Below are 113,457 nucleotides of genomic sequence, written 5' to 3' on the forward strand. Positions count from 1 at the left end.
CGCACCAGATCGAACTCATCGCTCGCCGGTGAGGTAAACTGATTCGCGTTATACACCCCTTCCCGATAGAAGAAGACGCTCGCCAGCTCATGTCCAGCCGCCAGTAGCGCATGCGCAAACTGCAGCGCGCTGCTGGCCTGCTGAGTCCCGTACGCCGGGCCTGTCACCATTAACGCAAAACGCATTACTTGTCTTGTCCCAGGAAATCGCCGCTTTTGAACTGACGAATATAGAGGTAGACCGTGTGCTTGGAGATGTTCAGACGATCGGCCACCTGGTTGATGGCGTCTTTAATATCAAAAATCCCTTTTTCATAGAGATTGAGCACGATCTGACGATTCTTGGCGTTGTTCGAGACGTTGCGATCGGCATTCACCTCTTCAATCGTAAACTCAAGCGTCTGCGTCACCAGATCTTCAACGGAGGAGGCAAAGTTAACAGAAGAGCCAACGTCCGGCGTTTCTGGCGGAATAAAGGTGCTCATGATTTGCGAGAATGGCACATCAAGGTTCATGTTGATGCACAGCAGCCCAATAACACGATGCTCGCGGTTTCGAATCGCGATGGTTTCAGATTTCATCAGCACGCCACTTTTGGCGCGGGTGAAATAGCATTTGGAGACGCTGCTGTCCGCGCCGGTCATGTCATGCAGCATACGCAATGCAAGGTCGGTAATTGGCGAACCAATTTTACGGCCAGTATGCTCACCATTCGCAATGCGGATGGCGGAGCACTTCAGATCTTGCAGGGAGTGCAATACGATTTCGCAGTGGGAGCCAATGAGCATCGCTAACCCGTCCACTACCGCTTCATAGGATTTCAGAATATCGAAGTCGGTCTGATCGAAAGGACGTTGATCCAGCAAATCAAGTTCACTGGTTTCGTTGGTTAAAAGCGACCTGGACATGAAAAAAACACTCCTTTTCAGGAGCCTGTCGTTAGGTTTTCAGGGCAGGCTCATTATCTACACGGACAACTAAATTAATACAGCGTGCCTAACGCTTTCCAGTGTTAATTATATCTGCCCCACAATAAAAAACCGCCGCCTTAAAGGCGGCGGTTTTTTTTCAGCATTACTTCTTAGCAGCAGCGGCTTTATCGTCAGCCGGCGCGTCTGCCTTGGCATCCGCTTTCGGTGCCGGTTTGATGTCCAGCAGCTCTACGTCAAAGACCAGCGTAGAGTTGGCAGGGATACCCGGCACGCCGGTTTTGCCATAGGCCAGATCCGGTGGGATAACCATCTTGATCTTGCCGCCTTTCTTGATGTTTTTCAGGCCTTCAGTCCAGCCCGGGATCACACCATCAAGACGGAAGGAGAGCGGCTCACCGCGGGTGTAAGAGTTATCGAACTCTTTACCGTCGATCAGCGTACCTTTGTAGTTCACAACAACGGTGTCGCTGTCTTTAGGCGCATCGCCGGTGCCTTCTTTCTCAACTTTGTACACCAGGCCAGTCGAAGAGGTTTTCACACCCTTCTCTTTAGCAAAGGTGTCGCGGTAGGCTTTGCCTTTCGCTTCGTTGTCTTTAGCGTCCGCGTCCATCTTAGTCTGCGCGGCACCCTTCACGCGCGCTTCAAACGCCTGCAGGGTCTGTTCAATTTCCTGGTCAGACAGCTTGCTCTTATCTGCAAATGCGTCCTGAACGCCCGCGATCAGCTGAGCTTTATCCAGTTTGATGCCCAGTTTCTCTTGTTCTTTCAGAGAGTTTTCCATGTAACGGCCCAGAGATGCGCCCAGTGCGTAGGCGGATTTCTGGTCGTCATTTTTGAACGCCGCTTTGCTGTCTGCAGTGGCAGCAGGCTTCGCAGCAGTATCAGCAGCGAATGACAGCGGCGCGTTCAGCGCAACAGCCATCGTCGTCGCCAGCAGCGTTACTTTAAACAGTGATTTCATCCATATCTCCAGGGCCTGGGGACTCTCACCCCAGCGTTAAACGTAAATGAGTTACGTACTATAAAACGTTGCGGAAGAAATCTACAGACAGACACTTCCAATTCTCGCCACTTTTCAGACTATTTTTGTTTAAATAAGTTTCCTGCCAAGGGGATGCGGACTGTACTTAAGGATAAACTCAGTTAAACTGCGCCGCCGCAGGACCAATATGGCGAATCTGAAATAAACGAGGTGAATGATGAAGGATACAGCATTAGAAGCGAGAATGGCTGAGCTGGAAAGCCGCCTGGCTTTTCAGGACATCACCATCGAAGAGCTAAACCAGACCGTGACCGCACATGAGCTCGAAATGGCAAAACTGCGGGATCATATGCGCCTGCTGACGGAAAAGCTGAAGGCCACGCAGCCGTCAAACATTGCCTCTCAGTCAGAAGAGACGCCACCTCCTCATTATTGAGGCGTAAAAAAAGCGGGATTATCCCGCTTTTTTATTTTCCGCATGACGGAATTAGTGGCAACCGCAGCCGCCGTTACCGCAACCACCTTTACCGTGATCGTGGTCGTGACCATGGTCGTGGCCGTGACCACCGCAGCAGCCGTCATGGCCGTGATCGTGGTCATGGTCGTGACCGTGCGCACCGTGAACGTGGCCATGAGCCAGCTCTTCTTCGGTCGCTTCACGGATCGCAACAACTTCTACGTTGAACTTCAGGTTCTGGCCAGCCAGCATGTGGTTACCGTCAACCACGACGTGGTCATCTTCCACTTCGGTGATTTCAACAGGAACCGGGCCCTGGTCAGTTTCAGCCAGGAAGCGCATGCCAACCTGCAGTTCGTCAACGCCCATGAACACGTCTTTAGGAACGCGCTGAACCAGGTTGTCATCATACTGACCGTAAGCGTCGTTCGCGCCTACAGCAACGTCAAATTTGTCGCCAACTTCATGACCTTCCAGCGCGTTTTCCAGGCCGGAAATCAGGGAACCGTGACCATGCAGGTAGTCAAGCGGCGCACTCACCGGAGACTCATCAACCAACACACCGTCTTCTGTACGTACCTGATAGGCCAGGCTGACCACCAGGTCTTTTGCTACTTTCATGATATCTCCTGAGCGTGGGAAAATTGCTGGCGCAGATTGTAGCGGAAATCTGCACCTGTGTACCCTTTAGCTTAAAAAAACTCAGGGCATATCGCTAGTCCGGATGAAAAATCCCGATAACTTGCTCTTCTTTGCGAACGTGATCGCGGGCCTCTTTGTCGGCCTCACGCATCTGGTGACCGCACTTAACACACTCAACAACATCAATATTATTTTCCCGCCACATCGCCAGGGTATCTTGCGCCTGGCAGGTCGGGCATTTTGCACCCGCGATAAAGCGTTTACGTACAGCCATCTTTCGTTACCCTTTATTCAAATTCATCCCAGCCATCGAGCTGGCGTCGTTCCTGCTGCATCTCGCGCTGAAAGATCTCCTCCAGCTCGCGACGCGCTTCCCGCACGCGGGAGATCTGCGCCGTATCGGTATGGACCGGCATCAGCTCGCGCAGCATCCGCATATCCAGCCGGCGGAAGTGCATCTGGGCGCGCTGCGCCTGATGCGGATGCATGCCGAGCGAGATCAGCGCCTTGCGCCCCAGCTCCAGCGCACTGGAGAACGTCTCACGGGAGAAGTGTTTCACACCCGCCTGCAATAATTCGTGAGCTTCAACACGTCCCCGCGCACGCGCCAGAATATGCAGATGCGGGAAATGCTGCTGGCAGAGATCCACCAGCTTCATCGTGTCTTCCGGCTCGTTACAGGTAATGACGATGGACTCTGCCGCCTCTGCCCCCGCCGAGCGCAGTAGCTCGAGCTGGGTCGCATCGCCGTAGTAAACCTTGTAGCCGTATTTTCGCATCAGGTTGACCGCGCTGATATCGCGCTCCAGCACCGTAATGCGCATTTTGTTCGCCATCAGCAAACGCCCGATCACCTGTCCAAAGCGGCCAAAGCCCACCACAATCACCTGCGGCTTATCATCCTCCACCCACGGCGCTTCGTCTTCATCGTCTGTCGGGTTCAGGCGGCGCGACAGCAGTTTATCCACCAGCTTCATCAGCAGCGGCGTGGTCATCATTGACAGCGTGACCGTCACCAGCAAAAGCGCCATCTGATCGTCTTTAAACAACTTCTGGGAGGAGGCGGTAGAGAACAGCACAAACGCGAACTCGCCCCCCTGGCTTAACACGCTGGCAAACTGCATGCGTTCCGAACTGCGCAATCCATAAATGCGCGCCATGACATACAGCACCAGCGTTTTCACCGCCACCAGGATGGCGACGCTCACCACAACCCACAGCAGATGGGTATAGAGCACGCCAAGGTTGAGCGCCATCCCCACCGAAATAAAGAACAGGCCTAACAGCAGCCCTTTGAAGGGATCGATGGCAATTTCCAACTCGTGCCGATACTCGCTCTCCGCCAGCAGAACCCCGGCGATAAAGGTCCCGAGCGCCATCGACAGCCCCAGCGCGTCCATAAACAACGCCGACCCCAGCACCAGCAGCAGCGTCGCGGCGGTAAATACCTCGCGAACGCCCGACGCGGCAATAAAGCGGAATACGGGACGTAACAGGAAACGACCGCCAATCAGCATGCCCGCGAAGGCCAGCACCTTCATGGCGATTTTCGCCCAGTCGAAGTGGTCGTCGCCGGACCCCGCCAGCAGCGGCACCAGCGCCAGAGCCGGGATGACTGCCAAATCCTGGAACAGCAGCACCGAAAAGCCCAGCTGGCCGGCTTCGTTGCGATTCATCCCTTTATCGCGCATCAGCTGCAGCGCCATCGCCGTCGACGACATCGCAAGGCCTATCCCGCCAATCACCGCCGCCTGCCATGAAAAATTGGTCAGCATTAACAGGCCACCCAGGATCGCGGCGCTGAACATCACCTGCGCGGCGCCCACGCCAAAGATAGAGCGTCGGAGTTGCCACAATTTCGAAGGATTCAGTTCCAGCCCGATGATGAACATCAGGAACACCACGCCCAGTTCGGAGAAATGGAGAATCTCATCTACATCGCTGATGAATCCCAGTCCCCATGGGCCAATCGCGATCCCCGCCAGTAGATACCCCAACACCGCACCGATACCAATACGTGCCGCAAGCGGCACCGCGACGACGGCCGCAAATAAAAACAGCACCCCGGCGAGAAGCAAATTCGATCCTTCCATTAACGACCTCCTGCCGGAATCGGTGACGCCAGCCATTCACCATAGGCTCTGGCGTGGCTGGCCAGTTCTTTCGGATCCTGACGTCGGGCCCAGTAGACAATAATCGGGCTCATCCAGTGCATACGGCACATCGCCGCCGTCAGCTCGAAAGGCCGCAGAATATCGCTCATCGGATAGCGGTTCAGCCCGTCGTGGCGGTAAGCACTTTCCGGCTCTCCGGTGGTGATCACACTACGCCAGTACTTTCCCGCCAGCTGGTTGCCCCCCACCCCGCTGGAGAAGCCCCGGCTCAGCACGCGGTCCAGCCACTCTTTGAGCAGCGCCGGACAGCTGTAGGTGTAAAGCGGATGCTGGAACACAATGACGTCATGCTGACGCAGCAGTTCCTGCTCGTAAGGGATATCAATAAAGAAATCAGGATAGTGCGCGTAGAGATCGTGCACCGTCACGTTGCTGAGCTGTGTGGCCGGCTTAAGCAGCACCCGGTTTGCCACCGAGTCCTGAGATTCCGGATGGGCATACAGCAGCAGCACTTTTGCTGTCTGAGACATCATTCCCCTCCCGGTCTTGTTTCTGTTTTTGTGTATCGTCGTTGTTTTGGGCTACCATGGCGGCCCGGTGCGGAAAATGGCCCACACCTTACATTATCATAATGACAAATTAACATAGTCGGAACATACGGCGCTTCTATGATTGTTTTCTCCTCGTTACAAATTCGTCGCGGCGTGCGCGTCCTGCTGGATAACGCCACTGCTACCATCAACCCGGGCCAAAAAGTGGGCCTGGTCGGCAAAAACGGCTGTGGTAAATCCACCCTGCTGGCACTGCTGAAAAACGAGATTAGCGCGGATGGCGGTAACTTTACCTTCCCGGGGAACTGGCAGCTCGCCTGGGTAAACCAGGAGACGCCGGCGCTGAGCGAACCGGCACTCGACTATGTTATCGACGGCGACCGGGAATACCGTAAGCTCGAGGCGGAACTTAACGCCGCTAACGAGCGCAACGACGGTCACGCCATCGCCACCGTTCACGGCAAGCTGGACGCTATCGACGCGTGGACCATTCGCTCCCGCGCCTCCAGCCTGCTGCACGGCCTGGGCTTCAGCAATGAACAGCTGGAACGCCCGGTCAGCGACTTCTCCGGCGGCTGGCGTATGCGCCTCAACCTGGCGCAGGCGCTGATCTGTCGCTCTGACCTGCTGCTGCTCGATGAACCGACCAACCACCTCGATCTCGATGCGGTTATTTGGCTGGAGAAGTGGCTCAAGAGCTATCAGGGCACTCTGATTCTGATCTCCCACGACCGCGACTTCCTCGACCCGGTGGTGGATAAAATCATTCACATCGAACAGCAAACGATGTTCGAGTACACCGGCAACTACAGCTCCTTCGAGCGTCAGCGCGCGACGCGCCTTGCCCAGCAGCAGTCCATGTACGAAAGCCAGCAGCAGCGCGTGGCGCACCTGCAAAGCTTTGTGGATCGCTTTAAGGCCAAAGCCTCAAAAGCCAAGCAGGCCCAGAGCCGCATCAAGATGCTGGAGCGCATGGAGATGATTGCCCCGGCGCACGTGGATAACCCGTTCCACTTCAGCTTCCGCGAGCCGGAAAGTCTGCCGAACCCGCTGCTGAAGATGGAGAAGGTCAGCGCGGGCTATGCCGACCGCATTATTCTCGACTCCATCAAGCTCAACCTGGTGCCGGGTTCGCGCATTGGCCTGCTGGGACGTAACGGCGCCGGTAAATCGACGCTGATCAAGCTGCTGGCGGGCGAGCTTAGCCCGGTCAGCGGTGAAATCGGCCTGGCGAAGGGCATCAAGCTTGGCTACTTCGCCCAGCATCAGCTGGAATTTTTACGCGCTGATGAATCACCGATTCAGCACCTCGCGCGTCTGGCGCCGCAGGAGATGGAGCAGAAGCTGCGCGACTATCTCGGCGGCTTTGGCTTCCAGGGCGATAAGGTGACGGAAAACACCGAGCGCTTCTCCGGCGGCGAAAAGGCCCGTCTGGTGCTGGCGCTGATCGTCTGGCAGCGACCGAACCTGCTGCTGCTCGATGAACCGACCAACCACCTGGATCTCGACATGCGCCAGGCGCTGACCGAAGCGCTGATTGAGTTCGAAGGTGCGCTGGTGGTGGTTTCGCACGACCGTCATCTGATCCGCTCCACCACGGACGATCTCTATTTAGTGCACGGCGGCAAAGTCGAACCGTTCGACGGCGATCTGGAAGACTACCAGCAGTGGCTGACGGACGTGCAGAAGCAGGAAAACCAGCCGGAAGAGTCCGCGAAAGATAACGCCAACAGCGCGCAGGCGCGTAAAGACCAGAAGCGTCGTGAAGCGGAGCAGCGCACCCAGACGCAGCCGCTGCGTAAAGAGATTACCCGTCTCGAAAAAGAGATGGAAAAACTCAACGCCACGCTTGCCGCTGTTGAAGAGAAGCTCGGCGACAGCGGTCTGTATGACCAGAGCCGCAAGGCTGAGCTGACGGACTGCCTGCAAACGCAGGCGAAAACCAAATCCAGCCTCGAAGAGTGCGAGATGGCGTGGCTGGACGCGCAGGAACAGCTGGAAGCCATGCTGCAGGCCAACTAAACCATCGGGAGAGTTATGCGTTTCGATACCACGAGCGATATTACATTCCGCAAGCTCAGCATCTTCATGACGTTCATGGAGAAAGGGAATATCGCGCGTACCGCCGAAACGCTGGGCCTGAGCGGGGTCAGCGTGCACCGCGCGCTCCACACGCTGGAAGAGAACGTGCGCTGCCCGCTCTTTACCCACAAGGGCCGGAACCTGATTGCGCTCCCCTCCGCCTGGACGCTGCTGGAGTATTGCCAGGAGGTGATGCAGGTGATGGAGCGCGGGCTGGAAGAGACCCGCAAAATTGCCGGCATCGGCCAGGGGCGGCTGCGCGTGGGTACGCTCTACTCCCTGACGCTGGAAACCGTGCCGCGTCTGATCATGGGCATGAAGCTGCGCCGTCCGGATCTGGAGATGGATCTGACGATGGGCTCCAACGACACCCTGCTGCACATGCTGGATGAAGGCTCGCTGGACGCGATTCTTATCTCCATCTCCGAAAGCGACATCGACCGCAATAGCCTCGAAGTGCTGCCCCTGTTCCACGACGATATTTTCCTTGCCGCACCGGCTTCCGCCACGCTGAATACCCGCGGCCCCGCGGATCTGCGAGATTACAAAGACCAGAAATTTGTCGCGCTTGCAGAAGGGTTCGCCACCTATGCAGGATTTCAGGAAGCCTTTCATATCGCCGGGTTCGAGCCGGAAATCGTTACGCGCGTAAATGACATCTTCTCGATGCTGAGCCTGGTGCAGGCAGGCGTTGGTTTTACGCTGATGCCGGGCAGGATGAAGAAAGTGTATGAGAATTCCGTGCAGCTCCTGAAGCTGGCGGAGCCGTACCAGATGCAGCAGCTGATTGCGATTGTCTTTGCCCGCAACCGCGAGCAGGACCCGAGCCTGCGGGCATTAGCCGCCGAAGGGCGGATGTATGCGCGCAGCCTGCAGGAAAGTACGTGATACAAAACAAGGCAACCGAACCCGTAGGCCCGGTAAGGCGCAGCCGCCACCGGGCAAAATTCTCACCGCTGAAGCCGCTTCGCCAGATGCACCGCCACGTCCACCCCGCTGCGCTCCAGTGAAATCGTCTCTCCTTCCCACGCCGCCTGACGCGTCAGGCAGGTCAGCACGCCGCCAGGCGGCATTTCAATCGCCAGCCGGGCTTCGCGTTCATTCGCTGAAATCATCGCCTCCTGCCAGCGCACCGTACGCGCCATGTTCATCGCCAGATCGTCGGCGATCTTTTCCGGCTGCCACAGCACGCGCCCGGTGCTGCCGCTCAGGTAGGCGCAGCGTGGGCGTGAAAGCGTGACCGATTCAAACGCCGCTGCCAGCTTTTGCGCGGGTGCTGTCAGCAGTTCGCAGTGGGACGGCACGCTGACCGCCAGCCGTTTGGCCTTGCTCGCCCCTTTCGCCAGCGCGCGTGCCGCCGCCTGCGCCATTCCTTGTTCGGCTCCGGCAATCACGATCTGCGTTTCGGCATTCAGGTTGGCAATGTAGGTCCCGGTGCCCTGGATAAGGTCTTCCACCTGCGGCAGGGTTAAGCCCATGATGGCCGTCAGGCCGTAGCCGTGCGGGTACGCCTGTTCCATCAAATCACCGCGCAGCGCCACCAACCTCAGCGCGTCCGAAAAGTCCAGTGCGCCTGCGATAACCGCCGCCGGATAAGCGCCGATGGACAGCCCGCTAACGATATCCGCCGTCACGCCGCGCCGCTCCAGCTCGCGCCCCCAGGCCACGCCTGAAATCAGCAGGCAAAGCTGAACCGCGCGGGTGTGGGTTAATGCGTCTGCGCTATCCAGCGTATCCACTTCGGCGCCAAGCACCTCATGCGCCTGAGCCAGTTCCGTTCCCGGCAGGTTTTGCAGCATACCTTCGTGCTGCGTGCCCTGTCCCGGAAAGGTAAACACTATTTTCATCACTCCTCCCTGCGCCACGGATCCGCCACCAGGCGCGGTCCACGGCAGGTTTTCAGCAGCGTTTTGCCGTCGCGCAGCCACTCTGCCAGCGCAAAGCCACCCTCGGGGGTATCCACCTGCGTATCCGCCCGACACAGCGCCCGGCTAAGCTGAGACTGCCAGCCAGCAAACGCATCAGGGGAAACGGCGTGCGGGGCGCGGATCAGCAGATCAAGATCGCTGTCGGCATGAATAACCGGAATACCGGTCGCCAGCGCGTAGCCGGTGCTGCCGGCAATGCCCCACGTCCACGGCCACGCCTGCTGAGAAAGCTGCAGCGCCACCTGAACGGGTGGCTGGGTAACAAACGGCGAGCGCAGCAGATCGGCCGCAACGCTCAGGTCTTCCGGTGAAACCACGCGTAACACGTTTTCCGGCTTCACCCACCCGGCCGCCCGCTGGTCTCGGCGCAATCCGCGCACGCCAACGGGGATCCGGCCTTCACTGTCAACATCACGCCGCACCACCACCGGCAGGCCGGTATGCCAGGCCGCCTCCACCCAGGATTCGGTGATGCCTTCCAGCGCGTCGCGCGCGGTAAGCCAGATGAGGTCGTGCGGGCGTAATGTTGTGGTCATAATTACATTCCTGAAGTCAGCGAGATAAACAGCGGCAGCGACAGGATACACAGTACGGAGCTTAAGAGCAGCACGGCTTCAGCATCCGGCGACTGCACGCCAAAGCGGTTACCGAACACCACGCCGAAGAAGCCCGCGGAGAGCGCAATCATCAAGATAGCGGTGATCGCCACCGAGCCATGCAGGCCGAAGATCAGCACAATACCCCAGGCAATCGCTGGCTGAATCAGCAGCTTGGCGATGGTTGACGTAATCACCATGGTGTTGATCTGCAGCTTACGGGCAGAGAGGATCACCCCGGTCAGGAACAGCGCCGCAGCGGTCGCGGACAGCCCCAGCGGTTTAATCGCCGCAAGAATCAGCTCCGGCATTTTGATGCCGATGGCGGAGAGAATCACGCCCAACAGCGGGCCCAGCACGATCGGTTTTTTAATGGAGCGCCACATCAGCACCGGCAGCATGGAGAGCGTCGAGCCCGAGTTATTCCCCTCGGCGCGTGCTTTCTCACGCTCCAGAATCAGCAGGCAGAACGGGGTCATCAGCACCGAACCGCAGGCAATAGAGACCGCAACGGAAAGCGACGTGGACGAACCTTCACCCAGCACGCTGCCCAGAATCGGCAGGCCCAGCGCTGCGTAATTGGGTAAAGCTACCGTCAGGGTCAGCACGGCCGCGTCCTGCGGGGATTTCTTAAAGACTTTAGTGGCGAGGAAGTAGATGGCCGCATAGGTGATCCACATCGCCAGGGTGAGCACCAGGATCAGCGGCGACTGCGCCACGATGCCGGTCCACGGCGTTTGCACGGTGGCGCTAAACAGCGCGGCAGGCAGTGCAAAATCCATCACGAAGATATTGAGCAGGGACACATTTTTGTTATCGACCATCTTTGCCTTACCGGCCCAGAATCCCAGCAGCATGATGACGAAAATCGGTGCAAGAGCATGAACAATTACGTAAGTCATAAATCACCTGTAGTAAAAAAAGTTTTAGCACTGGTGCGATGTTTATTATTTTTCAGGATGCAGGCTCCCACGCGGGCGCAGCGGGCGCGCCCACGGGGTTTGCATCTCCGGCAGGTCTTTTTTTTACTTACCAGCTGGCTCGCATACGTTCGCGTACGAGCGCCGAGCTGCGGCGGTTGTCAGCACCCAGACGGTTTTTCAACGTGGTGTCCTGACGAGCGTCACTGATGGCCTGTTGCAGGGTGGTTTTCACCAGCGTCAGATCGTTATCGGAGGGGGCATCCGGGTTGCTGATATCCAGCAGGTTAGAGAGCAGCCCCAGCGTGGCGTAGTTGCCGATGTCGTATGCCATTGGCGGAATGGTCGCCGCCAGTTTTTCCAGCGCCTCGACGGTACGCAGCGTAATGCGCGCCGCAGACTCTTTGCCCATCGCGTGGATCAGCACGCCTTTGTCGTTAAAGGCGATCAGACGGTTGGCCTGATAGCCGTGCGCCAGGAACGCGCCGGACATCGCCTTGCCGACGATAAGCCCAATCACCGGGTGACCGGCCAGGCGGGCATTCGCATAGGCTGCCGCCGCACCGGCCAGCGCCTGATGAATACCAAACGCCTCTTCGCGACGGCCATAGGCCTGGCTTGGAACGTCGATCACTGCCACAATCGGGCGCTTCACGCCCTTATCGGCATCCGCCGCGACGGTTTCGCTGACCACTTTCGCCAGGGTCCAGCCCTCCAGCAGACCGACTTCCCCTTTCGCCGCGCGCGGGAAGTGGTTGTTGGCATCCGGCACCACGGCGACAAAGCGCACCGCCTCGCCGTTAAGCTCACCGTCTGCCGCCTGGACGGACGGGCATAGCCCCGCGATACGTTTGACATTCGGAGCGAGGGTTTCCAGCCAGAGCTCGCCACGGCTTTTTGAATTACTCATCATTTCACCTCCCGGGCAAAAAGCGCGTTAATCTGTTCGGCATCGGCCTGTTTGCGGGTGTCGAAATTCGTTAAACGGTTCAGGTAATCGTCGTAGTTGTCGGTGCGGTGTTCCGCGGGAACGCCTTTAGCAATCGCGTCGTTCATCGCCTGTTTCACCGCGTTGATACCGTCGCCGACGAGCGCATCCACCAGCCCGCTTTGATAGCGCACTTCGCCGCCGGTCATGCTCCAGATAAACGGACGATCGCGGGAGTTGTACTCCTCAATGCCCGCCTCCTGCTCGATAACCTGCGGGCCGTTAAGACCAAGACGCGCTTCGCGGGTCACAATCAGGTAGCTGCACAGCGCTGCCGCGATGGACATCCCGCCGAAGCAGCCCACGGTCCCGGCCACAATCCCCACCACCGGGGTGTAGCGGCGCAGGTCAACAATCGCGGCGTGGATATCGGCAATCGCCGCCAGGCCGAGGTTCGCTTCCTGCAGGCGCACGCCGCCGGTTTCGAGGCACAGCACCGCCTGCGTCGGAATGCCGTTGCGGTTATCTTCCGCCGCCAACTCCAGCGCCGCCGCCATTTTGGCACCGGACACTTCGCCCATGCTGCCGCCCTGGAACGCGCCTTCAATCGCCACGACGACGGCAGGCTTGCCGTTGATGGTGCCTTTCGCCACCACCATGCCGTCGTCCGCCTGCGGCACAATGCCCTGTGGCCCAAGCCACGGAGAAATAATGCCTTCAAACGGATCCAGCAGTTCGCGGTAGCTGCCCTCGTCGAGCAGAGCCTGCGCGCGCTGGCGCGCTTTCAGTTCGATAAAGCTGCTGTCATCACGCATGGCTCACCCCCTCAAAAACCTGTTCGATACGAATGCGCGCCACGCCCGGCGTCGCGCCGAAGTCGTGGATGGTCAGCTTCCCTGCGGGCAGGCTGCTGACGGTTTGCAGACGGTTGAACAGCGCCTCCCAGCGACCCCGGCTGTTGTCCACGGAGGTGGTGATATCAATGGTTAGCGTCTGGCCCGGTTCGGCGGTGAAGAGCACCTCCATATCCCCGGAACCAACTACCCCTGCCAGCGCCCTGCCGCTTAACGCGCGGCTGGCTGGCACGGTCAATGTGATTTTTTCCATAACATCCTCTTAATGCTTTGAATTTGGCGTTTCGATGCGGTCGAGAAACAGCGTGGCGGCAAGCAGGTCGGCAGCGCCGCCCGGTGAGGCGTTGAGCGCCAGCATCTGACGGTCTAACCTGGCCAGCGCCTGCTGGCCCGCAGGCGTTGCGCTGCCGCCGGTATTCAGCACCGCACGGGCACCGTCCTGCATGGCGTCAAGCCCTTCCATTCCGGCACGTGACAGCACGCAGGTGTCGGTGAGTGAGGTCATGATGGCCATCAGCGCGTCGAGCCTGGCGTGCGTTTCGCTGCTGCCGTTGAGACGGCTGAGGCGAAGCTGCGGCAGCGCGCGCTGCATGACGTGCGGGAACGCCTGCTGCGCCTCTTCACGCGCGCCCGGCACGCGGTAACGGTGCGTGGCGCGCAGCCCTTTGCTGAACACTTTCGGCGCCGCATCGTCCGGGAGTTTTGCCAGCTGCGCGGCGGTATTCGCGACGGCCTGCGCAGCTGCATCACCGCCCAGCATCGCCACTGCGCTCACCAGCAATCCCAGGGCCCAGATCGCGCCACGATGGGTGTTTACGCCCCCGGTTGCGGACATCATTTGCTGCTCGCCTTCGCGACCGAGTCGCCCGACGGTTTGCCGAAGTGCGATATCTGCCGGACGCTGCCAGCTTTGCTGCGCCAGCGCCTGAAACGTGGAGGTCAGGCTATGCGCGGAGCGCTCCATCAGCGCAAGCGATAAATCCTGGTGCGCGCCGTTCCCCCGACTGTCCACCAGACCGGGTTTCGGGCTTAAACGTGCTTCGTCAATCAGACACTGCGTGGCGGTTCGCGCCAGCCATTCGGCACCGCCTTCAACCTGAATCTGGGGCAGAAGTTTCATTACCAGCTCCGGAATTTCGCAGGTGGGTTATACAAACCGCCGGACCACTCAACGAGGTCAGACACGCTGCCTGCCGCCAGCAGAGAGCGGGTGGCGTCAGTGCGGCGAATCCCCATATCTTCCGGATAGACCACTTTGCCGCTCTGGCGCAGTTCCGCCACGCGTTTGGCGTCCACGCCCAGGCCGATGTCGGTGATCCCCGCGACGGCGGCAACCATGGCCCGACGCTCTTCCAGATCTTTCGCCCGGTAGAGGTAGGCAATCCCCTCTTCCGTCAGCACGTGCGTCACGTCATCGCCGTAAATCATCACCGGTGCCAGCGGCATGCCGGAGGCTTTCGCCACGTCGACGGCATCGAGTTTTTCCACGAAGGTTGGCTTCACGCCTGCCTGGAAGGTTTCGACCATCTGCACGACCAGCTTTTTACCGCGCTGCATCGGGTCCGGCTCGGTGATCATGTTCAGCCAGGCCGGCGTGGCGTGGCGGCGACCGTGCGGGTCATGGCCCATGTTTGGCGCACCGCCAAAGCCGGAAAGACGACCGCGGGTCACGGTTGAGGAGTTGGCATAGCCGTCTACCTGCAGCGTAGAGCCGATAAACATATCCACCGCGTACTGACCTGCCAGCTGGCAGAAGGCGCGGTTGGAACGCATAGAGCCGTCGGCCCCGGTAAAGAAGACGTCCGGACGAGCACGGATGTACTCTTCCATCCCCAGCTCGCCGCCGAAGCAGTGCACGCTCTCCACCCAACCGCTTTCGATGGCGGGGATCAGCGTCGGATGGGGGTTCAGCGTCCAGTGTTTACAGATTTTGCCCTTCAGGCCGAGCTGTTCGCCGTAGGTGGGCAACAGCAGTTCAATCGCCGCGGTGTTAAAGCCGATACCGTGGTTCAGGGACTGCACCTGGTGTTCCGCGTAGATGCCTTTGATGGCCATCATCGCCATCAGGATATGTTCCTGTTTAATGAGGCGTGGGTCGCGGGTGAACAGCGGTTCGATAAAGAACGGCTTGTCGGCAACCACGACGTAATCGATCCAGGAGCCCGGGATATCCACGCGCGGCAGCTCGCATTCGTCGTCTACCAGCTCGTTCACCTGCGCGATGACGATGCCGTCGTGGAACGCGGCGGCTTCCACCAGCGCCGGGGTATCTTCAGTGCTCGCCCCGGTATAGAGGTTGCCTTTGCGGTCGGCTTTAAAGCCGGCAATCAGCGCCACGTTGGGCGACAGGTCGACGTAGAGACGTGAGTAAAGTTCGATGTAGGTGTGAATTGCGCCGATTTCGAGCTGACCGTCTTCCAGCAGCTGGGAGATTCGCAGGCTCTGCGTCCCGGAGAAGGAGAAATCCAGCTTGCGGGCGATGCCTTTCTCGAAGATATCCAGATGCTCGCTACGGCCGACGCTCGGCATGATCATATGCAGGTCGTGGACAATTTGCGGGTTCACTTCGGCCAGCGAGCGGGAAAGGAAATCCGCCTGCTTCTGGTTGTTACCTTCCAGAACGACCTTGTCGCCAGGCGCGATTAATTTTTCCAGCATGGCGACAAGATCGCCGGTTGGCAGTACCTTGCCCTGCACCGGTACGGACGCCAGGCGACGCGCTTTTTCGCTGCGTCGCGTGTTCCATTGCCGGGTGGGTGTTTGCCCAGATAACATTATTAACCTCCTGATTCAGCTAATCATTTTGATTTGCTTAACGTTGAGTAAAGTGTGCGCTCTGGTGAGAAAGGCATCAATTAAGCGTAGAGTGGAATCATTAGCCTGAGAGTAATAATCAAGGTAAAGATTTGTGATCGGGATCAGTTCATGTTTCGGAAAACCAGGCTAAACGGGGTACAATTCGGAAAGTACCGTAAATTTCTGACAAGAATCAGCATCGCCCTTATGACCCAAATCATTCCATCAGACTTCGACATTGCGGCCGAAGACAGCACTGAGTTCGTGCCTATGCGCGGCGTGGCCAATCGCCATTTGCAGACCATGCTGCCGCGACTGATCCGCCGCAAGGTTCAGTTCACCCCACACTGGCAGCGGCTTGACCTGCCAGACGGTGATTTTCTGGATCTCGCCTGGAGCGAAGCGCCGGAACAGGCCCGCCATAAGCCGCGTCTGGTGGTCTTTCACGGCCTGGAAGGCAGCCTGCACAGCCCGTATGCGCATGGATTAATTGAGGCGGCAAAAGCGCGCGGCTGGCTCGGCGTGGTGATGCATTTTCGCGGCTGCAGCGGCGAACCGAATCGTCAGAAACGCATTTATCACTCGGGTGAAACCGAAGACGGAACGTGGTTTTTACACTGGCTGCGGGACAACTTTGGCACCGTGCCGACCGCCGCGGTGGGCTACTCGCTGGGCGGCAATATGCTGGCCTGCCTGCTGGCCAAAGAGGGTGAAAGCGTCCCGCTGGATGCCGCCGTCATTGTCTCAGCACCGTTTATGCTGGAGCAGTGCAGCTACCACATGGATAAAGGCTTTTCCCGCGTCTATCAGCGCTACCTGCTCAACCTGCTGAAGGCCAACGCGGCGCGTAAGCTGAAAGCCTACCCGGATACACTGCCGGTCAGCCTGCGCCAGCTGAAAAAGGTGCGCCGTATTCGCGAGTTCGACGACCTGATCACCGCGAAAATCCACGGCTTCGCCGATGCGATTGACTATTATCGTCAGTGCAGCGCCATGCCGCTGCTCAGTAAGATCACGCAGCCGACGCTGATCATCCATGCCAAAGATGACCCGTTTATGGATCATCACTCGATCCCCGCTCAGGAATTCCTGCCCGACAACGTTCACTATCAGTTGACCGAGCACGGCGGCCACGTCGGGTTTATCGGCGGTACGCTGCGCCGCCCGAAAATGTGGCTTGAGACGCGTATTCCTGACTGGCTAACCCCTTATCTGGACGGTGCAAAATGATTATTCCCTGGCAGGATCTGGCTCCCGAAACACTCGATAATCTGATTGAAAGTTTTGTATTACGCGAAGGCACCGATTATGGTGAACAGGAACGCTCGCTTGAGCAAAAGGTCAACGATGTTAAGCGCCAGCTGAAAAGCGGCGACGTGGTGCTGGTGTGGTCAGAACTGCATGAGACGGTCAATATCATGCCCCGCAACGCGTTTCACGGCTGATCTTCCACCCTTTTAAGTCAGGGAGTTGCTATGTCTGCCAGACATCCGGTTATTGCCGTTACGGGGTCGAGTGGTGCGGGAACCACCACCACCAGCCTCGCCTTTCGCAAGATTTTCGCCCAGCTGAATCTTCGTGCGGCGGAGGTCGAAGGCGACAGCTTTCACCGCTACACGCGTCCGGAGATGGATATGGCCATCCGTAAGGCGCGCGATCTGGGTAAACACATCAGCTATTTCGGCCCGGAAGCCAATGACTTCGGCCTGCTGGAACAAACCTTTATAGAGTACGGTCAGAGCGGCAAAGGGCAGTCCCGCAAGTATCTGCATACCTATGATGAAGCCGTTCCCTGGAATCAGGTACCGGGGACGTTCACCCCGTGGCAACCGCTGCCGGAACCCACCGACGTACTGTTTTACGAAGGATTGCACGGTGGCGTGGTCACCCCTCAACACGACGTGGCGCGCCACGTGGATCTGCTGGTCGGCGTGGTCCCTATCGTTAACCTGGAGTGGATCCAGAAGCTGACGCGCGACATGAGCGAGCGCGGCCATTCACGAGAGGCGGTGATGGACTCGGTGGTGCGCTCCATGGAAGATTACATCAACTTCCTGACGCCGCAGTTCTCCCGTACCCATATTAACTTCCAGCGGGTGCCGACGGTGGACACCTCCAACCCGTTTGCCGCCAAAAGCATCCCGTCTCTGGATGAGAGCTTTGTGGTGATCCATTTCCGCAATCTCGAAGGCATTGATTACCCCTGGCTACTGGCCATGCTGCAGGGCTCGTTTATTTCGCACATGAATACGTTAGTCGTGCCGGGCGGAAAAATGGGGCTGGCGATGGAGCTCATCATGACGCCGCTGGTGGAGCGACTGATGGAGGGGAAGCAGATTGCGTGAGTTGTTTTGCCCGGTGGCGCTGCGCTTACCGGGCCTACGGTCATGCTTTAGTAGGGCGGGTCAGCGAAGCGCCACCCGCCAAAAGATTAAGCCTCGATCACTTCATACGAATGCGTGATTTTTACCGCTTTCTCCAGCATTAACGCCACAGAGCAGTACTTCTCCGCAGACAGGTCCACCGCACGCGAGACCGCTGCGTCTTTCAACTCTTTACCGGTGACCACAAAGTGCAGATTAATATGGGTGAACAAGCGTGGCGCCTCTTCGCGACGTTCTGACGTGAGTTTAACCTCACAATCCGTCACGTCATGACGACCTTTTTGCAGAATCGACACCACGTCAATGGCGCTGCATCCCCCTGCCGCCATCAGCACCATTTCCATTGGGCTTGGCGCTTTATCGCCGGAGTTACCGTCCATCAAAATCTGGTGTCCTGACGCGGACTCGCCCAGGAACGTTAAACCTTCAACCCATTTCACGCGCGCTTGCATATTCTTAAACTCCAACGTTGCATTTTTGGTGACAGATTACGCGTGCGTTACATTTCTCGCAATGGAAGGCGACCTGCATCATGCTGAAGCGAGACACCAGGAGACACGCGGCGAAAGCTATGCTAAAACACTCTGGATGCTACAGTAATACATTGACGTTACACATGTATGCAGAGGACATCAAACTTTACTGGCTGCGAAACGTTACGGTAGCCGACTTCCCAGGGTATGGGTAAGAATTCGATTGCAACCCCAGAGTCCGGATGCATCTGATGACTCTGGTGACAGCTTATAACAGAGGATAACAGCGCATGGTGCTTGGCAAACCGCAAACAGACCCGACTCTCGAATGGTTCTTGTCTCATTGCCACATTCATAAGTACCCATCAAAGAGCACGCTGATTCACCAGGGTGAAAAAGCGGAAACGTTGTATTACATCGTTAAAGGCTCGGTGGCAGTGCTGATCAAAGATGAAGAAGGGAAAGAGATGATCCTTTCTTATCTGAACCAGGGCGATTTCATCGGTGAACTGGGCCTGTTTGAAGAGGGCCAGGAACGTAGCGCCTGGGTTCGTGCAAAGACAGCATGTGAAGTGGCTGAAATTTCTTACAAGAAGTTCCGTCAGCTGATTCAGGTTAACCCTGACATCCTGATGCGTCTTTCTTCCCAGATGGCGCGCCGTCTGCAGGTCACCTCAGAGAAAGTGGGCAACCTCGCCTTCCTGGACGTGACTGGCCGTATCGCACAGACCCTGCTGAACCTGGCGAAACAGCCAGACGCCATGACCCACCCGGACGGCATGCAAATTAAAATTACCCGTCAGGAAATTGGTCAGATCGTCGGTTGCTCCCGTGAAACAGTGGGCCGTATCCTGAAAATGCTGGAAGATCAAAACCTGATCTCTGCCCACGGTAAAACCATCGTGGTTTACGGAACGCGTTAATTCCGCTTAAACGGCGTGCCATCGCAAGGTGTCACGCCGTTTTTGTCTCTACTCTCCATGTGGCGCAGGCTGATCTATCACCCGGAAGTTAACTACGCACTGCGACAAACGCTGGTGTTGTGTCTTCCCGTGGCCATAGGCCTGATCCTCGGACATCTTCAGCAAGGTCTGCTGTTTTCCCTCGTGCCTGCCTGCTGCAACATCGCCGGTCTGGACACGCCGCATAAGCGCTTTTTCAAACGCCTGATTATCGGCGGCTGCCTGTTTGCGGGCTGTAGCCTCGCCGTACAGCTGTTACTGGCTCGTGATATCCCGCTGCCGCTGATCCTGACCGTGCTGGCGATGACCCTCGGCGTCACGGCGGAAATCAGTTCGCTGCACGCCCGCCTGCTTCCCGCGTCGCTGATTGCGGCCATCTTCACGCTGAGCCTCGCCGGGAATATGCCGGTGTGGGAGCCGCTGCTGATCTACGCCCTGGGGACATTATGGTACGGCCTGTTTAACTGGTTCTGGTTCTGGCTGTGGCGGGAGCAGCCGCTGCGTGAATCCCTGAGCCTGCTCTATGTGCAGCTTGCGGATTACTGCGAAGCCAAATACACCCTGCTGACCCAGCATACCGATCCGGAAAAATCCTTACCGCCCCTGCTGACGCGCCAGCAGAAGGTGGTGGATCTGATAAGCCAGTGCTATCAGCAGCTGCATATGCTCGCCGCCAACAAGAACCACGAGTACAAACGGCTGCTGCGCACCTTCCAGGTCGGGCTGGATCTGCAGGAGCATATCTCCGTGAGCCTGCACCACCCGCAGGAGGTGCAAAAGCTGGTCGAGCGCAGCCACGCCGAAGCGGTGATCCGCTGGAACGCGCAGACGGTGTCCGCACGCCTGCGCGTTCTGGCCGATGATATTCTCTATCACCGCTACCCGACGCGCTTTAACATGGACAAACAGCTGGGCGCGCTGGAGAAAATCGCTCGTCAGCATCCGGATAACCCCGTCGGCCAGTTTGCCGCCTGGCACTTCAGCCGTATCGCCCGCGTGTTGCGCACGCAGCGCCCGCTTTATCCCCGCGACCTGATGGCGGATAAGCAGAAACGGCTGCCGCTATTGCCCGCGCTCAAAAGCTATCTTTCTCTTAAATCGTCCGCCCTGCGCAACGCCGCACGAATTAGCGTGATGCTCAGTACCGCCAGCCTGATGGGCATGGCGCTGCATCTGCCGAAACCCTACTGGATATTAATGACCGTGCTGTTTGTCACTCAGAACGGCTACGGCGCCACGCGGGTGCGTATTCTGCATCGGGCGGGCGGCACCATGGCCGGGCTGATCATCGCGGGCGTGACGCTGCACTTCCACGTGCCGGAAGGCTATACCCTGGCAGGCATGCTGGCGATCACGCTGGTAAGCTACCTGATTATCCGCAAAAACTACGGCTGGGCGATGGTGGGCTTTACGGTGACGGCGGTATATACCCTGCAGCTGCTCACGCTCAATGGCGAACAGTTTATTGTCGCCAGGCTGATTGATACCCTGATCGGCTGCCTGATTGCTTTTGGCGGCATGGTCTGGCTGTGGCCGCAGTGGCAAAGTGGACTGCTGCGCCAGAACGCCCACGACGCGCTGGAAGCCGACCAGCAGGCCATTCGCCTGATCCTGAGCGACGACCCGCAGCCGTCGCCGCTGGCTTATCAGCGCATGAAGGTCAACCAGGCGCACAACGCCCTGTTCAACTCACTCAACCAGGCAATGCAGGAGCCGGGCTTTAATTCGCACTATCTGGCAGACATGAAGCTGTGGGTGACGCACAGCCAGTTTATCGTCGAGCACATTAACGCCATGACCACGCTGGCGCGCGAGCACACGATGCTGACGCCGGATCTGGCGCAGCGCTATTTGCAGTCGTGTGAAATTGCGTTGCAGCGGTGTCAGCAGCGTCTGGAATATGACTCGCCGGGTGAGTCGGGAGATTCGAACATTCTGGAAGCGCCGGAAACGTTAACCCACGGGCCAATGAGCACCCTGGAGCAGCATTTGCAGCGCGTACTGGGGCATCTGAACACCATGCACACCATTTCGTCGGTGGCATGGCGTCAGCGTCCGCATCACGGGATTTGGCTAACCCGCAGGTTGAAGCGGACGGCGTATTAACCTTTTACGATCTTCGCGACCGCGGCGGCAAACCGGGTTAACCCGTCTTCAATGTCTTTGTCTTCCACCACCAGCGACGGTGCAAAGCGCATCACGTCCGGCCCGGCGTTGAGCACCATCACCCCTTCGCGAGCGGCGGCGTGCAGGAAGTCGCGCGCGCGGCCCTTATACTGCGGCTTCAGCTCGGCACCAATCAATAACCCCATACCGCGGATCTCGCTGAACACATCGTACTGCTCGTCAATCTTTTGCAGGTGTTTTACGAACAGCTCGCGCTTCGCGCTGACGCCGTTCAACACCTCTGGCGTGTTGATGATGTCGAACGCGGCACCCGCCACGGCGCTCGCCAGCGGGTTACCGCCGTAGGTAGAACCGTGAGAGCCAACGTGGAACGCGGAGGCGATCTCCTGCGTCGTCAGTACCGCACTCACCGGGAAACCGCCGCCGAGCGCTTTAGCACTGGTCAGAATATCCGGCGTCACGCCGTAGTGCATATACGCGAACAGATCGCCGGTACGTCCCATTCCGCACTGCACTTCATCAAAGACCAGCAGCGCCTGATGTTCGTCGCACAGTTCGCGCAGCCCTTTCAGGAATTCCGGGGTTGCCGCCGTCACGCCGCCTTCACCCTGGATCGGCTCAACGACTACCGCGCAGGTATGGTCGTCCATCACCGCTTTCACCGCGTGCAGATCGTTAAACGGCACGTGGACGATATCAGCCGGTTTCGGGCCAAACCCGTCGGAATACTTCGGCTGGCCGCCAACGGAGACGGTAAAGAAGGAGCGTCCGTGGAAGGCATTGTGGAAGGCGATGATTTTGGTTTTGTACGGGCTGTGACGCGTTGTCGCGTAGTAGCGCGCCAGCTTAAAGGCGGTTTCGTTGGCTTCGGTGCCGGAGTTCATAAACAGCACGCGCTCGGCGAAGGTGGCATCGATGATCTTACGTCCCAGGCGCAGCGCCGGTTCGTTGGTGAACACGTTGCTGGTGTGCCACAGGGTTTCGCCCTGGGTTTTTAGCGCCTCCACCAGCGCGGGATGGCAATGACCCAGCGCCGTGACCGCAATACCGCCCGCGAAATCCACATACTCTTTACCCTGCTGATCCCAGACGCGGCTGCCCTTTCCCTTCACCGGGATAAACTCAGCCGGTGCATAAATCGGCAGGATCACTTCATCAAATGTCGCGCGGGTAATTGCTGGTTGTTCAGTTGCCATGTCATGCCCATCCATTTTATGTCACATTGATTGTGAAAATATAATCACAAAATATGCATAAAAAATCACAACAAGGCAACAGTTATTCAGCGATGGAGGAAATTTGCCAGCAGCGCATGGCCCTGCTCGCTGAGGATGCTTTCCGGATGAAACTGCACGCCTTCGAGGTCCCATTCACGGTGACGAATCCCCATGATCTCCTGCGTATCGCTCCAGGCCGTCACCTCAAAGCAGTCGGGCAGCGTCGACGGGTCAATTACCAGGGAATGGTAGCGCGTCACGGTTAACGGATTATTGAGCCCCGTGAACACTCCGGTGCCCGTGTGGGTGACCGGCGAAGTTTTACCGTGCATCACTTTGGCGGCGCGCACGATGGTGGCACCAAACGCCTGGGCAATCGCCTGATGGCCCAGACAGACGCCCAGGATCGGCAGCCTGCCGGCATAGTGCTGGATCACATCCAGAGAAATACCCGACTCCGAGGGCGTACACGGCCCCGGAGAAATCACGATTTTCTGTGGAGCCAGCGTCTCGATATCGGCGAGATCGATCTCGTCGTTGCGACGAACAACCACCTCGGCACCCAGTTCGCAAAAATACTGGTAAAGGTTCCAGGTGAAGGAATCGTAGTTATCAATCAGCAGAATCATGGCGGCTCCCGAAAAAAATGCCGCCCTATTCTACTCAGATTCCCGCGCTTCGCTCACTACTTTGGCAAAGATAGCGTTTAGCGTGGATAAATCACCCGTTGCGCCGCTGCGGTTAGCCGCCACCCACTGCTCGGGATCGATATCGCGCCAGTCCAGCGCGTAGCCTGCATGGAGCGCCAATTGCTCGAAGAACACGCGTTGGGCAATACCGTTGCCGCGCATGAAGGGATGCAGCATGTTGATTTCGCAGTAATAGTGGCTAACCCGGTCAACAAACGCCGCTTTCTCAAGACCCACAAGATATTTTTCGCTTTCCAGCGCCGCCATCAGCTCGTTACCCATCTTTTCGATGTATTCGAAATGGCAGAACGGAATATCACCTTTAAAAATATCGTCGGTACGGAGTTCGCCTGCCCGCTTCATCTCGCTGCGGTACAGATGACGATGAATAAGGCACAGATGGGGCAACCCAGGCGCGGAAGGCCCAAGCTCCAGCGTCTCAATGTGGGGTTCCGAGGGACCATTACCTTTTTCAAGGAGACAACTGGCCTGTAAATTGACGTTACGCTGCTGTTCCCAGAGACGGGATTTTTGCTTGTCGGTGAGTTTTTTCACTTAACGCCTCCCTGAATAGTCCGTTTGCCACAAGTATAAGCAGCAAAACGCGCTTTCGCAGGGAGGGCGACATCACGCGGGCAGGAGAGCCCGCGTTCAGAAGAATTACGGCAGAACTTTTGCGGAGAGGATAACCACCGGTTTTGACGGCACATTCTGATACGGACCGACGTCGTGAGTAGGCACCTGAGAAATCTTGTCAGCCACGTCCATCCCTTTCACGATTTTACCGAACACCGCATAGCCGAAGTCACGCTGACCGTGGTCGAGGAAGGCGTTATCCGCCACGTTGAGGAAGAACTGGCTGGTCGCGCTATCTTTGTCTGCGGTACGCGCCATGGAGATGGTGCCGCGCTTGTTCAGCAGGCCGTTGTCCGCTTCGTTTTTAATAGGCGGGTTCGGCTGCTTCTGCTGCATCTGCTCGTTGAAGCCGCCGCCCTGCACCATAAAGCCTGGGATCACGCGGTGGAAAGTGGTGTTGTTATAGAAACCACTGTTCACGTAGTCGAGGAAGTTTTTCACAGAAACCGGAGCTTTCTGGCTATTCAGTTCCAGCTCAATGTTCCCGGCGGAGGTGGTCAGCAGAACGTGAGGGTCCCCTTTGGCTGCCAGCGCAGCAGGGGAAACGGCAGAAAGAGCAAACACAGCTGCGACAGCCGCCAGTGTTGATTTGAGCATGAGAATTCCTTAACAAAGCGCAGTATAAAAAGCGAATGGCTTGATTCTAAAGAGCAGTATGAACGGAGACCAGCCTTTTACCTAATTTTACGAAATTGAAACAGTTGTAACCACGCAAACGGTTGGCTTTAGCGCCATTTTGTGTGATCAGGATCACACAAAAACATGCAATGAAGTTCTAATTTCTCTTAAAAGATATGAATAGATCACTTTAATGTCTAAAATCTGCCCGCTCTCAGCGCCCCCTGGGCGCTTTTCTTTTTCTGAACAGGCCAGACATGACTAACAGCAATCGCATCAAGCTCACATGGATCAGCTTCTTCTCCTACGCCCTGACCGGCGCGTTGGTGATCGTCACCGGGATGGTGATGGGAAATATCGCAGACTACTTCCAGCTGCCCGTTTCCAGCATGAGTAATACCTTCACCTTCCTCAACGCAGGGATCCTGATCTCTATTTTCCTGAATGCCTGGCTGATGGAAATCGTGCCGCTGAAAACCCAGCTGCGTTTTGGCTTTGTGCTAATGGTCGCCGCCGTGGCGGGCCTGATGCTGAGCCACAGCATCGCCCTGTTCTCCGCCGCCATGTTCGTGCTTGGTCTGGTCAGCGGGATCACCATGTCGATCGGTACGTTCCTGATTACCCATATGTATGAAGGCCGCCAGCGCGGCGCGCGCCTGCTGTTTACCGACTCCTTCTTCAGCATGGCCGGAATGATTTTCCCGATGGTCGCGGCCGTTCTGCTGGCGCGCAGCATTGAGTGGTACTGGGTCTATGCCTGCATTGGGTTGGTCTACGTTGCCATCTTCATTCTGACCTTCGGCTGCGAGTTCCCGGTGCTGGGCAAGAAAGCGCAAACCACCGCAGAACCCGTCGCGAAAGAGAAGTGGGGCATCGGCGTGCTGTTCCTCTCCATCGCCGCCCTGTGCTATATCCTGGGACAGCTGGGCTTTATCTCCTGGGTACCGGAATACGCCAAAGGTCTGGGCATGAGCCTGAACGATGCGGGTAAACTGGTGAGCGATTTCTGGATGTCTTACATGTTCGGCATGTGGGCGTTTAGCTTCATCCTGCGCTTCTTCGACCTGCAGCGCATTCTGACCGTGCTGGCAGGCCTGGCGACCGTGCTGATGTACCTGTTCATCAACGGCTCCCCGGAACATATGCCGTGGTTCATTCTGACCCTGGGCTTTTTCTCCAGCGCCATTTATACCTCGATCATCACCCTGGGCTCCCTGCAGACCAAAGTGGCCTCGCCGAAGCTGGTTAACTTCGTTCTGACCTGCGGCACCATCGGCACCATGCTGACCTTCGTGGTGACGGGCCCGATCGTTGCCCACAGCGGCCCGCTGGCCGCGCTGCATACCGCGAACGGTCTGTACGCCGTGGTGTTCATCATGTGCTTCATCCTGGGCTTTGTGACCCGCCACCGCCAGCACAACGCGGCAGCGGCATCGCACTAAACCCTGCGCCCCTTTGCATTAGGCAGAGGGGCTGTTTCTGGCGAAACTTACCTCTTCTCCTCCGGTATCCATCTGGATCCAGGTCTGCGCCAGCTGCGTGGTGGCAATGATCCGTCCCTGACGAATCGACCAGCGCACCGGCACCTGGCAGCGCACCGCTTCAAACCCGCTCTCCGCAGGCAGAATAATCAGGTTTGCCGGGTTTCCCGTTTCAATGCCGTAATCGCTCAGGCCAAAGGTCCGGGCGCTGTTGTGGGTGATGAGATTCAGGCCGCTGTCGATTTGCGGATAGCCCATCATCTGACAGACGTGCAGCCCCATATGCAGCACCTGCAGCATGTTGCCGGTACCGAGCGGGTACCACGGGTCGAAGACGTCGTCGTGACCAAAGCAGACGTTAATGCCCGCCTCCTGTAGTTCTTTCACCCGGGTGATACCGCGACGCTTCGGATAATCATCAAAGCGCCCCTGCAGGTGGATGTTGACCAGCGGGTTAGCGACGAAGTTAATCCCCGACATTTTCAGCAGGCGGAAGAGCCGCGAGGTGTAAGCGCCGTTGTAGGAGTGCATGGCGGTGGTGTGGCTGGCCGTCACGCGCGGCCCAATACCGGCCTCATACGCCAGCGCGGCCACCGTCTCGACAAACCGCGACTGTTCGTCGTCGATTTCGTCGCAGTGAATATCCAGCGGACGGTCATACTTCTTCGCCAGCTCAAACGCGATATGCAGCGACTGGACGCCATACTCGCGGGTGAACTCGAAGTGTGGGATCGCCCCCACCACGTCGGCCCCCAGCTTTAACGCCTCTTCCAGCAGCGCCGCGCCGTTCGGGTAAGAGAGAATACCTTCCTGCGGAAACGCGACAATTTGCAGCGTTACCCACGGCGCCACCTCCTGCTTCACCTCCAGCATCGCCTTCAGGGCGGTGAGCGTCGGGTCGGAGACATCCACATGGGTGCGAACAAACTGGATGCCGTTGGCAATTTGCCACTTCAGCGTTTTCCAGGCGCGCGCTTTCACATCCTCATGACTGAGCAACGCCTTGCGCTCGGCCCAGCGCTCGATGCCTTCGAACAGCGTGCCGGACTGGTTCCAGTTCGGCTCACCCGCCGTCTGGGTGGTATCGAGGTGAATATGCGGCTCAATAAACGGCGGGATCGCCAGCCCACCGCGCGCGTTTAAGACTTCGTAGCTTTCGGCATGGGTGTCGTCCATCGGGGTGATGTCACCAAATCGCCCGTTCTCAATGGCGAGCTGCCACAGCCCTTCCCGACCTGGTAAACGAACATTCTGAACAAGCCATAACGGTGCTGTAGACATACCTTTCCCCTAAAAAACGCCGCTGATATTCAGGCGTATTGATTCTGGCAAAACCGCCCCTGAGTTGTACACAAATTCAACGAACACGAAAAGCCTTCGATTTCCACTACTTATAAAAATCCTGACAAATCAGTCATATACCACCTAAGGAGTAGGCGAAGACGTATTTGATTTGCATCAATAAGCGCCTCTGCTGAATCGTTAAGGTAGGCAATAATAGAAAAGAAATCGAGGCAATAATGAGCAAAGTCAGACTCGCTATCATCGGTAACGGCATGGTCGGCCACCGCTTTATCGAGGATCTTCTCGATAAGGCCGATGCTGAGCAGTTCGATATTACCGTGTTCTGTGAAGAACCCCGCAAGGCGTACGACCGTGTGCACCTGTCTTCCTACTTCTCCCATCATACCGCCGAAGAGCTCTCTCTGGTGCGCGAAGGTTTCTACGAGAAGCATGGCGTAAAAGTGCTGGTGGGCGAACGCGCTATCACCATCAACCGTCAGGAAAAAGTGATCCACTCCAGCGCCGGGCGTACGGTTTTTTACGACAAGCTGATCATGGCGACGGGCTCCTATCCGTGGATCCCGCCAATTAAAGGCTCGGAAACGCAGGATTGCTTCGTGTACCGTACCATTGAAGATCTCAACGCCATCGAATCCTGCGCGCGCCGCTGCAAACGCGGTGCGGTGGTCGGCGGCGGCCTGCTGGGCCTGGAAGCGGCTGGCGCGCTGAAAAACCTCGGCGTTGAAACCCACGTCATCGAATTTGCCCCGATGCTGATGGCCGAACAGCTGGACCACATGGGCGGTGACCAGCTGCGTCGTAAAATCGAGAGCATGGGCGTGAAGGTTCACACCAGCAAGAACACCAAAGAGATTGTCCAGGAAGGCACCGAAGCACGCAAAACCATGCGCTTTGCCGACGGCAGCGAGCTGGAAGTGGACTTCATCGTCTTCTCCACCGGTATTCGTCCGCGCGACAAGCTGGCGACCCAGTGCGGGCTGGCCGTGGCGCAGCGCGGCGGGATCATGATTAACGACACCTGCCAGACCTCCGATCCGGATATCTACGCTATCGGCGAATGCGCCAGCTGGAACAACCGCGTATACGGTCTGGTGGCGCCGGGCTACAAAATGGCGCAGGTCGCCGTGGACCATATCCTCGGCAGCGAAAACGCGTTTACTGGCGCAGACATGAGCGCCAAGCTGAAGCTGCTGGGCGTGGACGTAGGCGGTATTGGCGATGCGCACGGCCGCACCCCGAATTCCCGCAGCTATGTCTATCTGGACGAAAGCAAAGAGGTCTACAAACGACTCATCGTCAGCCAGGACAACAAAACCCTGCTCGGCGCGGTGCTGGTGGGCGACACCAGCGACTTCGGTAATCTGCTCCAGCTGGTGCTCAACGCCATCGAACTGCCGGAAAACCCGGACGCGCTAATCCTCCCGGCGCACGCCTCCAGCGGCAAGCCGTCTATCGGCGTAGATAAACTGCCGGACAGCGCGCAGATTTGCTCCTGCTTCGACGTCACCAAAGGCATGCTGATCTCTGCCATCAACAAAGGCTGCCACACCGTTGCGGCGCTAAAAGCGGAAACCAAAGCCGGTACCGGCTGCGGCGGCTGTATTCCGCTGGTCACTCAGGTGCTGAACGCCGAACTGGCGAAACAGGGCATCGAAGTGAACAACAACTTGTGCGAGCACTTCTCGTATTCACGCCAGGAGCTGTACCACCTGATCCGCGTGGAAGGCATTAAGTCCTTCGACGAGCTGCTGGCGAAGCACGGCCAGGGCTACGGCTGTGAAGTGTGTAAACCGACCGTCGGCTCCCTGCTGGCCTCCTGCTGGAACGAGTACGTACTCCAGCCCGAGCATACGCCGCTGCAGGATACCAACGACAACTTCCTGGCCAACATCCAGAAAGACGGCACCTACTCCGTGATTCCACGCTCGGCCGGTGGTGAAATTACGCCGGAAGGGCTGGTCGCGGTGGGCCGTATCGCACGTGAATTTAACCTTTACACCAAAATTACCGGCTCCCAGCGTATCGGCCTGTTCGGCGCGCAGAAGGACGATCTGCCGGAAATCTGGCGTCAGCTGATTGAAGCGGGCTTCGAAACCGGCCACGCGTACGCCAAAGCGCTGCGCATGGCGAAAACCTGCGTGGGCAGCACCTGGTGTCGCTACGGCGTCGGCGACAGCGTGGGCTTCGGCGTGGAGCTGGAAAACCGCTACAAAGGCATCCGTACCCCGCACAAAATGAAGTTTGGCGTCTCCGGCTGCACCCGCGAATGTGCGGAAGCGCAGGGTAAAGACGTGGGGATTATTGCCACCGAGAAAGGCTGGAACCTGTATGTGTGCGGCAACGGCGGGATGAAACCGCGCCATGCGGACCTGCTGGCGGCAGATCTCGATCGTGACAAGCTGATTCAGTATCTCGATCGCTTCATGATGTTCTACATCCGTACCGCCGATAAGCTGACCCGTACCGCCTCCTGGCTCGATAACCTTGAGGGCGGCATCGATTACCTGAAATCGGTCATCATCGACGACAAGCTGGGCCTGAACGAACATCTGGAAGCGGAGATGGCGCGCCTGCGCGAGGCGGTGATCTGCGAATGGACGGAAACCGTCAACACCCCGGCGGCGCAGACGCGCTTCAAACACTTTATCAACAGCACCCAGCGCGACCCGAACGTACAGGTTGTGCCGGAGCGCGAACAGCATCGTCCGGCGACACCGTATGAACGTATTCCGGTCACGCTGGTGGAGGAAAACGCATGAGCCAGTGGGTAAACATCTGCAATATTAACGACATTCTCCCCGCCACCGGCGTCTGTGCGCTGCTGGGCAGCGAGCAGGTGGCGATTTTCCGCCCTCGCCACGATGAACAGGTTTTTGCCATCAGCAATATCGACCCGTTCTTTGAGGCCAGCGTGCTCTCCCGCGGCCTGATTGCCGAGCACCAGGGTGAACTGTGGGTCGCCAGCCCGTTGAAAAAGCAGCGTTTCCGCTTAACCGACGGACTCTGCATGGAAGATGAAAGCTTCTCGGTCAAACACTACGACGTCCGCGTGAAGGACGGCGAGGTGCAGCTGAAAGCGTAACCCCTCGCCTTTTCAATAGGAAAGGCTTATGACCCCTTATGGGTAACGGCAGGAAAAACCGTATGTTCTGTACGATTCCTGCTGTTATCCTGACGTCAATTCTTCCCCCGCCATGAATGCTGTGAGGTAACGTCGTGGATCACCTGCCGATTTTTTGTCAATTACGCAACCGCGACTGCCTGCTCGTGGGCGGCGGCGACGTGGCCGAGCGCAAAGCGCGCCTGCTGTTAGAGGCTGGCGCCCGCCTGACCGTGAATGCCCTGTCCTTCGCCCCCCAGTTTGAGGTTTGGGCTCAGGAAGGGATGCTCACGCTGGAACAGGGCGCGTTTAATGAATCCCTGCTGGATACCTGCTGGCTGACCATTGCCGCGACGGATAACGATGAAGTGAACCAGCGCGTGAGCGATGCCTGCGAAGCGCGCCGTATCTTCTGCAACGTGGTGGATGCGCCGAAAGAGGCCAGCTTTATCATGCCGTCGATTATCGACCGCTCGCCGCTGATGATCGCAGTGTCGTCCGGGGGACGTTCGCCGGTTCTCGCGCGTCTGCTGCGGGAAAAACTGGAAGCCCTGTTGCCCCAGCATCTTGGTCAGATTGCGCATTATGCCGGGCAACTCCGCTCCCGCGTGAAGCAAACCTTCTCGACAGTGGGCGAGCGCCGTCGCTTCTGGGAAAAATTCTTTGTGAACGACAGGCTGGCGCAGTCGCTGGCGAATCAGGACGTGAAGGCGGTTGAAGAGACAACGACGCAGTTACTCTCCGAACCCCTGGATCATCGAGGCGAAGTGGTGCTGGTGGGCGCAGGTCCCGGCGATGCGGGTCTGCTGACGTTAAAAGGACTACAGCAGATCCAGCAGGCGGATATCGTGGTGTACGACCGTCTGGTTTCTGATGACATCATGAATCTGGTCCGTCGCGACGCCGACCGCGTCTTCGTTGGCAAACGGGCGGGCTACCACTGCGTGCCGCAGGAGGAGATTAACCAGATCCTGCTGCGCGAGGCGCAGAAAGGTAAGCGCGTGGTGCGCCTTAAGGGCGGCGATCCGTTTATCTTTGGTCGCGGCGGCGAGGAGCTGGAAACCCTGTGCGACGCGGGCATTCCGTTCTCCGTAGTGCCGGGCATTACGGCAGCATCCGGCTGCTCAGCGTACTCTGGCATTCCGCTGACCCACCGGGATTACGCCCAGAGCGTGCGCCTGGTGACGGGCCACCTGAAGACCGGCAGCGAGCTGGACTGGCATAATCTGGCCGCCGAAAAGCAGACGCTGGTGTTCTACATGGGGCTGAACCAGGCCGCCACGATCCAGGCGAAGCTGCTGGAGCACGGCATGAAGGCAGATATGCCGGTCGCGCTGGTGGAAAACGGTACGTCCATCAAGCAGCGCGTGGTGGATGGCGTGCTGACGCAGTTAGGCGAGCTGGCGCAGCAGGTCGAAAGCCCGGCGCTGATTGTGGTGGGCCGCGTGGTTGAACTGCGCGACAGGCTGAACTGGTTCTCGAATCACTAACGCATATTCTTCCTTTCCGGAGTAGTCCTTAAGCGGACTACTCCCCTCTTACCGCTGTCGATAACATACCGCCCCGAAGTGGAACTTTTCCCTTTATTCCATTGAGTTACATCCAATTTTCGTTTTTAAGACAAGGAATGCGTATGTTCAAACTGGCAAAAGCCGCCGTTCTGGTTGGCCTGTTATCGACGCTGACTGCCTGCACCGGTCACGTACAGAACACCAAAAATAACTGCAGCTACGATTATCTGCTGCACCCGGCGATCTCCATTTCGAAGATCATCGGTGGTTGCGGCCCGGCGGCGCAGCAGTAAACGTTTTACAGGCGTAAAAAAACCGGGATGTCCCGGTTTTTTAGTTTTGGAGAGTGTGTTTTTTGTCGGGTGGCGGCTTTGCCTTACCCGACCTACACGATCCTGTAGGCCGGGTAAGCGTTAGCGCCACCCGGCAAGCAGACTCAAGGCTTCGCAACAAACCCAATCGCGTTGTATACCGCTTTCAGGGTTTCGGACGCGCGCGCGCTGGCTTTTTCCGCGCCCTCTTTCATCACCTTCTGCAGGAAGGCTTCGTCATTGCGATAGCGGTTATAGCGCTCCTGAAGCTCGGTCAGCATGCCGGAAACGGCGTCTGCCACTTCACCTTTCAGGTGGCCGTACATCTTGCCTTCGAAGTGCTGTTCCAGCTCAGGAATGCTCTGGCCGGTCACGCCGGAGAGGATATCCAGCAGGTTGGAGACGCCCGCTTTGTTCTGCACGTCGTAGCGCACAACAGGCGGCTCGTCGGAGTCGGTGACCGCGCGCTTGAGCTTTTTGACGACGGATTTCGGATCTTCCAGCAGGCCGATAACGTTGTTGCGGTTATCGTCAGACTTGGACATCTTTTTGGTCGGTTCCAGCAGCGACATCACGCGCGCGCCGGACTTCGGAATAAATGGCTCAGGCACTTTAAACACATCGCCGTAGATCGCGTTAAAGCGCTGGGCGATATCGCGGCTCAGCTCAAGATGCTGCTTCTGGTCTTCACCCACCGGGACCTGGTTTGTCTGGTACAGCAGGATGTCCGCCGCCATCAGCACCGGATAGTCAAACAGACCGGCGTTGATGTTTTCAGAGTAGCGCGCGGATTTATCCTTGAACTGGGTCATGCGGCTCAGCTCGCCGAAATAGGTGTAGCAGTTCAGCGCCCAGCCCAGCTGCGCGTGCTCCGGCACGTGAGACTGAACGAAGATGGTGCTTTTCTCAGGATCGATGCCGCAGGCCAGGTACAGCGCCAGCGTATCGAGAGTGGCTTTGCGCAGCTTCTCAGGATCCTGACGCGCGGTAATCGCATGGAGATCGACGATGCAGTAGATGCAATGGTAGTCATCCTGCATGCTGACCCACTGACGTAACGCACCCATGTAGTTACCAATGGTCAATTCACCTGAAGGCTGTGCGCCACTAAAAACGATGGGCTTAGTCATTATTCAATTCCTGATGTTCACTGTGCGAAAGCCCGAGTGCGGGCAACAAATCTTTGAAGTGGTCGAAGACCACATCCGGCTCACTTAGCGTGATGGCTTCACCGTAGTTGTAGCCATAGTTTAATCCGACGGAAGGACATCCTGCCGCTCGGGCAGCCAGAATATCATTGCGCGAATCCCCGACAAAGAGCAGCTCCGCGGGCGTTAAGGATAATTTTCCTGCCACCAGCAGCAGCGGTTCCGGATGCGGCTTTTTGTTCTGCACGTCATCGCCGCCCACAATCACGGAGAAATACTTCGCGATATCGAGCGCTTCCAGCAGAGGCGCAACGAACGGGGTTGGCTTGTTGGTCACCAGCCCCAGCGGGATGCCTTTCGCGTGCAGCGCACTCAGCGTTTCCTGAACGTCCGGGAACAGGAAGCTGCCCTCCTCGACGGTCTCTTCATAGAAACGATCGAACAGTTTGCGCAGAATACGCAGCTGCTCTTCCTGCGGAATGTCCGCGTGATCGACGCTCGGTTTACCCTGCGCGGAACGCTGTGACGCACGCTCCTGACGTGCCCACGTCAACGCGCGCTCCATCAGAACATCGGCGCCGTTGCCAATCCACGTGACGACACGCTCTTCACCCGCAACGGGGAGTTCAAGTGCATACAGCGCCTGGTCAACGGCGCTCGTTAAACCCGGCGCGCTGTCAACCAGCGTGCCGTCGAGGTCGAATGCCACACCCCGAATAGCCTGTAATTTATCCATGACTTACCTTCGCCAGCTCGCGGCGCATTTCATCAATGACTTTTTTGTAATCCGGTTGGTCGAAAATGGCTGAACCGGCAACAAACATATCCGCGCCCGCTGCCGCAATTTCACCAATGTTATTCACTTTCACACCGCCGTCCACTTCCAGACGAATATCGTAGCCTGACTCGTCAATACGACGGCGAACTTCACGCAGCTTATCCAGCGTGTGGGGGATAAACGACTGGCCGCCAAAGCCCGGGTTAACGGACATCAGCAGGATCACGTCCAGCTTGTCCATGACATAGTCGAGATAGCTCAGCGGCGTGGCCGGGTTAAACACCAGACCTGCTTTACAGCCGTTCTCTTTGATCAGCTGCAGCGTGCGGTCGACGTGTTCAGAGGCTTCCGGATGGAAAGTGATGATGCTGGCACCCGCCGCGGCGAAGTCAGGCACGATGCGGTCAACAGGCTTCACCATCAGGTGAACGTCGATCGGCGCGGTAATGCCATAGTTACGCAATGCCTTGAGCACCATTGGACCAATGGTCAGATTCGGAACGTAGTGGTTATCCATCACGTCGAAATGGACGACATCTGCGCCAGCCGCGAGAGCTTTGGCGGTATCTTCACCCAGACGGGCAAAATCGGCCGACAGAATTGAGGGAGCAATCAAAAACTGTTTCATCCGCTTCTCCTTGAAATGTGTTTACCGGCGGGCAAAACGGCTCAGGGGCGATAAAGAGCCAGGAGTTCGTCCACCTTTTTACGTGTGCCGCCGTTGCTGCTAATGCTACGCCGCACTTTGACCTGAAAATGCTTCGCGGCTTTGTACCATTCGCGCGTATCAGGGGTATCGTGATTCGAAATTAACACCGGAATTCTTTTGCTGACCAGCTTTTCCGCCATCTCCGCCAGACGAGCCTGTTCGGCAGGGCTGAAGCTGTTGGTGTGATAGGCGGTGAAGTTCGCCGTCGCAGACAGCGGCGCGTAAGGCGGGTCACAGTAAACCACCGAGTTTACGCCTGCCAGTTCCATACACTCTTCATAGGAGAGGCAATGAAACTCTGCGTTCTGCGCTTTTTCGGCAAAGTGATACAGCTCGTCCTGCGGAAAATACGGGCGCTTATAGCGACCAAAAGGCACGTTAAATTCCCCGCGCAGGTTATACCGGCACAGGCCGTTGTAACCATGTCGGTTGAGGTAGAGGAACAGCAGGGCTCTGCGGAACGGGTCCTGGCTCTGGTTAAACTCCGCGCGGTACTGGTAGTAAACGTCCGGGTTATTGTTCTCGGGCGTAAACAGTTTGCGCGCCTCGGCGACATACTCATCGGTACGCAGCTTAACGATGTTATAGAGGCTGATAAGGTCGCTGTTGATATCCGCCAGGATATAACGAGAAAAATCGGTGTTGAGGAACACCGATCCTGCACCCACGAAAGGTTCGATAAGACACTCGCCTTTAGGCAGGTGCTTTTTAATATCATCGAGCAGGGGGTATTTCCCCCCTGCCCATTTCAGAAAAGCGCGATTTTTTTTCATGCTGACTAACTGATTACACCTTCTCCAGCTGTGGAGAAAGCTCCGACAGCATCCTGCGCTTTAAACATTACTTCAGATCGGCCTGAACCTGATGAATCGGCTTCGCCCATGGGTTTTTCGCCTGAACATCAGCTGGCAGCGCCGCTACGGCACGTTTTGCTTCATCTTTGGACGAATAAACACCGCTCACCAGCACATACCACGGCTGACCGTTACGGGTCGTCTGATAAACAACGTAGTTTTTCAGATTTGATTTCTTCGCCCAGCTGTTGAGGTTGTCATAGTTAGACGAACTGCTCAGCTGTAGCGTGTAGTTGCTGGATGGCGCAGACTTCAGCGAGCCAACGTTACCTGCAGTTTTACCTGCTGCGCTGCTGGAGGCTGTTGCCGTGGCTGCTGGAGCCGTTGTTGCAGGCGCTGCTGTGGCAGCCGGTGCCGTGGTGGTCGCCGTGGCTTTCGGCGCAGTCTGCGTGACGGGCGCTTTAGCCGGCTCGCTCACCGCGGCCGTTTCGGTATGTTTCGGCTGGGCCGGAACAGCTTTTACTTCAGGCGCTTTAACAACTGCCTGAGGTTTGGTTTCACGCTTAGGCTCAATCACCGCCTGCTTGCGTTCAGGACGTGTCGCAGTCTGTGCCTGGCGCGGCTTGGTTTCCGTCGCGGCCGCTTGCGGCTGAGCGTTACCACCGCGAACCGGGGCAACGGTTGCAGGTTCAGTTGGCAGCGTAGAGTTAACCACAACGTTATCAACCTGCTGCTGGTTCTGCGGCTGCGTCAGCGCATTGTTCAGGTCTCCCTGAACTTCTACGCGCTGCTGGCCTTCAGGCGTAGCAGGTGACTGACCCTGAGCAGGGGTTGAAGAAACAGGCGGAAGAGAAACATCCTGCGGCGCTGTGGTGTTCCCTGCGGTCTGCTCTGCGGAAGTGGTACCCGGAGCAGGCTGCGCACCATTCGCCTGATTGGACGCATCGTTACCGGACAGGTTGATGCTCTTCTCAGCGGAAGCAGTTTGCTCGGTTGAGTTCGTTGACGGTGCTTTAAGCGCGGAGCCAATGCCGACAATCAGCAGCACAAGCACCAGAACGCCAAGGCCCATCATGATGTACTGGCGGGAAGCCGGTTTTGGCGCAGCGGCTTTTTTACGTTTACGCGGGCGACGCTCTACAGGCTGTTCGTCCATTGAATCTTCTTCGGACTCATAATCCTCTTCTTCTCGCTCCTCGTGCGCGTTGCGGCTACGCGAAGGGCGACGATCGTCTGCATCCAGATCAACATCGTCAAAGTTGATCTGCGGCTCGTTATCACGTTCTGAAGATTGACGAGAACGACCAGTACGACGATCGCTGGGATCGGGTTTCAGCTCGTCTTCTGGTTTGAATTCATCCATTTAACACCCCACTCAAAGGCTTATGCCAACGACTTTGCATTTCACCTGAAGCTAAACGACCACCTGCGACAGTGGCCTGACCTTTCTAGTTGTTACGCCTGCTGACAGTCAGCGATAGCGCCAAGAACGACATCGTGCGGCACTCCGCCGCGCACTTCACTCTTCCCTATTGCAAGCGGGAGTACAAGACGCATCTCGCCTGCCAATACTTTTTTATCGCGCATCATGTGGGGTAAATACGCTTGCGCCGACATCTCCTGCGGCCCGGTCACCGGCAAACCTGCACGCTCAAGCAGCGCAATGATGCGTGCCGTCTCTTCCGGCTTGAACTGCCCGAGACGTTCGGAGGTGCGAGCCGCCATCACCATGCCGGCCGCGACGGCTTCACCGTGCAGCCAGTTACCGTAGCCCATTTCGGCTTCAATCGCGTGACCAAACGTATGCCCAAGATTCAGTAAAGCACGTAAGCCCGTTTCACGCTCGTCTGCGGCAACAACTTCTGCTTTCAGCTCACAGCAACGACGAATGCAGTATGCCAGTTTAGCCTCATCCAGGCCCAGCAGCGCATCCATATTCTCTTCAAGCCAGCTAAAGAACTCGCCATCCAGAATAATGCCGTATTTGATCACTTCCGCCAGACCAGAAGCCAGCTCACGCTTCGGCAGCGTTTTCAGACAGTCGAGATCCACCACCACCGATGCGGGCTGGTAGAAGGCGCCAATCATGTTTTTACCGAGCGGATGGTTGACTGCCGTTTTGCCACCGACAGAGGAGTCGACCTGGGACAGCAACGTGGTCGGGATTTGAATAAAACGGACGCCACGTTGATAGCTTGCGGCCGCAAAACCGGTCAGATCGCCAACAACACCGCCGCCCAGGGCAAGCAGTGTTGTATCGCGACCGTGTGGTTTTTGCAGCAATGCGGTAAAGACGGTATCCAGTACCGTCAGGCTTTTATACTGCTCGCCATCGGGGAGAATCACACTGTCGACTTTTACGCCCGCCTGCTCAAGCAGGTGGCGTACGCGGTCGAGATAAAGCGGAGCCAGCGTCTCATTGGTGACCAGCATCGCCTGATCACCCGCTTTCAGTGGTAAAAAGGAAGCTGGGTCGTTAAACAAACCAGCCGCGATGGTGATAGGGTAACTACGTTCCCCGAGAGTAACTGTAATCCTCTCCATGACGCGACATCCACCTTTAATGCTTTTACCCGCAGGCGAGTGTATATAAAGCCAGAATCAGTTGCTTTCCAGCATATGAATAATCTGGTTTGCAACCACTTTAGCGCTCTGGTCGTCAGTACGAATGGTCACATCGGCAATCTCTTCATACAGCGGATTGCGTTCATCGGCCAACGCTTCCAGAACTTCGCGTGGTGGCGTTTCAACCTGCAGCAGCGGGCGCTTTTTATCGCGCTGCGTACGTGCCAGCTGTTTCTCGATAGTCGTCTCAAGATAGACCACTACGCCACGGGCGGAGAGACGGTTGCGGGTTTCGCGAGATTTCACAGAGCCGCCGCCTGTTGCCAGAACGATGCCCTGTTTTTCCGTGAGTTCGTTGATCACTTTTTCTTCTCGGTCACGGAAACCTTCTTCGCCTTCTACGTCGAAAACCCAGCCCACATCAGCTCCGGTTCGTTTCTCAATCTCTTGATCAGAATCGTAAAATTCCATATTGAGTTGTTGAGCTAACTGACGCCCAATAGTGCTTTTGCCGGCACCCATAGGCCCAACCAGAAAGATATTGCGTTTCTCTGCCATTTTATCGGTACTACTAAGACTATTCGTTAATGGTAATCCCCGCTGCGCAGACACCCGGCGTAGCAGGACATGAACTGAAACCTCATATGCAATAGAGCGAGAGTCAGACTAAAAATTATCTCAATACTCCGGCTTGTTTGGCAACTGATTAAATCACCGCGCCGGGCGCATAAGGTAATAAGACGTAAGTCCAACTCAAATCGGTACTCCTTGTATGCTAATTCATGCCCCACGTCAAACATCTGCAACAAACTGAATGCAAATTCATTGCGGGGATCGTTACCCGTCAGCGAATACCGACCAGACGTGGTGTAATAAACACCACTAACTCACGCCGTTCGTTGTCTTTCCCGTCATGGCGAAAAAGCTGACCAAGCCAGGGGATTTTTCCCAGCCCCGGCACGCTGTCACTGCCGGTTTTGTTCTTCTGCGAAAAAATTCCGCCCAACGCAAGCGTTTCTCCACTTTTTACCTCCACCTGGGTTTCTATCTCCTGTTTGTCGATCGCCAGCGTTTCGCCGTCCGCCTGCTGCAGAACCTGTCCCGGCATATTTTCGCTAATGTGCAATTTCAGGCGCACGCGCCCTCCCGGTAGCACCACCGGCGTGACCTCCATCCCTAATACCGCTTCCTTAAACTCAACGGAGGTTGCGCCGCTTTCACCGCTTGAGACCTGATACGGGATCTCACTCCCCTGCTTGATACTGGCCGGCTGCATATGCGAGGCCAGCAGCCGCGGGCTGGCGATGATATCGACCTGCTGTTTTTGCTCCAGCGCAGAGAGCTCCAGATCCAGCAGCCGACCATTGATCCGTCCGATGTTAAAACCCACGTGGCTGGTGGCGCTGGCGACGGAAAGATCGCTGCCAAGCGTGGTGAGCTGGCCAACCTTGCCCGCGTCGGTGGCGTCGGCGAGATTCCACTTCACTCCCAGCTCACGCAGGCTTTTTTCATTAATGGTCACAATGTGCGCCGCCAGCTCGACCTGTTCGACGGGAATATCCATCTGAGCGGCCCAGCGCTGCAGCGTCTCCACCACCGTCTGGTTATCCCGGATCAGCAGGCGGTTGGTGCGTTTGTCGACAGATAAACTCCCCTTCGGGCTCAGGAGTTTTTCCGCGGCTTTTTGCAGCTCTCCGGCATCGGCATAGGAAAAAGGGATAGTGTGAGACACCAGCGGCGCATCAAGCTGTCGACGCGCCCGCTCCTGTTCTGAACGTTCCTGCTGTTCACGCTGCCAGGCGGCGGTATGCACGTAAAAAATGCCGCCCTCCTCTCGTAAAACGAGGCCAGCGCTGGTGACAACCGTCCGTAACGCCTGCCGCCAGGGGACGCGCGTCAGGTTGAGCGAAATTGTGCCGTTAACATCAGGCGAGACCACCAGATTACGGTTCTCCTGTGCGACCAGGGCCTGTAACACCTGGACAACAGGAACGTCATCCACCACCAGCGTGACCGGTTTTGGCGCGGCGGCCCACAGCGGATGGCTGAACGCCAGCAGCCACAGCATTATCCGTAAATTCATTCTTATCCGTTCCTTCTCGTTGCCACGTCCATTTTTCTGGTTCACATGTGTCACCCACATCAACAACCAGTTCCGTTGCATTGATGGCTGTTATCGTCCAGCCTGCCGGGAAGCGCTCATGCGTTTTCAGCCGGTACCAGCGCTTTTGCCCATCCTGTAAAATGCCGATAGCCTGCTGCCCTCCCACCATGCCGCGATAGTGCCACTGCGCCAGCTCGCCAATGGCGCAGGGATCGTCCGGCGGGTGAAATGGATCGCGCATGCCGGTCAATAGCAGCGCTGAGCAAACCAGCAAATATCGCGCGCTATTTCGCATGTGCCAGCTCCAGCCACAGGCGCAACGCCGTACCTTGTGGCGAAATCGCAAAAGCGGCGATCTGCACATCCCGCTGCGCCAGCCGGGAAAAAAGCGCCGGAAGCGCCTGCCACTCAACCTCCAGCATCAGCTCCCCTCCGTTCTGCAGCGGCTTCCAGTGAATCAGCGTCGTGTTATCACCCTGAAAATCGAGCGGGGAAAAAGATATCAATTCCCGTGATTCCGGCGTTTCCGGACGAAACGGCACCTTTCTGACCGCAGGCCATAACGCTGCGTTAGCTCTCGTGTCCTGAATCAGCTGGCGCTGTCGTTCAGCACACTGCCTGTCTACCGGTCTGAGCAAGGTGCCCCACGCGGCCAGTCCTGCCAGGAGACTCCCCAGACACCAGAAGAGCACCCGATACCAGGGACGGCTTTCGCACCAGCGTTCTAACAGGGTATCCACGCGTTACCCCTCGCTTTTAAGCTGAAGCGTGAACATCCAGCGCCCCTGGCTGTCCCGCCGAAGCTCACCCGCCGTCCCGGGCGTAAAACCCGCTATTTGGCCAAGCGCATCGCGCAGAGCAGACAGGGCCGGCAGGGTTATGGCATACCCGCTCAGCATCAGAGCAGGAGGCTGATAGCGCAGCTCTGTCAGCCAGACCTGTGCCGGAATGGTGCGGGAAAGGTCTTCCAGCACCGGTTGCCATGCACGTCGTTGAAGTTCCTGCGCTGGCAGCTGCGCCTGTGAGGCGAGTCTCTGCCGGGAGAGAAGCACATGCTGCACGGCCTGCAGGCCCGTCAGATCCGTTTGCAGCGCGTGCAGCCTCATAAGAGGGTTCATCCGCAGACAGAAAATGGCCATGAAGATTAACAGTACGGTACCGACACACATTGCGCCCCAGAAACGCAGGCATCGCGCGCGTCGCTGCTGACGCCAGGGCAGAAAGTTCATGATGCTCATCCGGGCACCTCGCTCATGGCCAGCGCCAGCGCAACGGTATAATCAGCGCCGCAGTCCGGCAGCGGGGCATGGCAGCGTTCTAGGATTTCCCACGGGTCACGTCGGCTATCAAACAGCGCGATGTCATCCGAACCAAGCGCCAGCAGCGCCGCCAGCTCAGCCACATTGTCTGCTTCTGTGGTAAGGCGGCGTCCCCACTGGTGGCGCATCGCCCAGAGCCACTGCCGATCGTCCCGCCAGGCGATGCACGTCGCTGGTGCCACAGCAGGAAGAAGATTCGCCAGAGCGCTGGCATCCGGCGTAATGGTCATCAGCCGCAAACGCAGCGCCTTCGCCAGCGCCAGAAGGGTGTCAACCTCGTTGTTTTGTGCGGCTGTCACCTGAAAGGTATTGCTGAACGTATCCTGCACGTAATCGAAACAGAGCGTATCGGCAGACATCTCCAGTTCGCGGGCGAGCGCGGCGCCAAGCCATGAGAGCTGCTCGCTGTCGCGCAGCGCAACGGTCGGACGGGCAAGCGACCGCTGCAGGGTGCGTGCAGCCGGGAAAGAGAGGAACGCCCGGTGGTAGTGCGGCAGCGTTTTTCGCCAGTCGCGTAACGCATCAACCAGCTGTTCTGGCTGATAAATTTTGCCGTCACAAATAATGCCTTCGGCCAGCGGGATTGCCCACCAGCGCCGCAAACACCAGCCGGACTTCTCCCGGGCCAGTGCGACGATCAGCACCCTATCCTGTTGAATATGAATGCCCGTTTGCCATGTTTTGAAAGCCATGCTTCACGATCTCCTTATCGCCCGTCACCCTGACGGCTATATCAATGAATCAGGCTTGCCTTTATACTACCGCGCGATTGTTTAGAAACTGCCCAAGTGAAACCAAATGGGAAATCTCCGGTGAAGTTCGTAAAGTATTTATTCATCCTTGCAGTCTGTTGCATTCTGCTGGGAGCAGGCTCGATTTACGGTTTGTACAAATATATTGAGCCACAGCTACCTGATGTCGCCACGCTTCGCGATGTGCGACTCCAGATCCCGATGCAAGTCTATAGCGCCGATGGCGAGCTCATGGCGCAGTATGGCGAGAAGCGTCGTATTCCGCTGACCTTAAACCAAATTCCCCCCGTGATGGTGAAAGCCTTTATCGCCACGGAGGACAGCCGTTTTTACGAGCACCACGGTGTCGATCCTGTGGGGATTTTCCGTGCCGCGAGCATTGCGCTGTTCTCTGGTCACGCCTCTCAGGGAGCGAGTACCATTACGCAGCAGCTGGCGCGTAACTTCTTCCTCAGCCCTGAAAAGACGCTGATACGTAAGATCAAAGAGGTGTTCCTTGCGATCCGTATTGAACAGCTGCTGAGCAAAGACGAAATCCTTGAGCTGTACCTCAACAAAATCTACCTGGGCTACCGCGCTTATGGCGTGGGGGCTGCCGCACAGGTGTACTTCGGTAAGCCTGTTGAGCAACTCACCTTAAGCGAAATGGCAACCATTGCCGGTCTGCCAAAAGCGCCGTCCACGTTTAACCCGCTCTACTCGCTCGATCGCGCCACCGCGCGTCGGAACGTCGTCCTGTCACGTATGCTGAGCGAAGGCTACATCAGCCAGAGCGAGTACGAGCAGGCGCGTAACGATGTCATTGACGCTAACTACCACGCCCCTGAGATCGCCTTCGCCTCCCCTTACCTGACCGAGATGGTTCGCCAGGAGATGGTGAATCGTTATGGCGACAAGGCCTATGAAGATGGCTATCGCGTGTACACCACCGTCACCCGCAAAGTTCAGCAGGCGGCGCAGGAAGCGGTACGCAACAACGTGATGGACTACGATATGCGTCACGGCTATCGCGGCCCGTCAAACGTGCTGTGGAAAGTGGGCGAAAGCGCGTGGGACAGCAAAAAAATCACCAGTACGCTGAAGGCGCTGCCAACCTACGGTCCGCTCCTTCCTGCCGTGGTGACGCAGGCCGATCCTCAGGAGGCCGTTGCGACGCTTGCGGACGGTACCTCCGTCTCCCTGCGTATGGACGGTATCCGCTGGGCGCGTCCGTACCGCTCGGATACGCTGCAGGGCGCCACGCCGCGTAAAGTGACCGACGCGGTACAAACCGGGCAGCAAATCTGGGTGCGCAAGGTAGGTGAATCCTGGTGGCTGGCGCAGGTGCCGGACGTCAACTCGGCCCTGGTTTCTATCAACCCGCAGAACGGCGCCGTCCTGGCTCTGGTCGGCGGGTTTGATTTCAACCAGAGCAAATTTAACCGCGCCACCCAGGCGCTGCGTCAGGTCGGTTCCAATATCAAACCGTTCCTCTACACGGCAGCGATGGATAAGGGCTTGACCCTCGCCAGCATCCTTAACGACGTGCCAATTTCCCGCTGGGATGCCGGTGCCGGTTCCGACTGGCAGCCGAAGAACTCCCCTGCAGAGTATGCCGGTCCTATTCGTCTTCGTCAGGGCCTGGGACAGTCGAAAAACGTGGTGATGGTACGCGCCATGCGCGCGATGGGCGTCGACTATGCCGCAGAGTATCTGCAGCGCTTCGGCTTCCCGGCGCAGAATATCGTTCGCACCGAGTCGCTGGCGTTGGGCTCAGCCTCCTTTACGCCGCTTCAGGTCGCACGCGGTTACTCGGTGATGGCCAACGGCGGCTTCCTGATTGACCCGTACTTCATCAGCAAGATCGAGAACGACCAGGGCGGCGTGCTGTTTGAAGCGAAGCCGAAAATTGCCTGCCCTGACTGCGATATTCCAGTCATTTATGGCAATACGCCGAAATCCGACGTGCTTGAAAACAAGGACATGGAAGACCCGGCCGTGTCGCAGGAGCAGCAGAACGGCGTTGTGCCGCAGCCGCAGCTGGAACAGGCGAACCAGGCGCTGGTGGCGCAGACCGGTGCGCAGCAGTATGCCCCGCATGTGATCAACACGCCGCTGTCGTTCCTGATCAAAAGCGCGCTGAACACCAACATCTTCGGTGAACCGGGCTGGCAGGGTACCGGCTGGCGTGCAGGACGTGATTTGCAGCGCCATGATATCGGCGGTAAAACGGGGACAACCAACAGCTCGAAAGACGCGTGGTTCTCCGGTTACGGGCCGGGCGTGGTGACATCGGTCTGGATCGGCTTCGACGATCACCGCCGCGACTTAGGTCGTACCACGGCCTCCGGCGCGATTAAAGATCAGATTTCCGGCTACGAAGGCGGAGCGAAGAGCGCGCAACCAGCCTGGGACGCCTATATGAAGTCCGTTCTTGAAGGCGTGCCGGAGCAGCCGCTGACGCCACCGCCAGGTGTGGTGACGGTCAATATCGACCGCAGTACGGGTCAGCTCGCCAACGGCGGTAACAGTCGCGAAGAGTATTTCATTGAGGGCACCCAGCCAACCACACAGGCGGTGCACGAGGTGGGTACAGAGATCATTGACAACGGCGAAACGCACGAGCTGTTCTAAACATAAAAATGCCCGGTAAAAACCGGGCAAAGCATCGTAGGCCGGGTAAGGCGAAGCCGTCACCCGGCTTTTTTTATGGCCTACAGCCGCCCCTGCCCCTTCAGCCACTCCCGAACCAGGAACAGCGCGCTCACGTTGCGAGCCTCATTAAAGTCAGGGTCTTCCAGCAGATCCATCAGGTGCGCCAGCGGCCAGCGAACCTGCGGCAGCGGCTCCGGCTCATCCCCTTCGAGAGATTCAGGGTAGAGATCTTCAGCGACCACAATATTCATTTTGCTGGAAAAATAAGACGGCGCCATGCTCAGTTTTTTCAGGAATGAAAGCTCATTCGCCCCGAAACCGACCTCTTCTTTCAGCTCGCGGTTTGCCGCTTCAAAGACGGTTTCACCCGGATCGATAAGCCCTTTCGAGAACCCAAGCTCGTAAGATTCCGTTCCTACAGCATATTCGCGGATCAAAATCAGATGATCGTCGATAATGGGAATAATCATCACCGCTTCGCGCGACGAGGGGCGCATACGTTCATAAACGCGACGCACACCGTTGCTGAACTCCAGGTCCACACTTTCAACATTAAACAGCCGCGATTTGGCGACAGTTTCAACGTTCAGAATGGTGGGTTTTTGTAGTGGTTTGCTCATCGTGATGGGTCTTAGCAGTGAGAACTGGGGTTATTGTGCGATACGCCGCACGGTTTCGGCAATGTCAATTGTTCTGTATTTACATTTGTGCAACGTAGCAGGAATCAATCCTCAATTCAAAACAAATGTCAAGAGGTTGAAATGTTTCCAGGAATTTGCTGATATCGCGCCATAACAGGCTTTGCTATCATCACCGGTCACTGGGATGCGCTTCAGAATGCTCAAGTTCGACTCCATACTTGCCGATAGCCAACCACAGACACTCATTCAATGTAAAGGTGCTACTGACTACACCTGTAAGATAAGTAAGATGGGGAAAGCATGAGCACCATTTTGATTGTTCTCGCTGCTATGCTGGCCGGCGCATTGGTTGCAGGGTGGATGTACAGGCGCCGCGTACAGCGCCGTTATCGTCTGCCCTTTTTAAATGCATTTGCGGGCGCGACCACGCGTAAACTCACGCAAGACGAGCGCGATGCAGTTGAAAACTATCTCGAAATCCTGAACCGTTCTCAGCTCACGCCTGGGCCAACGGGAGCTACCGCCGCACCCGTCGCGCTAAAGCTCAATGCGCAAAGTGATACCGTGCTCTGCGTGACGCGCTCCATCACGCGCTATGGCATCACCACTGATGACCCCAACAAATGGCGCTATTACCTGGATTCCGTCGAAGTGCATCTCCCTCCGTCCTGGGAGCAATACATTAATGACGAAAACAGCGTTGAGCTGATTCACACCGATTCGTTGCCCCTGGTTATCTCGCTTAACGGCCACACGCTGAATGAATACCTTCAGGAAGCCCCGCGTTTTGCGCTGGAACGTGCGAGTTCAACGCAGGCTTCCATTCGTGGCGAAGAGACTGAGCAGATCGAACTGCTGAATATTCGCCAGGAGACGCATGAAGAGTACGCCCTGAGCCGCCCGGACGGCATTCGTGAAGCGCTTCTGATCGTCTCCGCCTTCCTGCTCTTTTTTGTCTGTCTACTGACGCCGGATGTGTTTGTCCCCTGGCTGGCGGGAGGCGCGGTGCTGCTGCTGGCGGCCGGGCTTTGGGGTCTCTTTGCCCCGCCGGCCAAAACCTCGTTGCGCGAGATCCACTGCCTGCGCGGTACGCCAAAGCGCTGGGGCCTGTTCGGTGAAAACGATCAGGAACATCTCAATAATATTTCGCTCGGTATTATCGATCTGATCTACCCGCGCCACTGGCAACCGTGGATTGCGCAGGACCTGGGTCAGAAAACGGATATTGATATCTATCTTGACCGCCACGTCGTGCGTCAGGGGCGCTTCTTGTCCCTGCATGATGAAGTGAAAAATTTCCCGCTTCAGCACTGGCTTCGCAGCACGGTCATTGCCGGAGGCGCGGCGCTGGTCTTAGTCATGCTGCTGCTTTTCGTGCCGCTGGATATGCCCATCAAATTCACCCTGTCGTGGATCAAAGGGGCGCAAACCATCGAAGCGACCAGCGTCAACAAGCTGGATGAAGCCGGTGTGCGCGTGGGGGACACGCTGCGCCTGAAGGGTACCGGGATGTGTAATATTCACACCCCGGGGGCGTGGAACACCCGCCAGAATTCGCCGTTTATGCCGTTCGACTGCTCGCAAATTATCTGGAACGACGCGCCGCCGCTGCCGCTGCCGGAATCCGAAGTGGTGAATAAAGCCACGGCCCTTACCCAGACGGTGAACCGCCAGCTGCACCCGAAAACGGACGATGACTCGCGTGTCAGCCCCGCGCTGCGCTCGGCCATTCAGAAATCAGGCATGGTTCTGCTGGATGATTTTGGTGACATCGTCCTGAAAACGCAGGATTTATGCTCCTCTCAGGATGAGTGCATACGTCTTAAAAACGCCCTGGTAAACCTGGGTAACAGTAAAGACTGGGACTCGCTGGTGAAACGCGCCGAAGCGGGACGACTGGACGGTGTTAACGTGCTGCTGCGTCCGGTGAGCGCTGAATCGCTGGATAACCTGGTCGCCACCTCCACCTCGCCGTTCATGATGCGCGAGACCACCCGTGCGGCTCAGGCGCTGAACAGCCCGGCACCGGGCGGGTTTGTGATTGTCAGCGATGAAGGCAGCGACCTGGTCGATCAGCCTTACCCGCAGGTTGCGCTTTATGACTACCCGGCGCAGGAGCAGTGGAGCCAATTCCAGCGTCTGGCACAGATGCTGATGCAAACGCCGTTCAGCGCCGAAGGGATTGTCACAAGCCTGTACACCGATGCCAACGGCACTCGCCATATCGGCCTGCACCGGATGCCGGATAGCGCAGGGCTGTGGCGTTACGTTGGCACCTCTTTGCTGATGACCGCGATGCTGATTGCCATTTTCTGGAACGGTTTTATGGCCCTGCGCCGCTACCAGCGCTCACGCACCCGGCTTGCCGACATCCAGCAGTATTATGAAAACTGCCTCAATCCTAAGCTGATCCCCTCGTCTGAGAGCCTGATCTGATAACGTCGTTGCGCGACAAGATGTGCTACCCTGTCGCGCACGTTTCTTCTGGCTGGAGTTCCCCCTTATGCACCTTGATATCGCCTGGCAGGAGGTTGATACCGTTCTGCTGGATATGGACGGCACGCTGCTCGATCTCGCCTTTGATAACTATTTCTGGCAAACGCTGGTTCCTGAAACCTATGGCGAGCAGCAGGGGATCTCCCCGACAGAAGCGCAGGCATTCATTCGTTCGCAATATAGCGCGGTCCAACATACGCTAAACTGGTACTGTCTTGACTACTGGAGCGAACGCCTCGGTCTGGATATTTGTGCCATGACCACCGCCCAGGGTCCACGCGCCGTATTGCGCGAGGATACGGTTCCGTTCCTGGATGCGCTGAAAGCAAGCGGCAAGCGCCGTATTTTACTGACCAACGCGCATCCACATAATCTGGCGGTGAAGCTGGAGCATACGGGTCTGGCGTCGCACCTTGATTTATTACTTTCCACCCACACATTTGGTTATCCGAAAGAGGATCAGCGGTTGTGGCATGCGGTGAAGGAAGAGACGGGTTTGCAGCCAGAACGTACGCTGTTCATTGATGACAGCGAGCCCATTCTGGATTCCGCGGCAAAGTTTGGCATCCGCTACTGTTTGGGCGTTACCAATCCTGACTCTGGCCTGGCTGAAAAAAGCTATCTGCGCCACCCTGGACTGAACGACTATCGCCAGATGATCCCCTCACTGACCGTGAAGGAGACGCCATGAAAGAAAAACCCTCTGACGGGGTAAGACTGGATAAATGGCTGTGGGCGGCGCGTTTTTATAAAACGCGCGCCCTTGCCCGCGAGATGGTTGACGGCGGAAAAGTGCATTACAACGGCCAGCGCAGCAAACCGAGCAAGCTGGTTGAGCTGAATGCCACCTTAACGCTGCGTCAGGGCAACGATGAACGTACGGTAGTGATTAAAGCCATTACCGAACAACGTCGACCCGCAACGGAAGCCGTACTGCTTTATGAAGAGACGGCGGAGAGCATTGAAAAGCGCGAGAAGACCGCGCTGGCGCGCAAAATGAACGCGCTGACGATGCCTCACCCGGACCGGCGACCGGATAAAAAAGAGCGCCGCGACCTGATGAAATTTAAACACGGTGAGACTGAATAACCTCACCCGCACGAGAGATGAAAATGGCCCAACACGACCAATTACACCGCTATCTGTTTGAACAATTCGCCGTGCGCGGCGAGCTGGTCACCGTATCTGAAACCTGGAAACAGATTCTGGAAAACCACAACTACCCGCTGCCGGTGAAGACCCTGTTGGGCGAACTGCTGGTTGCCACCAGCCTGCTGACGGCGACGCTGAAGTTTGCCGGTGATATCACCGTGCAGCTGCAGGGTGACGGCCCGATGACGCTGGCGGTCATTAACGGCAATAACCAGCAGCAGATGCGCGGCGTCGCGCGCGTTCAGGGCGACGTGCCTGAAAATGCAGACCTCAAAACGCTGGTGGGTAATGGCTACCTGGTGATCACCATCTCCCCTGAGGAAGGTGAGCGCTATCAGGGCGTGGTGGGTCTGGAAGGCGATACCCTGGCGGCCTGCCTGGAAGATTACTTCATGCGTTCTGAACAGCTGCCGACGCGTCTGTTCATCCGCACCGGTGAAGTGGACGGTCAGCCTGCTGCGGGCGGTATGCTGCTGCAGGTTCTGCCTGCGCAGGACGCACAGACCAATGACTTTGAGCACCTGGCGACGCTGACAGAAACCATCAAAGCGGAAGAGTTGTTCAACCTGTCAGCGACTGACGTGCTGTGGCGTCTGTACCACGAAGAAGAAGTGACCGTTTACGACCCGCAGTCAGTGGAATTTAAGTGTACCTGCTCCCGCGAACGCTGCGCTGGCGCACTGAAAACCCTCCCGGATGAAGAGATCGACAGCATCATGGCGGAAGACGGTGAAATTGATATGCACTGTGACTACTGCGGTACGCACTATGTGTTCAATTCAATGGATATCGCTGAGATCCGCAATAACGCCTCCCCGGCAGATCCACAGGTTCACTAAACCTCTTTCCCCTCACCCTACCCCTCTCCCCTTTCGGGAGAGGGCTGGGGTGAGGGGGAAAACTCCCCCCAAGCTGAATCGTTTTCCCTATGTAACTCTTACGTAATTTTCTTACGTGTATGCGATTACATTCACATTCCTTCCGATAAAATCACCAGTCTTTAACCTTTTAGGAACATTTTCCCCACCCAAAAAGCGATTCCTGCGATAATCCGCCTGCGCTGTGACTGGAGTCGCAGCGTTTTCCGTTAGTAAGGGTTTTGTCCAGATGCATGAATCTATGAGCCCCGTCGCGGTAAACAACCCCAGAAAAACCCTACAATTTCAGGCAGTACATATTGGCTAAGGAGCAGTGATATGCGTGTTACTGGTTTAACCCCGCAAGATCTCAAGGCTTATGGTATTCACGACGTCCAGGAAATCGTCTACAACCCCGACTACGATACGCTGTATCAGGAAGAGCTCAATCCAGCACTGGAAGGATACGAGCGTGGTGTGTTGACGAATCTTGGTGCTATCGCCGTCGATACCGGTATCTTTACCGGTCGTTCGCCGAAAGATAAGTATATCGTCCGAGACGAAACCACCCGCGATACGCTGTGGTGGGCTGACAAGGGCAAAGGGAAGAACGACAATAAACCGCTCTCTCCGGAAACCTGGCAGCACCTGAAAGGGCTCGTCACCCATCAACTTTCCGGCAAGCGTTTGTTTATTGTCGACGCTTTCTGCGGCGCTAACGCCGACACCCGTCTCTCCGTACGTTTTATCACCGAAGTGGCCTGGCAGGCGCATTTCGTGAAAAACATGTTTATTCGTCCAACCGACGAAGAGCTGCAGGACTTCACCCCTGATTTCATCGTGATGAACGGCGCGAAATGCACCAACCCACAGTGGAAAGAGCAGGATCTGAACTCCGAAAACTTTGTTGCCTTCAACCTGACCGAGCGTATCCAGCTGATCGGCGGTACCTGGTACGGCGGCGAAATGAAGAAAGGGATGTTCTCGGTCATGAACTACCTGCTGCCGCTGCGGGGCATCGCCTCCATGCACTGCTCGGCGAACGTCGGTGAAAAAGGCGACGTGGCGGTCTTCTTCGGCCTGTCCGGCACCGGGAAAACGACTCTGTCCACCGATCCAAAACGTCGTCTGATTGGCGATGACGAACACGGCTGGGATGACGACGGCGTATTCAACTTTGAAGGCGGCTGCTACGCGAAGACCATTCGCCTGTCTGAAGAGGCCGAGCCGGATATCTTCCACGCGATCCGTCGCGATGCGCTGCTGGAAAACGTCACTGTGCGTGCCGACGGCTCCATCGACTTCGACGATGCGTCGAAAACGGAAAACACCCGCGTCTCTTACCCGATCTACCACATCGACAATATCGTGAAGCCGGTGTCAAAAGCGGGTCATGCCACGAAGGTTATTTTCCTGACGGCGGATGCGTTCGGCGTGCTGCCTCCGGTGTCTCGCCTGACGGCCAGCCAGACGCAGTACCACTTCCTCTCCGGTTTCACCGCCAAGCTGGCGGGTACCGAGCGCGGCGTGACGGAGCCAACCCCAACCTTCTCCGCCTGCTTCGGCGCAGCCTTCCTGTCACTGCACCCGACGCAGTACGCTGAAGTGCTGGTGAAACGCATGCAGGCATCCGGCGCGCAGGCATACCTGGTGAACACCGGCTGGAACGGCACCGGCAAACGTATCTCCATCAAAGATACCCGCGCCATTATCGACGCCATTCTGGATGGTTCTCTGGACGACGCCGAAACCTTCACGCTGCCGATGTTTGACCTGGCGATCCCAACGTCGCTGCCGGGTGTGGATACGCATATCCTCGACCCGCGCAATACGTACGGTTCGCCGGAGCAGTGGCGTGAGAAAGCGGAATCGCTGGCGAAGCTGTTTATCGAGAACTTCGAGAAGTATACCGATACCCCGGCGGGTGCTGCGCTGGTGAGTGCGGGTCCAAAACTGTAGTCCATGTCGGGTGGCGGCTTCGCCTTACCCGACCTACAAAAAGGGTGGCTCGTGCCACCCTTTTTTCAACTCTCTTTCACCTGCCCCCGCGTCACCGGAACCGGCAACCAGGCGCGAATGCTCAACCCACCCCGCTCGCTGGTGCCAATCTCCAGCAACCCGTTATGGTTATCCACAATACGTTGCACAATCGCCAGGCCTAAGCCTGTACCGCTGGTGCTGCGCGCGCTGTCACCGCGCACAAACGGCTGGAACAGATGCTTACGCTGCTCGGGCTTGATGCCCGGACCGTCGTCTTCCACCTGGAACCAGGCGCGGTTGAGCTCAGACCCGCTGCTGACTTTGATCCAGCCGTTACCATAGCGCGCCGCGTTAACCACCATGTTGGCCACCGCGCGTTTAATGGAGAGCGGGTGCATACGTACCTGGATCTCGCCCGCCTGGAGGTCGGTATCGATCTCGCGCTCGTAGCCGCTTTCCGCCGCCACCACTTCGCCCAGCACCGCGTTCAGATCCGCCATCTCCATCGGCATCTCCTGACCGGTACGCAGGTAGTCGATGAACTGCTCGATGATGGCGTTACACTCTTCGATGTCCTTATTGATGGACTCGGCAAGATAACCGTCTTCTTCTCCCATCATTTCCGTCGCCAGACGGATACGCGTTAGCGGCGTGCGTAGGTCATGGCTGACGCCTGCCATCAGCAGCGTACGGTCATCCGCCAGCTGCTTCACGCCTGCCGCCATATGGTTAAACGCGCGCGTCACCGAGCGGACTTCCGAGGCGCCATACTCGCGTAGCGGAGGAGGAATAATCCCTTTACCGACCTGCAGCGCAGCGTGCTCCAGGTCGACCAGCGGTCGGTTCTGTATACGGATAAATAGCCACGCGCCGCCTATCGCCAGCAGCATAATCGCCAGGGTGTAGCGGAACAGCGGCGAGAAGTCGCCCTGATGGATTTCGGTCAGCGGGACGCGCACCCAGATATTGGGTGACAGCCAGGTTTTCAGCCAGACGACGGGCGAGCTCTTGTTGACCTCAACGCGCACTTCCGTCGGGCCGCCCAGCTGCTGCGCCATCTGCTGGCTGAGGAATTCATAGTGCTGCGCCCAGCGCAGGCCAGCGTCTTCCGCCGCTTCATTCGAGTAGAGCGAAATGCCCAGTTCACGGTAGATTTCACGGCGAAACGCCGGGGGAACGACGAGCTGCGTGCCGTCCTCCAGCTGCAGTTTATCGGTCATCAGCATACGGACTTCGTAGGCCAGGACCTTATTAAACTGCTGGAGGCTCGGCAGGATTGCAAAGTTCAGCACCACCAGATAGGTCGTCACCAGGCTGACGAACAGCAGGGTGACGATCAGTAACAGGGTGCGGGCAAACGAGCTACGCGGCGAGAAGCGCATTCGCCTCATGCTTTAGAGCCGTCCGGGACGAACACGTAGCCCAGACCCCATACGGTCTGAATATAACGAGGATGCGCCGGATCTTCTTCCACCATGCGGCGCAGGCGGGAGATCTGAACGTCAATAGAGCGTTCCATTGCGGAGTATTCGCGACCGCGCGCCAGGTTCATCAGCTTGTCACGGGAAAGCGGTTCACGCGGGTGGCTGACCAGCGCTTTCAGGACCGCAAACTCGCCGCTGGTGAGCGGCATTGGCTCGTCTTCACGGAACATCTCGCGCGTACCGAGGTTCAGCTTGAACTTGCCGAAGGCGATGACGGCTTCTTCCTGCGACGGCGCGCCAGGCAGTTCGTTAGCCTGACGGCGAAGGACAGCGCGAATACGCGCCAGCAGTTCACGCGGGTTAAACGGTTTTGGAATATAGTCGTCGGCGCCGATTTCGAGGCCCACGATACGGTCAACTTCTTCTCCCTTCGCCGTCACCATGATGATCGGCATCGGGTTGCTCTGGCTGCGCAGACGGCGGCAGATAGAAAGCCCGTCTTCGCCAGGCAGCATCAGGTCGAGAACCATCAGGTGGAAAGATTCACGGGTCAGCAGACGGTCCATCTGCTCAGCGTTCGCGACGCTACGAACCTGGAAGCCCTGCTCGGTCAGATAACGTTCCAGCAGCGCACGCAGGCGCATGTCGTCATCCACGACCAGAATTTTGTAGTTCTCTTGCATTGTGTGTACTCCCAAAGGTTCGGATAGTCTTTGTAACAGCGTATTCTAAAAAAGTGCACGTATTCGACCAGTTAATTCTGGTATAAATTCTAGTCGAAATTGTTACAAAGCATATTTAACAGCAGCTTATCTGTTCATTTCATCACATAAATCATTATTAATCCTGTCTGTTACACTGTGTGGTACGTATTGTGCGCAAGACAGAAAACCGGCAGCAAAGGCTTTACCATGAAAACGCCCCTGATCACCCGCGAAGGGTATGAGAAGCTCAAAAAAGAGATGGATTACCTCTGGCGCGAAGAGCGTCCTGAAGTGACCAAAAAAGTGACCTGGGCCGCGAGCCTGGGCGATCGCAGCGAAAACGCTGACTACCAGTACAACAAAAAGCGGCTGCGCGAAATTGACCGCCGGGTTCGCTATCTGACGAAGTGCCTCGAGAATCTCAAAATTGTCGATTACTCACCGCAGCAGGAGGGCAAAGTGTTCTTCGGCGCGTGGGTGGAGATTGAAAACGACGACGGCGACACCCTGCGCTTTCGCATTGTCGGCTACGATGAAATTTTTGGTCGTAAGGATTACATCTCCATCGACTCGCCGATGGCTCGCGCGCTGTTGAAAAAGGAAGTGGGCGATCTGGCCGTCGTGCAAACCCCAGCCGGCGAAGCCAGCTGGTACGTCAATGAGATCGTCTACGTAAAATAGTCCGAGAGCGCCCTCCCCGGCTGGCATTTTGCCGTGTCAGCCCGTATAACTATCCCCTGATTTTTGACCCACAAGATGATAAAGCCATGATGAAAGATTCGCTCTGCCGCATTATTGCGGGTGATATTCAGGCCAGAGCCGAACAGGTAGAAGCTGCCGTTCGCCTGCTTGATGAAGGGAACACCGTGCCATTTATTGCACGCTATCGTAAGGAAGTCACCGGCGGTCTGGATGACACGCAACTGCGTAACCTGGAGACTCGTCTCGGTTATCTGCGCGAACTGGAAGAACGTCGTCAGGCGATCCTCAAGTCCATCGGCGAACAGGGCAAGCTGACCAGCGATCTGGAAAGCGCCATCAACGGCACCCTGAGCAAAACCGAACTCGAAGACCTCTATCTGCCGTATAAACCGAAGCGCCGCACGCGCGGGCAGATTGCGATTGAAGCGGGTCTTGAGCCGCTGGCCGACCTGCTGTGGAACGAGCCGTCCCACGATCCGGATACCGAAGCGGCGAAATTTATCGACGCTGACAAAGGCGTAGCGGACACCAGGGCCGCCCTCGACGGCGCACGCTACATTCTGATGGAGCGCTTCGCCGAAGACGCCGCCCTGCTCGCCAAAGTGCGTGATTACCTGTGGAAGAACGCCCACATCGTCTCTACCGTCGTCGCGGGTAAAGAGGAAGAAGGCGCGAAATTCCGCGACTACTTCGATCACCACGAACCGATCTCTACCGCCCCTTCCCACCGCGCGCTAGCGATGTTCCGCGGCCGCAACGAAGGCGTGCTGCAGCTCTCCCTGAACGCCGACCCGCAGTTTGACGAGCCGCCGAAAGAGAGCCACTGCGAGCAGATCATCATCGACCATCTTGGCCTGCGCCTGAACAACGCCCCGGCGGACAGCTGGCGCAAAGGCGTGGTGAGCTGGACCTGGCGCATCAAGGTGCTGATGCACCTCGAAACCGAGCTGATGGGCACCGTGCGCGAGCGCGCCGAAGATGAAGCGATTAACGTCTTCGCCCGTAACCTGCACGACCTGCTGATGGCCGCTCCTGCTGGCCTGCGCGCCACCATGGGTCTCGATCCGGGTCTGCGCACCGGTGTAAAAGTCGCTGTGGTTGACGGCACCGGCAAGCTGGTGGCTACCGATACCATTTATCCGCACACTGGCCAGGCAGCGAAAGCGGCCGTGGTAGTGGCGGCGCTGTGCGAAAAATACAACGTCGAGCTGGTTGCCATCGGCAACGGTACGGCCTCACGTGAGACCGAGCGTTTCTACCTCGACGTGCAGAAGCAGTTCCCGAAAGTGACGGCGCAGAAAGTGATCGTCAGCGAAGCGGGGGCATCCGTCTATTCCGCATCCGAGCTGGCGGCACAGGAGTTCCCGGACCTGGACGTTTCCCTGCGCGGTGCGGTCTCTATCGCTCGCCGCCTGCAGGATCCGCTGGCGGAACTGGTGAAGATCGACCCGAAATCCATCGGCGTGGGCCAGTATCAGCACGACGTGAGCCAGACGCAGCTGGCGCGCAAGCTGGATGCTGTCGTGGAAGACTGCGTTAACGCCGTCGGCGTTGACCTGAACACCGCCTCCGTTCCGCTGCTGACCCGCGTGGCGGGCTTAACCCGCATGATGGCGCAGAACATCGTCGCCTGGCGTGACGAGAACGGCCAGTTCCAGAACCGTCAGCAGTTGCTGAAGGTCAGCCGTCTGGGGCCAAAAGCCTTTGAGCAGTGCGCGGGCTTCCTCCGCATCAACCACGGCGATAACCCGCTGGATGCCTCTACCGTTCACCCGGAAGCGTACCCTGTGGTGGAGCGTATTCTGGCCGCCACCCAGCAGGCCCTGAAAGATCTCATGGGCGACAGCAGCGCTCTGCGCAATCTGAAAGCCGTTGATTTCACCGATGACAAATTTGGTGTCCCAACCGTTACCGACATTATCAAAGAGCTGGAAAAGCCGGGCCGCGATCCGCGTCCTGAGTTCAAAACGGCGACCTTTGCTGACGGCGTGGAAACCATGAACGACCTGCTGCCCGGCATGGTGCTGGAAGGCGCGGTGACCAACGTCACCAACTTTGGCGCGTTTGTGGATATCGGCGTGCATCAGGACGGTCTGGTCCATATCTCCTCCCTTGCCGACAAGTTCGTTGAAGACCCGCACACCGTGGTCAAAGCGGGCGACATCGTGAAGGTCAAAGTGCTGGAAGTGGACCTGCAGCGCAAGCGTATCGCCCTGACCATGCGTCTGGACGAACAGCCGGGTGACACCAACGCGCGCCGTGGCGGAAACGGCGGTGGCCGCGAGCAGCAGCGTCCGGCCGCGAAAGCAGCAAAACCGCGCGGACGTGATGCCCAGCCTGCAGGCAACAGCGCGATGATGGATGCGCTGGCGGCAGCGATGGGTAAGAAACGCTAAACCCTCACCCTAACCCTCTCCCCACAGGGGAGAGGGAATAATAATAATATCGTGCCGTAATATATGAAACCGATTGCACATCCATATTTAAACCACCAATTATCACCCCGTTAACAAATCCTCTCCTTTTCGTTTTCCAGGCATTTCAGCAAATATTGAGCAAGGTCAAAAAGGCCGTAAATTAATATCGCAAACAACATTCCGTCACAGTTTTAATATTGCTGATAAAAACTATTCTCATTATCATCCCATAGTAGATAATTTAACCTTTCGTGGAATCAGGCGTTATGCAATTCACTCCAGACAGTGCATGGAAGATTACCGGTTTTACCCGCGAAATTAGCCCGGCCTATCGGCAAAAGCTGCTGTCGCTGGGCATGCTGCCCGGCTCGTCCTTTCAGGTCGTACGCGTGGCGCCGTTAGGCGATCCGGTTCATATCGAAACCCGCCGCGTGAATCTGGTGCTGCGTAAGAAAGACCTCGCGTTAATAGAAGTCGAAGCCTTATCCCGATAACAAGCCAGCGGTTTCAGTGAGTCTAAAAAATGAAAAAGTTAACTATTGGCTTAATTGGCAATCCTAATTCCGGCAAGACTACGCTTTTTAACCAGCTGACTGGAGCCCGCCAGCGCGTGGGCAACTGGGCGGGCGTGACGGTTGAGCGTAAAGAGGGCCAGTTCACGACAACGGACAATCAGGTAACGCTGGTCGACCTTCCCGGCACCTACTCCTTAACCACCATTTCGTCGCAAACCTCGCTCGATGAGCAGATTGCCTGCCACTATATTCTTGGCGGCGACGCGGACCTGCTGATCAACGTGGTCGATGCCTCCAATCTCGAGCGTAACCTTTATCTGACGCTGCAGCTGCTGGAGCTGGGGATCCCCTGCATCGTGGCGCTCAACATGCTCGACATTGCGGAGAAACAAAAGCTGCGCATCGACGTCGATGCCCTCTCCGCGCGCCTGGGGTGCCCGGTGGTTCCGCTGGTCTCGACGCGCGCTCGCGGTATTGATGCGCTGAAGCTGGCCATTGACCGTCACGCAGGGAATCGTGGCATTGAGCTGGTGCATTACGCGCAGCCTCTCCTGCGCGAAGCCAATTTGCTGGCGCAGGAGATGGACAACAGCATGCCTGCGAAACAGCGCCTGTGGCTTGGACTGCAGATGCTGGAAGGGGATATCTACAGCCGCGCTTACGCCGGGCATGCGGCAGATAAGCTGGACGCGACGGTGGCCCGTCTTAGCGACGAGCTGGACGACCCGGCGCTGCACATCGCCGACGCCCGTTACCAGGCCATCGCCTCGATTTGCGACGTGGTCAGTAACGCGCTGACGGCGGAACCCAGCCGCTTTACGGCGGCAGTAGATAAGGTTGTGCTTAACCGCTTCCTCGGTTTGCCGATCTTCCTGCTGGTGATGTACGTGATGTTCCTGCTCGCCATTAACATCGGTGGCGCACTGCAGCCGATTTTTGACGCCGGTTCTGTCGCGGTCTTCGTCCACGGGATCCAGTGGGTGGGTTACACCCTGCACTTCCCGGAATGGCTCACCATCTTCCTCGCGCAGGGGATCGGCGGCGGTATCAACACCGTTCTGCCGCTGGTGCCGCAGATCGGCATGATGTATCTGTTCCTCTCGTTCCTGGAAGATTCCGGCTACATGGCGCGCGCCGCGTTCGTGATGGATCGTCTGATGCAGGCGCTGGGTCTGCCGGGTAAATCCTTCGTCCCGCTGATTGTCGGCTTCGGCTGTAACGTGCCGTCGGTGATGGGCGCACGCACCCTGGATGCGCCGCGTGAACGTCTGATGACCATCATGATGGCGCCGTTTATGTCCTGCGGTGCCCGTCTGGCAATCTTTGCGGTGTTTGCCGCAGCCTTCTTCGGTCAGCAGGGCGCGCTGGCGGTCTTCTCGCTGTATGTGCTGGGCATCGTGATGGCGATCCTCACCGGTCTGATGCTGAAGCACACCATCATGCGCGGTGAAGCGTCACCGTTTGTGATGGAGCTGCCGGTGTACCACGTGCCGCATCTGAAAAGCCTGGCGATCCAGACCTGGCAGCGTCTGAAAGGCTTCGTCCTGCGCGCCGGTAAGGTGATTGTCATCGTCAGCATTTTCCTGAGCGCACTGAACAGCTTCACCCTCAGCGGGCAGGCGGCAGATAACATCAACGACTCTGCCCTCGCTTCCGTCAGCCGCGTCATCACGCCGGTCTTCAAACCGATTGGCGTGCATGAGGATAACTGGCAGGCAACCGTCGGGCTGTTCACCGGTGCGATGGCGAAAGAGGTGGTTGTCGGCACCCTGAACACGCTTTACACCGCTGAGAACATTCAGGAACAGGAATTTAATCCGGCAGAGTTTCATCTCGGTCATGAGTTGCTGGGGGCCGTAGAGGAGACCTGGCAGAGCCTGAAGGACACCTTCAGCCTGAGCGTGCTGGCGAACCCGATTGAAGCGAGCAAAGGCGACGGCGAAATGGCGACGGGTGCCATGGGCGTGATGGGCGAGAAATTTGGCAGCGCGTCCGCGGCCTACAGCTACCTTATCTTTGTACTGCTCTACATTCCGTGCATCTCGGTGATGGGGGCGATTGCCCGCGAGTCCAGCCGCGGCTGGATGGGCTTCTCCATCCTGTGGGGGTTAAACATTGCGTACTCGCTGGCGACGCTGTTTTATCAAACCGTTAACTTCAGCCAGCATCCGCGCTACAGCCTGGTCTGCATTCTCGCGGTTGTGCTGTTTAACGTGGTAGTGCTCGGTCTGCTGCGGCGGGCGCGCAGCCGCGTCGATATCGACCTGCTGGCAAACCGTAAAACCGCCGCGACCTGCTGCAGCAGCCCGACAGGCGACTGTCACTAAGGAGTACACCACATGGCATCGTTGATTCAGGTTCGTGACCTGCTGGCGCTACAGGGGCGGATGGAGGCGAAACAGCTGAGCCTCAGCCTGCACACGCCGCAGCCGATGATCGATGCCATGCTGGAAAGACTGGAAGCCATGGGGAAAGCGGTGCGGATTCAGGAAGAGCCGGACAGTTGTCTCTCCGGCAGTTGTAAAAGCTGTCCGGAAGGAAAGGCCTGCCTCAGGGAATGGTGGGCACTGCGCTAGTAAAGCCAGGCATCGCTGCCCGGCTTTATCGTGTTACTTGTAGACGTCCGCCGTTGCGCGTACGTTTTTGGTCTGCTTTTCAGCGCTGGTGACGACGTAGTACGTTCCGCCCAGCTCATCCGCTTTCTTCGACAGCTCTTTTCTCGCGTCCATCGGCGCGGTGGTGTCAGACGTAGTAATCTCACCAATTTTCGTCAGATTCATGCTGGCAACTTTATCTTTTTCCAGCTCTTTTGCCGCAAAGACGCCAAATGACAGTGACCCAATAACCAGAGAAGTGACAATACCTGTAACAAGTTTCATAGCCTGACTCTCCATAGGATTGTTGTTTTGATTATCGTAGGCAGAACAACCGCAACGACATCTGGAGTATGGTTGCGGTGTGTTACTTTTTCCAGGCAGGATAGAAAATAATCAGTCGAAACGTTGACTTAACGCAATGAGCGCTGAACAAAACTCCGCCGGATGAGAGATGAACGGGGCATGTGCGGCTTTGGCAATGATCTGCGATTCGCTGTTCGGCCACAGTTCATCCAGCAGCGGAGCCACTTTGCGCGGCACAATTCCGTCAAGGTAACCATAAATACGCAGGTGCGGCAGCGTCAGGGCGGCCAGCGGCTCGCGCAGATCAACGGTTTTCAGGAGCTCAAGACCGCCGTTTAGCACCTCAACCTCCGGCATCGGCAGTGACAGCACGGTTTGCTTCAGCGTGCGGGCATCCTTACGGGCGGTGTCAGTTCCCATCGTCTGCAGGGCGAGGAACCGCTCTACGGTCCGCTGGAAATCTTCACTCAGCTGCTGCTGGAAGCCCGCCAGTACCTCGGGTTTTATCCCCGGCCACGCGTCCTGCGCGCTAAAACAGGGTGACGACGCCACCGTCACCAGCGCTTTTACGCGGTCAGGCCGCGACAGCGCAATCTGGCTTGCCACCAGTCCGCCCAGGCTCCAGCCCAGCCAGACAGCGTTTTGCGGCGCGGCGTCCAGAACCTGCTGCGCCATCTCATCAAGAGACAACGCGCCATATCCGCGGCTGCGGCCAAAGCCGGGTAAATCCACCAGATGCAGTGTGAAATGCGAGGCGAGTTCCTCACGTATGCAATGCCATATCTCCGCATTCAGGCCCCATCCGTGCAGCAGCACAAGATGGCAATTTCCTGTCCCTACAGTCTGCCACCACAGCGTCTTCATCAGTTACTGTTCTCTTTTTTTCACATGGAGGTTGCACATGCTAACAGTACCTGGGTTGTGCTGGCTATGCCGAATGCCGCTGGCGCTCAGCGGGTGGGGCGTCTGCTCCGTCTGTACGCGTTCGCTGGAATGGCGTATCGGGATCTGTCCACAATGTGGTTTACCGGCCACAAATTCCTCTTTGCCCTGCGGCCGCTGCCTGAAGAAATCCCCGCCGTGGAGCGCGCTGGTGGCCGTAGATGATTATGTTCCACCGCTAAGCAGGCTGATTCACGCGCTGAAGTTTTCCGGGCAGAGCTCGCTTGCACCGCCCCTTGCCCGCCTGCTATTGCTGGCGGTTTTGCAGGCACGGCGTCATCGCGCACTGCCGAAAATTGACAGGGTGGTGAACGTCCCCTTATACCGACATCGGCACTGGCGGCGCGGCTATAACCAGAGTGACCTGATCTGCCGTCCCCTCGCACGGTGGCTCGGCTGTCGGTATGATGCCAGCGCGCTGACGCGTGTTCATGCCACCGCCATCCAGCATCAGCTCAGCGCGCGGCTTCGCAAAAGAAACCTCAAAAATGCCTTTCGCCTTGAATTACCGGTCGACGGTCTCCATATCGCGATTGTGGATGATGTCGTCACCACGGGCAGTACCGTTGCTGAACTTTCCCGACTGCTTTTGCGAAGCGGCGCCGCGTCGGTTCAGGTATGGTGTCTGTGCCGTACCTTGTAGCCCTTCTTCAATGGGCGTATGATTATACCCAGGTAATTTAGTCAACTATTAGGCCAAAGCTATGATCCGTATTTCCGATTCTGCACAAGCGCACTTTGCCAAACTGCTGGCAAATCAGGAAGAAGGGACGCAGATCCGCGTGTTTGTGATTAATCCAGGCACTCCGAATGCAGAATGTGGTGTTTCTTATTGTCCTCCGGACGCTGTGGAAGCCACCGACACTGCCCTTAAATTTGAACAGCTCACCGCCTACGTTGATGAGCTGAGCGCACCGTATCTTGAAGATGCGGAGATCGACTTCGTCACCGATCAGCTGGGTTCTCAGCTGACCCTGAAAGCGCCGAACGCGAAAATGCGTAAAGTGTCTGACGATGCCCCGCTGATGGAGCGCGTCGAGTATCTGCTGCAATCCCAAATCAACCCACAGCTGGCGGGCCACGGCGGTCGTGTTTCCCTGATGGAAATCACGGAAGATGGCCTGGCGATCCTGCAGTTTGGCGGCGGTTGTAACGGTTGTTCAATGGTCGATGTCACCCTGAAAGAAGGGATCGAGAAGCAGCTGCTGAACGAGTTCCCGGAACTGAAAGGCGTGCGTGACCTGACCGAACACCAGCGCGGCGAGCACTCTTACTACTAATTCAGTGCCCGTCTGTATCGCCCGGTGGCGCTGCGCTTACCGGGCCTACAAAACCCTACCCCCCCCCTCTTCGTTCCCCTCTATATGTTGACCTGCGTCTCATAATTCACATTTTGCCTGCCAGGGTGATTCTCAATTACGTCATGTTACCCGTATCATTCTCATGGGCACTAAGCACACTCATAACAGCCGACTAAACTTAATGGTTTCCAAGGCATCAGTATTAGTGCCGTTACTTCTCTGTTCCCAGTTGGGACAATCGGAATGTGTCGTTGAAACAATGACGTTACCCATAACAATTCAAAGGCCAGGTAAATCATGCCATTAGTCATCGTTGCTATCGGTGTTGTGTTATTACTGCTCTTGATGATCCGTTTCAAAATGAACGGATTTATCGCTCTGGTTCTGGTGGCACTTGCAGTCGGTCTGATGCAGGGTATGCCGCTGGTTAAAGTTATCAGTTCCATCAAAGCCGGTGTCGGCGGCACGCTCGGCAGCCTGGCGTTGATCATGGGCTTCGGCGCCATGCTCGGTAAAATGCTGGCGGACTGTGGTGGCGCCCAGCGTATTGCTACCACGCTTATCGACAAATTTGGTAAGAAGAATATTCAGTGGGCAGTGGTGTTAACCGGTTTTACCGTCGGTTTCGCGCTGTTCTACGAAGTGGGCTTCGTGCTGATGCTGCCGCTGGTGTTCACCATCGCAGCTGCAGCGAGCATCCCGCTGCTGTATGTTGGTGTGCCGATGGCTGCGGCGCTGTCCGTGACCCACGGCTTCCTGCCGCCGCACCCGGGTCCAACCGCTATCGCGACCATCTTCCACGCGGATATGGGTAAAACCCTGCTGTTCGGTACGATTCTGGCGATCCCGACGGTGATTCTGGCAGGCCCGGTTTATGCCCGCTTCCTGAAGGGCATTGATAAGCCAATCCCGGAAGGTCTGTACAGCGCCAAAACCTTCACCGAAGAAGAGATGCCTGGTTTTGGCGTCAGCGTCTGGACCTCTCTGGTACCGGTGATCCTGATGGCAATGCGTGCCGTGGCAGAGATGATCCTGCCGAAAGGTCATGCGTTCCTGTCCGTTGCGGAATTCCTGGGTGACCCGGTGATGGCAACGCTGATTGCCGTGCTAATCGCGATGTTCACCTTCGGTCTTAATCGCGGCCGTTCAATGGATCAGATCAACGACACGCTGACCTCGTCCATCAAAATCATTGCCATGATGCTCCTGATCATCGGCGGTGGCGGTGCATTCAAGCAGGTTCTGGTCGACAGCGGCGTGGACAAATACATCGCGGCCATGATGCATGAAACCAACGTGTCGCCGCTCCTGATGGCCTGGTCTATCGCTGCCGTGCTGCGTATTGCCCTGGGCTCTGCGACCGTTGCGGCGATTACCGCAGGCGGTATCGTTGCTCCGCTGATTGCCACCACGGGCGTGAGCCCTGAGCTGATGGTTATCGCCGTCGGTTCCGGTAGCGTGATTTTCTCTCACGTTAACGACCCGGGCTTCTGGCTGTTCAAGGAGTACTTCAACCTGACGATCGGTGAAACCATCAAGTCCTGGTCCGCGCTGGAAACCATTATTTCGGTGTGCGGTCTGGTCGGGGTGCTGCTGCTCAATATGGTGGTCTGATGTAAAAAAGCCGGGTGGCGCTGACGCTTACCCGGCCTACATTCTATTCCCTCTCCCCCAGGGAGAGGGTTAGGGTGAGGGTGAAATTACCGCTTCTTACTCACCGCCCTTCTGCGCTTGTCCAAATCCTTAATCAGCCTGTTCACCCCGTCATCGGCAAACATCTTCTCAAGCGTGGTGGACAGCTTGCGACGCCAGTTCTTGTACTGATAGCTGGTGCCCGGAATGTTCACCGGCTCCGCCATATCAATCCAGTCTTCCGGCTGCAGACCCAGCAGGGCGCTGTTGCTGTCGGCAATATAGCGCTGCAAACCACGGTTGAGGGTCGCGGTCATCGACATCAACGACGCCTTATGCCCGGCGCGTTTCGGCAGACAGCCCTGCTTGTGCAGCGCATCCAGCAGCCCCTGCTTAGAAAGCTCGCGATCCTGATACAGGCCGCGCAGAACCTCTTCATCTGGATACAGTCCCAGCGTTTTGCCGAGCGTCAGATCGCCGCTTTCCCAATAGCCACGAAGCGTAGGAAGGTCATGCGTCGTCGCGACTGCCATTGACTGTTCAGGGTACGCTTTCGGCGCGCGGAAGGTTTTCTCATGGTCGTTTTCAAAATAGAGCACTTTGTAGGAGTAGACGCCGCTGTCGCGGAGCTTGCTGACAATTTCCACCGGCACGGTACCGAGATCTTCACCGATCACCATGCACTGGTGACGCTTACTTTCCAGCGCCAGGATCGACAGCAGATCGTCAACCGGGTACTGCACGTACGCCCCGTGATCCGCCGTTTCACCGTACGGGATCCACCACAAACGCAGCACGGACATCACGTGGTCAATACGCAGCGCCCCGCAGTTCTGCATGTTAGCGCGCAGCAGGTCGATAAACGGCTCGTAGGCGCGCGCCGCCATGACGTGCGGATCCATTGGCGGCAATCCCCAGTTCTGACCGAGCGGGCCAAGGATATCCGGTGGTGCCCCCACGGAGGCTTTCAGACAGTAAAGTTCACGATCGCACCAGGTTTCCGCGCCGCCTTCCGCCACGCCGACGGCCAGGTCACGATACAGGCCGATCGGCATCTTATAGCCCTGACTCACCTGCCAGCAGGCGGCAAACTGGCTGTACGCCAGCCACTGCAGCCACAGGTAGAAGTCCACCTCATCGGCATATTTTTTACAGAACGCTTTTACTTCCGGCGTGTCGACGGACTGATACGCTTCAGGCCAGACCGGCCAGCCCCAGCGCATTTCGTCCTCTTTCACCTGATACGCGTGCAGCGCATCAAACGCCGCCTGCCAGTACAGGCTCTCGCCCTCCTGCGTCACAAACTGACGGAACGCGGCCATCTGCTCGTCGTCACGCTGCGAAAAGCCTTTCCACGCCAGGCGCAGCGCGGCCATTTTCAGCGCCGTGACGGTGGAATAGTCCACCCAGTCTGCGTCGCGCGCCTGCTTCAGCGCCTGCTGCGTGGTGCTGAGTTTCCACCACGCCTGCGCCTCTTTGCTGTTTTTGAAGTCATCTAAGGCGTTAACGTCGATATAAATCACGTTCAGCCAACGACGGGACGACGGGCTATACGGGCTGGCGCTCTCCGGGTTGGCGGGATAAAGCGCGTGGATCGGGTTGAGGCCGATGAACGCGCCGCCGCGCTCGCCCACGGATGCCAGCATATTCTTCAGATCGCCAAAATCACCGATGCCCCAGTTGCTGTCGGAACGCAGGGTGTAGAGCTGCACGCAGGCGCCCCACAGCTTCTTGCCTTCGAGCAGCGCCTGCGGCTCGTAGCAGCGTTTTGGCGCGACGATCACCCGGCAGTGGAAACGCCGATCGTCCTGGGTGAGCGTGAGGGTGTGATAGCCCTCCGGCAGCTTCGCCGGAAGGTTTAACGTTTTGCCGCCGGTGGCGTGACCTTTGTGCTGATGCCCCTCTTCGGTGGTCAGCAGCCAGCTAAACTCGCCGCGCCCCTCCACCGCCAGCGGCATCTTTTTGCCTGCGGTGAATACCTTCACGTTCGGCACCGGCGCACCCGACGCTTTCGCGTCGGTTTTGTGCATAGCGTCCAGCAAACGTCTTTTGGTGTCGGCGCCAATAGACTGCGGTTTGCCGTGAGCATTGATGTAACTGAGGCTGATCCCCGCCGCCTGCGCGGCGCTGTCCAGACGTTTACTCTCCATCGCGCTTCCTTAGCGTTTTGCCTGCCAGATACGGGCCTGATAATCACGGATTGAACGGTCAGAGCTGAACATACCGCAGCGGGCGGTGTTCAGGATGCACGCCCGGGTCCACGCCTCCTGGTCGCGATAGAGCACGTCGACCTGTTTTTGCGCTTCGACATAGGCCGTGAAGTCCGCCATCACCAGATACGGGTCACCGCCGTGTTTGTCCATGCTGTGCAGCATCTGGTCAAACGCGTGCTTGTCGCCGTCGCTGTATTTACCGCTTTCCAGCTCCTTCAGCACCGCATCAAGCACTTTGTCTTTCTTACGCCATTTCACCGGGTCATAGCCTTTGGCCTTGATGGCTTTCACCTCTTCCACGGTATGGCCGAAGATAAAGATATTCTCTTCCCCCACCTTCTCGGCGATTTCGACGTTGGCCCCGTCGAGCGTACCGACGGTAAGCGCGCCGTTCAGCGCCAGCTTCATGTTGCCGGTACCGGACGCTTCTTTCCCTGCGGTAGAGATCTGCTCGGAAATATCCGCCGCCGGGATCAGCATTTCAGCCGCCGAGACGCAGTAATCCGGCAGGAACACCACCTTCAGCTTGTCGCCCACTTTCGGATCGCTGTTGATCGCCGCCGCCACTTTATTGATGGCGAGGATGATGTTTTTCGCCAGGTAGTAGCCCGGCGCCGCTTTCGCACCGAACAGGAACACGCGCGGCACGCGGTCGGCCTGCGGGTTCTCGCGGATCTCTTTGTACAGCGCCAGAATGTGCAGCAGGTTCAGGTGCTGGCGTTTGTACTCGTGCAGACGCTTGATCTGGATATCGAAAATCGCATTCGGGTTGATCTCAATCCCGGTACGCATTTTCACGAACTCCGCCAGGCGAACCTTGTTCTCCAGCTTGATCGCACGGTACTGCTCGCGGAATTTCGCGTCGTCGGCCTGTTTTTCCAGGTTGATGAGCTGGTCCAGATCGTTGGCCCACTCTTTCTTCAGGGTCTTGTCCAGCAGGCCGGCCAGCAGCGGGTTGCACTGCTTGATCCAGCGACGCGGCGTGATGCCGTTGGTCACGTTGTGGAATTTGGTTGGCCACAGCTGGTGGTATTCAGGGAACAGATCTTTCACCACCAGATCCGAGTGTAGCGCCGCCACGCCGTTCACCGCAAAGCCGCTGACTACGCACATGTTCGCCATGCGCACCTGCTTATCGTGCACCACCGCCAGCTTCGCCCAGACCGCTTTGTTACCCGGCCAGGTTTTATCCACGAGCTTTTTAAACTGGTCGTTAATCTTGTTGATGATCTGCATGTGGCGCGGCAGCAGCGCTTTCACCAGCTTCTCATCCCAGCACTCGAGCGCTTCCGGCATCAGGGTGTGGTTGGTGTAGGCAAAGGTACGGCTGGTGATGGCCCAGGCGTCATCCCAGCTCAGTTGATGCTCGTCGATCAGCACGCGCAGCAGTTCCGGGATCGCAATCGTCGGGTGCGTGTCGTTGAGCTGAATCACTTCGAAGTCCGGCAGCTGCGCCAGCTTGCGGCCCGCCAGGTGATGGCGACGCAGAATGTCCGCCACGGAGCAGGCGCACTGGAAGTACTGCTGCATCAGGCGCAGCTTTTTACCGGCCAGGTGGTTGTCGTTCGGATAGAGGACTTTGGTCAGCTTCTCGGCGTCGATACCCTGCTGCTCGGCGCGCAGGAAATCGCCATCGTTGAATTTGGTCAGGTTAAACGGATGGGCATGCTTCGCCTGCCACAGACGCAGCGGCTGCGCCACGCCGTTACGGTAGCCAAGCACCGGCAAATCCCAGGCTTCACCGGTGATGGTGAACGCCGGTTCCCAGAGCCCCTGCTTTGTCACTTTCCCGCCAATGCCAACCTGCACATCCAGCTGCGCGTTGTGGCGGAACCACGGATAGGTATTGCGATGCCAGTCGTCCGGCGCTTCCATCTGATGACCGTCAGCGAACGACTGACGGAACAGGCCGTACTGGTAGTTCAGGCCGTAGCCAATCGCCGACTGGCCGACGGTCGCCATGGAGTCCAGGAAACAGGCCGCCAGACGTCCCAGGCCGCCGTTGCCCAGCGCCGGGTCAATCTCTTCTTCCAGCAGGTCGGTCAGGTTAATGTCGTGCTCTTTGAGGACGTCACCCACCTCCTGATACCAGCCGAGGTTCAACAGGTTGTTGCCCGTCAGACGGCCAATCAGGAATTCCATTGAAATGTAGTTTACATGGCGCTGGCCTTTTACCGGTTTTGCCAGAGGTTGAGCATCCAGCTGCTCTGCGAGCGCACCGCTCACTGCCTGCCACCACTGGTGAGGCGTCATTTCGTTTGCAGCATGAAGGCCAAAACGCTGCCACTGACGCGTCAGGGCAGCCTGGAATTGAGCTTTGTTGAAGGTAGGCTGTGACATAGGGGATCGGCATCCTTTAGAAAGAAAACACAAGTTGGCGCTAGTGTGCCTGGCTCATTTCCCCTCTTCCTCCTCCCGTGGGGGATTAGACAGGGAGGAGTAGCGGGGATGAGCAGAAAAGTGTGATCGAGGCCACTCTCAGAGCATAGTTCGAGTGTGCCCGGAAGATAAAAAAGTAACCGAGGATAATGTCAAAGAAATGAAATGCAGTTTCGGGTGAAATCAAACCCCACCGAAATAATTACTTACGTAGAATAATATTTCTGCAATCACGTAATCGCTAAGGCGATTATTAATCTCCCTTAACTTTACCAGCAGTATATTAAATTTGACGTCACTATCCCTTTCTGAAACCAGTTTCAGCGCAGCGGTAACCAGTACAGACAAGCCAGCAGTGACGGGGCGTCAAAGACCTTTCCAGAAAGTTCCATCTTCTTCCTGAATGTTTTGTGACAGAGTGCAAATTCACAGCCACCAAATCCAGACATAACTTGCAATAGTTAACTTATTGGCCGACCTTATATCCATTAATTACGAAGCGCAAAAAAAATAAAATCTCTCGTTCCCCACAGTGAAGTGAAACCTATGTTGATTCCGTCTAAATTAAGTCGCCCGGTTCGCCTTGACCATACAGTGGTCCGCGAACGTCTGTTGGCTAAACTTTCCGGCGCGCATAATTTCCGACTGGCGCTGGTTACGAGCCCTGCAGGTTATGGAAAAACAACGCTCATTTCGCAATGGGCCGCAGGTAAGAGCGATCTTGGCTGGTACTCCCTCGATGAGGGCGATAACCAGCAAGAGCGTTTTGCCAGCTATCTGATTGCCGCCATACAGCAAGCCACCCATGGACACTGCGTCGCCAGTGAGATGATGGTGCAAAAGCGCCAGTACGCCAGCTTGTCTTCACTTTTCTCTCAGCTGTTTATCGAACTGGCCGAATGGCATCGCCCGCTTTACGTGGTGATTGATGATTATCATCTCATCACTAACCCGGTGATTCATGAATCGATGCGTTTCTTCCTGCGCCATCAGCCGGAAAACCTGACTTTAGTCGTGCTGTCACGCAACCTGCCGCAGCTGGGTATTGCCAACCTGCGCGTGCGCGATCAGCTTCTGGAAGTGGGCAGCCAGCAGTTGGCCTTTACCCACCAGGAAGCAAAACAGTTCTTTGACTGCCGCCTGACCTCACCGATTGAGGCCGCCGAAAGCAGCCGTCTGTGTGATGACGTTGCGGGCTGGGCCACGGCGCTGCAGCTTATCGCCCTCTCTGCCCGGCAAAACAACAGTCCGGCGCATCAGTCTGCGCGGCGTCTGGCGGGCATCAACGCCAGCCACCTTTCTGACTACCTGGTGGATGAGGTGCTGGACAGCGTCGATCCCTCGACGCGTAATTTCCTGCTGAAAAGCTCTCTGCTGCGTTCCATGAATGATGCGCTCATCGTGCGGGTGACGGGCTGTGAAAACGGTCAGCTGCAGCTCGAAGAGATTGAACGTCAGGGCCTTTTCCTGACGCGCATGGACGATCCGGGCGAGTGGTTTAGCTATCACCCGCTGTTTGGTAGCTTCCTGCGCCAGCGCTGTCAGTGGGAAATGGCGGTTGAACTCCCGGAGATTCACCGTGCCGCCGCTGAAGGCTGGATGGCACAAGGCTTCCCGAGCGAGGCCATCCACCACGCGCTGGCCGCCGGTGATGCCAGCATGCTGCGCGATATCCTCCTCAACCATGCATGGGGCCTGTTTAACCACAGCGAACTGACGCTGCTGGAAGAGTCCCTCAAAGCCCTGCCGTGGGAAAGCCTGCTGGAGAACCCGCGTCTGGTGCTGCTGCAGGCCTGGCTGATGCAGAGTCAGCATCGTTACAGCGAAGTGAACACCCTGCTGGCGCGCGCCGAGCAGGAGATGGAAAGCGAAATGGATACCACCCTGCACGGCGAGTTCAACGCGCTGCGCGCTCAGGTGGCCATTAACGACGGCGACCCGGACGAAGCTGAACGGCTAGCGATGGTCGCGCTGGATGAACTGCCGCTGGCTAACTTCTACAGCCGCATCGTGGCGACCTCGGTGCACGGCGAAGTGCTGCACTGCAAAGGCGATCTCACGCGTTCGCTTTCACTGATGCAGCAAACCGAGCAGATGGCGCGTCGTCATGATGTCTGGCACTACGCGCTGTGGAGCCTGATCCAACAGAGTGAGATTTTATTCGCGCAGGGGTTCCTGCAGGCCGCCTGGGAAAACCAGGAAAAAGCGTTCCAGCTGATTCGTGAACAGCATCTGGAACAGCTGCCGATGCACGAGTTCCTGTTGCGTATTCGCGCTCAGCTGCTGTGGGCATGGTCGCGTCTGGATGAAGCAGAAAGCTGTGCCCGTCAGGGTGTGGATGTTCTTTCCAGCTTCCAGCCGCAGCAGCAGCTGCAGTGTCTGGCGCTGCTGGTCCAGTGCTCGCTGGCGCGCGGCGATCTCGATAACGCCCGCAACCATCTGAACCGCCTGGAGAACCTGCTCGGCAACGGTCAGTATCATAGCGACTGGGTCTCCAACGCCGATAAGGTCCGGGTGATTTACTGGCAGATGACCGGCGATAAAAAATCCGCCGCAAACTGGCTGCGTCAGACGCCAAAACCGGAATTTGCCAACAACCACTTCCTGCAGAGCCAGTGGCGCAACATTGCCCGCGCGCAGATCCTGCTCGGTGATTTAGAGCCCGCTGAGATTGTGCTGGAGGAGCTGAACGAGAACGCGCGCAGCCTGCGCCTGATGAGCGACCTGAACCGCAACCTGCTGCTGCAGAACCAGCTCTACTGGCAGGCGGGTCGTAAAAACGATGCCCAGCGCGTGCTGCTGGAGGCGCTGCAGCTGGCTAACCGCACCGGGTTTATCAGCCACTTTGTGATTGAAGGTGAAGTGATGGCGCAGCAGCTGCGTCAGCTTATTCAGCTCAACACACTGCCGGAGCTGGATCAGCATCGCGCCCAGCGTATTCTGCGCGAGATTAACCAGCATCATCGTCACAAGTTCGCGCACTTCGATGAGAACTTCGTTGAACGTCTGCTGAACCACCCGGAAGTGCCGGAGCTTATTCGCACCAGCCCGCTCACCCAGCGCGAATGGCAGGTTCTGGGGCTGATCTATTCAGGTTACAGCAATGAGCAGATTGCCGGTGAGCTTGCGGTGGCGGCGACCACCATCAAAACGCATATCCGCAACCTGTACCAGAAGCTGGGCGTGGCGCATCGTCAGGATGCGGTACAGCATGCGCAGCAGCTGTTGAAGATGATGGGGTACGGAGTGTAATTCATTGCCCGGCGGCGCTACGCTTGCACGGTCCTACGGGTTTTGTAGGTCGGGTAAGCGCAGCGCCACCCGACACAACCATTAGCACAATTCCAGCTGCAGATTATTATCCTTAATCACCTGCATCACGCCCGCTGGCGGCATCACGTCGGTGTAGACCGCATCCACCATGCTGATGCTGCCCATGTTCACCATCGCGTTACGCCCAAACTTCGAATGGTCTACCACCAGCATCACGTGACGTGAGTTTTCAATGATCGCGCGCTTGGTGCGCACCTCGTGGTAATCAAACTCCAGCAGCGAGCCGTCGCTGTCGATGCCACTGATCCCCAGAATGCCGAAGTCGAGGCGGAACTGAGAGATAAAATCGAGGGTGGCTTCGCCGATAATCCCACCGTCGCGGCTGCGCAGTTCGCCGCCCGCGAGGATGATGCGGAAATCGTCTTTCTGCATCAAGGTGTTGGCCACGTTCAGGTTGTTGGTGACCACGCGCAGGTTCTCGTGATCCAGCAGGGCATGGGCGACCGCTTCCGGCGTGGTGCCGATATCAATAAACAGCGTTGCCCCGTTCGGGATCTGGCTGGCGACCTTGCGGGCAATACGCTCTTTCTCCGCCGTTTGTGTGGCTTTACGGTCGTGCCAGGAGGTGTTGACCGAACTCGACGGCAGCGCCGCGCCGCCGTGGTGGCGAAGAATACGGTTCTGATCGGCCAGGTCGTTCAGGTCACGACGGATGGTTTGTGGGCTGACGGCAAACTGCTCCACCAGCTCTTCGGTGCTGACGTATCCCTGTTTTTTTACTAGTTCGATAATGGCGTCATGACGTTGTGTTTGTTTCATCAATTATCCCTGAGAATTATGTTCGTTTTCGCGCATGGAGCGTGTCGGCAAAGGCCATCGCCAGCCCCACGGCCAGCCCGGCGACGTGTGCGCCGTTGGCGATAGACATACCAAACAGATCAAACCATCCGGCAATTAGCCATATTAACGCAAAGGTTATTAATCCGCGTTGCAGATAGATGCCACTTTCCGGGTCGCGCTCCCCGCGAAGCCAGACGTAGCCCATCAGGGCATACACAACGCCCGATAGCCCGCCGAACCACGGCCCGCTGAACTTGTGCTGCACGTAGCCGCTCAGCAGGGCGCTGATAAGGGTGATAACGATCAGCTTGCCGCTGCCCAGACGTTTTTCAACGGCACCGCCGAGATACCACCACCAGAGCAGGTTAAAGAGGATATGCATCACCGAGAAGTGCATTAGCGCGTGGCTAAAGTAGCGCCAGACGTCAAACTCAAGTGACGGATCATAGGGCCACGCCAGGGCAATCATCACGCTCTGGTCGCCGACCACGTTCATGATAATGAAGACAATGATGCAGGCCGCCATCAGCAGCAGCGTAAACGGGCCCGCGCGCTCGCGAATGGTGGCGAGGAAGGGAAAGCGGCTGTAGTGCAATCCGCTGCCGGTCTGGCCGGACTGCCAGCTTGCCGCCAGATAGCGCGGGTCGCCAGGGTTCTCAAGAAAACGCGCCAGCTCCTCGTTTACCCGCCCGGCCTGGCTCTCATCGGCCAGCCAGATGTCGGTCTGCGTATGTTGCTGAATAGTCAGAATAACGCCCTGCGTCGCCATATAGTCGACAAACGCCTGGGCGACGCGCGGGTTGGTAAAAGAGGTGATCATCAACATGGGCAGCGGTCGCTTATTTCCACACAAAAGGGGACAGTATAGCGGGATCAGCGCTCAAAAGCGTATTCCACTTCTGCCGGGAAATGACGATGCCAGGCATCGAAGCCGCCGTCGACGCTGTACACCGCGTCGTAACCCTGCTGAAGCAGATACTGCGCCGCGCCTTTGCTGCTGTTGCCGTGGTAGCACATGACCATGACCGGCGTCTCGAAGTCGTTATCGCGCATAAACGCGCCCAGCGTGTCGTTCGTGAGATGGAACGCGCCGGGCGTATGGCCCATCGCAAAACTCTGCGGATCGCGGATGTCCACCAGCACCGCTTTTCCCTGGTGCATCTTCTGGTGGGCTTCTTCTACGTTAATACATTCAAACTGATCCATGGTGTTCTCTTTACAGTGGTCAACGACACAATTTTACCCCGTAGTGTACGTCCTGGCGGCGGGTAAACGCCATTATGTTATCCATATCACTCTAAATTGTTTTTTTGATGTTACCAAAAGCGCGTTCCTTTGCTATTATGAGCGATATCGAACATTTCTGAGCTTTAACGAAAGTGCATGAGGGTGTTATGGAAACCAAAGATCTGATTGTGATAGGCGGTGGCATCAACGGTGCCGGTATTGCGGTCGATGCCGCAGGACGCGGTTTATCCGTACTGATGCTGGAAGCTAACGATCTCGCCTGCGCGACGTCGTCCGCCAGCTCCAAACTGATTCACGGTGGCCTGCGCTACCTGGAACACTACGAATTCCGCCTGGTCAGTGAAGCACTGGCCGAACGAGAAGTACTGCTGAAAATGGCCCCGCATCTGGCGATTCCGATGCGCTTCCGCCTGCCCCATCGCCCGCATCTGCGTCCGGCATGGATGATCCGAATTGGTCTGTTTATGTACGATCATCTGGGTAAACGCACCAGTCTCCCGGGTTCGAAAGGTTTGCGTTTTGGCTCAGAATCGGCCCTTAAGCCTGAAATCGTGCGCGGATTCGAATATTCCGACTGCTGGGTGGACGATGCGCGCCTGGTGCTGGCGAACGCGCAGATGGTTGAGAAGAAAGGCGGCGAGGTGAAAACCCGCACTCGCGCGACCGCTGCCCGTCGTGAAAACGGCCTGTGGATTGTGGAAGCGGAAGACATCGATACCGGCGAGAAATTCAGCTGGAAAGCGCGCGGCCTGGTGAACGCTACCGGCCCGTGGGTGAAGCAGTTCTTCGACGACGGCATGCATCTGCCTTCCCCGTACGGCATCCGCCTGATCAAGGGCAGCCACATTGTGGTGCCGCGCGTGCATACCCAGAAGCAGGCTTACATTCTGCAGAACGAAGACAAGCGCATCGTGTTTGTGATCCCGTGGATGGACGAGTTCTCGATCATCGGCACCACCGACGTGGAGTACAAAGGCGATCCGAAGAACGTCGAGAGCGACGAGAGCGAAGTGAACTACCTGCTCAAAGTGTATAACGCGCACTTTAAGAAACAGCTGTCACGCGACGACGTGGTCTGGACCTACTCCGGCGTGCGTCCGCTGTGCGATGACGAGTCTGACTCACCGCAGGCCATCACCCGCGACTATACGCTCGATATTCACGACGTTGACGGTCAGGCGCCGCTGCTGTCCGTGTTTGGTGGCAAGCTGACCACCTACCGCAAGCTGGCCGAGCACGCGCTGGAAAAACTGGCGCCGTACTACAAAGGCATTGGCCCGGCATGGACCAAGGGCGCGGTGCTGCCCGGCGGTGATATCGGCGGTAACCGCGATGATTACGCCGCGAAGCTGCGCCGTCGCTTCCCGTTCATCACAGAAGGGATGGCGCGCCACTATGCCCGCACCTACGGCAGCAATACCGAGCTGTTCCTGGGCGATGCAAAGGACATTGCGGATCTGGGCGAGCATTTCGGCCACGAGCTGTATGAAGCCGAGCTGCGTTACCTGGTTGAGCACGAGTGGGTGCGTCGTCTGGACGATGCTATCTGGCGCCGTACCAAAGAAGGGATGTGGCTCAACGCCGAACAGCAGTCTCGCGTGGCGCAGTGGTTGCTGCAAAATGCGGGAAAGCGTGAGCTGTCGCTGGCGTCCTGATGTGAAAAAACGCCCGGTGGCGCTACGCTTACCGGGCCTACGGGATCAAGTAGGCCGGGTAAGGCGAAGCCGCCACCCGGCTTTGTTTTTACAACCTCACCGGATCAATATGCCAGATCGTCTCGGCATACTCCTTGATGGTCCTGTCTGACGAGAAATATCCCATATTGGCGATGTTGTACATCGCGGCGCTGGTCCACTTCTCCGGCTGGCGATACAGTTCATCCACCTTGTCCTGACAGTCCACGTAGCTGCGATAATCCGCCAGCACCTGGTAGTGATCGCCAAAGTTAATCAGCGAATCCACCAGATCGCGATAGCGGCTCGGTTCATCCGGGCTAAACACGCCGGTTGCAATCTGCGTCAGCACCTGGCGTAACTCTTCATCCCCTTCGTAATATTGACGTGGCGAGTAGCCTTTTCTGCGTAGCGCCTCCACCTCTTCCGTCGTATTACCGAAGATAAAGATATTGTCTTCGCCCACATGCTCCAGCATCTCGACGTTCGCCCCGTCAAGCGTACCGATGGTCAGCGCGCCGTTAAGGGCAAACTTCATGTTACTGGTGCCGGATGCTTCCGTCCCCGCCGTGGAAATCTGTTCAGAGAGATCCGCCGCCGGGATGATCAGCTGCGCCAGGCTGACGCTGTAGTTTGGAATGAACACCACCTTCAGCTTGTCGCCAATGTCCGGATCCTGGTTAACCACCTTCGCCACGTCGTTGATGAGATGAATAATGTGCTTCGCCATATAGTAGGCCGACGCCGCCTTACCGGCAAAGATCTTCACTCGCGGCACCCACTCGGCCGTCGGATCGGCCTTAATGCGGTTGTAATGGGTGATCACGTGCAGCACGTTCATCAGCTGACGCTTGTATTCGTGGATGCGTTTGATCTGCACGTCGAACAGCGCTTTCGGGTTTGCGACCACGTTGAGGTGCATCGCCAGCCAGACCGCCAGACGCTTTTTGTTCAGCAGCTTGGCTTCGCGCACGGCTTTGTTCACCGTCGGGAAATCAATATGCTGTTCCAGCTCGCTCAGCTGGCTCAAATCGGTACGCCAGGTGCGGCCAATATTCTCGTCCAGCACCTCAGAGAGCGGCTGGTTGGCCAGCGCCAGCCAGCGGCGCGGGGTGACGCCGTTGGTCACGTTGCAGAAGCGCGTCGGGAAGATCTTCGCAAAGTCCGCAAACAGCGACTGCACCATCAGGTTCGAGTGGAGCTCGGACACGCCGTTGACCTTGTGGCTGATGACAACCGCCAGCCAGGCCATGCGCACGCGACGACCGTTCGACTCATCAATGATGGACGCGCGGCTCAGCAGGCCAGTATCGTTCGGATACTGCTCCTGCAGCGTCTTGAGGAAGTAGTCGTTAATCTCAAAGATAATCTGCAGATGGCGCGGCAGGATTTTGCCGAGCATGTCCACCGGCCACGTCTCCAGCGCTTCGCTCATCAGCGTGTGGTTGGTGTACGAGAACACCTGGCAGGTCACCTCAAAGGCGTCGTCCCAGCTGAACTTATGCTCGTCGATCAGCAGGCGCATCAGCTCCGGAATAGAGAGCACCGGGTGGGTGTCATTAAGGTGGATCGCGGTTTTCTCCGCCAGGTTGGCGTAGGTTTTGTGCAGCTGATGGTGGCGGCTGAGGATGTCCTGAATGGTCGCCGAAACGAGGAAGTACTCCTGACGCAGGCGCAGCTCGCGGCCCGAGTAGGTCGAGTCATCCGGGTACAGCACGCGGGACACGTTCTCGGAGTGGTTTTTATCCTCCACCGCCGCGAAGTAGTCACCCTGGTTAAATTTACCGAGGTTAATTTCGCTACTGGCCTGGGCACTCCACAGGCGCAGCGTGTTGGTGGCGTCAGTGTCGTAGCCGGGGATAATCTGGTCGTAGGCCACGGCCAGGATCTCTTCCGTTTCCACCCAGCGGGATTTTTTCCCTTCCTGCTGAATACGTCCGCCAAAGCGCACCTTGTAGCGCGTGTTGTGGCGCTTGAACTCCCACGGGTTGCCGTACTCCAGCCAGTAGTCCGGGGACTCTTTCTGACGCCCGTCGACGATGTTCTGTTTGAACATGCCGTAATCGTAGCGAATACCGTAGCCGCGGCCCGGCAGCGCCAGCGTCGCCAGCGAGTCGAGGAAGCAGGCGGCGAGACGCCCCAGACCGCCGTTACCGAGGCCCGGGTCGTTCTCTTCGTCGATCAGTTCTTCTAAATCTAACCCCATCTCTTCCAGTGCGGTTTTGACGTCGTCATAAATACCGAGCGACAACAGCGCATTGGACAGCGTGCGGCCAATCAAAAATTCCATCGACAGGTAGTAAACCTGACGCGTCTCCTGAGAGAGCTGGGCGCGGTTTGAGCGCAGCCAGCGTTCCACTAAACGGTCACGCACGGCAAACAGGGTAGCGTTCAGCCACTCGTGCTTGTTGGCAATAACCGGATCTTTCCCGATGGTGAACATCAGCTTGTAGGCGATAGAGTGCTTTAACGCCTCAACGCTGAGCGTGGGTGAAGAGTAGCTAAATGGAGCGTTCATATCAGTAACTTCGCCTCGTTACATCAAGCGTTGATAGAGATCGCGGTATGACTGCGCCGCGACGTGCCAGCTAAAGTCCATGGACATCGCCTGACGTTGTACGTAACGCCACAGCGATGGACGGGACCACAAGACGAAAGCACGCCGAATCGCCCGAAGCAGCGACCAGGCATTACTGTCCTCAAAGACAAACCCGCTGGCGATACCGTCCGCCAGGTTTTCCAGAGAGCTATCGGATACCGTATCCGCCAGTCCGCCCGTGCGGCGTACCAACGGCAGGGTGCCATATTTCAGGCCGTACAGCTGCGTCAGGCCGCAGGGTTCGAAACGGCTTGGCACCAGGATGACGTCCGCGCCGCCCATAATGCGGTGCGAGAATGCCTCGTGGTAGCCAATCTGCACGCCCACCTGACCCGGATGTTCCGCCGCGGCGGCAAGGAAGCCTTCCTGCAGCACCGGGTCGCCCGCGCCGAGCAGCGCCAGCTGTCCGCCCTGCTCCAGTAAACCGGGCAGCGCCTCCAGCACTAGATCCAGCCCTTTCTGGCTGGTCAGGCGGCTGACCACCGCGAACAGCGGCACTTTGTCGTTAACCTTCAGGCCCATCGCAATCTGCAGCTGGCGTTTGTTTTCCGCTTTGTCTTCCACGGAATCACGGCCATAGCGCGCCGCCAGCAGGAGATCGGTTTCCGGGCTCCAGATCTGTTCGTCCACGCCGTTCAGAATGCCCGACAGGCGGCCTTCGCGATGGCGCTGCTGCAGCAACCCTTCCATACCGTAGCCAAACGCCGGCTGGGTGATCTCACGCGCGTAGGTTGGGCTCACCGCCGTGATGTGATCGGCGTAGTACAGCCCGGCTTTCAGGAACGAGATCTGCCCGTTAAATTCCAGCCCGTGCATGTTATAGAACGATAATGGCAGATCGATTTCACTCATGTGATGGGCATAGTACATCCCCTGATACGCCAGATTGTGCACGGTAAAGACCGATTTGGCCGGATGGCCGCGCGCGGCGAGATACGCCGGGGCAAGCCCGGCGTGCCAGTCGTGCGCGTGCACCACATCCGGGCGCCAGAACGGATCCAGCCCCGTCGCCATTTCTGCGCCGACCCAGCCGAGCAGCGCAAAGCGCAGCACGTTGTCGGTATAAGCGAACAGGTTCGTATCGTGATACGGGCTGCCCGGTCGATCGTATAAGTGCGGCGCGTCGATCAGGTAAATCCCTACGCCATTGTAATGTCCAAACAGCAGAGTGATGCGTCCGGCGAAGGTCTCACGGCGGGTCACCACTTTTGCATCGGGTATACCACGCCGGATATCCGGAAAGGCGGGCAGCAGGACTCGGGTATCCACGCCTCCGGCGATTTGCGCTGCCGGTAATGCACCCAAAACATCTGCCAGACCGCCCGTTTTCAACAACGGGAACATCTCAGAACATACGTGTAAAACCTGCATCATCGCTCCTGTTTGATCTGCAGCTTCCGCAACATTTCCCGTGTGACTAACACGATCCCCTCTTCCGAACGATAGAAACGACGCGCGTCTTCTTCCGCGTTTTCACCAATCACCATCCCTTCGGGAATGACGCAGGCACGGTCGATCACGCAGCGACGCAGACGACACGAGCGCCCTACCCAGACATCCGGCAATAAGACTGCCGAATCGATATTACAGAATGAATTTATCCGCACGCGGGGGAACAGCACCGACTGCACCACCACCGAGCCTGAAATAATGCACCCGCCGGACACCAGCGAGTTCAGCGTCATACCGTGGCTGCCGGAGCGGTCCTGCACGAACTTGGCTGGCGGCAGCGACTCCATATGGGTACGAATCGGCCAGTTCTGGTCGTACATATCCAGCTCAGGCGTGACCGACGCCAGGTCGAGGTTCGCTTTCCAGTACGCCTCCAGGGTTCCCACGTCGCGCCAGTAAGGTTCCGCATTCGGGTCGGACTGCACGCAGGACAGCGGGAAAGGATGTGCATACGCCATGCCAGCTTTCGTGATTTTCGGAATGATGTCTTTACCGAAGTCGTGGCTGGAGTTTTCGTCTTTGTCGTCTTCTTCCAGCAGCTCATAAAGATATTCTGCATCAAAGATGTAGATCCCCATGCTGGCAAGCGATTTGGTGTCATCGCCCGGCATGGTTGGCGGGTTCGCCGGTTTTTCAACGAAGTCGATAATTTTGTCGTCGGCATCCACGTGCATGACGCCAAACGCCGTCGCTTCAGCAACGGGCACAGGCAGACACGCCACGGTGCAGCGCGCCCCTTTTTCGACGTGGTCGATGAGCATGTGGGAGTAATCTTGCTTGTAGATATGGTCCCCGGCGAGGATCACGATGTATTCCGCGTTATAGCGACGAATAATGTCGAGGTTCTGGGTCACCGCATCCGCCGTCCCGCGATACCAGTTCTCGCCGTGAACGCGCTGCTGCGCAGGGAGGAGATCGACAAACTCGTTCATCTCTTCGCTGAAGAATGACCAGCCGCGCTGGATATGCTGAACCAGCGTGTGCGACTGATACTGCGTTATGACGCCAATACGGCGAATGCCCGAGTTCAGGCAGTTGGAGAGCGCAAAGTCGATGATGCGGAACTTACCACCAAAGTGAACAGCAGGTTTGGCGCGCTTGATGGTCAAATCTTTCAGACGGGTACCACGCCCACCCGCAAGTATCAGGGCAACCGTTTTTAATGGTAGCTGGCGTGCCAACATTAAGGGATCGTTCTTCTCTAATCTAACCATGACTAACTCCTTTTTTATCATCTTTGGAATACGCACACTCCGTGCGCAGGCCCGTGCCAGACAGCCATTACTACCGGATTATCCACTCCGGCAAAGGGGGGAACAGCTCGCCATTCCCCTTCAGGTAAAACAATCTCTGCGACGTCATCCGTCGCGTTCAGCGTGACCAGCCATTTATCCGACAGCAGGATTTGCAGGCGTGGTACGCCGTGTTGCCACTCTTGCGCGCTTAACGGTTGCGCGTCTTTATTCAGCCAGCGAACGTTGCCGTCACCCTCTTCCCACCAGCGGTCGGCGGTCAGCGCGGGGATCTGCTGGCGAAGATGGATCAGCGCAGCGGTAAAATGAATCAGCCCGCTGTTGGCTTCACCCCAGTCGAGCCAGGTTAACGTGTTGTCCTGGCAATACGCATTGTTGTTACCGTGCTGGCTGTGGCCGTGTTCATCGCCTGCCAGCAGCATCGGCGTGCCCTGCGACAATAAAAGCGTTGTCAGCAGCGCATGTACGCTGGCGCGTCGCCGCTCTATCACATCCAGACTTCCGCCTAACCCTTCTATACCATGATTGAAGCTATGGTTATTGTTAGTGCCATCGCGATTCTCTTCGCCGTTTGCCTCATTGTGTTTCTGATTGAAACAAACGCAGTCCCTGAGCGTAAAACCGTCGTGCGCCGTCAACAGATTGACGGTGGCCGACGGGCGTTTGCCGTCGCGCTTAAAGAGATCGCTTGAAGCGGCAAAGCGTCCGGCGAACTCCCCGAGCGACAGATTCCGTTCCAGCCAGAAGCGGCGTACGGCGTCGCGGTAGTGGTCGTTCCACTCGGCAAACAGCGGCGGGAAATTCCCGACCTGATAACCGCCTTCTCCGATGTCCCACGGCTCGGCAATGAGCTTCACCTGCGAGAGCACCGGACAGTTTTTTATCGCCTCAAACAGCGGCGCCTGCTGGCTGAACGCCGGCGTGCGCCCCATCACCGGGGCCAGGTCGAAACGAAAACCGTCGACGTGGAACGTTTCTACCCAGTATTTCAGGCATTCATAAGCAAAATGCGTGACCGCCGGATGGCTGAGATTGAGCGTGTTGCCGCAGCCGGTCCAGTTCTCATAATCGCCATCCTGCCTGATCCAATAATAGCTACGGTTATCAATTCCGCGCATGGAGAGCGTCGGACCGTCGAGATCGCTTTCGGCACTGTGGTTCAGCACGACGTCCAGAATGACCTCAATGCCCGCCGTATGAAGCGCCTTCACCGCATCGCGAAACTCGTCCCGCGCCTTTTCCGGATGAGCGGCATAGCGTGGCTCAAGCGCGAACATCGCCAGCGGGTTGTAGCCCCAGTAGTTGCTTAGCCCCAGCCGCTGCAGGCGCGGCTCGCTGGCAAAATGGGCGACGGGCAGCAGTTCCAGAGCGGTGATGCCGAGGTGTTTCAGGTAGGCGATCATGGTGGGATGCCCGAGCGCCTTATAGGTACCGCGCATGTCTTTGGGGATCGACGGGTGCAGGTAGGTCAGCCCTTTGACGTGGGCTTCATAAATGACGGTATGGCCCCACGGCGTCTGCGGCGGGGCATCGTCTTCCCAGTCATAAAGATCGTTCACCACCACGCTTTTTGGCGCGACGGGCGCGCTGTCGCGGTGGTCGGGATCGCCGTAACCCACGTGGAAGAGCGGGTCGTCTTTAAATTCGCCGTCCACGCGGTGCGCGCACGGGTCAATCAACAGCTTCGCCGGGTTAAACCAGTGACCCTGCGCCGGATCCCACGGACCGTGTACGCGAAAGCCGTAGTGCATGCCGGGCCGCCCTCCGGCCAGGTAGCCGTGCCAGGTATCCCCCGTGCGCGCGGGTAAATCGTAACGATGCTCGTTACCTTCCCCGTCAAACACGCACAGTTCAACCCGCTCGGCGTGAGCGGAAAAGAGGGTGAAATTGACCCCCTTCCCGTCAAAACGCGCCCCGAGCGGTTCGGGTTTACCTGCCGTCAGCTGCGTCATTCGCCCTCCCGCATTAGCCAGATGGTGCCAAGCGGCGGCAGCGTCAGGCTCAGGGAGTTGGGTCGCCCGTGGCTTTCGATGGTGTCGCTCTGTACCAGCCCGCCGTTACCGGCGTTGCTGCCGTGGTAGTGCATCGAGTCGGTATTCAGAATTTCGCGCCATTTGCCCGGCTGGTTAATGCCGAAGCGGTAGTGTTCGCGCGGCACCGGCGTAAAATTGCTGGCGACGATGATCTCGTTACCGGCTTTGTCACGACGCACAAAGACAAACACCGAGCGTTCGTGGTCGTCCACCACCAGCCACTCAAAGCCGTACGGATCGAAGTCGAGCTCGTGCAGCGCTTTGTGGTGGCGATAGGTCAGGTTCAGATCGCGTACCAGACGCTGCACCCCGTGGTGCCAGTTGTCGCCGCCTTCCAGCAGATGCCAGTCGAGGCTGGCGTCGTGGTTCCACTCGCGCCCCTGAGCGAACTCATTGCCCATAAACAGCAGTTTTTTGCCCGGGAAGGCAAACATCCAGCCGTAGTAGGCGCGCAGGTTGGCAAACTTCTGCCACGCGTCACCCGGCATGCGGTCGAGAATCGATTTTTTACCGTGTACCACCTCATCGTGGGACAGCGGCAGCATGAAGTTTTCGGTGTAGTTGTAGAGCATCCCGAACGTCAGCTTATCGTGATGATACTTACGGTGAACCGGATCCAGCTTCATGTAGTCGAGCGTGTCGTGCATCCAGCCCAGGTTCCACTTATACCAGAACCCCAGGCCGCCTAATGACGGCGGACGGGAGACGCCCGCAAAGTCGGTCGACTCTTCCGCCATGGTTACGGCACCGTCCACCTGCTCGCCGATAATGCGGTTGGTATTACGCAGGAATTCAATGGCTTCCAGATTTTCGCGGCCGCCAAACTCGTTCGGGATCCACTCCCCCTCTTTGCGGCTGTAGTCGCGGTAGATCATCGACGCCACCGCATCGACGCGCAGGGCATCAATACCAAACCGCTCGATCCAGTACAGGGCATTCCCGACCAGGTAGTTTGCGACCTCACGGCGACCGTAGTTGTAGATCAGCGTGTTCCAGTCCTGGTGATAGCCTTCGCGCGGATCGCTGTGCTCGTACAGCTTCGTGCCGTCAAACTCTGCCAGCGCGAAATCATCCGCAGGGAAATGACCCGGCACCCAGTCGAGGATGACGTTCAGCCCGGCGGCGTGCGCGGCATCAATGAAATAGCGGAAGTCGTCGCGCGTGCCGAAGCGGCGCGTTGGCGCATACAGCCCGGTGGGCTGATAGCCCCAGCTGCCGTCGAACGGGTGCTCGTTGACCGGCAGCAGCTCAAGGTGGGTAAAGCCCATCCATTTTGCATACGGCACCAGCTGGTCGGCAAGCTCCCGGTAGCTCAGCCAGAAGTTGTTATCGGTGTGGCGACGCCAGGAGCCAAGATGGACTTCATAGACGGAGATCGGCGCATCAAAGCGGTTAGCCTGCTTGCGCTCCTCCGTCTGAACGACCTTCTCCGGCAGGCCGCAAATCAGCGACGCGGTATCCGGGCGCATCTGCGCTTCGAAGGCATACGGGTCGGCTTTAATGCGCAGCTTGCCGTGGGCGTCGATCATCTCGAATTTATAAAGCTGCCCGTGGTGCGCCCCGGGGATAAACAGCTCCCAGATGCCGGTTTCCCGACGCAGGCGCATCGGGTGGCGGCGGCCATCCCAGTAGTTGAACTGCCCGACAACGGAGACGCGCTGGGCATTGGGCGCCCACACGGAGAAGCGCGTGCCGGTAATGCCGTCCATGGTATCGGCATGGGCACCCAGCGTTTCATAAGGACGAAGATGCTTCCCTTCGGAGAGCAGCCAGGCGTCCATCTCTTTAAGCAGAGGGCCAAAGCTGTAAGGATCGTCAATCAGGTTTTGCTGACCGTGCCAGAGAACGGCGAGCTGGTAGCGAAACGGGTTTTTACGACGGGGCATTACGCCCGAGAAGAAGCCACGGGAATCGAGGCATTCAAGATTACCCACCTTGCGGCCGGTTTTGGGTTCAATCACCCAGACTTCTGTGGCATCCGGTAACAGTGCCCGAACTTCAAGGCCATCCTCAGTACGATGCATCCCAAGCACAGAAAAGGGGTCAGCGAAATGACCCGCAATAAGCGCATTAATCACGTCTCTATCCACACGATCGGACATGGTATTCATCCTGTTTTTTATGTCGTCCTTTTTAAGCGCTCCGGGACGACTTTTAATGTGACCTGAACGGGACAGCACAAAAATGTGCATCCAATCTGCTCCGTTCGAACCTCAGGTAAGAAATGACTCTTCCTTAAAGCATAGCCAACGCTCTAGATGACTCCTGATAAAAAATAAGACATACGCGTGTTACTCCATGTAGTACGCAAAAAAAAGGGGTGAAAATCACCCCCGGTATTTAACAAATTATTACGCCAGCTGGCGCAGCATGCGGCGCAGCGGCTCGGCAGCGCCCCACAGGAGCTGGTCGCCAACGGTGAACGCGGAGAGATACTCCGGCCCCATGTTCAGCTTGCGCAGACGGCCAACCGGCGTGGTCAGCGTGCCGGTAACGGCAGCCGGGGTCAGCTCGCGCATGGTGATATCGCGATCGTTTGGCACCACTTTCGCCCACGGGTTGTGCGCGGCCAGCAGCTCTTCCACGGTCGGAATAGACACATCTTTTTTCAGTTTAATGGTGAAGGCCTGGCTGTGGCAGCGCAGCGCGCCGATACGCACGCAGAGGCCATCAACCGGAATGGTGTTCGCGGTATTGAGAATTTTGTTGGTCTCAGCCTGGCCCTTCCACTCTTCGCGGGTCTGGCCGTTATCCAGCTGTTTGTCGATCCACGGGATCAGGCCGCCTGCCAGCGGTACGCCAAAGTTATCCACCGGCAGCTCGCCGCTGCGGGTCAGCTGAGTGACATTACGCTCGATATCCAGAATAGCGGATGCCGGGTTTGCCAGCTCGGTCGCAACGCTCTGGTGCAGCTGGCCCATCTGGGTCAGCAGCTCGCGCATGTGACGCGCGCCGCCGCCGGACGCCGCCTGGTAGGTCGCCACGGAGACCCACTCCACCAGATCCTGCGCAAACAGGCCGCCGAGGGACATCAGCATCAGGCTGACGGTGCAGTTACCGCCGACAAAGGTTTTCACGCCGTTGTTCAGGCCATCGGTGATCACGCCCTGGTTAACCGGGTCGAGAATGATGATGGCATCGTCTTTCATGCGTAGCGACGAGGCCGCGTCAATCCAGTAGCCCTGCCAGCCGCTTTCACGCAGCTTTGGATAGATTTCGTTGGTATAATCGCCGCCCTGGCAGGTCACAATAATGTCGAGCGCCTTCAGCGCTTCCAGATCGTAAGCATCCTGCAACGTGCCTGTGGTACCACCAAAGGACGGAGCAGCCTGGCCGAGCTGGGAAGTGGAGAAGAAGACCGGGCGGATAGCGTCGAAATCGCGCTCTTCAACCATGCGTTGCATGAGTACAGAGCCGACCATACCGCGCCAGCCGATAAAACCAACGTTTTTCATAGCATTTTTTTCCTGCTGAGGGTGTGTGCTGTTTGTGCAAGCCAGTATTGAACTGGGATATGCTTCACATTACAAAATGCTGCCAAAGTCGCAAGCGAAATTAATCGATGATTGCCCGGCAATCAGAAATACAGCTAATTATCATAATAACCATAGAGAATTTCAGGGATAATTTACATGAGTGAAATCATTTCCGCAGCGGTTTTATTGATTCTGATAATGGATCCACTGGGTAACCTGCCGATCTTCATGTCGGTGCTGAAGCACACCGAGCCGAAGCGCCGCCGGGCGATCATGATCCGCGAGCTGCTCATCGCCCTGCTGGTGATGTTTATCTTTCTGTTTGCCGGGGAAAAAATCCTCGCATTCCTGAACCTGCGCGCCGAAACCGTGTCGATTTCCGGCGGGATTATTCTGTTCCTGATTGCCATTAAGATGATTTTCCCGAGCGCGGAAGGCAGCAGCAGCGGCCTGCCAGCGGGTGAAGAGCCGTTTATTGTGCCGCTGGCGATCCCCCTCGTCGCGGGCCCGACCATTCTGGCCACGCTGATGCTGCTGTCGCATCAGTATCCGAACCAGATGAGTCATCTGGTGATTGCCCTGCTGATCGCCTGGGGCGGGACGTTTATTATCCTGCTGCAGTCGTCCCTGTTCCTGCGCCTGCTGGGTGAGAAAGGGGTGAACGCGCTGGAGCGCCTGATGGGGCTGATTCTGGTCATGATGGCGACGCAGATGTTCCTGGACGGGATCCGGGCGTGGATGAAAGGATGACTTTCTCCCTCTCCCCGTGGGAGAGGGTCGGGGTGAGGGCATCAGGCCGCAGAGGACGTATTTTTGCCGGGTGGCGGCTTTGCCTTACCCGGCCTACAACACCACCAGCCCATCTACCCCTTACGAATCAAATACTGGTACGGCAGCGCCTCAGTCTGCTGTGCCACCAGCTCATGTTCCATAAAGGTACAAAAACCGGGAATATCGCGGGTTGTGGCCGGGTCATCGGCAATAATCAACAGCGTTTCACCGGTCTGCATATTGCGCACGGTCTTACGTACCATCATTACCGGTTCCGGGCAGCGAAGGCCCTGGGCATCAAGGGTGTGGTCTGGGCTGGAAAACAGGTCGGTCATGATCTTCTCGGTCAGATAAAAACGGCTGTAGTTTACGCCCGGTTGCGATCAATGCAAACCAGGTTAACGATTGCGTAAAAACTAACCATTGCAATGTCCTGCCAAAGCAGTATCATGCTGCGGTTTTTATTGGGTTCCCTCACCCCAACGTATAAAAAGGTCACAATATGACGTCGTTTTCCGAATCTCAACGCGTAAAAGCGTTGTTCTGGCTTTCGCTTTTCCATTTGCTGGTGATCACCTCCAGCAACTATCTGGTGCAGCTCCCGATCTCCATCTTTGGTTTTCATACCACCTGGGGCGCGTTCAGTTTTCCGTTTATTTTCCTCGCGACCGATTTGACCGTGCGTATCTTTGGCGCACCGCTGGCTCGCCGCATTATTTTTTCGGTCATGCTCCCGGCGCTGTTTATCTCGTACGGGGTTTCCTCTCTGTTTTATATGGGAAGCTGGCAGGGCTTTGAGGCGTTAACCCACTTTAACCTGTTTGTCGCCCGTATCGCCGCCGCCAGCTTTATGGCCTACGCGCTGGGGCAGATCCTCGACGTGCACGTGTTTAACCGCCTGCGGCAAAATCACCGCTGGTGGATGGCGCCAACCGCCTCCACGCTGTTCGGAAACGTGAGCGATACGCTGGCCTTCTTCTTCATCGCCTTCTGGCGTAGCCCGGATGCGTTCATGGCCGAACACTGGATGGAAATCGCGCTGGTGGACTACTGCTTCAAGGTCCTCATCAGCATTGTCTTCTTCCTGCCCATGTACGGCGTACTGCTCAATATGCTGCTGAAAAGACTGGCAGATAAATCTGAAATCACGGCATTGCAGGCTGGTTAAGGGTTCGCTTTATCAGTTGTGATAAGATGAGCGAATGAGCCGTTATGGCCGTTTATCGAAAGGAAGAAGTCAATGCGCAATCTGGTTAAATATGTCGGGATTGGCCTGCTGGTTGTGGGTCTTGCAGCCTGTGATAACAGCGACACGAAAACGCCTGCTCAGGGCGCATCCGCAGAGAGCAACGCGACCGGCCAGCCGGTTAATCTGATGGATGGCAAACTCAGTTTCTCTCTGCCAGCCGATATGACTGACCAGAGCGGCAAGCTGGGCACCCAGGCGAACAACATGCACGTTTACTCCGACGCAACCGGGCAGAAAGCGGTCATTGTGATTGTGGGCGACGACACCAGCGAAGATCTGGCCGTTCTGTCCAAACGTCTGGAAGATCAGCAGCGCGGCCGCGACCCTCAGCTGCAGGTCGTGACCAATAAATCCATCGAGCTGAAAGGCCATAAGCTGCAGCAGCTGGACAGCATCATCTCTGCGAAAGGCCAGACCGCGTACTCCTCTGTCGTGCTGGGCAAGGTCGATAACAAACTGCTGACCCTGCAGATCACCCTGCCAGCGGAAGATCAGCAGAAAGCGCAGACGGCTGCTGAGAACATCATTAACACCATCGTGATCCAGTAACGTTTCACGGCGATGACGTGGCCTCCGGTGCCTGCACCGGGGGCCATTTTTTTAGCCGCCACGTCAGCAGCAGCGCAATCACAACCAGACCCGCTGCGGCAAGATAGATCACCGGCACGCCTGCCCAGGCCATCACCAGCCCCGCCAGCGGGCCGGTAATGCCTAAAGACATATCCATAAACACCGTATAGGTCGCCAGCGCCGCCCCCTGATTCTGCTGCGGCACGGCTTTTACCGCCACCACACCCAGCGCCGGGAAGACCAGAGAAAAGCCTGCCCCCGCGAGGAAGACGCCCACTTTCGCGACCCAGGGCACCATTGCTATTCCGGTCAGCAGCAGCCCGACAATCTCTATCGCAAAGCAGATCATCGCCACGTTCAGCCCGCCCAGACGGTTGATGCCGTTAGGGAAAAGCAGGCGCGCGCCAACAAACGCACAGCTGAACAGGGTTAGCGCAAAGGCCGCGCCGTCCCAGCCTTTGGCGTCATAGAACAGAGTAATGAAGGTGGCTATCACGCCGAAGCCGGTTGTCGCCAGCGCCAGGGCCATGCCGTACGGCCAGACGCGCCCCAGCACCGCCCGAAACGGCAGCGGCTTGCCTTTGCTGGCCTTCACCTTCGGGCGCGGCAGCGCAAAGAGGATCGCCAGCAGCGCGACCGCCATGATGGTGATGGCCAGCCCATGCAGCCCGCCCAGCGCATAGCAGGCCACGCCGAGCGGCGCACCGAGCGCCATCGCACCGTAGGTGACAATCCCGTTCCAGGAGATCACCCGGCCAATGTGCGGCGCGCCGACAACCCCCACGCCCCACAGCGTCGAGCCGGTTCCCGCCAGGCTTTGCCCAATGCCCAGAATGACGCGACCCAGGCAGAGCAGCGCCAGGCTGACCAGCGGCCAGTGGCTGGTTGCGGCAGCCAGCAGATAGCTCAGGCCACTGAGGAAACAGCCGCACAATCCCACCACCACGATGCTTTTTGGACCGAACGTGTCCGCGTAGCGCCCGGCATGCGGGCGGCTCAGGAGTGTCGCGAAATACTGCAGGCTAATCACCAGCCCCGCCCAGAAGGCGCTGAAACCCATCACGTCATGGACGTAGCCCGGCAGGACCGCCAGCGGCAGGCCAATGGTCAGATAGCTGGCAAAGTTGAAAATCACGACGGAAACGATGCGCAGATTGAGGCGCAGTCCGCTCAGTGCCGGTTCAGCGGCAGGTTCGGGCATGGGGTTCTACCTGGATTTTTTACAACAGTGTTTCACTATTACCACGCCCCAATAAGAAAATCAGCACCGACTTTCAGATTAACGGTGCCAGACGAAGCGAAGCCCGGGCACTACACTTACCGGGTCATCATATTAAGGAACACGCATGATCGCTAACCCGTCCGACAAAGCAGGGCTCCACATCTTATTAAAACTCGCCTGTCTGGTGGTTATCCTTGCGGGTATCCATGCTGCTGCTGACATTATTGTCCAGCTCCTGCTGGCGCTCTTTTTTGCCATTGTGCTTAATCCGCTGGTCACCTGGTTTTTACGCCGGGGCGTCAGCCGTCCGGTAGCCATCACCATCGTCGTCATCGTGATGCTGATTGCCCTGACGGCGCTCTTTGGCGTGCTGGCGGCCTCGCTGAGCGAATTCTCCACCATGCTGCCGCAGTACAACAAAGAGCTGACCCGTAAGATTGTCGCGCTGCAGGAGATGGTACCCTTTCTTAATCTGCATATCTCACCCGAACGGATGCTGCGCCGGATGGATTCAGAGAAAGTTATGACCTACGCCACCACCTTGATGACGGGGCTTTCCGGCGCGATGGCCAGCATTCTGCTGCTGGTCATGACGGTGGTGTTTATGCTGTTCGAAGTCCGCCACGTCCCCTATAAGCTGCGCTTTGCATTAAATAATCCACAAATTCATATTGCTGGATTACACCGGGCACTGAAGGGCGTTTCCAAATATCTGGCGCTGAAAACGCTGCTGAGCGTCTGGACGGGGATCATTGTCTGGCTGGGGCTGATGCTGATGGACGTGCAGTTCGCGCTGATGTGGGGCGTGCTGGCGTTTCTGCTCAACTACGTGCCCAATATTGGCGCGGTGCTTTCCGCCGTGCCGCCGATGATTCAGGCGTTTCTGTTTAACGGCTTCTACGAATGCATGCTGGTCGGCGCGCTGTTCCTTGTCGTGCATATGGTGCTGGGCAATATTCTTGAGCCGCGCATGATGGGACACCGGCTGGGCATGTCGACGCTGGTGGTGTTTTTATCCTTACTGATTTGGGGATGGCTGCTGGGCCCGGTCGGGATGCTGCTGTCGGTCCCCCTGACCAGCGTGTGTAAAATCTGGATGGAAACCACCAAAGGCGGAAGCAAGCTGGCGATCCTGCTCGGGCCGGGGAGGCCGAAAAGCCGGCTACCCGGGTAACCGGCCTACCTGTACAGGTAGGTTTAAAGCGTCAGTAATACACCGTAAATTACCGCGTCCCTAATCCGTCGCGGTATTTTTATTTGCGTTAAGTCGATATTCACTCTGTCTTTATTTACGCCACGCGCATTATGTTGAAACGCAATTCATGATTTAACGCAAATTATAAAAAATGAAAATCTTATTTATTTTCCATGTTATTATGCCCGCCTTCGCGTCAACGCAATGCAAACATTAATATTGATTAAAAATACATCTGGCGGCTAAAAAAAGCCGGATGCGTATTATTTGTAAAAACCACTACCTTTAATTGTTATTATTGATATGGAGTTGTTGATGAAAAAGATCGTTAAATGGTGTACTGCTGCCGTATTCGTGGGCGCACTGGCAGGCTGTGCGCGTACCGCCCCAATCGCTCAGGTTCACTCTATTGTCAGCGCGGGTCATACTGCCGATCAGGTAAAAACGGCAATTTTGAAAGCAGGCCAAAAGCGTGACTGGATCATGACGGAAGCGGGTCCTGGGGTGATTAAGGGACGTCTGCAGTCACGCGATCACTCGGTCCAGGTGAGTATTCCGTACACGGCAACAAGCTATTCAATCAACTATGAAAACAGCCTTAACCTGAAAGCGGCAGACGGTAAAATTCACAAGAATTATAACCGCTGGGTGAATAACCTCGACCACGATATTCAGCTGAACCTCTCCGCTGGCGCCGCGCTGTAATATTTTTCTAAAGTCGGGCCGCGTATGGCCCGATAACCTCTCTTTATTGCCCTAAAAGGTTACGCAGTAATGTACGAAAAGGACACACTCAGCGCACTGGATGCCATTACCGAAGCGCAACGCATCGCCTTTGCCCCGATGTTATTCCAGACTGCGCTTTGTCTGCGTAACTCTGGCGTTCTCGCCTGGCTCGATAAACAAGGCAAAGAGGGAGCTACCCTCGAGGAAATAACCGAAAACAGCACCCTGAGTAGCTATGGTGTTAGCGTCCTGCTGGATATGGGATTAAGCGGACGCATCGTTACCCAACAGGATGGACGTTATTTTCTGGCGAAAGTGGGACATTTTTTACTGCACGACGCAATGACCCGCGTAAATATGGATTTCACTCAGGACGTTTGTTATCAGGGGCTATTTCACCTGGCGGACGCCCTGCAGGAAGAAAAGCCGGCCGGATTAGCCGTGTTTGGCGACTGGCCAACCATCTACCCGGCATTATCCCAATTACCGGCTCCGGCGAAAGAGAGCTGGTTCGCCTTTGATCATTACTATTCTGACGCCGCTTTTGACGCTGCGTTACCATATATATTCGCAAGCTCGCCGACAAAATTGTACGATGTGGGCGGAAATACGGGTAAATGGTCGTTACGCTGCTGCCGCTATGACGAAAATGTTGCCGTGACGATCCTCGATCTGCCGCAGCAGATAGCGCTGGCGCAGGAAAACATCGCAAAAGCAGGTTTTTCTCATCGTATTGGATTCCATGCTGTCGATATGCTTAGCCCAGCAGCATTGCCGGGTGACGCCGACGTCTGGTGGATGAGCCAGTTCCTGGATTGTTTCTCTCCGGATCAGATTGTCGCCATGCTGACGCGCGTCGCACAGGTCATGAAGCCAGGCGCACGTTTGTGCATCATGGAGCTTTTCTGGGATGCCCAGAAGTTTGAAGCGGCCTCTTTCAGCCTGAATGCCACCTCGCTCTATTTCACCTGTATGGCGAATGGTAATAGCCGGTTTTACAGCGTAGAGACGTTTTATCGCTACCTGGAGAGCGCAGGTTTCAGCGTTGAACAGCGGCTGGACAACCTTGGGGTCGGTCATACCCTGCTGATATGCACCAAACGTGAACAACAGAGCAGCGTAGCTGCCCGGGTGGCCCAGCCTGCCCTTTGAATACGGTTTTTTTCGCGGACGCGCGTAGATGAAATTTTCACTGAACATTATCGACTGGCAGGCGAGAGCGCCAGGACTCAGCGATGCCACAGAGTGGCAGGCGTGGTCTCGCCTGCAGCTGGCCGTTGACCCAGCGGCCCCGCTTCCCCGGCTGACCGCTTTACCCATGATGACCGCGCGCCGCCTCAATTCAGGCAGTAAGCTGGCGGTGGACATTGGTCTTGCCATGCTGCAAAAGCACGCCATTGATGCCGTCGTCTATTCCAGCCGTCACGGCGAGCTGGAGCGCAACTACCGTATTCTGCATGCTCTGGCGACCGGGCAGTCCGTTTCCCCCACCGATTTCGCCATGTCCGTGCACAATTCCGCGGTGGGCAATCTCACGATTACCGCACGCCAGGCCATCGTCTCGTCATCCATCTCAGCCGGACTGGACACCTTCCAGCAGGCCTTATGTGAAGTGCTGAGCCTGCTGCATGCGGGCTATTCCCGCGTCCTGCTGGTCGATTTTGACGGCGCGCTGCCGGAATTCTACCATCCGGCGTTACCGCCGCAGATGCCCACCTGGCCGTACGCGCTGGCGCTGGTGATTGAATCCGGCAACGGATTGCAGTGTGAAACCCGCAGCGGCAGCACGGGTGAAGAACCCACCCTGCCGCAAAGCCTGTTGTTCCTGCAACGCTATCTCAGCGAGGCACGGCAGTTTGTAGTGCCCGGGGAACGTTTGCTGTGGCAATGGACGCGCACATGAACCGCCTGGCTGCCCGTCTCAACTGGTTATGGCGTCTGGTGATGACCGGCTTCTGCTTCGCGCTGTTTGGCGTGGGCGGGCTGCTGCTGTCGCTGGTCTGGTTCAACCTGCTGCTGATCGTCCAGCGCGACCGCGCCAGCCGTCGTCGCCTGGCGCGTCGCAGCATTGCGGCCAGCTTCCGCTTCTTCCTGACCGTTGCTCGCAGCCTCGGAGTACTTGACTATCGCATTCACAATCTTGACGCGCTGCGCAGCGATCGGGGTTGTCTGGTGGTAGCTAACCACCCCACGTTAATTGACTACGTGATTCTGGCGTCGGTGATGCCGGAAACCGACTGTCTGGTGAAGAGCGCGCTGCTGCGCAACCCGTTTGTCAGCGGTGTTATCCGTGCGGCGGATTACCTGATTAACAGCGAAGCCGAGCCCCTGCTCGCGGCCAGCCAGCAGCGTCTGGCTCAGGGCCACACGCTTTTAATCTTCCCGGAAGGCACGCGTACCCGGTTTGGCGAGGCTATCTCCCTCCAGCGCGGCGCGGCAAATATCGCCGTGCGCTGTAACAGCGATCTGCGGGTGGTGCTGATCCACTGTAGCGAACATCTGCTGGATAAAAAAAGTCACTGGTATGATGTACCGCCAGAAAAACCTGTTTTCACCGTGGATGTCCGCGACCGCGTGAACATCGACGAATTTTACGATGCAACTGAACAAGAACCGGCGCTGGCGGCAAGGCAGTTAAACCGGCATCTACAGCATCGATTAACATCAGGCCTTCAATCTTTGTCAGGAATTAATGATGCAAGCGCTTTATCTTGAAATTAAGAATCTCATTATCACCACGCTGAATCTGGACGAGCTTACCGCAGAGGATATTGATACCGATGCCGCGCTGTTTGGCGATGGGCTGGGTCTCGACTCTATCGACGCGCTGGAACTGGGGCTGGCCGTGAAAAACCAGTATGGCGTGGTGCTTTCCGCCGAAAGCGAAGAGATGCGCCAGCACTTCTTTTCCGTCGCCACGCTGGCGTCCTTTATCAACGCTCAACGCGCCTGAGAAGTGATCACGATGACCGAACAAGAAACCATTTATCAGGAAGTCTGTGGCCTTTTGACCAAGCTCTTTGAAATCGACCCGCAGGATATTACGCCCGAAGCCCGTCTTTACGAAGACCTGGAGCTGGACAGCATTGATGCGGTGGACATGATTGTTCATCTGCAGAAAAAAACGGGCAAGAAAATCAAGCCGGAAACCTTCAAATCGGTTCGTACCGTTCAGGATGTGGTTGACGCCGTCGAACAGCTTCTGCGCGAAGAGTAAGACATTGTGCGTGGTGGACGGACGTTCCCGGTCATCCCACTGCTGACGGGGCTGATGCTGCTGGCGTGGCCCTTCCTGATTGGATTTGGGCTGACGCACAACAGCCTGCAATGGCTGTTACCGGTGATGGCACTGGTATTGCTGCTGCGGCTGCGTCAGGCGCAGCGAAACACCGGCCCGATGCGGTACGTGGTGCAGTGTGTTGCGCTGGCGGGCATCGTGCTCTGCGCGGCCAGCTATCTGCTGAAAACCCATCAGTGGCTGCTGCTCTACCCGGTGGTCGTCAACCTGGTGATGCTGGCCGTGTTCGGGGGTTCGCTGTGGACCGCGATGCCGCTTGTCGAGCGACTGGCGCGCTTGCGCGAGCCAGATTTGCCCCCGGAGGGCGTGCGCTATACCCGCAGGGTGACTCTCGTCTGGTGCGGCTTTTTCATCGGTAACGGCGCGATGGCGCTGTTCACCGTCCTCCACGGCGACATGCATCTGTGGACGCTGTGGAACGGTATGGTGGCTTACATCCTGATGGGGACGCTGATGGCGACAGAGTGGCTGGTGCGCCAGCGGGTGATAAAAAAAGAGATGCACAATGACTAACCCCCTTCCACTGGGCCAGTGGTTAAACGCGCCGCGCCCTGACGATACGCCCGTTGCCTGGCTTGACGATCGTACCTGGACGCTGGGCCAGCTGCGCCACGACGTGACCTTACTGGTCGACACCCTGCGTCAGCAGGAAGGCGAGCGCTGGGCGCTGTGCTTTGAAAATAGCTACCTGTTTATTGTTGCGCTGCTGGCCTCGCTGCATGCCGGTAAAACACCGGTCATTCCCGGCCATAGCCGCGTCTCGCAGCTTGAAGAACAGCAGGCGTTGTTTAGCGGCGTTCTGAGCGATCGGACTCTCGCTTTCCATGGGAAGCTGATTGTGGTGGCCTCCCACCATCAGACAGTTAGCCACTGGGCACCCCTGCCGGAGATTGACGAAAGCCGCTTCGTGGAACTGTTCACCTCGGGCTCCACGGGTACTCCGCGCCGGGTGATTAAGCACATCGTCAGTCTGGATCGCGAGGCCCGTCTGCTGGCTGACCGCTTCGGCGAGCGTCTGGCCGGATGCAGCGTTGTCGCCTCGGTCGTACCGCAACACCTGTATGGCCTGACATTCCGCATCGTATTGCCGATGGCGCTGGGCCTGCCGCTGCATGCCGCGATGCTCTACTACGCAGAGCAGCTGGCCGCCCTTTCTCATGACAGGCATTACCTGTTCATCAGCAGCCCGGCGTTCCTGAAGCGCCTGGATACCGAGCTGACCGCGCCGCCCGTCAGGATGCTGATTTCAGCAGGCGGAATGCTGCCCTGGTGTGACGTCTCCACCACCGCGGGCTGGCTTAACATCTGCCCGGATGAAATTTATGGCAGTACCGAAACCGGGATCCTTGCCTGGCGCCATCGCCAGCAGGATAACGTCCCGTGGCTGGCGTTCCCCGGCGTGATCTTCCATCAGGAAGATGAAGCCTGTCGCGTCACGTCGCCACTGATCCATGAGGCTGAAGGACTCCAGCTGGACGATATCCTCCACTTCGACAGCGAGGGGCTGTTCAGCATCGCCGGTCGTCGCGGGCGGGTGGTCAAAATTGAAGAAAAGCGCATCTCGCTTAACGAGATCGAACGTCGCCTGCTGGAGCTCGACGGCATTTGCGAAGCGGCTGCACTGCCGGTCACGCGCGGAGGCCGTCAGGGGATTGGTGCACTGCTGGTCCTGGACGAAGCGGTTCGTCAGCGCGGGTATATGCAGGATAAAAAAGCGCAGGAGTTCGCCTGGCGTCGCGCCCTGCTGCCCTGGCTTGAGCCGGTCGCCGTTCCACGCTACTGGCGCATTGTCGATGAAATGCCGGTAAACAGTATGAACAAGCGTGTCTATGCGCAGTTAGAGGAGTTGTTTCATGAAAATTCATGAAATTGAGCGCCACCAGACACAGCCGGAGAAGCTGGAAATCACTTTGCATCTCGACGCGGCGCTGTTCTGGTTTCAGGGCCATTTTGCCGTACAACCGCTACTGCCCGGCGTTGCACAGCTTGACTGGGTGATGCACTACGCTACGACATTACTGGCACCGGGCTACCGCTTTCACAGCATTCAAAACGTGAAGTTCCAGGCGCCTCTGCTGCCGGAAACCACGGTCACGCTGGTGCTTGAGTGGCATGCCGAACGTCAGATGCTGACCTTCAGCTACCAGCGTCACGCCGGGGATGAGCGCCATACCGCCAGCAGCGGAAAGATTCGTCTATGTCAGTAATCTTTCGCCCCTGCGTGCTGATCCCGTGCTACAACCACGGCGCCATGATCGCCAGCGTGCTGTCGCGTCTCGCACCGTTCGGCCTGCCGTGCCTGGTGGTGGATGACGGCAGCGAAGCTGTCACCCGTCAGGAGCTCGAACGCCTGGCGGCGGCGGAGCCACAGATGACGCTGGTCCGTCTGGCGCAAAATGCCGGGAAAGGTGCCGCGGTCATCAGGGGGCTGGAGGAGTGCGCGCGCGCGGGTTATACCCACGCCGTACAGGTGGACGCGGACGGCCAGCACGCCATCGAAGATATCCCCAAACTGCTGGCGCTGGCAGAGCGCCACCCGGACGCGCTGGTTTCCGGCCAGCCCATTTACGATGATTCCATTCCACGCTCGCGACTCTACGGTCGCTGGGTAACCCACGTCTGGGTGTGGATTGAGACCTTATCCCTGCAGCTTAAAGACAGCATGTGCGGCTTTCGGGTCTACCCGGTCTCGCCCACGCTGCGGCTGGCAGCGCGTGAGCCACTCGGTAAACGGATGGACTTTGACACCGAAGTGATGGTCCGTCTCTACTGGCAGGGCAACACCAGCGTCTTTCTGCCCACCCGCGTCACCTATCCGAAGGACGGGTTGTCCCACTTCGATGCGTTAAAAGATAACGTGCGGATCTCCCTGATGCATACCCGACTCTTCTTCGGCATGCTGCCCCGCATGCCCGGCCTGCTTTTCCGTCGACGCGGCCAGCACTGGGCGCAGCAGGACGAAGTCAAGGGTCTGTGGGGGATGCGCCTGATGCTGCGCGTCTGGCAACTGCTGGGGCGGCGGGCCTTTGCCGTGCTGCTGTGGCCGGTGATCGGCGTGTACTGGCTTATCGCGCGTCCGGCGCGGCAGGCCTCGCGGCAGTGGATTGCGAGAGTGAAGCAAGAACAGCGTCAGCGGAGCATGCCTGTTCCCTCACGGCTCAACAGCTTTTTCCATTTTATGCGCTTCGGCAACGCGATGCTGGATAAAGTCGCCAGCTGGCGCGGTGAGCTGAAGTTTGATCGCGACGTGGTCTTTGCTCCTGGCGCGAGCGAAGCGCTAGATATCGCGGCACCGCAGGGCAAGCTCCTGCTCGCCTCGCACCTTGGCGACGTAGAAGCCTGCCGGGCGCTGGCTCAGCTGGAAGAGAGCAAAATCATCAACGCCCTGGTTTTCAGCGAGAACGCCCAGCGCTTTAAGCAAATCATGAGCGAAATGGCGCCCCAGGCCAGCGTAAATTTGATGTCGGTTACCGACATCGGCCCGGACACCGCGATTGCCATCAAAGAGAAGCTTGAGCGCGGAGAGTGGGTCGCGATTGTGGGCGATCGCATCGCGGTGAATCCACAGCGTGGCGGCGACTGGCGCGTGATCTGGAGTCCGTTCATGGGCCAGCCTGCGCCGTTCCCACAGGGGCCGTTTATTCTGGCCTCCATCCTGCGCTGCCCGGTGGTGCTGATTTTTGCCCTGCGCCAGCAGGGGAAGCTCACCCTGCACTGCGAACCGTTTGCCAACCCGCTGCACCTGCCGCGCGGTGAACGCCAGCAGGCGCTGCAGGATATCGTCGATCGCTACGCGCAGCGGCTGGAGCATTACGCCCTCATGTCGCCGCTCGACTGGTTTAATTTTTTCGATTTCTGGCATCTGCCAGAGTCCAGAGAGAAGGAGTAAAGGGTGCTGACCGATCCCCGCTTTACGACTGAAGTCGAGATCACCGTTCCGTTCCACGACGTCGATATGATGGGCGTGGTCTGGCACGGTAACTATTTCCGCTACTTTGAGATCGCCCGCGAGGCGCTGCTCAATCAGTTTAACTATGGCTATCGCCAGATGAAGGCCTCCGGCTACGTCTGGCCCGTCGTCGATACCCGGGTGAAATACCGCGATGCGGTGACCTTTGAGCAGCGTATTCGCGTCCGCGCGCACATTGAAGAGTATGAAAACCGCCTGCGCATTGCCTATCAAATTTTCGATGCGCAGACCGGCAAACGCACCACCACCGGTTACACCATCCAGGTGGCAGTAGAAGAAGCCACCCGCGAAATGTGCTTTGTGAGCCCGGCAATACTGTTTGAACGAATGGGAGTGACGCCATGAAATGGTTGCCTTTGCTGGCGCTGATCGTCAGCCCGCTGGTCAGCGCCGTGACGCTGGATGAACTGCAGCAGCGCTTCACCGAGCAGCCTGTCGTGCGCGCGCACTTCGAACAGGTTCGCACGATAAAAGATATGCCGCAGCCGCTGCGCTCGCAGGGCGAGATGCTGATCGCCCGCGACAGCGGCCTGCTGTGGGATCAAAAAGCGCCGTTTCCGATGACGCTCCTGCTGGACGACAAGCGGATGGTTCAGGCGATCAACGGCCAGCCGCCGCAGACCATCACTGCCGACAATAATCCGCAGATGTTCCAGTTCAACCACCTTCTGCGGGCTCTGTTCCAGGCCGACCGCAAGGTGCTTGAAGAGAACTTCCGCATCGATTTTAAAGACCAGGGAGCAGGCCGCTGGTCGCTGGTGCTCACGCCAAAAACGACGCCGCTGGACAAGATTTTCGCCACCCTCGATCTGGGCGGCGCGACCTATCTGGAGACGATTCGCCTCAACGACAAACAGGGTGACCGTACCGATATCGCCCTTTCACGCCACCAACTGACGCCCGCCAGCCTGACCGATGACGAACGCCAACGCTTTGCCGCACCGTAAATCCCTGCGCCCGGCGCTGCTGTGGGCCACGCTATGCCTGATCCTGTTGGGCGTGCTGCTGTCGCGGCTGCCCGGCGCGCGTCTGAACAGCAGCGTGCTGGCCATGCTGCCGAAACAGACGCTGGGGGCGATCCCGCCAGCGCTTAACGACGGGTTTATGCAGCGTCTCGACCGCCAGCTGGTCTGGCTGGTCAGCCCCGGCAAAGAACCGGATTCGCGCGTGGCGCAGCAGTGGCTGGCGATGCTGCAAAGCAGCGACGCGCTCAGCGAGGTCAAAGGCCCGATGGACGCCGCCGGGCAAAAAGCCTGGGGAGAGTTCTTCTGGCAGCACCGAAATGGCCTGATCGATCCCGCCACCCGCGCCCGCCTGCAAAACGGCGGAAACGCGCAGGCGCAGTGGATTTTATCTCAGCTCTATTCAGCCTTTTCCGGCGTCAGCGGCAAAGAGCTGCAAAACGATCCCCTGATGCTGATGCGCGGCTCGCAGCTCGCTCTGGCGCAAAACGGCCAGAAGCTGCGGCTGATGGACGGCTGGCTGGTCACAAAAGATGAGGCGGGAAACTACTGGTATCTGCTTCACGGTGAACTGGCGGGCTCGTCATTTGATATGCAGCAGACCCACCGGCTCGTGACGACGCTTAACGCGCTGCAGGAGACGCTCAAAGCCCGTTACCCACAGGCACAGCTGCTTTCCCGCGGAACCGTGTTTTACAGCGATTACGCCAGCCAGCAGGCCAAACGCGACGTCTCAACGCTGGGCATCGCCACCCTGCTTGGCGTGTTCCTGCTCATCGTGGCGGTGTTCCGCTCTCTGTGTCCGCTGCTGCTGAGCGTGCTCTCGATTGCCATCGGCGCGCTGGCGGGCACGGTGGTAACGCTGCTGCTCTTTGGCGAGCTGCACCTGATGACGCTGGTGATGAGCATGAGCATCATCGGTATTTCAGCCGACTACACGCTCTACTACCTGACCGAACGGATGGTGCACGGCGCGGAACATTCCCCCTGGCAAAGCCTGGGGAAAGTGCGCAATGCGCTGCTGCTGGCGCTGCTGACGACCGTCGCCGCCTACCTGATAATGATGCTGGCCCCCTTCCCCGGGATCCGCCAGATGGCGGTGTTCGCCGCCGTGGGATTGAGCGCCTCCTGCCTGACGGTGATATTCTGGCATCCGTGGCTGTGTCGGGGTTTACCGGTGCGCCCGGTTCCGCTGATGGTCCCGATGATGCGCTGGCTGGCCGCCTGGCGACGCAATAAAAAATTGTCCGTTGGTTTGCCCGTCGCGCTGGCGCTGCTCTCCGCCGTGGGGATGAGCACCCTGAGGGTGGACGACGACATCGCCCAACTGCAGGCCCTGCCAAAAGATATTCTGGCGCAGGAGAAGGCCATTACCGCCCTGACCGGACAGAGCGTCGATCAGAAATGGTTTGTGGTCCATGGCGCCTCGCCTCAGCAAACGCTGGAGCGGCTGGAAGCCTTTACCCCGGCGCTGGCGGAGGCGCAAAAAGCGGGAGAGATCGCCCGCTGGCGTACCCTGCCGCTGAACTCGCTGGCCCGCCAGAAAAGCGATCTTACGCTGCTGCGCGACGCTGCCCCTGCGGTAACGAACGTGCTGCAAAGCGCCGGGCTCAACGCCGTCTCCCCGAATCTCGACGCCATGCCGGTCAGCGTGGACGCGTGGCTTAAAAGCCCGGCCAGCGAAGGCTGGCGTCTGCTCTGGCTGACCCTGCCTGATGGAGAAAGCGGCGTGCTGGTGCCGGTGGACGGCGCGAAAAACAGCGCGCACCTCAGTGAACTGGCCGCGCGCTATGACGGCGTCGTCTGGGTCGATCGCAAAGCCAGCTTTGACAGCCTGTTTGCCCTCTATCGCACGCTGCTGACGGGGCTACTGTTTGCCGCGCTGGCAGTGATTGCCTGCGGGGCAATGCTGCGCCTCGGCTGGCGTAAAGGGCTGATAAGCCTGGTGCCTTCCGTGCTGTCGCTGAGCTGCGGGCTGGCGGTCCTGGCCGCAACGGGCCACCCGGTGAATCTGTTTTCACTGCTGGCGCTGGTACTGGTGCTCGGCATTGGCATTAACTACACGCTGTTTTTCAGCAACCCGCACGGTACGCCGCTGACCTCAATGCTGGCGATTACGCTGGCGATGATGACCACACTGCTGACGCTGGGCATGCTCGTCTTCAGCGCCACCCAGGCCATCAGCAGCTTTGGTATCGTACTGGTGAGCGGTATTTTTACCGCCTTCCTGCTGGCACCGCTGGCGATGCCGGATAAGAAAGAGAGAAAACGTAAATGAACGCTTTTTACCGCGCCGCCGCGCTGGCCGCGGCGCTGCTGCTGGCGGGCTGCAGCCATTCGACCGATACCAAAGAGACGCGTCCCCAGGCCTGGCTCCAGCCGGGAACCAAAGTGACGCTCCCGCCACCCGGCATTAGCCCGGCAGTAAGCTCCCAACAGCTGCTGACCGGTAGCTTTAACGGACAATCGCAGTCTCTGCTGGTGATGCTCAACGCGGATGCGCATAAAGTGACGCTGGCCGGACTCTCTTCCGTGGGCATTCGTCTGTTCCTCGCGACGTACGATGAGACCGGTATTCATACCGAACAGTCGATCGTCGTGCCGCAGCTGCCGCCCGCCAGCCAGGTGCTGGCCGACGTGATGCTCAGCCACTGGCCAATTAGCGCCTGGCAGCCACAGTTGCCGAAGGGCTGGACGTTAACGGACAATGGCGATCGACGCGAGCTGCGCAACGCCAGCGGCAAGCTGGTGACGGAGATTGTCTACCTGCAGCGCAAAGGCAAGCGCGAGCCGATCAGCATCGAGCAACACGTATTCAAATACCACATCACCATTCAATATCTGGGTGACTGAGATGATTTATATTTCCGCTGTTGGCATGGTCAACGCGCTGGGCAACTCGCCTGATGAGATTGCCGCGAACCTGACGGCAGGCGTGGCGCCGGGGATGCATGCCCGGACCGGCTGGCTGCAGGGCTCACCCGAAGCCGTACTGGGCGGCGTGGAAGGCGAGCTGCCGACCATCCCGGATACCTTGTCCGCACACCGCACCCGCAACAACCAGCTGCTGCTGGCCGCGCTGGCGCAGATTCAGTCGACCGTCGACGAGGCCATCGCCCGCGTCGGTCGCGACCGCGTGGCCGTGGTGCTGGGAACCAGTACCTCCGGGCTGGATGAAGGCGATGAGCATGTGCGCCGCATGACCGACGGCGAGACCAGCACGCGCTGGCAGTATCCGCAGCAGGAGCTTGGCGATCCGTCCCGCTTCCTTGCCAACTGGCTTCAGCTCGACGGTCCGGCCTATACGATCTCGACGGCCTGCTCTTCCAGCGCGCGGGCGATGATCGGCGGCAAACGCCTGATCGACGCCGGACTGGTGGATATCGCCATTGTCGGCGGGGCCGATACCCTGAGCCGAATGCCCGTCAACGGTTTTAACAGCCTTGAATCCTTCTCCCCTACGCTCTGCGAGCCGTTCGGTCGCGATCGCCGGGGGATCACCATCGGTGAAGCCGCCGCGCTGATGGTGCTGAGCCGTGAGCCCGCCGATGTGGCGCTGCTCGGGACGGGCGAATCCAGCGATGCTTACCATATTTCCGCTCCTCATCCGCAGGGCGAAGGGGCGATCAGGGCCATCACGCAGGCGCTTAACGAAGCGGGTATGCAGCCGGATGATATCGGCTATATCAACTTGCACGGCACGGCCACGCCGCTCAACGATCAGATTGAATCGCAGGTCGTTCACGATCTCTTCGGGGAAAGCGTGCCGTGCAGCTCAACCAAACACCTTACCGGCCATACGCTGGGCGCTGCCGGCATTACCGAAGCGGCCCTGAGCTGGCTGATCCTGACGCGCGATCTGCCCTTGCCGCCGCAGGACTTCGCCCGCTACGCACCGGACGACACGCTGGCGCCGTGCGGCCTGCTGCACCAGAGTGCCGCTCTGAAAAAACCGATCATTCTGTCTAATTCGTTCGCGTTTGGCGGCAATAACGCCAGCATTCTGCTGGGGAGAGCGTCATGAGCTACTTATCACCCGTCGACTATTTGCCGCACGATGCGCCAATGATGCTGCTCGAGTCCGTTGAGTGCGTTACGGATGACACGGCGGTATGCCGCGTTGTGGTCGACAGGCAAAGCTTACTGGCGCCGTTTCTGAATGCCGATGGCGATCTGCCGGGCTGGTACGCGCTCGAGCTGATGGCGCAGACCGTCGGCGTCTGGTCAGGCTGGCATCGCCAGCAGCAGGGACAGGATCATATTGCGCTGGGCATGGTGCTCGGCGCGCGCGAGCTGGTCTGCGCCAGCGGGCGTTTTACGCAAGGTCTGACGCTGGAAATCACCGTAAAACTGCTGATGCAGGACGAACGCTTCGGCAGTTTTGAATGCGCGATTTCCGCTGATGAAGAGACGCTGGCCACGGGCCGGGTCAACACCTTCCAGCCGAGCGCAGAAGAATTAACCTCGCTTTTTAATCAGGGATCTAACGCATGAGTCGTTCCGTACTGGTCACAGGGGCCAGCAAAGGCATAGGGCGCGCCATCGCCCGTCAGCTCGCCGCCGACGGGTTTACCGTAGGCGTGCATTACCATCGTGATGCCGCAGGCGCGCAGGAGACGCTGGACGCCATCACGCAGGCGGGTGGCAACGGTCGTTTACTCGCCTTTGATGTGGGCAACCGCGAACAGTGCCGCGAGGTGCTGGAGCAGGACATTGAAGCCCATGGCGCATGGTATGGCGTGGTCAGCAACGCCGGTATCACCCGCGATGGCGCCTTTCCGGCATTGAGTGAAGACGACTGGGACAGCGTGATCCACACCAATCTCGACAGTTTTTATAACGTCATTCACCCCTGCATTATGCCGATGATTAGCACCCGTAAAGGGGGACGTATTATCACCTTATCGTCCGTATCCGGCGTGATGGGCAACCGCGGGCAGGTGAACTATAGCGCGGCAAAAGCGGGCATTATCGGTGCCACCAAAGCGCTGGCGATTGAGCTGGCAAAACGCAAAATCACCGTGAACTGCATTGCCCCGGGGCTGATTGATACCGGCATGATTGAGATGGAAGAGGCCGCGCTGAAAGAAGCGATGTCCATCATTCCAATGAAACGCATGGGCCAGGCTGAGGAGGTCGCCGGGCTGGCAAGCTATCTGATGTCAGATATTGCGGGCTACGTCACCCGCCAGGTCATTTCCATTAACGGAGGAATGCTATGACACGTCGCGTGGTGATAACGGGCATGGGCGGCGTGACCGCCTTTGGCGAAAACTGGCAATCCGTGTCCAGCAGACTGCTGGCGTATGAAAACGCGGTGCGTAAAATGCCGGAATGGCAGGTGTATGATGGCCTGCACACCCTGCTGGGCGCGCCGATCGATGATTTCACGCTGCCGGAACACTATACCCGCAAGCGTATTCGCGCCATGGGCCGGGTGTCGTTGATGTCGACCCGCGCCACCGAGCTGGCGCTGGAGCAGGCGGGATTGATTGGTGAATCGGTACTCACCAACGGGCAAACCGGTATCGCCTACGGTTCTTCTACAGGCAGTACCGGACCGGTTAGCGAATTCGCGACCATGCTCACCGAAAAGCACACCAATAACATCACCGGGACAACCTACGTGCAGATGATGCCGCACACGACCGCGGTGAATACCGGCCTGTTCTTTGGGCTACGTGGCCGCGTCATCCCGACGTCGAGCGCCTGTACGTCCGGCAGCCAGGCGATTGGCTACGCCTGGGAGGCGATTCGCCACGGCTACCAGACCGTTATGGTTGCGGGGGGTGCTGAAGAGCTGTGCCCGTCTGAAGCGGCGGTGTTTGACACGCTGTTTGCCACCAGCCAGCGTAACGACGAACCCAAAACCACCCCTTCACCGTTCGATACGCAACGCGATGGTCTGGTGATTGGGGAAGGCGCAGGTACCCTGATACTCGAAGAGCTGGAGCATGCCAAAGCGCGTGGAGCCAGGATCTACGGCGAAATCGTGGGCTTTGCCACTAACTGCGACGCGGCCCATATCACCCAGCCTCAGCGTGAAACCATGCAGATTTGCATGGAGCAGTCGCTGGCCATGGCGGGATTAAGCGCCCTGGATATGGGGTATATCTCTGCACACGGTACCGCCACCGATCGCGGTGATATCGCCGAAAGTCAGGCCACCGCGGCTATCTATGGTGACAACGTGCCGGTCTCCTCGCTGAAGAGCTATTTTGGCCATACGTTAGGGGCCTGCGGCGCGCTGGAAGCGTGGATGAGCTTGCAGATGATGCGTGAAGGCTGGTTTGCCCCGACGCTCAATTTAACGCACCCGGATGAGCAATGCGGTGCTTTAGATTATATTATGGGGGAAGCCCGCCAGATCGATTGCGAATATCTGCAGAGCAATAACTTCGCGTTTGGCGGCATCAACACCTCGATTATCATTAAACGCTGGGCGTAACTATGTACCAGTTTGTACTGGGAAAGATCTCCACCCTTAGCGCGGACCCGCTGGCGTCAACGCTCGCACACAGGGCACCTCAGGGTGCCCGACATGCCTCCTGGCTTGCCGGGAGGACGCTGCTCGCCAGAACGTTATCCCCTCACCCGCTCCCCGACATCATTTACGGTGAGCAGGGGAAACCAGCCTTTGCGAAGGGGCATCCACTGTGGTTCAACCTGAGCCACAGCGGTGACGATATCGCCTTACTGATGAGCGATGAAGGCGAAGTCGGCTGTGATATCGAAGTGATTCGTCCAAGGAAGAACTGGCAGGCGCTGGCTAATGCGGTATTCAGCGTGACAGAGCATGATGAGCTGGAGCGTGAAGCGCCCGAGGAACGGCTTTCTGCGTTCTGGCGTATCTGGACGCGGAAAGAAGCGATTGTGAAACAGCGTGGCGGCAGTGCCTGGCAGATTGTCAGCATCGACAGCACTGCGCAGACACACGCGGTCAGTCAGCTACAGGTCGGCTCGCTGAGCCTTGCCGTCTGCACATCGACCCCTTATACCCTGACCAACGAGTCGATTATTCACGTTGGGACGTTCGGGGCAGAAAAATCACTAACACACCCAGAATAATAAACCCGACCCCCGCCAGCCCGTGCCAGGAGAAATGCTCCTCCCAGCCCGGCAGCAGGATCGCGGCGCCCCACACCAGAATATAACTGAGGCTCAGCAAGGCATAGGCTTTGCTGAGCGCCATACGATGCAGCGCCAGATACCAGCAGCCCATAGAAGCCACATACCCCATCAACCCCAGCAGCAGCGCGCCCGTGCCGGATGAGAAGTGCCACAGCGCGGAAATCAGCGCCAGAACATCGTTGACCGGTGGCAGTGCCAGCATCGCGTCTCGCAGCAACAGCTGCGCGGCGCTGACTAACAGCACGCTGCATAAGGCCCAGAACGCTCCTTTCACAGGCTCCCTCCCAGGATAACAATCCCAACGATGATCAACCCCACCCCCAGCCAGTGATGCAACGCGACGTTTTCACGCCAGAATACCTTCGCCGCCAGCGTCACCCAGACAAAATTGAGGCTCAGCATAGGGTAGGCAATGCCGACAGGCAGGCGTTGCAGCACCACCAGCCAGACCAGCATCCCGCTGCCCAGCGCCAGCAGTGCCAGGCCAAGCCACAGCGCGATATGCGCCCCACGCCGCCCGGCTTTCGCCGGACGGGTGGCTTGTTTCTGACACAGTTGCCCCGCGCAGCTGAGCAGGCTTGCCAGTATCAGCCAGATCCAGGACATCACTTCGGCAGATACTGCAGGTAGGCCAGACGTCCCTGGATATACAGGCTATCCGGCTCTGGCAGATTTGCGCGCGCGATATCGTCGTGTTTTGACAGCAGCATCACCAGCGATACGCGTCCCTGCTGACGGTGCACCGCCAGCCACTGCGCGAAGTCATCTTTATCAACATAGCGATCTTTCGCATCAGGATAATCCAGCCCGTAACGCAGTTCGCCGCTCTGATCGAACATCGTGATGTCATTGCGCTTCAGTTCCCACGCCAGGCCAGCGGCCACGCCCACGCTATTGGCCAGCACGAATCGGCTGTTCTGAAGCGGCTCGCGCACGGTGTCGACCAGCGACTGCGGCTGTTTGGAATCCACCACCAGGTTAGGAATGGCAAAACCAATCAGCAGCGCCAGCCCCGCAGGGCACAGTGCCGCCAGCCACCAGCGCTGCTGACTCTGCCTGAACGTAAACCAGCCTACCGCGGCCCAGATAAGGAACGCGACCACCGCGCAGAAGACTTTATACAGTTCGACCGAAGTCCAGACCGGATGCTTAGACAGTCCCCACGGCGAGACCACCAGTGCGGCCACCACGCCGATAACGCCAAACGCCAGGTTAATCCCGCCGTTAATGCGCAACGCTCTGGCGCCTTTCTCCGCCGCAAGGCAGGCATAGCGCGCCATCAGGATCGCCAGCGGAGCAAAGCACGGCAGGATGTAAGTCGGCAGCTTGCCTTTGGCAATGCTGAAGAACAGCAGCGGCATCACCACCCATCCCAGCAGATAGAACCCGCCACCCGCGTTTTGTCGGTCATTCCAGCCGAGACGAAACGCGCCGGGCAGCAGCGCCAGCCACGGCAGGCTACCCGCGATCAGGAACGGTATGTAGTACCAGAACGGGGCTTTGTGCTGCGCGTCGCTCTGGGCGAAACGCTGAATATGCTCAACCCAGAAGAAGTAACGCCAGAAGTCAGGCTCACGCTGCGCAATGGCCAGCCCCCATGGCAGAACAATCAGCACGCAGCTCAGGATCGCGAGCCAGCCAAAAATCAGCACCTCTTTCCAGCGCTTCTGGGCGATCACCCACGGCAGCACGCCAATCACCGGTACCGCCAGCGCCAGGAAGCCTTTGGTCATCACCCCCATCCCGCAGGCCAGCCCGAGCAGCACATAGCCACCCGCTTTTCCGGCAACGGTTTGCGCCTGTGAGGCCAGCCAGAAGCTGCACATCGCCGCCACCAGCCACAGGGTGATGATAGGATCCAGCACCGCATACGTGCCGATGCCATACACCAGGAACAGGGTCAGGAAGATAAGACCGGAGAAAATGGCTGTCCGCTTATCTCGCCAGAGACGCCAGGCCATCCAGATGACCAGCAGCGCCGCTAAACCGGTGGAGAAGATGGACCCGGCGCGCACGGCGAGGTTGGTGTGCCCGAACAGCATCTGCCCGATACTGTTGATCCAGTAGCCAGCGATCGGCTTTTCAAAGTAACGCAGTCCCAGAAAATGCGGGACAACCCAGTCTCCGGAAGCCAGCATTTCGCGGCTGATTTCCGCATAGCGCGTTTCATCAGGCTGCCAAAGCAGGCGGACATCGACCGGAATGAGGTAGTAAACGATAAACAGTGCGAGAAGCGCTAAGCCATAACGGGCTGTTTTCATGGGACCGGACTCACGGTTTGTTGATAACCAAGCCAGCCTTCCCGGCCAGCCAGTTCATTACGGACCACTTTTCCCACGGGCAGGTTACTGAGGTCATCTGGCAGCAGCTCGCTCAACGGGCAGAATTCGATGCCCTCCTGAGCGGCCATGGTCAGCAGTTCGTCGAAATCATGCTGATACGCAATCCCTTCCACTTCGGCATGGATGGTATAGACCGGCGTACCGGCGTCACGATGAATGCGGTCCAGAATGTAGCGATTGAACTCATCCGCCTTTACCTCGCGTCCGACCACTTCATCCCAGGTGGGAAGGGTGACCGGAATTTGCACCGTACCGTAGCGATTTTCGCCTAACAGCGGCAAAAAGGGCCCGGTTCCGCGGCAATCGCTGTTGTAGCGAAACGCGAAGGCTTCTTTGGCTTTCACGACGCGCTGATCCGCACGCCATCCCGCCACGGCAGAGCAGCGCACGGGCTGACCGGTAATGGCCTCCAGCTCCAGCATCCCCCGCTCGACCTCACGGGACAGGCGCGGGATGTCCCAGACGCCAGCCCAGGCTTGCCAGGCATGGTGATCCCAGGCATGCAGGCCAATCTCATGATGCTGAGCCGCCTCGCGGATAATCGCTTCATTACCCGCGCCGATGCGTCTGCCGGGCCAGGCGGTGCCGGCCAGCAAAATATCCCAGCCATAGAGGGATGCTGCGCGCGAGCGCAGCATTTTGAACAGAAATGCCGGTTTAACCAGACGCCATAAATGGCGTCCCATGTTGTCAGGCCCCACGCTGAAGAAAATGCTGGAACGCACACCGTGCTTGCTCAGCAGTTCCAGCAGTTTGGGTACGCCGTCACGCGTTCCCCTGAAGGTGTCGACATCAATGCGTAAACCGACTTTTTTCATGAGTCCTGTTCCGACAGCTCCACGGTGCGCAGGAAGAAATCGAGCGTCTCATCAATGGTCAGCTCCATCTTCACCGTCGGCGTCCAGTTCAGGCAGCGCTTCGCATTGCGAATGCTTGGCTTACGGTGCTCAACGTCCTGATACCCTTTGCCGTAGTAGCTGCTGCTTTCCACTTCGCGGAAACCGGCAAACGGCGGGAACTTATCGCGCAGCGGATGACGCTCGAAGCTGGCCAGCAGCATCTCGGCCAGCTCGCGAATGCTCGCTTCGTTGTCCGGGTTACCGATGTTAATGATCTCACCGTTGCAGCGGTTATCTTTGTTTTCGATGATGCGGAACAGCGCTTCGATACCGTCGCTGATATCCGTAAAGCAGCGTTTCTGTTTCCCGCCTTCGATAAGCTTAATTGGCGAGCCTTCTACCAGGTTCAGGATCAGTTGGGTGATCGCACGGGAGCTGCCGATACGCGCCGCGTTCAGGTTATCCAGACGTGGCCCCATCCAGTTGAACGGACGGAACAGGGTAAAGCGCAGACCTTCTTTCTCACCGTAGGCCCAAATCACGCGGTCCAGCAGCTGTTTGGAGACGGAGTAGATCCAGCGCTGTTTGTTGATCGGCCCGACCACCAGGTTGGAGGTGTCTTCGTCGAAGTTCTTATCGGTACACATGCCGTACACTTCAGAGGTGGACGGGAAGATGATGCGCTTGTCGTATTTCACGCAGTCGCGGATGATCTTCAGGTTCTCTTCGAAGTCCAGCTCGAACACGCGAAGCGGGTTACGGGTGTACTCGATTGGCGTGGCAATGGCGACCAGCGGCAGCACCACGTCGCATTTTTTAATGTGATATTCGATCCACTCGGAATGGATGCTGATATCCCCTTCCACGAAGTGGAAACGCGGGTTGTCGAGGAAACGACTGATGGCGTCAGAGCCGATATCCAGACCATAGATTTCGTAGTTATCGTCTTTGAGCAGACGTTCTGTCAGGTGGTTACCGATAAAGCCGTTTACGCCGAGGATAAGCACGCGGGTACGGCGTTTGATGGCTACAACCGGTGCGCTGGTGATCAGCGCCCCGGTCACCAGGCCCAGAGACTGAGCCAGCTGTGTGCCCTGAACGTACAGGCCGTTGTCGGTTTGTCCGGTGACGATCTCCAGCGCCTGCTCGCCGCAGCTCACAATCAGCGGGGAGACAGAGACGACAGTGCCCGGTTTAGCGGCAGGAATGTCGTCACGCACACGGGATTTCCAGACGATGAACTTGCTGACGCCCGCAAAGCTGTACGCGCCCGGCCACGGGTCGGTCACGGCGCGCACCAGGTTGTGTAGCTGGCGGGCGGGTTTGTTCCAGTCCAGACGACCATCTTCCGGCGTACGGCGACCAAAGCTGCTCGCCTTGCTCTCATCCTGCGCGGTCTCGCTGAAGGTGCCGCTGAGGATGGAGGGAAGTGCATCACGCAGCAGCGTCTGTGCCGTCGCGTTCAGCTTGTGATGCAGCTGCAGCGCAGTTTCGTCCGCATCAATAGCGACCTTCTGCTGTGCCACGATAGCGCCCGCATCCGCACGGTGCACCATGCGGTGCAGCGTCACGCCCGTTTCCGTTTCACCGTTCACCAGCACCCAGTTCAGCGGGGCGCGGCCACGGTAGGCCGGCAGCAGAGAACCGTGAAGATTAAAGGCGCCTTTTGCGGCCAGGCCTAA

The 113,457-nt window shown here is 57.8% G+C and carries 108 protein-coding genes (2 of these 108 running past the window's edge); 52 read left to right on the top strand and 56 right to left on the bottom strand.

What is annotated here, in order from left to right:
• The 3 genes from tusD to fkpA form a co-directional block, all read right to left on the bottom strand.
• A protein-coding gene (gene tusD, locus AC4IC4_RS21025) for a sulfurtransferase complex subunit TusD (RefSeq protein WP_048992404.1) crosses the window boundary here: on the bottom strand, positions 1-185 show its beginning. Its footprint begins 202 nt before the window's first position; 185 of the gene's 387 nt are visible here — the first part of the coding sequence; it begins with the start codon at positions 183-185; its stop codon lies beyond the left edge, outside the window.
• On the bottom strand, positions 185-907 hold the full coding sequence (locus AC4IC4_RS21030; RefSeq protein WP_003861697.1) for a helix-turn-helix transcriptional regulator: 723 nt from the start codon (positions 905-907) through the stop codon (positions 185-187). Before AC4IC4_RS21030 ends, tusD begins: the two co-directional genes overlap by 1 nt.
• A gap of 166 nt (positions 908-1,073) precedes the next feature.
• Complete coding sequence (gene fkpA / locus AC4IC4_RS21035) at positions 1,074-1,892, bottom strand: FKBP-type peptidyl-prolyl cis-trans isomerase (protein ID WP_023309460.1); 819 nt, start codon at positions 1,890-1,892, stop codon at positions 1,074-1,076.
• Positions 1,893-2,130: 238 nt separating this feature from the next.
• On the opposite strand from fkpA, the gene AC4IC4_RS21040 reads away from it, so the two are divergent.
• Entirely contained in the window at positions 2,131-2,349 is a 219-nt protein-coding gene (locus tag AC4IC4_RS21040; protein WP_024907948.1) for a protein SlyX, read from the top strand.
• 51 nt (positions 2,350-2,400) lie between these two features.
• On the opposite strand, the gene slyD is transcribed toward AC4IC4_RS21040, so the two are convergent.
• The 4 genes from slyD to kefG form a co-directional block, all read right to left on the bottom strand.
• Positions 2,401-2,991, bottom strand: a complete 591-nt coding sequence (gene slyD / locus AC4IC4_RS21045) for a peptidylprolyl isomerase (protein ID WP_024907947.1) — start codon at positions 2,989-2,991, stop codon at positions 2,401-2,403.
• Positions 2,992-3,085: 94 nt separating this feature from the next.
• Positions 3,086-3,286 carry a YheV family putative zinc ribbon protein gene (locus AC4IC4_RS21050; RefSeq protein ID WP_010436300.1) on the bottom strand — a complete coding sequence of 67 codons (201 nt, stop codon included), beginning with the start codon at positions 3,284-3,286 and terminating at the stop codon, positions 3,086-3,088.
• A 13-nt stretch (positions 3,287-3,299) separates the two neighbouring features.
• The gene (gene kefB, locus AC4IC4_RS21055; protein ID WP_491471820.1) at positions 3,300-5,105 is read right to left on the bottom strand and encodes a glutathione-regulated potassium-efflux system protein KefB; all 1,806 of its coding nucleotides are present in this window, start codon (positions 5,103-5,105) and stop codon (positions 3,300-3,302) included.
• The gene (gene kefG / locus AC4IC4_RS21060) at positions 5,105-5,656 is read right to left on the bottom strand and encodes a glutathione-regulated potassium-efflux system ancillary protein KefG (RefSeq protein WP_014885493.1); all 552 of its coding nucleotides are present in this window, start codon (positions 5,654-5,656) and stop codon (positions 5,105-5,107) included. The genes kefB and kefG overlap by 1 nt, the downstream gene beginning before the upstream one ends.
• Before the next feature lie 138 nt (positions 5,657-5,794).
• Between kefG and AC4IC4_RS21065 the strand changes: the two genes are divergently transcribed.
• Both AC4IC4_RS21065 and AC4IC4_RS21070 read left to right on the top strand, forming a co-directional pair.
• The gene (locus AC4IC4_RS21065; RefSeq protein WP_491471821.1) at positions 5,795-7,699 is read left to right on the top strand and encodes an ABC transporter ATP-binding protein; all 1,905 of its coding nucleotides are present in this window, start codon (positions 5,795-5,797) and stop codon (positions 7,697-7,699) included.
• 15 nt (positions 7,700-7,714) lie between these two features.
• Positions 7,715-8,647, top strand: coding sequence for a LysR family transcriptional regulator (locus tag AC4IC4_RS21070; protein ID WP_491471822.1), 933 nt, complete (start codon positions 7,715-7,717; stop codon positions 8,645-8,647).
• Positions 8,648-8,709: 62 nt separating this feature from the next.
• On the opposite strand, the gene mdcH is transcribed toward AC4IC4_RS21070, so the two are convergent.
• The 8 genes from mdcH to mdcA form a co-directional block, all read right to left on the bottom strand.
• A complete protein-coding gene (mdcH, locus tag AC4IC4_RS21075; RefSeq protein WP_491471823.1) occupies positions 8,710-9,606 on the bottom strand; it encodes a malonate decarboxylase subunit epsilon in 897 nt (298 codons plus the stop codon).
• Positions 9,606-10,223, bottom strand: a complete 618-nt coding sequence (locus AC4IC4_RS21080) for a malonate decarboxylase holo-ACP synthase (RefSeq protein WP_491471824.1) — start codon at positions 10,221-10,223, stop codon at positions 9,606-9,608. Before AC4IC4_RS21080 ends, mdcH begins: the two co-directional genes overlap by 1 nt.
• Positions 10,224-10,225: 2 nt before the next feature.
• On the bottom strand, positions 10,226-11,185 hold the full coding sequence (locus tag AC4IC4_RS21085) for an AEC family transporter (RefSeq protein WP_491471825.1): 960 nt from the start codon (positions 11,183-11,185) through the stop codon (positions 10,226-10,228).
• Positions 11,186-11,312: 127 nt separating this feature from the next.
• Positions 11,313-12,113: a biotin-independent malonate decarboxylase subunit gamma gene (mdcE, locus tag AC4IC4_RS21090; protein ID WP_491472849.1), complete on the bottom strand. Its 801-nt coding sequence runs from the start codon at positions 12,111-12,113 to the stop codon at positions 11,313-11,315.
• Entirely contained in the window at positions 12,113-12,946 is an 834-nt protein-coding gene (locus AC4IC4_RS21095; protein WP_491471826.1) for a biotin-independent malonate decarboxylase subunit beta, read from the bottom strand. Before AC4IC4_RS21095 ends, mdcE begins: the two co-directional genes overlap by 1 nt.
• Positions 12,939-13,238: a malonate decarboxylase acyl carrier protein gene (gene mdcC / locus AC4IC4_RS21100; RefSeq protein ID WP_014885504.1), complete on the bottom strand. Its 300-nt coding sequence runs from the start codon at positions 13,236-13,238 to the stop codon at positions 12,939-12,941. The genes AC4IC4_RS21095 and mdcC overlap by 8 nt, the downstream gene beginning before the upstream one ends.
• 9 nt (positions 13,239-13,247) lie before the next feature.
• Positions 13,248-14,105 carry a triphosphoribosyl-dephospho-CoA synthase gene (locus tag AC4IC4_RS21105; RefSeq protein ID WP_491471827.1) on the bottom strand — a complete coding sequence of 286 codons (858 nt, stop codon included), beginning with the start codon at positions 14,103-14,105 and terminating at the stop codon, positions 13,248-13,250.
• Positions 14,105-15,760: a malonate decarboxylase subunit alpha gene (gene mdcA / locus AC4IC4_RS21110; protein ID WP_032648362.1), complete on the bottom strand. Its 1,656-nt coding sequence runs from the start codon at positions 15,758-15,760 to the stop codon at positions 14,105-14,107. Before mdcA ends, AC4IC4_RS21105 begins: the two co-directional genes overlap by 1 nt.
• A gap of 228 nt (positions 15,761-15,988) precedes the next feature.
• Between mdcA and AC4IC4_RS21115 the strand changes: the two genes are divergently transcribed.
• The 3 genes from AC4IC4_RS21115 to AC4IC4_RS21125 are packed head-to-tail and all read left to right on the top strand — an operon-like array spanning position 15,989 to position 18,126.
• Positions 15,989-17,011: a hydrolase gene (locus AC4IC4_RS21115; protein ID WP_032648359.1), complete on the top strand. Its 1,023-nt coding sequence runs from the start codon at positions 15,989-15,991 to the stop codon at positions 17,009-17,011.
• The gene (locus AC4IC4_RS21120) at positions 17,008-17,226 is read left to right on the top strand and encodes a YheU family protein (RefSeq protein ID WP_008503016.1); all 219 of its coding nucleotides are present in this window, start codon (positions 17,008-17,010) and stop codon (positions 17,224-17,226) included. The genes AC4IC4_RS21115 and AC4IC4_RS21120 overlap by 4 nt, the downstream gene beginning before the upstream one ends.
• 30 nt (positions 17,227-17,256) lie before the next feature.
• Positions 17,257-18,126, top strand: coding sequence for a phosphoribulokinase (locus AC4IC4_RS21125; RefSeq protein ID WP_008503017.1), 870 nt, complete (start codon positions 17,257-17,259; stop codon positions 18,124-18,126).
• 86 nt (positions 18,127-18,212) lie between these two features.
• Here AC4IC4_RS21125 and AC4IC4_RS21130 read toward each other — a convergent pair whose 3' ends face one another.
• The gene (locus AC4IC4_RS21130; protein WP_008503018.1) at positions 18,213-18,617 is read right to left on the bottom strand and encodes an OsmC family protein; all 405 of its coding nucleotides are present in this window, start codon (positions 18,615-18,617) and stop codon (positions 18,213-18,215) included.
• A gap of 311 nt (positions 18,618-18,928) precedes the next feature.
• On the opposite strand from AC4IC4_RS21130, the gene crp reads away from it, so the two are divergent.
• Both crp and AC4IC4_RS21140 read left to right on the top strand, forming a co-directional pair.
• Positions 18,929-19,561 (top strand): cAMP-activated global transcriptional regulator CRP, encoded by a 633-nt coding sequence (gene crp / locus AC4IC4_RS21135; protein WP_000242758.1) that lies wholly within the window; start codon positions 18,929-18,931, stop codon positions 19,559-19,561.
• A 57-nt stretch (positions 19,562-19,618) separates the two neighbouring features.
• Positions 19,619-21,706: a YccS/YhfK family putative transporter gene (locus tag AC4IC4_RS21140; protein ID WP_032648358.1), complete on the top strand. Its 2,088-nt coding sequence runs from the start codon at positions 19,619-19,621 to the stop codon at positions 21,704-21,706.
• Here AC4IC4_RS21140 and argD read toward each other — a convergent pair.
• The 4 genes from argD to ppiA all read right to left on the bottom strand — a co-directional run bounded on the left by argD (position 21,703) and on the right by ppiA (position 24,866).
• Positions 21,703-22,923 (bottom strand): bifunctional acetylornithine/succinyldiaminopimelate transaminase, encoded by a 1,221-nt coding sequence (gene argD, locus AC4IC4_RS21145; RefSeq protein ID WP_491471828.1) that lies wholly within the window; start codon positions 22,921-22,923, stop codon positions 21,703-21,705. The genes AC4IC4_RS21140 and argD overlap by 4 nt on opposite strands.
• 86 nt (positions 22,924-23,009) lie before the next feature.
• On the bottom strand, positions 23,010-23,573 hold the full coding sequence (gene pabA / locus AC4IC4_RS21150; protein ID WP_491471829.1) for an aminodeoxychorismate synthase component 2: 564 nt from the start codon (positions 23,571-23,573) through the stop codon (positions 23,010-23,012).
• 30 nt (positions 23,574-23,603) lie between these two features.
• Positions 23,604-24,188, bottom strand: a complete 585-nt coding sequence (locus tag AC4IC4_RS21155) for a putative adenosine monophosphate-protein transferase Fic (protein ID WP_491471830.1) — start codon at positions 24,186-24,188, stop codon at positions 23,604-23,606.
• A 105-nt stretch (positions 24,189-24,293) separates the two neighbouring features.
• Entirely contained in the window at positions 24,294-24,866 is a 573-nt protein-coding gene (ppiA, locus tag AC4IC4_RS21160) for a peptidylprolyl isomerase A (protein ID WP_023309471.1), read from the bottom strand.
• Positions 24,867-25,144: 278 nt separating this feature from the next.
• Between ppiA and tsgA the strand changes: the two genes are divergently transcribed.
• A complete protein-coding gene (gene tsgA, locus AC4IC4_RS21165; RefSeq protein WP_021242206.1) occupies positions 25,145-26,329 on the top strand; it encodes an MFS transporter TsgA in 1,185 nt (394 codons plus the stop codon).
• Between the two features lie 18 nt (positions 26,330-26,347).
• On the opposite strand, the gene AC4IC4_RS21170 is transcribed toward tsgA, so the two are convergent.
• Positions 26,348-27,649 carry a cytosine deaminase gene (locus tag AC4IC4_RS21170; protein ID WP_407820781.1) on the bottom strand — a complete coding sequence of 434 codons (1,302 nt, stop codon included), beginning with the start codon at positions 27,647-27,649 and terminating at the stop codon, positions 26,348-26,350.
• A 239-nt stretch (positions 27,650-27,888) separates the two neighbouring features.
• Here AC4IC4_RS21170 and nirB point away from each other — a divergent pair, with 239 nt between their 5' ends.
• From nirB to AC4IC4_RS21190, 4 genes are all read left to right on the top strand, one after another.
• Positions 27,889-30,432, top strand: a complete 2,544-nt coding sequence (gene nirB / locus AC4IC4_RS21175; RefSeq protein ID WP_491471831.1) for a nitrite reductase large subunit NirB — start codon at positions 27,889-27,891, stop codon at positions 30,430-30,432.
• A complete protein-coding gene (gene nirD, locus AC4IC4_RS21180) occupies positions 30,429-30,755 on the top strand; it encodes a nitrite reductase small subunit NirD (protein WP_045909328.1) in 327 nt (108 codons plus the stop codon). Before nirB ends, nirD begins: the two co-directional genes overlap by 4 nt.
• Positions 30,756-30,889: 134 nt before the next feature.
• Complete coding sequence (gene cysG / locus AC4IC4_RS21185; protein WP_491471832.1) at positions 30,890-32,263, top strand: siroheme synthase CysG; 1,374 nt, start codon at positions 30,890-30,892, stop codon at positions 32,261-32,263.
• 143 nt (positions 32,264-32,406) lie between these two features.
• Positions 32,407-32,577: a YhfL family protein gene (locus AC4IC4_RS21190; protein WP_008503029.1), complete on the top strand. Its 171-nt coding sequence runs from the start codon at positions 32,407-32,409 to the stop codon at positions 32,575-32,577.
• Between the two features lie 143 nt (positions 32,578-32,720).
• Here the strand turns inward: AC4IC4_RS21190 and trpS are convergent, their stop codons facing one another.
• From trpS to AC4IC4_RS21250, 12 genes are all read right to left on the bottom strand, one after another.
• Complete coding sequence (gene trpS / locus AC4IC4_RS21195) at positions 32,721-33,725, bottom strand: tryptophan--tRNA ligase (protein WP_032648344.1); 1,005 nt, start codon at positions 33,723-33,725, stop codon at positions 32,721-32,723.
• Positions 33,718-34,479 (bottom strand): phosphoglycolate phosphatase, encoded by a 762-nt coding sequence (gene gph / locus AC4IC4_RS21200; RefSeq protein WP_491471833.1) that lies wholly within the window; start codon positions 34,477-34,479, stop codon positions 33,718-33,720. Before gph ends, trpS begins: the two co-directional genes overlap by 8 nt.
• Positions 34,472-35,149, bottom strand: coding sequence for a ribulose-phosphate 3-epimerase (gene rpe, locus AC4IC4_RS21205; RefSeq protein ID WP_024907923.1), 678 nt, complete (start codon positions 35,147-35,149; stop codon positions 34,472-34,474). Before rpe ends, gph begins: the two co-directional genes overlap by 8 nt.
• Positions 35,150-35,190: 41 nt before the next feature.
• Positions 35,191-36,003: an adenine-specific DNA-methyltransferase gene (gene dam, locus AC4IC4_RS21210; RefSeq protein WP_024907922.1), complete on the bottom strand. Its 813-nt coding sequence runs from the start codon at positions 36,001-36,003 to the stop codon at positions 35,191-35,193.
• Between the two features lie 67 nt (positions 36,004-36,070).
• Positions 36,071-37,387, bottom strand: a complete 1,317-nt coding sequence (gene damX, locus AC4IC4_RS21215; protein ID WP_491471834.1) for a cell division protein DamX — start codon at positions 37,385-37,387, stop codon at positions 36,071-36,073.
• Positions 37,388-37,479: 92 nt separating this feature from the next.
• Positions 37,480-38,568: a 3-dehydroquinate synthase gene (aroB, locus tag AC4IC4_RS21220; RefSeq protein WP_024907920.1), complete on the bottom strand. Its 1,089-nt coding sequence runs from the start codon at positions 38,566-38,568 to the stop codon at positions 37,480-37,482.
• 57 nt (positions 38,569-38,625) lie between these two features.
• Positions 38,626-39,147 carry a shikimate kinase AroK gene (gene aroK / locus AC4IC4_RS21225; protein WP_003861630.1) on the bottom strand — a complete coding sequence of 174 codons (522 nt, stop codon included), beginning with the start codon at positions 39,145-39,147 and terminating at the stop codon, positions 38,626-38,628.
• A gap of 286 nt (positions 39,148-39,433) precedes the next feature.
• Positions 39,434-40,672, bottom strand: a complete 1,239-nt coding sequence (hofQ, locus tag AC4IC4_RS21230) for a DNA uptake porin HofQ (RefSeq protein WP_473701814.1) — start codon at positions 40,670-40,672, stop codon at positions 39,434-39,436.
• Positions 40,584-40,988, bottom strand: coding sequence for a HofP DNA utilization family protein (locus AC4IC4_RS21235; protein WP_032645261.1), 405 nt, complete (start codon positions 40,986-40,988; stop codon positions 40,584-40,586). Before AC4IC4_RS21235 ends, hofQ begins: the two co-directional genes overlap by 89 nt.
• Positions 40,978-41,433, bottom strand: coding sequence for a HofO family protein (locus AC4IC4_RS21240; protein ID WP_032648333.1), 456 nt, complete (start codon positions 41,431-41,433; stop codon positions 40,978-40,980). Before AC4IC4_RS21240 ends, AC4IC4_RS21235 begins: the two co-directional genes overlap by 11 nt.
• 3 nt (positions 41,434-41,436) lie before the next feature.
• Entirely contained in the window at positions 41,437-41,931 is a 495-nt protein-coding gene (locus tag AC4IC4_RS21245) for a PilN domain-containing protein (protein ID WP_491471835.1), read from the bottom strand.
• On the bottom strand, positions 41,928-42,704 hold the full coding sequence (locus AC4IC4_RS21250; RefSeq protein WP_491471836.1) for a DNA utilization protein HofM: 777 nt from the start codon (positions 42,702-42,704) through the stop codon (positions 41,928-41,930). Before AC4IC4_RS21250 ends, AC4IC4_RS21245 begins: the two co-directional genes overlap by 4 nt.
• A 120-nt stretch (positions 42,705-42,824) precedes the next feature.
• On the opposite strand from AC4IC4_RS21250, the gene mrcA reads away from it, so the two are divergent.
• The gene (mrcA, locus tag AC4IC4_RS21255; RefSeq protein ID WP_491471837.1) at positions 42,825-45,377 is read left to right on the top strand and encodes a peptidoglycan glycosyltransferase/peptidoglycan DD-transpeptidase MrcA; all 2,553 of its coding nucleotides are present in this window, start codon (positions 42,825-42,827) and stop codon (positions 45,375-45,377) included.
• A gap of 80 nt (positions 45,378-45,457) precedes the next feature.
• Here the strand turns inward: mrcA and nudE are convergent, their stop codons facing one another.
• The gene (gene nudE / locus AC4IC4_RS21260; RefSeq protein ID WP_023333707.1) at positions 45,458-46,018 is read right to left on the bottom strand and encodes an ADP compounds hydrolase NudE; all 561 of its coding nucleotides are present in this window, start codon (positions 46,016-46,018) and stop codon (positions 45,458-45,460) included.
• 321 nt (positions 46,019-46,339) lie between these two features.
• Here nudE and AC4IC4_RS21265 point away from each other — a divergent pair, with 321 nt between their 5' ends.
• From AC4IC4_RS21265 to pckA, 5 genes are all read left to right on the top strand, one after another.
• Positions 46,340-48,475 carry an intracellular growth attenuator family protein gene (locus AC4IC4_RS21265; RefSeq protein ID WP_024907914.1) on the top strand — a complete coding sequence of 712 codons (2,136 nt, stop codon included), beginning with the start codon at positions 46,340-46,342 and terminating at the stop codon, positions 48,473-48,475.
• Positions 48,476-48,542: 67 nt separating this feature from the next.
• Positions 48,543-49,226, top strand: a complete 684-nt coding sequence (gene yrfG / locus AC4IC4_RS21270; protein WP_032648326.1) for a GMP/IMP nucleotidase — start codon at positions 48,543-48,545, stop codon at positions 49,224-49,226.
• A complete protein-coding gene (hslR, locus tag AC4IC4_RS21275; protein ID WP_023333710.1) occupies positions 49,223-49,624 on the top strand; it encodes a ribosome-associated heat shock protein Hsp15 in 402 nt (133 codons plus the stop codon). The genes yrfG and hslR overlap by 4 nt, the downstream gene beginning before the upstream one ends.
• Before the next feature lie 17 nt (positions 49,625-49,641).
• Positions 49,642-50,526 carry an Hsp33 family molecular chaperone HslO gene (gene hslO / locus AC4IC4_RS21280; RefSeq protein ID WP_161495995.1) on the top strand — a complete coding sequence of 295 codons (885 nt, stop codon included), beginning with the start codon at positions 49,642-49,644 and terminating at the stop codon, positions 50,524-50,526.
• A gap of 357 nt (positions 50,527-50,883) precedes the next feature.
• A complete protein-coding gene (gene pckA, locus AC4IC4_RS21285; protein WP_491471838.1) occupies positions 50,884-52,503 on the top strand; it encodes a phosphoenolpyruvate carboxykinase (ATP) in 1,620 nt (539 codons plus the stop codon).
• A gap of 65 nt (positions 52,504-52,568) precedes the next feature.
• Here the strand turns inward: pckA and envZ are convergent, their stop codons facing one another.
• Positions 52,569-53,915 (bottom strand): two-component system sensor histidine kinase EnvZ, encoded by a 1,347-nt coding sequence (gene envZ, locus AC4IC4_RS21290; RefSeq protein WP_008503047.1) that lies wholly within the window; start codon positions 53,913-53,915, stop codon positions 52,569-52,571.
• A complete protein-coding gene (ompR, locus tag AC4IC4_RS21295; RefSeq protein WP_001157751.1) occupies positions 53,912-54,631 on the bottom strand; it encodes an osmolarity response regulator transcription factor OmpR in 720 nt (239 codons plus the stop codon). The genes envZ and ompR overlap by 4 nt, the downstream gene beginning before the upstream one ends.
• Before the next feature lie 228 nt (positions 54,632-54,859).
• Between ompR and greB the strand changes: the two genes are divergently transcribed.
• The 5 genes from greB to feoC all read left to right on the top strand — a co-directional run bounded on the left by greB (position 54,860) and on the right by feoC (position 60,862).
• Positions 54,860-55,333 carry a transcription elongation factor GreB gene (greB, locus tag AC4IC4_RS21300; RefSeq protein ID WP_014885539.1) on the top strand — a complete coding sequence of 158 codons (474 nt, stop codon included), beginning with the start codon at positions 54,860-54,862 and terminating at the stop codon, positions 55,331-55,333.
• 86 nt (positions 55,334-55,419) lie between these two features.
• On the top strand, positions 55,420-57,750 hold the full coding sequence (locus tag AC4IC4_RS21305; protein ID WP_032648325.1) for a Tex family protein: 2,331 nt from the start codon (positions 55,420-55,422) through the stop codon (positions 57,748-57,750).
• A 287-nt stretch (positions 57,751-58,037) separates the two neighbouring features.
• Entirely contained in the window at positions 58,038-58,265 is a 228-nt protein-coding gene (feoA, locus tag AC4IC4_RS21310) for a ferrous iron transporter A (protein ID WP_008503050.1), read from the top strand.
• A 29-nt stretch (positions 58,266-58,294) separates the two neighbouring features.
• Positions 58,295-60,613: a Fe(2+) transporter permease subunit FeoB gene (gene feoB, locus AC4IC4_RS21315; RefSeq protein WP_491471839.1), complete on the top strand. Its 2,319-nt coding sequence runs from the start codon at positions 58,295-58,297 to the stop codon at positions 60,611-60,613.
• 12 nt (positions 60,614-60,625) lie between these two features.
• Positions 60,626-60,862: a [Fe-S]-dependent transcriptional repressor FeoC gene (feoC, locus tag AC4IC4_RS21320; RefSeq protein ID WP_063138080.1), complete on the top strand. Its 237-nt coding sequence runs from the start codon at positions 60,626-60,628 to the stop codon at positions 60,860-60,862.
• Between the two features lie 33 nt (positions 60,863-60,895).
• On the opposite strand, the gene AC4IC4_RS21325 is transcribed toward feoC, so the two are convergent.
• Positions 60,896-61,165 carry a YdgH/BhsA/McbA-like domain containing protein gene (locus tag AC4IC4_RS21325; RefSeq protein WP_032648320.1) on the bottom strand — a complete coding sequence of 90 codons (270 nt, stop codon included), beginning with the start codon at positions 61,163-61,165 and terminating at the stop codon, positions 60,896-60,898.
• 111 nt (positions 61,166-61,276) lie between these two features.
• A complete protein-coding gene (gene bioH / locus AC4IC4_RS21330) occupies positions 61,277-62,050 on the bottom strand; it encodes a pimeloyl-ACP methyl ester esterase BioH (protein WP_491471840.1) in 774 nt (257 codons plus the stop codon).
• Between the two features lie 37 nt (positions 62,051-62,087).
• On the opposite strand from bioH, the gene gntX reads away from it, so the two are divergent.
• The 3 genes from gntX to gntT all read left to right on the top strand — a co-directional run bounded on the left by gntX (position 62,088) and on the right by gntT (position 65,043).
• A complete protein-coding gene (gntX, locus tag AC4IC4_RS21335; RefSeq protein WP_024907903.1) occupies positions 62,088-62,771 on the top strand; it encodes a DNA utilization protein GntX in 684 nt (227 codons plus the stop codon).
• A 61-nt stretch (positions 62,772-62,832) separates the two neighbouring features.
• Positions 62,833-63,408, top strand: a complete 576-nt coding sequence (nfuA, locus tag AC4IC4_RS21340) for a Fe-S biogenesis protein NfuA (RefSeq protein WP_003861601.1) — start codon at positions 62,833-62,835, stop codon at positions 63,406-63,408.
• A gap of 318 nt (positions 63,409-63,726) precedes the next feature.
• Positions 63,727-65,043 carry a gluconate transporter gene (gene gntT, locus AC4IC4_RS21345; RefSeq protein ID WP_024907902.1) on the top strand — a complete coding sequence of 439 codons (1,317 nt, stop codon included), beginning with the start codon at positions 63,727-63,729 and terminating at the stop codon, positions 65,041-65,043.
• A gap of 86 nt (positions 65,044-65,129) precedes the next feature.
• On the opposite strand, the gene malQ is transcribed toward gntT, so the two are convergent.
• Entirely contained in the window at positions 65,130-67,211 is a 2,082-nt protein-coding gene (gene malQ, locus AC4IC4_RS21350) for a 4-alpha-glucanotransferase (RefSeq protein WP_491471841.1), read from the bottom strand.
• 9 nt (positions 67,212-67,220) lie between these two features.
• A complete protein-coding gene (gene malP / locus AC4IC4_RS21355) occupies positions 67,221-69,614 on the bottom strand; it encodes a maltodextrin phosphorylase (RefSeq protein WP_024908894.1) in 2,394 nt (797 codons plus the stop codon).
• Between the two features lie 585 nt (positions 69,615-70,199).
• Here malP and malT point away from each other — a divergent pair.
• Positions 70,200-72,905: an HTH-type transcriptional regulator MalT gene (gene malT / locus AC4IC4_RS21360; RefSeq protein WP_024908893.1), complete on the top strand. Its 2,706-nt coding sequence runs from the start codon at positions 70,200-70,202 to the stop codon at positions 72,903-72,905.
• Between the two features lie 81 nt (positions 72,906-72,986).
• Here malT and AC4IC4_RS21365 read toward each other — a convergent pair whose 3' ends face one another.
• Genes AC4IC4_RS21365 through glpE form a run of 3 tightly spaced genes read right to left on the bottom strand, consistent with a single transcriptional unit; the run spans position 72,987 to position 74,972 of the window.
• Positions 72,987-73,745 (bottom strand): DeoR/GlpR family transcriptional regulator, encoded by a 759-nt coding sequence (locus AC4IC4_RS21365; RefSeq protein WP_008503060.1) that lies wholly within the window; start codon positions 73,743-73,745, stop codon positions 72,987-72,989.
• A 16-nt stretch (positions 73,746-73,761) separates the two neighbouring features.
• Positions 73,762-74,592 carry a rhomboid family intramembrane serine protease GlpG gene (glpG, locus tag AC4IC4_RS21370; RefSeq protein ID WP_491471842.1) on the bottom strand — a complete coding sequence of 277 codons (831 nt, stop codon included), beginning with the start codon at positions 74,590-74,592 and terminating at the stop codon, positions 73,762-73,764.
• Between the two features lie 47 nt (positions 74,593-74,639).
• A complete protein-coding gene (glpE, locus tag AC4IC4_RS21375) occupies positions 74,640-74,972 on the bottom strand; it encodes a thiosulfate sulfurtransferase GlpE (RefSeq protein WP_006177908.1) in 333 nt (110 codons plus the stop codon).
• Positions 74,973-75,160: 188 nt separating this feature from the next.
• On the opposite strand from glpE, the gene glpD reads away from it, so the two are divergent.
• Positions 75,161-76,669, top strand: coding sequence for a glycerol-3-phosphate dehydrogenase (gene glpD / locus AC4IC4_RS21380; protein WP_491471843.1), 1,509 nt, complete (start codon positions 75,161-75,163; stop codon positions 76,667-76,669).
• An 88-nt stretch (positions 76,670-76,757) separates the two neighbouring features.
• Here glpD and glgP read toward each other — a convergent pair whose 3' ends face one another.
• The 6 genes from glgP to asd form a co-directional block, all read right to left on the bottom strand.
• Positions 76,758-79,205 (bottom strand): glycogen phosphorylase, encoded by a 2,448-nt coding sequence (glgP, locus tag AC4IC4_RS21385; protein ID WP_032648304.1) that lies wholly within the window; start codon positions 79,203-79,205, stop codon positions 76,758-76,760.
• Between the two features lie 18 nt (positions 79,206-79,223).
• A complete protein-coding gene (gene glgA, locus AC4IC4_RS21390; RefSeq protein WP_024908888.1) occupies positions 79,224-80,657 on the bottom strand; it encodes a glycogen synthase GlgA in 1,434 nt (477 codons plus the stop codon).
• Positions 80,657-81,952: a glucose-1-phosphate adenylyltransferase gene (glgC, locus tag AC4IC4_RS21395; protein WP_032648303.1), complete on the bottom strand. Its 1,296-nt coding sequence runs from the start codon at positions 81,950-81,952 to the stop codon at positions 80,657-80,659. The genes glgA and glgC overlap by 1 nt, the downstream gene beginning before the upstream one ends.
• Positions 81,953-81,969: 17 nt before the next feature.
• Positions 81,970-83,943 carry a glycogen debranching protein GlgX gene (gene glgX, locus AC4IC4_RS21400; protein WP_491471844.1) on the bottom strand — a complete coding sequence of 658 codons (1,974 nt, stop codon included), beginning with the start codon at positions 83,941-83,943 and terminating at the stop codon, positions 81,970-81,972.
• Positions 83,940-86,126, bottom strand: a complete 2,187-nt coding sequence (gene glgB / locus AC4IC4_RS21405; protein ID WP_491471845.1) for a 1,4-alpha-glucan branching enzyme — start codon at positions 86,124-86,126, stop codon at positions 83,940-83,942. The genes glgX and glgB overlap by 4 nt, the downstream gene beginning before the upstream one ends.
• Before the next feature lie 249 nt (positions 86,127-86,375).
• Positions 86,376-87,479 (bottom strand): aspartate-semialdehyde dehydrogenase, encoded by a 1,104-nt coding sequence (gene asd / locus AC4IC4_RS21410; protein ID WP_491471846.1) that lies wholly within the window; start codon positions 87,477-87,479, stop codon positions 86,376-86,378.
• Between the two features lie 177 nt (positions 87,480-87,656).
• Between asd and yhgN the strand changes: the two genes are divergently transcribed.
• Positions 87,657-88,250, top strand: a complete 594-nt coding sequence (gene yhgN / locus AC4IC4_RS21415) for an NAAT family transporter YhgN (protein ID WP_003861574.1) — start codon at positions 87,657-87,659, stop codon at positions 88,248-88,250.
• A 113-nt stretch (positions 88,251-88,363) separates the two neighbouring features.
• Here yhgN and tusA read toward each other — a convergent pair whose 3' ends face one another.
• Positions 88,364-88,606 (bottom strand): sulfurtransferase TusA, encoded by a 243-nt coding sequence (gene tusA, locus AC4IC4_RS21420; RefSeq protein ID WP_024908884.1) that lies wholly within the window; start codon positions 88,604-88,606, stop codon positions 88,364-88,366.
• A 167-nt stretch (positions 88,607-88,773) separates the two neighbouring features.
• Between tusA and AC4IC4_RS21425 the strand changes: the two genes are divergently transcribed.
• Both AC4IC4_RS21425 and AC4IC4_RS21430 read left to right on the top strand, forming a co-directional pair.
• On the top strand, positions 88,774-89,439 hold the full coding sequence (locus AC4IC4_RS21425; protein WP_024908883.1) for a 7-cyano-7-deazaguanine/7-aminomethyl-7-deazaguanine transporter: 666 nt from the start codon (positions 88,774-88,776) through the stop codon (positions 89,437-89,439).
• A 72-nt stretch (positions 89,440-89,511) separates the two neighbouring features.
• Complete coding sequence (locus tag AC4IC4_RS21430) at positions 89,512-90,069, top strand: DcrB family lipoprotein (RefSeq protein WP_008503073.1); 558 nt, start codon at positions 89,512-89,514, stop codon at positions 90,067-90,069.
• A gap of 4 nt (positions 90,070-90,073) precedes the next feature.
• Here the strand turns inward: AC4IC4_RS21430 and AC4IC4_RS21435 are convergent, their stop codons facing one another.
• Positions 90,074-91,291: an MFS transporter gene (locus tag AC4IC4_RS21435; protein WP_090420582.1), complete on the bottom strand. Its 1,218-nt coding sequence runs from the start codon at positions 91,289-91,291 to the stop codon at positions 90,074-90,076.
• A 145-nt stretch (positions 91,292-91,436) separates the two neighbouring features.
• On the opposite strand from AC4IC4_RS21435, the gene AC4IC4_RS21440 reads away from it, so the two are divergent.
• The 20 genes from AC4IC4_RS21440 (at position 91,437) to acpT (ending at position 108,531) form a co-directional block, all read left to right on the top strand.
• Positions 91,437-92,486, top strand: a complete 1,050-nt coding sequence (locus tag AC4IC4_RS21440; RefSeq protein ID WP_024908881.1) for an AI-2E family transporter — start codon at positions 91,437-91,439, stop codon at positions 92,484-92,486.
• 336 nt (positions 92,487-92,822) lie between these two features.
• Positions 92,823-93,212, top strand: coding sequence for a lipoprotein (locus AC4IC4_RS21445; RefSeq protein WP_024908880.1), 390 nt, complete (start codon positions 92,823-92,825; stop codon positions 93,210-93,212).
• Positions 93,213-93,281: 69 nt separating this feature from the next.
• Entirely contained in the window at positions 93,282-94,385 is a 1,104-nt protein-coding gene (locus AC4IC4_RS21450) for a class I SAM-dependent methyltransferase (protein WP_491471847.1), read from the top strand.
• A gap of 28 nt (positions 94,386-94,413) precedes the next feature.
• Positions 94,414-95,136: a beta-ketoacyl synthase chain length factor gene (locus AC4IC4_RS21455; protein ID WP_491471848.1), complete on the top strand. Its 723-nt coding sequence runs from the start codon at positions 94,414-94,416 to the stop codon at positions 95,134-95,136.
• On the top strand, positions 95,133-95,948 hold the full coding sequence (locus tag AC4IC4_RS21460) for a lysophospholipid acyltransferase family protein (RefSeq protein ID WP_491471849.1): 816 nt from the start codon (positions 95,133-95,135) through the stop codon (positions 95,946-95,948). The genes AC4IC4_RS21455 and AC4IC4_RS21460 overlap by 4 nt, the downstream gene beginning before the upstream one ends.
• Entirely contained in the window at positions 95,929-96,186 is a 258-nt protein-coding gene (locus tag AC4IC4_RS21465) for a phosphopantetheine-binding protein (protein WP_008503081.1), read from the top strand. The genes AC4IC4_RS21460 and AC4IC4_RS21465 overlap by 20 nt, the downstream gene beginning before the upstream one ends.
• A 12-nt stretch (positions 96,187-96,198) precedes the next feature.
• Positions 96,199-96,450 carry an acyl carrier protein gene (locus tag AC4IC4_RS21470; protein WP_024908875.1) on the top strand — a complete coding sequence of 84 codons (252 nt, stop codon included), beginning with the start codon at positions 96,199-96,201 and terminating at the stop codon, positions 96,448-96,450.
• Positions 96,451-96,456: 6 nt separating this feature from the next.
• Positions 96,457-97,044: a COG4648 family protein gene (locus AC4IC4_RS21475; RefSeq protein WP_032648291.1), complete on the top strand. Its 588-nt coding sequence runs from the start codon at positions 96,457-96,459 to the stop codon at positions 97,042-97,044.
• Positions 97,037-98,398 (top strand): AMP-binding protein, encoded by a 1,362-nt coding sequence (locus AC4IC4_RS21480; protein ID WP_491471850.1) that lies wholly within the window; start codon positions 97,037-97,039, stop codon positions 98,396-98,398. The genes AC4IC4_RS21475 and AC4IC4_RS21480 overlap by 8 nt, the downstream gene beginning before the upstream one ends.
• Positions 98,385-98,738 carry an ApeI family dehydratase gene (locus AC4IC4_RS21485; RefSeq protein WP_024908872.1) on the top strand — a complete coding sequence of 118 codons (354 nt, stop codon included), beginning with the start codon at positions 98,385-98,387 and terminating at the stop codon, positions 98,736-98,738. Before AC4IC4_RS21480 ends, AC4IC4_RS21485 begins: the two co-directional genes overlap by 14 nt.
• Positions 98,729-100,420 (top strand): glycosyltransferase family 2 protein, encoded by a 1,692-nt coding sequence (locus AC4IC4_RS21490; protein WP_491471851.1) that lies wholly within the window; start codon positions 98,729-98,731, stop codon positions 100,418-100,420. Before AC4IC4_RS21485 ends, AC4IC4_RS21490 begins: the two co-directional genes overlap by 10 nt.
• Before the next feature lie 3 nt (positions 100,421-100,423).
• Positions 100,424-100,846 carry an acyl-CoA thioesterase gene (locus tag AC4IC4_RS21495; RefSeq protein WP_061716356.1) on the top strand — a complete coding sequence of 141 codons (423 nt, stop codon included), beginning with the start codon at positions 100,424-100,426 and terminating at the stop codon, positions 100,844-100,846.
• Positions 100,843-101,448, top strand: a complete 606-nt coding sequence (locus tag AC4IC4_RS21500; protein WP_024908869.1) for an outer membrane lipoprotein carrier protein LolA — start codon at positions 100,843-100,845, stop codon at positions 101,446-101,448. Before AC4IC4_RS21495 ends, AC4IC4_RS21500 begins: the two co-directional genes overlap by 4 nt.
• Entirely contained in the window at positions 101,417-103,741 is a 2,325-nt protein-coding gene (locus AC4IC4_RS21505; RefSeq protein ID WP_491471852.1) for an MMPL family transporter, read from the top strand. The genes AC4IC4_RS21500 and AC4IC4_RS21505 overlap by 32 nt, the downstream gene beginning before the upstream one ends.
• Positions 103,738-104,316, top strand: coding sequence for a DUF3261 domain-containing protein (locus AC4IC4_RS21510; RefSeq protein ID WP_024908867.1), 579 nt, complete (start codon positions 103,738-103,740; stop codon positions 104,314-104,316). Before AC4IC4_RS21505 ends, AC4IC4_RS21510 begins: the two co-directional genes overlap by 4 nt.
• A 1-nt stretch (position 104,317) precedes the next feature.
• On the top strand, positions 104,318-105,487 hold the full coding sequence (locus AC4IC4_RS21515; RefSeq protein ID WP_491471853.1) for a beta-ketoacyl-[acyl-carrier-protein] synthase family protein: 1,170 nt from the start codon (positions 104,318-104,320) through the stop codon (positions 105,485-105,487).
• On the top strand, positions 105,484-105,957 hold the full coding sequence (locus tag AC4IC4_RS21520; protein WP_491471854.1) for a hotdog family protein: 474 nt from the start codon (positions 105,484-105,486) through the stop codon (positions 105,955-105,957). Before AC4IC4_RS21515 ends, AC4IC4_RS21520 begins: the two co-directional genes overlap by 4 nt.
• Positions 105,954-106,685, top strand: a complete 732-nt coding sequence (locus AC4IC4_RS21525; RefSeq protein WP_090420556.1) for a 3-ketoacyl-ACP reductase FabG2 — start codon at positions 105,954-105,956, stop codon at positions 106,683-106,685. The genes AC4IC4_RS21520 and AC4IC4_RS21525 overlap by 4 nt, the downstream gene beginning before the upstream one ends.
• The gene (locus AC4IC4_RS21530; RefSeq protein WP_491471855.1) at positions 106,682-107,911 is read left to right on the top strand and encodes a beta-ketoacyl-ACP synthase; all 1,230 of its coding nucleotides are present in this window, start codon (positions 106,682-106,684) and stop codon (positions 107,909-107,911) included. The genes AC4IC4_RS21525 and AC4IC4_RS21530 overlap by 4 nt, the downstream gene beginning before the upstream one ends.
• A 2-nt stretch (positions 107,912-107,913) precedes the next feature.
• Positions 107,914-108,531, top strand: coding sequence for a 4'-phosphopantetheinyl transferase AcpT (gene acpT / locus AC4IC4_RS21535; protein ID WP_024908862.1), 618 nt, complete (start codon positions 107,914-107,916; stop codon positions 108,529-108,531).
• Here acpT and arnF read toward each other — a convergent pair.
• The 5 genes in view from arnF to arnA are tightly spaced (each overlapping or abutting the next) and all read right to left on the bottom strand, a layout consistent with a single transcriptional unit that may run on beyond the window.
• Entirely contained in the window at positions 108,479-108,868 is a 390-nt protein-coding gene (gene arnF / locus AC4IC4_RS21540) for a 4-amino-4-deoxy-L-arabinose-phosphoundecaprenol flippase subunit ArnF (protein ID WP_032648272.1), read from the bottom strand. The two genes, acpT and arnF, sit on opposite strands and share 53 nt — an antisense overlap.
• Positions 108,865-109,200, bottom strand: a complete 336-nt coding sequence (arnE, locus tag AC4IC4_RS21545) for a 4-amino-4-deoxy-L-arabinose-phosphoundecaprenol flippase subunit ArnE (protein WP_032648270.1) — start codon at positions 109,198-109,200, stop codon at positions 108,865-108,867. The genes arnF and arnE overlap by 4 nt, the downstream gene beginning before the upstream one ends.
• The gene (gene arnT, locus AC4IC4_RS21550) at positions 109,200-110,855 is read right to left on the bottom strand and encodes a lipid IV(A) 4-amino-4-deoxy-L-arabinosyltransferase (protein ID WP_491471856.1); all 1,656 of its coding nucleotides are present in this window, start codon (positions 110,853-110,855) and stop codon (positions 109,200-109,202) included. The genes arnE and arnT overlap by 1 nt, the downstream gene beginning before the upstream one ends.
• Positions 110,852-111,754, bottom strand: coding sequence for a 4-deoxy-4-formamido-L-arabinose-phosphoundecaprenol deformylase (gene arnD, locus AC4IC4_RS21555; RefSeq protein WP_491471857.1), 903 nt, complete (start codon positions 111,752-111,754; stop codon positions 110,852-110,854). The genes arnT and arnD overlap by 4 nt, the downstream gene beginning before the upstream one ends.
• A protein-coding gene (arnA, locus tag AC4IC4_RS21560; RefSeq protein WP_290094175.1) for a bifunctional UDP-4-amino-4-deoxy-L-arabinose formyltransferase/UDP-glucuronic acid oxidase ArnA crosses the window boundary here: on the bottom strand, positions 111,751-113,457 show its 3' portion. The gene runs 276 nt beyond the window's last position; only the last 1,707 of its 1,983 coding nucleotides appear in the window; its start codon lies off the right edge, out of view; it ends in the stop codon at positions 111,751-111,753. The genes arnD and arnA overlap by 4 nt, the downstream gene beginning before the upstream one ends.

The organism is Enterobacter sp. Taxon_2 (genome assembly GCF_058355295.1).

Excerpts from the sequence above, each read along its gene's own strand:
- bioH (WP_491471840.1), bottom strand. The coding sequence starts at position 62,050 with ATGAAGACGCTGTGGTGGCAGACTGTAGGGACAGGAAATTGCCATCTT.
- AC4IC4_RS21305 (WP_032648325.1), top strand. The coding sequence starts at position 55,420 with ATGATGAAAGATTCGCTCTGCCGCATTATTGCGGGTGATATTCAGGCC.
- arnE (WP_032648270.1), bottom strand. The coding sequence starts at position 109,200 with ATGTCCTGGATCTGGCTGATACTGGCAAGCCTGCTCAGCTGCGCGGGG.
- AC4IC4_RS21070 (WP_491471822.1), top strand. The coding sequence starts at position 7,715 with ATGCGTTTCGATACCACGAGCGATATTACATTCCGCAAGCTCAGCATC.
- AC4IC4_RS21435 (WP_090420582.1), bottom strand. The coding sequence starts at position 91,291 with ATGCCCGAACCTGCCGCTGAACCGGCACTGAGCGGACTGCGCCTCAAT.
- AC4IC4_RS21250 (WP_491471836.1), bottom strand. The coding sequence starts at position 42,704 with ATGGCTTTCAAAACATGGCAAACGGGCATTCATATTCAACAGGATAGG.
- ppiA (WP_023309471.1), bottom strand. The coding sequence starts at position 24,866 with ATGCTCAAATCAACACTGGCGGCTGTCGCAGCTGTGTTTGCTCTTTCT.
- gntX (WP_024907903.1), top strand. The coding sequence starts at position 62,088 with ATGCTAACAGTACCTGGGTTGTGCTGGCTATGCCGAATGCCGCTGGCG.
- arnT (WP_491471856.1), bottom strand. The coding sequence starts at position 110,855 with ATGAAAACAGCCCGTTATGGCTTAGCGCTTCTCGCACTGTTTATCGTT.
- AC4IC4_RS21095 (WP_491471826.1), bottom strand. The coding sequence starts at position 12,946 with ATGCGTGATGACAGCAGCTTTATCGAACTGAAAGCGCGCCAGCGCGCG.
- nirD (WP_045909328.1), top strand. The coding sequence starts at position 30,429 with ATGAGCCAGTGGGTAAACATCTGCAATATTAACGACATTCTCCCCGCC.
- greB (WP_014885539.1), top strand. The coding sequence starts at position 54,860 with ATGAAAACGCCCCTGATCACCCGCGAAGGGTATGAGAAGCTCAAAAAA.
- AC4IC4_RS21450 (WP_491471847.1), top strand. The coding sequence starts at position 93,282 with ATGTACGAAAAGGACACACTCAGCGCACTGGATGCCATTACCGAAGCG.
- yhgN (WP_003861574.1), top strand. The coding sequence starts at position 87,657 with ATGAGTGAAATCATTTCCGCAGCGGTTTTATTGATTCTGATAATGGAT.
- crp (WP_000242758.1), top strand. The coding sequence starts at position 18,929 with ATGGTGCTTGGCAAACCGCAAACAGACCCGACTCTCGAATGGTTCTTG.
- AC4IC4_RS21440 (WP_024908881.1), top strand. The coding sequence starts at position 91,437 with ATGATCGCTAACCCGTCCGACAAAGCAGGGCTCCACATCTTATTAAAA.
- AC4IC4_RS21425 (WP_024908883.1), top strand. The coding sequence starts at position 88,774 with ATGACGTCGTTTTCCGAATCTCAACGCGTAAAAGCGTTGTTCTGGCTT.
- AC4IC4_RS21105 (WP_491471827.1), bottom strand. The coding sequence starts at position 14,105 with ATGAAACTTCTGCCCCAGATTCAGGTTGAAGGCGGTGCCGAATGGCTG.
- gntT (WP_024907902.1), top strand. The coding sequence starts at position 63,727 with ATGCCATTAGTCATCGTTGCTATCGGTGTTGTGTTATTACTGCTCTTG.
- malT (WP_024908893.1), top strand. The coding sequence starts at position 70,200 with ATGTTGATTCCGTCTAAATTAAGTCGCCCGGTTCGCCTTGACCATACA.
- mdcE (WP_491472849.1), bottom strand. The coding sequence starts at position 12,113 with ATGAGTAATTCAAAAAGCCGTGGCGAGCTCTGGCTGGAAACCCTCGCT.
- ompR (WP_001157751.1), bottom strand. The coding sequence starts at position 54,631 with ATGCAAGAGAACTACAAAATTCTGGTCGTGGATGACGACATGCGCCTG.
- acpT (WP_024908862.1), top strand. The coding sequence starts at position 107,914 with ATGTACCAGTTTGTACTGGGAAAGATCTCCACCCTTAGCGCGGACCCG.
- asd (WP_491471846.1), bottom strand. The coding sequence starts at position 87,479 with ATGAAAAACGTTGGTTTTATCGGCTGGCGCGGTATGGTCGGCTCTGTA.
- fkpA (WP_023309460.1), bottom strand. The coding sequence starts at position 1,892 with ATGAAATCACTGTTTAAAGTAACGCTGCTGGCGACGACGATGGCTGTT.
- AC4IC4_RS21515 (WP_491471853.1), top strand. The coding sequence starts at position 104,318 with ATGATTTATATTTCCGCTGTTGGCATGGTCAACGCGCTGGGCAACTCG.
- glpG (WP_491471842.1), bottom strand. The coding sequence starts at position 74,592 with ATGTTGATGATCACCTCTTTTACCAACCCGCGCGTCGCCCAGGCGTTT.
- AC4IC4_RS21500 (WP_024908869.1), top strand. The coding sequence starts at position 100,843 with ATGAAATGGTTGCCTTTGCTGGCGCTGATCGTCAGCCCGCTGGTCAGC.
- AC4IC4_RS21430 (WP_008503073.1), top strand. The coding sequence starts at position 89,512 with ATGCGCAATCTGGTTAAATATGTCGGGATTGGCCTGCTGGTTGTGGGT.
- glgB (WP_491471845.1), bottom strand. The coding sequence starts at position 86,126 with ATGTCCGATCGTGTGGATAGAGACGTGATTAATGCGCTTATTGCGGGT.
- rpe (WP_024907923.1), bottom strand. The coding sequence starts at position 35,149 with ATGAAACAGTTTTTGATTGCTCCCTCAATTCTGTCGGCCGATTTTGCC.
- AC4IC4_RS21115 (WP_032648359.1), top strand. The coding sequence starts at position 15,989 with ATGACCCAAATCATTCCATCAGACTTCGACATTGCGGCCGAAGACAGC.
- slyD (WP_024907947.1), bottom strand. The coding sequence starts at position 2,991 with ATGAAAGTAGCAAAAGACCTGGTGGTCAGCCTGGCCTATCAGGTACGT.
- mdcH (WP_491471823.1), bottom strand. The coding sequence starts at position 9,606 with ATGAAAATAGTGTTTACCTTTCCGGGACAGGGCACGCAGCACGAAGGT.
- AC4IC4_RS21085 (WP_491471825.1), bottom strand. The coding sequence starts at position 11,185 with ATGACTTACGTAATTGTTCATGCTCTTGCACCGATTTTCGTCATCATG.
- tsgA (WP_021242206.1), top strand. The coding sequence starts at position 25,145 with ATGACTAACAGCAATCGCATCAAGCTCACATGGATCAGCTTCTTCTCC.
- feoB (WP_491471839.1), top strand. The coding sequence starts at position 58,295 with ATGAAAAAGTTAACTATTGGCTTAATTGGCAATCCTAATTCCGGCAAG.
- AC4IC4_RS21460 (WP_491471849.1), top strand. The coding sequence starts at position 95,133 with ATGAACCGCCTGGCTGCCCGTCTCAACTGGTTATGGCGTCTGGTGATG.
- AC4IC4_RS21490 (WP_491471851.1), top strand. The coding sequence starts at position 98,729 with ATGTCAGTAATCTTTCGCCCCTGCGTGCTGATCCCGTGCTACAACCAC.
- tusA (WP_024908884.1), bottom strand. The coding sequence starts at position 88,606 with ATGACCGACCTGTTTTCCAGCCCAGACCACACCCTTGATGCCCAGGGC.
- glgC (WP_032648303.1), bottom strand. The coding sequence starts at position 81,952 with ATGGTTAGATTAGAGAAGAACGATCCCTTAATGTTGGCACGCCAGCTA.
- damX (WP_491471834.1), bottom strand. The coding sequence starts at position 37,387 with ATGGATGAATTCAAACCAGAAGACGAGCTGAAACCCGATCCCAGCGAT.
- gph (WP_491471833.1), bottom strand. The coding sequence starts at position 34,479 with ATGGATAAATTACAGGCTATTCGGGGTGTGGCATTCGACCTCGACGGC.
- AC4IC4_RS21130 (WP_008503018.1), bottom strand. The coding sequence starts at position 18,617 with ATGCAAGCGCGCGTGAAATGGGTTGAAGGTTTAACGTTCCTGGGCGAG.
- glpD (WP_491471843.1), top strand. The coding sequence starts at position 75,161 with ATGGAAACCAAAGATCTGATTGTGATAGGCGGTGGCATCAACGGTGCC.
- nfuA (WP_003861601.1), top strand. The coding sequence starts at position 62,833 with ATGATCCGTATTTCCGATTCTGCACAAGCGCACTTTGCCAAACTGCTG.
- AC4IC4_RS21510 (WP_024908867.1), top strand. The coding sequence starts at position 103,738 with ATGAACGCTTTTTACCGCGCCGCCGCGCTGGCCGCGGCGCTGCTGCTG.
- AC4IC4_RS21050 (WP_010436300.1), bottom strand. The coding sequence starts at position 3,286 with ATGGCTGTACGTAAACGCTTTATCGCGGGTGCAAAATGCCCGACCTGC.
- hslO (WP_161495995.1), top strand. The coding sequence starts at position 49,642 with ATGAAAATGGCCCAACACGACCAATTACACCGCTATCTGTTTGAACAA.
- glgP (WP_032648304.1), bottom strand. The coding sequence starts at position 79,205 with ATGAACGCTCCATTTAGCTACTCTTCACCCACGCTCAGCGTTGAGGCG.
- AC4IC4_RS21030 (WP_003861697.1), bottom strand. The coding sequence starts at position 907 with ATGTCCAGGTCGCTTTTAACCAACGAAACCAGTGAACTTGATTTGCTG.
- AC4IC4_RS21235 (WP_032645261.1), bottom strand. The coding sequence starts at position 40,988 with ATGCGAAATAGCGCGCGATATTTGCTGGTTTGCTCAGCGCTGCTATTG.
- AC4IC4_RS21445 (WP_024908880.1), top strand. The coding sequence starts at position 92,823 with ATGAAAAAGATCGTTAAATGGTGTACTGCTGCCGTATTCGTGGGCGCA.
- mdcC (WP_014885504.1), bottom strand. The coding sequence starts at position 13,238 with ATGGAAAAAATCACATTGACCGTGCCAGCCAGCCGCGCGTTAAGCGGC.
- kefB (WP_491471820.1), bottom strand. The coding sequence starts at position 5,105 with ATGGAAGGATCGAATTTGCTTCTCGCCGGGGTGCTGTTTTTATTTGCG.
- envZ (WP_008503047.1), bottom strand. The coding sequence starts at position 53,915 with ATGAGGCGAATGCGCTTCTCGCCGCGTAGCTCGTTTGCCCGCACCCTG.
- feoA (WP_008503050.1), top strand. The coding sequence starts at position 58,038 with ATGCAATTCACTCCAGACAGTGCATGGAAGATTACCGGTTTTACCCGC.
- AC4IC4_RS21170 (WP_407820781.1), bottom strand. The coding sequence starts at position 27,649 with ATGTCTACAGCACCGTTATGGCTTGTTCAGAATGTTCGTTTACCAGGT.
- AC4IC4_RS21465 (WP_008503081.1), top strand. The coding sequence starts at position 95,929 with ATGCAAGCGCTTTATCTTGAAATTAAGAATCTCATTATCACCACGCTG.
- AC4IC4_RS21485 (WP_024908872.1), top strand. The coding sequence starts at position 98,385 with ATGAAAATTCATGAAATTGAGCGCCACCAGACACAGCCGGAGAAGCTG.
- AC4IC4_RS21520 (WP_491471854.1), top strand. The coding sequence starts at position 105,484 with ATGAGCTACTTATCACCCGTCGACTATTTGCCGCACGATGCGCCAATG.
- AC4IC4_RS21505 (WP_491471852.1), top strand. The coding sequence starts at position 101,417 with ATGACGAACGCCAACGCTTTGCCGCACCGTAAATCCCTGCGCCCGGCG.
- AC4IC4_RS21325 (WP_032648320.1), bottom strand. The coding sequence starts at position 61,165 with ATGAAACTTGTTACAGGTATTGTCACTTCTCTGGTTATTGGGTCACTG.
- nudE (WP_023333707.1), bottom strand. The coding sequence starts at position 46,018 with ATGAGCAAACCACTACAAAAACCCACCATTCTGAACGTTGAAACTGTC.
- AC4IC4_RS21065 (WP_491471821.1), top strand. The coding sequence starts at position 5,795 with ATGATTGTTTTCTCCTCGTTACAAATTCGTCGCGGCGTGCGCGTCCTG.
- arnD (WP_491471857.1), bottom strand. The coding sequence starts at position 111,754 with ATGAAAAAAGTCGGTTTACGCATTGATGTCGACACCTTCAGGGGAACG.
- AC4IC4_RS21080 (WP_491471824.1), bottom strand. The coding sequence starts at position 10,223 with ATGACCACAACATTACGCCCGCACGACCTCATCTGGCTTACCGCGCGC.
- AC4IC4_RS21455 (WP_491471848.1), top strand. The coding sequence starts at position 94,414 with ATGAAATTTTCACTGAACATTATCGACTGGCAGGCGAGAGCGCCAGGA.
- argD (WP_491471828.1), bottom strand. The coding sequence starts at position 22,923 with ATGGCAACTGAACAACCAGCAATTACCCGCGCGACATTTGATGAAGTG.
- feoC (WP_063138080.1), top strand. The coding sequence starts at position 60,626 with ATGGCATCGTTGATTCAGGTTCGTGACCTGCTGGCGCTACAGGGGCGG.
- trpS (WP_032648344.1), bottom strand. The coding sequence starts at position 33,725 with ATGACTAAGCCCATCGTTTTTAGTGGCGCACAGCCTTCAGGTGAATTG.
- malQ (WP_491471841.1), bottom strand. The coding sequence starts at position 67,211 with ATGGAGAGTAAACGTCTGGACAGCGCCGCGCAGGCGGCGGGGATCAGC.
- AC4IC4_RS21120 (WP_008503016.1), top strand. The coding sequence starts at position 17,008 with ATGATTATTCCCTGGCAGGATCTGGCTCCCGAAACACTCGATAATCTG.
- hslR (WP_023333710.1), top strand. The coding sequence starts at position 49,223 with ATGAAAGAAAAACCCTCTGACGGGGTAAGACTGGATAAATGGCTGTGG.
- dam (WP_024907922.1), bottom strand. The coding sequence starts at position 36,003 with ATGAAAAAAAATCGCGCTTTTCTGAAATGGGCAGGGGGGAAATACCCC.
- glgX (WP_491471844.1), bottom strand. The coding sequence starts at position 83,943 with ATGACGCAGCTGACGGCAGGTAAACCCGAACCGCTCGGGGCGCGTTTT.
- AC4IC4_RS21525 (WP_090420556.1), top strand. The coding sequence starts at position 105,954 with ATGAGTCGTTCCGTACTGGTCACAGGGGCCAGCAAAGGCATAGGGCGC.
- glpE (WP_006177908.1), bottom strand. The coding sequence starts at position 74,972 with ATGGATCAGTTTGAATGTATTAACGTAGAAGAAGCCCACCAGAAGATG.
- yrfG (WP_032648326.1), top strand. The coding sequence starts at position 48,543 with ATGCACCTTGATATCGCCTGGCAGGAGGTTGATACCGTTCTGCTGGAT.
- aroB (WP_024907920.1), bottom strand. The coding sequence starts at position 38,568 with ATGGAGAGGATTACAGTTACTCTCGGGGAACGTAGTTACCCTATCACC.
- pckA (WP_491471838.1), top strand. The coding sequence starts at position 50,884 with ATGCGTGTTACTGGTTTAACCCCGCAAGATCTCAAGGCTTATGGTATT.
- AC4IC4_RS21480 (WP_491471850.1), top strand. The coding sequence starts at position 97,037 with ATGACTAACCCCCTTCCACTGGGCCAGTGGTTAAACGCGCCGCGCCCT.
- AC4IC4_RS21190 (WP_008503029.1), top strand. The coding sequence starts at position 32,407 with ATGTTCAAACTGGCAAAAGCCGCCGTTCTGGTTGGCCTGTTATCGACG.
- AC4IC4_RS21245 (WP_491471835.1), bottom strand. The coding sequence starts at position 41,931 with ATGAGCATCATGAACTTTCTGCCCTGGCGTCAGCAGCGACGCGCGCGA.
- AC4IC4_RS21140 (WP_032648358.1), top strand. The coding sequence starts at position 19,619 with ATGTGGCGCAGGCTGATCTATCACCCGGAAGTTAACTACGCACTGCGA.
- nirB (WP_491471831.1), top strand. The coding sequence starts at position 27,889 with ATGAGCAAAGTCAGACTCGCTATCATCGGTAACGGCATGGTCGGCCAC.
- AC4IC4_RS21125 (WP_008503017.1), top strand. The coding sequence starts at position 17,257 with ATGTCTGCCAGACATCCGGTTATTGCCGTTACGGGGTCGAGTGGTGCG.
- pabA (WP_491471829.1), bottom strand. The coding sequence starts at position 23,573 with ATGATTCTGCTGATTGATAACTACGATTCCTTCACCTGGAACCTTTAC.
- kefG (WP_014885493.1), bottom strand. The coding sequence starts at position 5,656 with ATGTCTCAGACAGCAAAAGTGCTGCTGCTGTATGCCCATCCGGAATCT.
- AC4IC4_RS21365 (WP_008503060.1), bottom strand. The coding sequence starts at position 73,745 with ATGAAACAAACACAACGTCATGACGCCATTATCGAACTAGTAAAAAAA.
- AC4IC4_RS21470 (WP_024908875.1), top strand. The coding sequence starts at position 96,199 with ATGACCGAACAAGAAACCATTTATCAGGAAGTCTGTGGCCTTTTGACC.
- malP (WP_024908894.1), bottom strand. The coding sequence starts at position 69,614 with ATGTCACAGCCTACCTTCAACAAAGCTCAATTCCAGGCTGCCCTGACG.
- mdcA (WP_032648362.1), bottom strand. The coding sequence starts at position 15,760 with ATGTTATCTGGGCAAACACCCACCCGGCAATGGAACACGCGACGCAGC.
- AC4IC4_RS21040 (WP_024907948.1), top strand. The coding sequence starts at position 2,131 with ATGAAGGATACAGCATTAGAAGCGAGAATGGCTGAGCTGGAAAGCCGC.
- glgA (WP_024908888.1), bottom strand. The coding sequence starts at position 80,657 with ATGCAGGTTTTACACGTATGTTCTGAGATGTTCCCGTTGTTGAAAACG.
- AC4IC4_RS21530 (WP_491471855.1), top strand. The coding sequence starts at position 106,682 with ATGACACGTCGCGTGGTGATAACGGGCATGGGCGGCGTGACCGCCTTT.
- aroK (WP_003861630.1), bottom strand. The coding sequence starts at position 39,147 with ATGGCAGAGAAACGCAATATCTTTCTGGTTGGGCCTATGGGTGCCGGC.
- hofQ (WP_473701814.1), bottom strand. The coding sequence starts at position 40,672 with ATGAATTTACGGATAATGCTGTGGCTGCTGGCGTTCAGCCATCCGCTG.
- AC4IC4_RS21265 (WP_024907914.1), top strand. The coding sequence starts at position 46,340 with ATGAGCACCATTTTGATTGTTCTCGCTGCTATGCTGGCCGGCGCATTG.